Consider the following 115,020-nt stretch of genomic DNA (forward strand, 5'->3'; position numbering starts at 1 on the left):
ACGGTGGGGCGATCGCGCTGGGGCACCCGCTGGGTGGCTCGGGTGCACGGATCATGACGACGCTGGTGCACCACATGCGGGACAACGGCATCCGTTACGGCCTGCAGACCATGTGCGAGGGTGGCGGGCAGGCGAACGCCACCATCCTCGAACTCCTCTGACACACCTCTGATCCCGGTGCGCCGCCGCCGCACGCGTGCCGGCGGCGCACCGACCCCACAGCTCCCCGGAAGGACTGGATTCATGGACATCACCGGCTCCGTCGCCGTCGTCACCGGCGGCGCCTCCGGCCTCGGCCTGGCCACCACCGAGAAGCTCCTCGAGCAGGGCGCGAAGGTAGTGATCATCGACCTGCCGTCGTCGCAGGGTGCGGCCGTCGCCGACAAGCTGGGCGAGAACGTGCGCTTCGCCCCCACCGACGTCACCGACGAGGCGCAGGTGCGGGCCGCCCTGGACCTGGCCGAGGAGCTCGGCACCGTCCGGGTCGCGGTCAACTGCGCGGGCATCGGCAACGCGGAGAAGACCTTCGGCGGGAAGGGGCCCTTCCCGCTGGACGGGTTCACGAAGGTGATCAACGTGAACCTGATCGGCACGTTCAACGTGATCCGGCTGGCGGCCGAGCGGATCGCGAAGGCCGAGCCGGCCGACGGCGACCGCGGCGTGGTGATCAACACGGCGTCGGTGGCGGCGTTCGAGGGGCAGATCGGGCAGGCGGCGTACTCGGCGTCGAAGGGCGGCATCGTCGGGATGACGCTGCCGATCGCGCGTGACCTGGCGGACCTGGGGATCCGGGTGTGCACGATCGCGCCGGGGCTGTTCGAGACCCCGCTGCTCGGAAGCCTGCCCGAGGACGTGAAGGCGTCGCTGGGCAAGCAGGTGCCGCACCCGTCGCGGCTGGGGCAGCCCGCGGAGTACGCGACGCTGGTCGCGCACATCGTCGAGACCCCGATGCTCAACGGCGAGACGATCCGCCTCGACGGCGCGATCCGGATGCAGCCGCGGTAGCGAGCCCGGCGCAAGGACGAGGCGTCCGATGCGGCGCACACCGCACGAGTCCGACCACGAGGAACTCCGGACGTGTATGCGGGTGGCTGCAGCACGTTGCACGCTGCGTGATTCGGGCAGTAGTGGTCTTGCTCGTCACGCACCTCCGAACACGGCAAGATCGATCGGGTGCTCCAGGCACCGGCGGAGCTGCTCTGCTGGCTCAGTAGGCGCCCGCGGGGCCGCACCGACGTCATCGCCGCCTTGCTGCGTAGCCAGCGGCGCCTCTGGTCCTCGCTGCTGGCGAAGCCGGACCATCCCCGCTCGTGGAGGCCGATCCGCCCGCAGGCCAAGATGATGTTGCCGGTGTTCGGTCGGGGTGGTGTCGTGCACGGTCGGCGAAGGGCAGGGAGCTTGTCGAGAGAAGGGGGATCGTCGGTCGCGGCGGCTGGCTGGGCGCATATCGATCACGATGTCTCCTGACGCCTGGTTCGTGACCGAACGGTGCAATGCAGGTGAACAATGCGGCCGGTCAGCGACGGCGCCGCCCGCGCTGCGCCGCGACCACGCTGCCTCGGCAACCGTGAGTGCGGGCATCAGCTGAGCGTCGTTGGCCATCGTCAAGTGCTGCTAGTGAGCCAGAGCTGGGCGGTAGCCCCGGCGGCGGAGAGCTGGCGCAGTCACCGCGAGCGGCTGCCTTCGCCGGCGGAGGCGCAGCACCGCTGCCGCAGTGCTGATCGGCGGTGGCAGTCACTCTGGCATTGTCGACGACCGGGTCTGCAGCATGTAGGCGCCATCTCTCGTCCCCACTCGCGCAGGGCGGTCTCGGGTGGGCTTTACGGGACCGCGCGATGGTGAAGTGTCAATGTACGTGTGACGTGCGGTGGCATCGCCGAGGCCAATGCTGAGGGCTCACCAGCCTGGCGTCACCGGGGTCACGGGAAACAATGAATCGGGGTGCCCGATCGACCGCCATCAGGTGAAGATCATTTACTGATCGACTGAAGCAATCGTGGAGCAGCGATCGTGAACGGGGCTGAAGTTGGTGGCATCGAACGGTGCTGTACTGCGCCACGTGACCTGGGAGAACGTGTGTATTGGCTGGTCAGGGTTGTCGTCGAACGACCCTGGCAGTCAAGGGGTCAGGGGTTCGAATCCCCTCAGCTCCACCCTTGAGCAGGCGGTACCACTTCTTGGTGGTGCCGCCTGTTTCGCGTTCGGCCTGCGGCACCTGCCAAGGTTCTCGATCATGTCATGATCGTCTTGCCTGATCGTGGCTGTGTCCACTGTGGAGCACGCTGCTTCACGGTGCGCAATGGGGTCCGGGTGGTGAGCCCGCGCCTCGACGAGGCTGCCATCACCGCGGGTGACCTATCGCGATCCCGAGGTGGCGTCGGTCCGGCTGACCGAGGGGCAGGCCCGGCAGCGGCACGGCGAGATCGAGACCGGCACCTACGACCTGGGGGGCAACGGCCGGTCCCAGATCCTGCGGACCCGCGGAGCGATCGAGCTCGTCAAGGCGGGTGCGAAGGGCACGCCCGGCCCGGTCGTCGGCGTCCACACGGTGGGTTCGCGCAGCGGTGAGCTCGTCGGTGAGGCGCAACTGATCGTCGGCTGGGAGGCACAGGCCGGGGACGTGGCGCCGCTGGTCCACGCCCATCCCACCCAGAACGAAGCGCTCGGCGAAGCCGTCCTGGCCCCGTCCCGCGCACCTCGGCACGCCCACGGCTGACGGATGTCTTGTCTCGTACTGCTTGGACAATTATTGTTGCCACAGAGACACTGCTCGGGCGTCGGTGGCGACCCTCTCGTCGCCCCGGTCACCTCGTCGTGAAGGGCGTGGTTCCACATGAACGAAGGACCGGATGCCGGTTCCCGCGATGCTGATCGAGTGACGGGGAGCCGGCAGGTGGACGACGAGGTCGCGGCGGCCTACGAGCGCTGGTCCGAAGCGATCGGTGATCGCGGCCGGGAACGGCTGGAGTTCATCCACGGAGACGACTTCGTCTACGTCGGCGCGGACGGCTACACCATGGACCGGTCGCAGCACATCGCCATGGAGCTGGTCGCGGACCTGGAGCACGTGGTCGCCGTCGACGTCGTCGCCGTGGACCTGGGGCGCGTGGTGGTGGCGTCGGGTCGGCACAACATCAAGGGGCACATCCCGCTGGAACATTCCGGCGAGTACAGCCGGCATTTCCTGTCCACGAACCTGGACGCCGTGTTCACGACCGTCTGGCGTCGGGAGAGGGATGGACTCCGGGCGTGGTGCATGCACGTCGACCTGGGCGATGACCTGGGCCCGGCCGTCGTCCTCGCACCGGAGGACGTCCGGCCTGCCCGGGTCGAGGACGCGGCGGCGCAGGCGGCCCTGCCGCGCCTGCGTGCCACGCCGCTCCCGCCCGCCGCGATCGTCACCTCGGCGGACGGGCGGCGCGAGTTCGACGTCCCTCCGCCGTCCAGCCCGCAGATCACCGACCTCCGCTTCTCCTCTGACGGCCCGTATCACCTGGTGTGGGGACAACGCGTCCGGGAATCGGGGCGCCTCGTCGCCTTCAGTCAGCTGTGGCACGGCCCATCCGAGGAGTGGTCACTCGTCTACGACCACGAGAGTGGTGTCGAGTTCGTCCCGGAAGGGGGCGGGCGACGAGCCGCCGGCCGATGACCCGGACCGCGCTCCTCGGCGTATCGGAGCATTCGGAGGCGGCCTGCCCGCACCGGCGTCGGCACCGGTGCCGTAGGTGAGGGGCAGTGGGCAGTGGGACAGCGAGTGGAACTCGGACGGGTTCAGGACGGCGGTGTCGACGTCCGGGACGTCGTGCTCCTCGGTGGCGGGGACGGCGATCGTCGTGATGCCTCTGGTGGTGTCACCGAGGATCTCGACCGAGCGGTCGGCGTCGACGTCGACTCGCGCCTCGTCGGTGACCGGATCCGCCACCGCGTCCTGTACCGGAGGACCGTCGATCGTCACCGTCCCGCGCCGGGTGAGTTCGAGCCGAGCTCCCGGAACACCGTCGTCGCGCACGGACCACGTCGGGCAGCCGGGCTTCTCCGACGACCCTGCACTGGGTCAGGGAGATCATGAGTCGAGAGCCCGAGGACAAGGTGATGACCTTCCTCCGTCGCTTCTCGAACGGCGAGTGGGCGGAGGCGGTGGCGATGCGCTCCGACGACACGGCCGTCTGGCACAACGACGGTCAGGGTGACACGTCGATCCACGACAACGTCACGGCCCGAGCGGCGAAGATCGATGCCGTCACGTCGATGGAGTACGACATCGTCCGGTAGTTCTCCGAACGCGACGAGGGTCTCCCAGCAGGTGGTCGCGCCCCTCGCCGACGGATCGCACTTCCGGCTCGGGGTCGCGGTGTACTCCCGATTCGAGAGCGGGCGCATCACCCGTATCGAGGAGAACTCCGGCGAGCCGATCATCACCGTCGTCTGAGCCGCGCCGGGTCACGCACGTCGACGGTTCGCACCGGGAGCAGCGGTCGAGCGGCCCGGGATCGGGTGGTGCACGGTCGTGGTGGGGGCCGTCGAGGCGATCAGGACGACCGCCGGGCCCGCGCTGGAGAGCCGGTGCGGTCGTGCCGAATCGAAGTGCACCGAGTCCCCGGTGTCGAGGGTCATCGTCTGGTTGTCGACGGTGAACTCGACGCTGCCCGACTCGATGTGCAGCCACTCCTCGCCGGTGTGCCGGACGGGCGTGGTGGCCCGGCCCGGTACCAACGCCAGCCGGACCACCGAGATCGCGGCGCGCAGACCGCTCAGCACCGTGTAGTCGCCGTCCTGGCCCTCGTGGCTGACGGCGTCCGCGGCGCGGACGACGTGATGCTCGGCCTCGTCGAACTCCTCGACGAGGTGGCTGACGGTGACGCCGTACACCCGGGCGATCTGCAGCAGGGTGCCGATCGAGGGCTGGCGCTCGCCCTTCTCCAGTCGCGACAGGTGCGGCGCGGAGATCCCCACCTGCTCCGCGAGTGCGCTGAGCGTCATCCCGCGCTCGGCGCGAAGCTCGCGCAGCCGCCGTGCCACCCACTCGTCGATCCCCGCACCGCCCACCGCGCCGACGCTAGTGCCTTCGGGCGTCCACCGGCGCCGGGGTACCGGCGAGCTCCACCAGCAGGGCCACGACCCGCTCCGGGTGCGTCACCTGCACGAGATGTCCGGTGTCGGGCCAGCTCACCATGCGGAAGCCACGCTCGGCCGCGTTCGCCGCGGTCTCGTCGAAGAAGTCCTGTCCCGAGCAGTGCACATAGGTGACGGGCACCCGTGCGAGTACCTCCTCGCTGCCGGCGGGCAGCGTCTCCGCGTGGGTGTTCCACGGCAGCGCGGTGCCCTTGGCTGCGAGCCACCGCAGATCCTCGGCGTCACTGATCCCGAACAACGTCGCGAAGTCGGCGGGCTCGATCGCGCCGTCGGGGCGGCGCAGACCGCCCATCAGCTGCCGCACGAACGGCAGCAGTTCGAAGGCCGACTGGCCCGTGCGCGGCGCGAACGCGTCGAGGTAGACCACCCCACCGACCCGGTCGGGCACGGTAGCGCAGACCCCGCTGATCACCATGCCGCCGTAGCTGTGACCGACCAGGATCGCGTCGTCGACGTCCTCCCACTCCAGCAGGTTCGCGATGTCGGTGATGTGGGTGTGCAGGCCGACGTCGGGCCCCCGCAGGTGGCTGCGGTCGCCGAGGCCGGTGAGGCTCGGGGCGAGTACCCGATGCCCCTGCGCCTCCAGGGCGGGGCGGACCTTGGCCCAGATCCACCCGCCGCCCCATGATCCGTGTACCAGCACGAACGTTGCCATCACAGCACCTCTCGACTCGGTGGACCGGTCGGTGGAGCATCGCGTAGACCAACCTAGTTGGCAAGCATTCGTGCCATAGAGGCGAACTGGACGCATCCTGGTCCGACCACCGACGTAGGGAGAGCAGATGAGCACGGCGACGCTCGACATCCCCGAGCTGCCCGAGAGCGCAGGCTCGGTCGAGGCCGAGAGGCTCCACCGCAAGCAGCAGCTGGCCGCTGCGTTCCGCATCTTCGCCAGGTACGGGTTCGACGAGGGCATCGCGGGTCACATCACCGCGCGCGATCCCGAGTTCCCGCACCGGTTCTGGGTGAACCCCTACGCGGTGCACTTCTCCCGCATCAAGGTCAGCGACCTGCTCCTGATCGACGAGAAGGGCTCCGTCGTCGAGGGCGACCGGCGCACCAACAAGGCCGCGTTCTGGATCCACTCCTCGGTCCACGAGGCGCGCCCCGACACCGTCGCCGCCGCGCACGCGCACACGATCCACGGCCGTGCCTTCTCCGCGCTGGGCGCCCCGCTGCTGCCGATCGTGCAGGAGTCCTGCGCGTTCCACGGCGACCACGTCGTGTTCGACGAGTACAAGGGCCTCGTCCTGGAGAAGGCCGAGGGCGAGCGCATCGCCGCACGGCTCGGCCCGCGCCGCGCCGCGATCCTCCGCCACCACGGCCTGCTCACCGTCGGCGCGTCGGTGGAGGAGGCCGCGTGGTGGTTCATCGCGATGGAGCGCGCCTGCCGGATGCAGCTGCTCGCCCAGGCCGCGGGCACGCCGCGGGTGATGGCGGAGGAGGAGGCAGTGCTGGCGCACCGCGAGTTCGGCAACGCGAACATGGCGCGGCACAGCTTCCGGCTGCTCGCCGACCTGGTGTTCGAGCAGGAACCCGACGTCCTGGATTGAGAGCTGATCCCGTGGCAACAGCTGTGCTCAACGGACGTCTCTACACCGTCGCCGGAGACGAGATCTGGGCCGAGGCGGCCCTGATCGAGAACGGAGTCTTCACCGTCGTCGGCACGACCGCCGAGGTGCGAGACGCGGCACCTGCGGATACCGAGTGCATCGACCTACAGGGCCGGATGGCGATGCCGGGCTTGCATGATGCCCATGTTCACCTGCTCGTCAGCGGCCTGAAATTCCAGCACGAGTGCCGCATCACTCCCGGGGTCGCGGCCGAGCAGATGGTCGAGGAGCTGGCCGGCTGCGGCTGTACCGGTCCGGCCGTCGACGGCGAGCGCGAGTGGCTGATCGGCGGGGAGATCTTCCCGCATGCCTTCGGCGAGGGCGAACTCGATCGGCAGGTGCTCGACGAGGCGTTCCCCGACCGGCCGGTGTTCCTCTACGACCACACGGCCCACAACGGGATGGCCAACAGCCGGGCACTGGAGCTGGCTGGTCTCGATGACGACGTCGAGGACCCACCCGGAGGGCGCTTCATCCGACGTCCCGGTTCGCGTGAACTGACGGGAGAGCTGATCGAGCAGGCCCGGTGGCCGGTCATGCGTGCGATCCCGGACTACCCGCGTGAGGTCTACCTCGAGGCGATGCGGTGGGCGGTCGCGACGTGCCACGAGTTCGGTATCACCTCGGTGCAGGAGGCCGGAGCCTCGGCACAGGCCCTCCGGGCCCTTCGCGAGCTCGAGGACGCCGGTGAGCTCCACCTGCACGTCGCGGCCCACCTCCCCTGGCGCGAGGAGGGCTTCGGTATGGCGAGCACCGCTGACCTCGACCGATCCATCGCCCACCGCGCGGAGCTGGCCAGCGCCCACGTCGACACCCGGTTCATCAAGATCTGGCTCGACGGCGCACCGCTACCGCCACACATGACTCACGCCGACCTGTTGGCCGACGGGTCGGTCGACCAGACCAACATCCTCGTCCCGCCCGACCAGCTGCTCGAGAAGCTCCGTGGATTCGACGCGGAGGGCCTGTCCGTCAAGATCCATTGCACGGGACGAGGTTCGGTGCGCGCCGCACTCGACGCCATCGAGGGCGCGCGGCGCGACAACGGGCCCGACGGACCGATCCACGAGATCGCGCACTGCACCTTCATCCATGACGACGACTACCAGCGCTTGGGCCACCTCAACGTCGTCGCCGAGATGTCGCCGGCACTGTGGCACACCGAGGCGTTCAATCTCCCGGGTAGCTACAAGTTCGGCACCGTTCTGCGCTCCGGCGCGACCATGACGGTCGGTTCGGACTGGATCAACACGCCTAACCCCAACCTCTTTCCCGCGTTGCAGGGCATGCTGCAGTGGGGCGAGAACTCCGTGGAGCTCCCGACCGCCATCGAGTTGATGACAAGCGGCGGGGCACGGGTCGTCGGACGATCAGACCGGCGCGGCAGCGTCGAGGTCGGAAAATCGGCCGACCTCATCGTGCTCGACCGCAACATCCTCGAGGTACCCACGGACGAGGTCGGCGGTACCCAGGTGCTCCGAACCCTCGTCGAGGGTCGCACCGTGTTCGAGCGGGAGCCCGACCTGCTGCGGTGATCGGGAAGGCTGAGCGGGTCGTACCGGAGGGCGATCCGGTAGCTGCCGAGGTCGGCGGGGTCCCCGCAGAGCGAGTACTGGCGGGTCAGCCAGTTCGGCAGGCTCAGATCGATGTGCGCGCCCGGTTCCCACGCGGCCAGCGGGCCGGCCGGGCCGCGCAGCACGAGCGACACGGTGCCCCCGGCGACCGGTTCCAGCGGTCGAGAACGGTGGTCCGGAACGTGGAATCACCTCAGTACAGTCGCCGGTAGCCGCTCTCGAGCTGCTCGGTCATTTCCGCGGAGTCGAGTTCGAGTCGGGCACCGAGGCCGCGGTGAACTCCGCATCGTCGGCCGGGGTGGCCGAGAGACGTTCGACGAGATGGGCGTCCCTGGCGTGACCGGCTGCGATCCACTCGCGAGCCAGCTCGGCCGGTGCCTTCTGCATGGTGTTCTCCGTCTGCTGGGACGGTCGCGGTGATCAGCCGAGGACGACCAGCGGCCCGCCCGCCGTGACGATCACGCGCGCACAGTTGCCCGGCATGGAGGTCATGGGGACGTCGGTCACGGTGGTGATGCGCACCCGCCCGGGGTCCGCGCCGGCCCGGATCGCCAGGACTCGCCCTGCCCCAGGGTCTGCTCGATCGGGCCGGCGCACCGGATTCGACCTCACCGCTGCACGACAGGTCCTACCGGGTCGCCGCCGGTGCTCACGGGATCGTCGACCGCCGGCATCTCTCGGCGTCGGGTCGCCGTCGTTGCAGCACTAGGGAAATTCTCGGGTGCCGTCGCCGACCATCAGATCCGTTCGGCCTGTCCAACCGAGAGGGACGACGCGTGAACACCAACCCTGTCCTCGTCATGCCCGGAACGGTGCCCGCGCCGCGCGGCGGGATCCTGCACGATCTGCACGCCCGGCACGACGGCGTACGCAAGGTACTCGCCCGGATCGACGACGCCGCCCGCGGCCTGGACCTCCCCGCGGTGTCGCCACGGCTCGTCGAGGGCGGCGAGGTGGCTCCCGGGCGGGGCCCCGACCTGCAGTACGTGGAGATCTTCGCGGTCAGCATCGCCACCCACCGCGCGCTGGTCGGGACGGGCGTCGAGCCGGCGGGCCTCGTCGGCCAGAGCGTGGGGGAGCTGTGGGCGCTCGCCGCGGCCGGGTACATCTCGGTCGAGGACACGGTCCGGCTCGCGGTGGCCCGGTCCCGCACCCTCACCCGGCAGGACTGGCAGGGCACGATGATCGCCGTCGGGGTGGACGGCCGCCGGGCCGAGCACCTCGCCGGCCTCTTCGGACACCCCGATCTGGTGCTGGCCTGTGAGAACGCGCCGCACCAGAGTGTGCTGAGCGGCCCGACCGCGCTCACCGCCGACATCGAACGGGTGGCCGCGGCGGCGGGCTGGCCCACGAACCGGCTCGACGTGCCCCACCCCACGCACTCGCCCGCACTGGCCCGGTCGGCCAGGAAGCTCCGCGCCGGTGCGCCCCGTGTGCCCTACGGCGGTGGCCGGGTGCGGGTGTGCTCGCCGTGGCTGGGCCGTGACGTCGCCGACGACGACCCCGTGGAGCTCATGGCCGGTGCCCTCACCGCCCGCGTGCGCATCCTGGACACGATCCGCGAGCTGCACGCCTCCGGCGCGGAGGTGTTCGTCGAGTGCGGCGAACGTGCGGTCGTCGCGAAGATGATCCAGGCGAGCGTTCCGGGCGTGCGGTGCACCGTGCCGTTGGCCGAGGGCGACGCCCCCGCCGCTCCGGCCGGGCCCACGACCGGTACCCCGTCACGGAACGGCGCGCACCCGGGGGCCCCGGTCGTCGTGCGCCCCGAGCCGACCGTCGCCGTACCCACCCCCGCGACGGACCCGCCGGCCGCGGTCCGGCCACCGTCGCCGGCCGCGGTGGCCACACCGGCGGCGCGCCCCGAGCCGGTCGAACCCGCCCCGGCCCCGTCCGCCCAGGCTCCCTCCGCCCCGGCCCTCTCCGGCGGAGCCCCCTCCGCCGGGACCCGCGACTACGACGCCGTCCTGGCGCAGTTGCGTGACCTCTACGGGGGCTACCTCGGCTACCCGCCGGACCTCCTCGGTGAGGACGACAGCCTGGAGGCCGACCTCGGCGTCGAGTCCCTCAAGCAGGTCGCACTGCTGGGTCAGGTCGCGGACCTGTTCAACCTGCCCGACCTGCGCTCGAACGCCTCGTTGCTGGGCTTCGGCTCACTGCGGCGCATCGCGGACGCCGTCGTGGCCGGCGGAGCGGTCGGCGAGGCTGCGTGAACGGGAACGAGGGCTCCCCGGACGACCTGACGGGGCGGATCGCGCTGGTCACCGGCGCGGCACGCAGTCTGGGTGCCGACATCGTGCGGAGCCTGGCCCGGCGGGGCGCGCACGTGATCGTCAACTACTTCCACTCGGTCGAGGCGGCCCGGGAGCTGGAGGCGGAGCTGCGTGCCGCAGGCCGCTCCTGCGAGTTCATCCGCGCCTCGGTGGCCAAGACCGCCGAGGTGGACCGGATGTTCGACCTCGTCCGGGAGCGGCACGGTGGCCTCGACATCCTGGTGAACAACGCCGCGGCCGGCGCCTTCCTCCCGCTGCTCGACGTCGACGACGTCTACTGGGAACGGGCCTGGCGCACCAACGTGATGGGGCCCTACCACTGCGCGCGGCGGGCGGCCGAGCTGATGGACGGCCGTCCGGGCGCGGCGGTGCTGTGCCTGTCCGCCGTGGGGTCCCACCTGCCGGTGCCCGGCTACGGGCCCGGGGGCGTGACGAAGGCGGCCGCCGAGTCGCTGGTCCGCTACCTGGCGCTGGAGCTGGCCCCGCGGGGGATCCGGGTGAACACGGTCCTGCTGGGCTCGGTGGCGAGCGACATCGTGAGATCACTCGCCGACCCGGACACGATCGGTGACCGCGCCGACGACGAGCGGCTGCTCCGGCGCACGATCTCGACGCCGGACGCGGCCGACCTGATCTGCCACTTCCTGCACCCGCACGCCGGGTTCGTCACCGGGCAGACCCTTATCGCCGACGGCGGCATCGGCCTCACCGGGATGCAGACGCTCCCGCTGCACAGCAACCTCGCCGCGCACGCCGCTCCCGTCCGCGGGACGGCGTCGCCCGCACCCGCCGGACCGCCGAGCGGGGACCCCGAGCCGGCGGGGACCGTGACCGGGGCCCCCTCCGAGGAGCCCCGCACCGACACCGTCGCTGCCGACGACGACGACGACGACGACGCCGTCGCCGTCGTCGGGATCGGGGTGGCGCTGCCCGGCGCGAACGACCGGCGCGAGCTGTGGGACCGGCTGCGCGAGGCCACGCTGCAGGCGAGCGAACCGACCGGCTTCGCGCTCGAGCACTTCCACGCCTCCGACCCCACGGTGCCCGGCCGCTTCCACGCCCGCCGGGCCGGCTACCTCACCGGCTTCGTCCCGGATCCGCGCTCGCTCAGCGAGCCACACGGACTGCGCGACCACCCCGGGGTGGCACCGACCGCGCGCTGGTTGCGGCACTGCGCCGTCCAGGCACTCGACGGTGTGCGCCGCGGAGCGGGTGACCGGTGGCTCGCCGTCACCACGGGAGCGCACGACCACATCGGGCTCGGCGACCGGGCCCCGGTGCTGGGGGCGCAGTACGCGAGCATGCTCCGCGGGGCCACGGCAGCCGACCCGGACGGTGACTGGCTCGGTGAGATGGCCGAGCACGCGGTGCTCGCCCACTACTCCGGCAGCGGTGCCGACCCGCTCATGCACCAGCCCGCGTCCGTCTCACGGGTGGCACTCGGCGGGCTCGTGCCCGACGACGCCCGCCACCTCACGCTCGACGCCGCCTGCGCCAGCGGCCTCTACGTGCTCGACGCCGCCGTGAAGGCACTGCGGGAGGGCTCCTGCGACGTGGCGCTCGCCGGCGGCACCTCGGTGGCCGAGCCGACCCTGCTGACCCTGTTCTGCAAGGCCCAGGGCATCACCCCCAGCGGCCGGGTGCGCCCGTTCGACCGGGACGCGGACGGGACGCTGCTCGCCGAGGGCGCGGTGGCGCTCGTGCTGAAGACCCACGCGAGGGCCGTCGCGGACGGCGACGAGATCCTGGGGCTCGTGCTCGGCACCGGCCTGGCCGCCGACGGCCGGGGCAAGGGCATCCACGCCCCGGCCGAACGCGGTCAGGAACTGGCGATCTCCCGCGCCTGGTCCGACGCCGGTGTCGGAGCCGACGACCTCGACTGGGTCGTGGCCCACGGCACCGGCACACCGACCGGTGACGAGGTCGAGGTCCGAGCCCTGCTGGCGCGGCTCGGGCAGGGCCGGCGCAGCTGCCTGCTCACCTCCAACAAGCAGGTCTTCGGCCACACCGGTGTGCTCGCGGGGCTCGTCTCGGTGGCGCACGCGCTCACCGCGATCGAGCACGGGGCGATCCCGGCCCAGACGGACCGGATCGCCCCGCACGCGCTGCTGGACGGGGAGGAACGGCTCGGGGTGCCCGTCACCGAGGTCGACTGGCGGCCCTCGGACCGGCCACGTGTCGTCGGCGTCTCGTCGTTCGGGCTCGGTGGCGCCGACGCGCACGCCGTGCTGGCCGACCGCGTCCCGACCCGGCGGCCCGCCAGGGCGATCCCGGAGGACCTCGTCGTCGTCGGCTGGAACACACACCTGCCCGGCTCCGACCGCGACGCGACCGCTGCCTGGCTGGCGGGTACCGGGCCCGGTCCCTCGGCCGGGTTCGGCGACCCGTACCCCGTCCCGTCGCCGCGCGAGGTGCGGATCCCGCCGCGCACCACCGCGCACATGGACCCGAGCCACCTGATGATGCTGCAGGCGGTGGACCCGCTGCTGGCGCAGCTGGGCGACGCGGCCGCGGACTTGCGTCCCGACACCGCGCTGCTGATCGGGTCGGCGCTGCCCAGCAGGCACGCCACCCGGATGGCCGTGCGGGTGCACGCCGCCGAGTGCGCCGACGCGCTCGGGCTGCTGCCCGATCCCGGGATGGTCGCGACGCTGCGTGATCGGCTCGCCGCCGTCGTCGACGCGTCCGCTCCCGACATCAGCGAGGACGACTTCACCGGTGCCGTCTCCTGCATCGCGGCCGGCCGGGTGACCAACTACGACGACCTGCAGGGATTCGGCGTCGCCGTCTACGACCACCGGGACTCCGGCACCGCCGCACTCGACCTCGCGATGCGTCAGCTCCGCCACGGGGCCTGCGCGCTGGCGCTGGTGGGGGCCGTGAGTGTGGCACCGGTCCGGGGCTGGGACGGACATCTCGGTCCGCTCGTACCGGACGGGGCGACGATCGCGGAGGGCGCCGCCGTCGTGGCACTGGCCCGGCGCTCGACCGCCGAGCACCACGGTCTGCCGATCCTGGGAACGGTCGCGACGGCCGGTCCGGGGGCGACGCCGCCCGCGCCCCCGGCGCCGGATCGCACCTACCTCGCCGTCGACGCGCTGTTCGCGCTGCTGCACGGCGTCGTCACCGGCCGCGGGACGGTCGTCGGCGCGAGCGACCCGGCCACGCCGGGCCTGCGCTTCACCGGCGTACGGCCCCCCGACGCGCCGGATCCCGACATCGGTACCCGGGGCACGGTGGACCTCGTCGACATGGCCGTCCCGACCGGGGCGACCCCGCCGCACCCGGTCCCGCCGGGCACCGTCGTCGTCACCGACTGCGCGGACGTCGTGGCCGCGCTGGAGGGCTGCGTCGACGTCGCGGTGTGGACGACCGACGCCGTCGCCGCGGAGGACGCGGCCGGCGCGCTCGCGGAGCTCCCGTTCGTCCCGGCCCACGTGCGGGTACTGACGCGGTTCACCGACCGCGGTGACGCCCCCGCCGCCGTCCTGCGCGCCGAGACGCTGCAGGACCTGCTCCTGACCACGACCCAGGCCCTGCTCCCGGCCCTGCGCAACGGCGGAACCATCGGCGCCGCGCTGCTCGACGCCCTGCCCGGCGACCGTCCGCACCCGCTCGCCGGTCTGTTCACCGGGTTCGTCCGCTCGGTCCGCGCCGAGATCACCCAGTGCGGGGGAGCCGCGCTGCTCACCGCGACGCCCGATGCGCCGACCGCGCTGCACCAGCTGGCCCGCGCGAGCGGCGACGCCGGTCCGCTGCACACGGTCGCGGCCCGCGGGGACGGGAGCTGGGCCCGGATGGACGTCTGCCCGGACGACGTGCCCGCCGGCCCGGGCGGGACCCCGCCGGCCCCGGGCTCGGTCGTCGTCGCGTTCGGCGGCGCACGCGGGATCACGCCGGAGCTGCTGCACGCGCTCGCCGTCCGCGTCGAGCGGCCGCACGTCTACCTGATCGGCCGCACCCCGGTCCCGGACGGCCCGCCCCCCGAGCCGGTACCCCAGGCGGAGTTCATCGCCGAGCAGCGACGCCTGCATCCCGAGCTGAGCCTGCGCGAGCTCAAGGCGCGCTACGACCGTCTCGACGCCGCCCGGGAGGTACGGGCGACACTGCGGCGGCTCGCCGAGGTCTGCGGTCCCGACCGCGTGCACCACCGCGTCTGCGACGTGCTCGACGGCGAGGCCACCACCGCCGTCCTCGACGAGATCCACGACCGGCACGGCCGCGTCGACCTCGTGGTGAACGCCGTGCTCGACCTGCGTCCCCGCGCGCTGCACGCCAAGGCGCTCGCCGACTTCCGGGCCGTGCGGGCCACGAAGGCAACCGGCTACCGCAACCTGAAGCACGCCCTCGCCGGACGACCACCGACGATCCTCGCCACCTTCAGCACCCTCGCCACGGTCGCGCCTGCGCCCGGCGACGTCGACTACTGCGCGGTGAACTCCTACCTCGAGTACGCCACGGCCGCCGCCGACCGGGACCTGCCCACCGGGCACCGGGAGATCGCGATCCTCTGGAGCGGCTGGAAGGACGTCGGCGTGGCCAGCAGCGTCGCCATGGAGGAGACGCTGCGGCGCAACAACATGGACGCCTACATCACGCCGGCCCAGGGGTGCGCGCAGTTCCTCTCGTCGCTGGCCCACCCGCCGGCGAACGGGCTGACGTTCTTCCTGCGCGGGCCGGAACGGGCCATGCTCGCCCGCCGGGGCATCGGACCGGATGCCCCGCCGATGCCGCCCCCCGACGTCCCGGACCCCGCCGTACCGGGTCCGGAACCGGCCTCGCCGCTCCTCGACGGCATCACGATGGAGGGCCGGTCCTGGGTGGTCGCGACGAAGACGTGGGACCCCCGCACGCTCGACGAGCGGGACGGGCGGTGGATGCGCCACCACCGGGTCAACGGCGCCGTCGTGCTCCCCGGCACGTTCGCGCTCGAGGCCGCCGCGGCCGCCGCGACCCGGCTGCGGCCGGACCTGGTCGTCACCGGTTTCCGTGACCTCGCCTGCCACGCCTCGGTGACGGTGCGGCCCGACGGTCCTCCCCGCACCGTCACGGTCTCCGCGCGGGTGACCACCGAGGATCCCGCCGGGGCCCGGGTGTCGGTCCGGGTCACGACGAACCGGGTCAGCGCGACCGGGAAGGTGCTCCGGTTCGGCGACCTCTGCTACGAGGCGGACGTCCTGCTCGCCCCGGTCCGCCCCCACCTCGGCCCGGCGCCGGACCTGCGGGCGCACACCCCCGTCCCGGGGTTCCGGATGCCGATCTACGACGGACATCCCGTACTGGCGCTGAGCGGGCCGTTCGCCGGGACCTCGGCCCACGCCCACGGACCGGACGGGACGAGTGCACTGTTCTCGTTCGACCACACGGGGTTCTCGGCCGAGCTCGGCGGGGCGACGGTGCCCTCGATCCTGATCGACGCGCTCGCCCACCTGCTGCTCGTGCCGCGGGACGGGGCCGAGGGCGGACCACCGGTGCCGGGCCCCCTCGCCGGTATCGCCGAGGTCGATCTGGGGTGTGCCGGCAACGACTGCGACCTCGCCGCTCGCCACCCGGTCGTCCGGCTCGGCCACGACACCGCGTCCGGAGTGCTCACCGCGGCCGCCGACGGCCGGGTGCTGGTCCGGGTCCGCGGCGTCACCGCCTTCTCGAGCGGCGAACCGGGGCGCCTGGTCCGTCCGGGCGCCGACGACCACCGGCCCGTCCCCGCCTGAGGAGGCACTCGTGCTCTGGTCCGACGTGAACATCGCGGGCAGCGGGTCGTGGATCCCGCCCATCCGGCCGCGGGCAGGTGCCCGGCCGGACACCCCCTCGGCGGCCGACGCCAACGGGTTCGGCTCCGCCGCCGTGGCCGCGGGCGACACGGCCGTCGGGATGGCGGCACGCGCGGCGCTGAAGGCGCTGCGGCACGCCGGTGCCGTCGGCTCCGACCTGAGCCTGCTCGTGCACGCGAGCTTCCAGGACGTCGACCACTACACCCCCTCGCCCTACCTGCTGCGCGCCCTGGGCACCACGGTGGCGACGGGGATGGAGATCGGCGCCGCGAGTGACGGCGGTGCGGCCGCGCTGGTCACGGCGGCCGAGCACCTCACCGCACGTCCGGACGCACGGGCGGCGATGGTCACCGCGGGGTCCCGCTTCCCCGCCGAGCGCTGGGACTTCGTCCACGAGATCGGGTACCTCGCCGGTGACGCGGGCGGGGCCGCGGTGCTCACCCGCGCGCCGGGCCGGGCCCGGCTGGTGGCGACCGCACACGCCGCGCTGCCCCGTCTGGAGGAGATGAGCAGGGCCGCGGCCGGCGTCGCGGGCGGGGCGACGGGCCGGCGCATGGCGGTCGAGCAGACGGGGCTCGCCCCGCACGTCACCTCCCTGCGGGAGGCCACGCGCTCCTGCGTCGAGCAGGTGCTGGAGGAGGCCGGTCTCGGACCGGCGGACGTCGCGCACACCGCCGTCGTCGCGATCGGGTCGGCGGTGCTCGACGTCCTGCTGTCGGGGCCACCGTTGCACGCCCGTGCGGCCGATACGAGCTGGACGTTCGGACGCCACGTCGCCCATGCCGGACCGTGCGACCTGCTGCTGGCCGTCGACCGGCTGCTCCGCGGCGGGACGGCCGTGCCCGGCGACCGCGTGCTCGTGGTGAGCTTCGGGCTCGGGTTCCGCTGGACCGCCGCGGTCCTGGAGATCACCGCGCCCGTCCCCGGACGGACCGCGGCATGACCGCCCCGATCCCCGAGTTCCCCCTGCCGCGTGCGGCCGGCTGCCCGTTCGACCCGCCGCCGGAGCTGCTCGGACTGCACGCGCGCGGGCCGGTCGGCCGGGTCCGCATCTGGGACGGCAGCACGCCGTGGTTCGTCACCGGACACGCGCTGCAGCGCGAGCTGCTCAGCGACCCGCGGGTCAGCGCCGACCCCACCAACGACGGCTATCCGCACGTCACGGCCGGGATCAAGGCACGCCACGCCGACGCGCGCTCCTTCATCACCATGGACGACCCGGAGCACCGGCGGCTGCGCCGGATGCTGACCAGCCCGTTCGCCGTACGGCGGGTCGAGGCCCTCCGGCCCACGATCCGGCGGATCGTCGACGAGCGGATCGACGCGATCCTCGACGGACCGCGTCCCGTCGACCTCGTCACGGCCTTCGCACTGCCCGTGCCGACGATGGTGATCTGCGAGTTGCTCGGGGTGCCCTACGCCGTCCACGAGTTCTTCCAGCGGTCGAGCCACGTGCTCATCCACCGGTACTCGACGGTGGAGCAGGTGCTCGCGGCGCAGCGCGGGCTGGTCGGGTACCTGGAGGACCTGATCGCGCGGCGGCTCACCGACCCGGCCGAGGACATCCTGTCGCGGATGGCCTCCCGGCACGTCGCCACCGGGGAGCTGACCTCGTCCGAGCTGGCGTCGATGCTCCTGCTGATCCTCGTCGCCGGTCACGAGACCACGGCCAACATGATCGCGCTGGGCACGCTCGCGCTGCTCGGCCACCCCGAGCAGCTCGCGGCGTTGCGCAGCACCGAGGACCCGGCGCTGGTGGTGGGCGCGACCGAGGAGCTCCTGCGGTACCTGCCCATCGTGCACTCCGCGCGGCGCCGGGTGGCGCTGGCCGATATCGAGCTCCCCGACGGGACCACGGTCCGCGCCGGCGACGGCATCGTGCTGCCCAACGACGTCGGCAACCGCGACCCCGAGGCCTTCCCCGACGCCGAGCGGCTCGACATCCGCCGCGACGCCCGGCACCCCGTCGCGTTCGGCTTCGGCCCGCACCAGTGCCTCGGTCAGCCGCTCGTGCGGGTCGAGCTGCAGGTCGTCTACGGCACGCTCTACCGCCGCATCCCCACCCTGCGCCTCGCCGTCGAGCCGTCCGAGGTGCGGTTCAAGCACGACGGCCTGATCTACGGCGTCCACGACCTGCCCGTCACGTGGTGACCGGACCCTCCGAGACAACGAGGTGACCATGCCCCGCCCCCCGTCGATCCCGCTCGCACCCGGCGCGCTGCCGGTGCTGGGCCACGCGGTGCCGCTGCTGCGGGACGCGCTCGCGTTCACCTCGTCGCTGCCCGCGCTCGGGCCGCTGGCGCGGATCCGGCTGGGCCCCTTCTCGGTCGTGATGGCCTGCGACCCGGACGTGACCCGCCAGGTCCTGCTCGACGACCGCACCTACGACAAGGAGGGCCCGGTGATCGAGCGGATCCGCGAGGTCGCCGGCAACGGCCTGTCGACCTGCCCGCACAGCAGCCACCGCCGGCAGCGGCGGTTGTGCCAGCCCTCGTTCCAGGGCGACCGGTTCCCCGGCTACGCCGAGGTGTTCGCCGCGACGGCCGAGGCGAGCAGCAGCGCGTGGCACACCGGGCAGCACCTCGACGTCACCCGCGAGATGATGACGCTCACCGCCCGCGCGACCATGGAGACGATCTTCAGCGGTGAGCTGCCCGCGGATGTGGTCGACCGGAGCATCGACGACACGACGACGCTCGTGCGGGGTGTGTTCCGGCGGATGCTCACGCCGCCGCTGCTGAGCCGGCTGCCCATCCCGTTCAACCGCCGGTTCGACGAGGCCCGCGGGCGGCTCCTCGACGTCGTCGCGACGATCGTCGCGAACCGCCGCGCCGACCCCACCGATCACGGCGACCTCATGTCCTCGCTGCTGGGGGCGGTGGACGACGGCGCGACCCTCACCGATGCCGAGCTGGCCGACCAGGTGCTCACGTTCTTCATCGGCGGCACCGAGACCGCCGCGAACACGCTCGCGTGGGCGCTGCAGCTGCTGGCCACCCACCCCGACGTGCAGGAGCAGGTCACGGCGGAGGCGCGGGCAGCGGACGGAGTCCGGCCGCCGCCGCTCGACGGTGTCACCGGCCGGGTCCTCACCGAGACCCTGCGGCTGTTCCCGCCCGCGTGGCTGTTCACCCGCACCCCGACCGCGGACACCGAGCTGGGCGGGGTCGAGCTGCCCCGCGGGACCGTGGTGGCCGTCAGCCCGTACCTGATCCAGCACCGCGGCGACCTCTACCGCGATCCCGATCGGTTCGATCCCGGCCGGTGGGTCGGCCGGGCTCCCGACCGCAGTGCCTACCTCCCCTTCGGCGCCGGCGCCCGCAAGTGCATCGGCGACCGCTTCGCACTGACCGAGATGGTCACCGCGCTGCACGCGGTCCTCCGGCGGTGGCGCGTCGAGCCGCTCTCACCGGAGCCGTTCCGGCCCGCGGTGGAGGCCACCATCACCGCACGCGGCCTGACCCTGCGGGTCGTGGCACGGGACGCCGCACCGGCGGTCGGCGAGCCCTCGGCAGGGGCCGGGTGCCCGGCATGACGGCGGGCTACGGAGCGGGTCACCTCGACCACGACGAGCCGCTGGAGCTGCGCAGACTCCGGGCCCACGAGGAGTTCGCCGACGCAGGTTCCCGACGGGCCCTCGACGGACTGGACCCGGTGCCCGGCTGGCGGTGCCTGGAGCTCGGCGGGGGGACCGGGTCGGTGGGGCGCTGGCTGGCCCGGCGCTGTGCGCCGGGCGAGGTGGTGGTCACCGATCTCGACACCACCCTGCTCCCGACCGACGTCGCGAACCTGACGCCGTTGCGGCACGACGTCCTGCACGACGACTTCCCGGCCGCCTCGTTCGACCTCGTGCACGCCCGCGCCCTGCTGGAGCACCTGCCCGACCGGGCCGCCGCGCTGGCCAGGATGGTGGGGTGGACCGCGCCGGGCGGGTGGGTCTGCGTCGACGCCACGCTCCGCATCACCCCGCCCGGCGGCAGCCGCACCGCCTTCCACCGCTGCCTGGAGGGGCTCTCCCGGCTCGCGTCCGGCCGGATGGGCGCCGACATCGGGTGGGCCACCGGCCTGCCGCTGATGCTCGCCGAAGCCGGGCTGGTGGAGGTCGGCGTGCTCTGCACCCCCGGCGTCGTGGGGTCGACCGGCAACGCCACCAGCCTCGTCCGTGTCTCGCTGGCGCAGTTCGGCCCGCTGCTGCGCGAGCACGATCTCGTCTCCGACGACGACATCTCCGACTGCCTCGCCCTGCTCGACGACCCCGGGCATGCCGACCTGCCGTTCCTGCTGATCTCCGCCTGGGGCCGGCGGCCCCGCCCGTGAGCACCCCCACCACCACGGAGGACCTGCGATGTCCGGTCTCACCCGCTACGTCCACGACGACTCCGGTCCCGCCCGCGCCGATGCGCTGACCGCGACCGCGCTGCCCTATCCCGACGGCTGGTTCTGCCTCGCCTTCTCCGACGAGCTCCCGCCCGGTGGCGTCCTCACCCGCACGCTGATGGGGGAGGAGGTGGTGCTCTACCGCACCCGCGGGGGAGTGCTGCGGGCCGTGCGGCCCTACTGCCCGCACCTGGGAGCACATCTGGGGGCGGGCGGCGCGGTCGAGGGCGAGAACATCGTCTGTCCGTTCCACCGGTTCGCCTTCGACCCGAGCGGGACCTGCGTGGCGACCGGGTACGGGCTGCAGCCGCCGAAGGCCGCGCTGACCCGGTACGACGTGTGCGAGGTGAACAGCTGCGTCTACGTGTGGCGGCATGCGCTGGGGGAGCCGCCGACCTGGGAGGTGCCCGCCCTGCACGGCCCGCGGCCCAGCGTCTTCCGGCACACCACGGTCGACCTCGCGGGCCATCCGCAGATGATCGTCGAGAACGCGTTCGACTTCGGGCACCTCACCCAGCTGCACGGCCTGAGTGGCCTCACCATCGACGCCGATCCGGTGATCGGGGAGCCCACCTGCACGATCCCGGTGACCGCGGGCGGGCGGGCGTTGGTCCCCAGCGCCTCCTACGAGCTGACCGTCATCGGCCTCTCGACGTTGGCGGCCGTGGCGCGGCTCGGCCCGCTCGGTGACATGTACGTCCTGCTGCACGCGACCCCCACGGCGCCGGGCAGGCTCCACCTGCGCCTGGGCGCCACCGTGGCGCTGGAGAAGGTCCCGTTCGTGCCCGACGTCCTGGGCCGGCTGATCACCGACCCGCTCTCGCAGCTGTTCAGCCGCCTGGCGCACCACATCACCCTGCGGGACGCCGCTCCGGACTTCCCGGTGTGGAACCACCAGATCTACGTCGAGCACCCGAAGCTCGCCCCCGGTGACGGGCCCGTCGGCCGCTACCGGCGGTGGGCCCGGCAGTTCTACTCCGCTCCGGCCGGCGGGGACGTCGCGGCGGCCCCGCCCCGGACCTGACTCGGCCGACCGGCCCGGCGCCCGCCCGCGGTCGGGGCGGCTCGGCCTCGACGGGCCGGTCGGTGTCCCCTCCTGCGACGGGCGGGGTCGGCCGTCACGGGCGGAACAGCGGGTCCGCCGGGGCCGGGGGACGACGTCGGGCGGGGAGCCGCCTCAGCCCCGTGCCCGGTCCGTGGCGGCCAGCGAGCCGAGCAGCCGCAGGGCGTCGCCGGAGGGGCCCGGCTCACCGTGGTAGACGACGAGCTGCTGGCCGGGGGCCGAGCGGACGTCGAAGGTCTGCACGGTCAGGGTCAGCGGCCCCACCCGGGGATGCCGGAGGCGCTTGCGCTCCAGCGACTTGCCCCGCGCGTCGTGCGCCGCCCACAGCGTCGCGAACTCCGGGCCGCTCGAGAGCAGCCGGTGCAGGACCGCCCTGATCCGCGGGTCCTCCGGGTTGCGGCCGTGGTGGAGCCGGAACCCCGCGACGGTGTTCGCCGCGACGGAGTCCCGGTCGACGTAGAAGCTGCGGGCGGCCGGATCGCAGAACACGATCTCCATGAGGTTCCGCGAGAACGACCAGCCCCCGAACAGGGCATCGGCGATCTCGTTGCTCGCCAGGACGTCGAAGGCCCGGTTGTGGACCAGCGCCGGGTTGTCCGGCCACGCGTCCATCAGCTGCGCCAGTGCCGGGTCCACCCGGTCCGTCGCGACGGCCGTCGCCGTCCTGGGTGTGGCCCCCGCCAGGGTGAACAGGTGCGAGCGCTCGTCGGCGTCGAGCTGCAGGACCGCCGAGAGCGACTCGAGGACCTCCGCCGACGGGCGTCGCTCGCGCCCCTGTTCCAGCCGGACGTAGTAGTCCACGCTCATCCCGGCGAGCATCGCGACCTCCTCCCGGCGCAGCCCGGGGACCCGGCGCAGCCCCGCCGAGGGCAGACCTACCGCGTCCGGGGTGATGCGGGCGCGCCGGGTGGCGAGGTACGCGCCGAGCTCCGAGGCCATGCCGTACACGGTAGGAGGTCCGGACCGCCGGTGGGTGGGTGTGGCACACCCCGGGAGGACCGGGGCCTGCCGGTGCCGGCGCGCACCGGCGACGGTGGGTCCATGACCACACAGAAGATCATCTTGGTGACGGGGGCCAGCAGCGGGATCGGGGAGGCGGTGGTGCGCCGGCTCGCGGGCGAGGGGCACGTCGTGGTGGCCGGGGCGCGCCGCACCGACCGGCTCGCGGCGCTGGCCGACAGCACGGAGGGCGCGGAGGGCACGGTGGAGGCCGTGCGCGTCGACGTGACCGACCGCGACGACGTCCGGGCGTTCGTCGACTCCGCCCGGCAACGGCACGGCCGGGTGGACGTCCTGGTCAACAACGCGGGCGTCATGCCGCTGTCCCGGCTCGACGCCCTGCTCGTCGACGAGTGGGACCGGATGATCGAGGTCAACCTGCGGGGTCTGCTGCACGGCATCGCCGCGGCTCTGCCGGTGTTCACCGAGCAGGGTGGCGGGCACTTCGTCACCACCGCGAGCGTCGGCGCGCACCAGGTCGTCCCGACGGCGGCGGTGTACTCGGGCACGAAGTACGCGGCCTGGGCGATCACCGAGGGCCTCCGCCTGGAGAGCGACCCCTCGATCCGCGTGACCACCCTGACGCCCGGCGTGGTGACCTCCGAGCTGGCGGACTCGATCTCCGATCCGGGCGCCGCGGGCGCGATGCGTGCCTACCGCGCCCACGCGATCGACCCCGATGCCGTCGCCCGCGCGGTGTCCTTCGCCCTCGCCCAGCCCGAGGACGTCGACGTCAACGAGATCGTGGTGCGGCCCGCCCGCCAGCGCTGACAGTCCCGCCCCGGCTCGGGCACGCCCCGTCCCCGCACATCGGACGGGGCGGCGACCCTCCGTCCGCCGCTACGCTCCCGCGCACGTCAGCCGTACCCCACGGGGGTGCCGGGCCCGGCCTGTGACGTAGTCGTGACTGCACGCGCCCGGTTCCGGCATTACCTTCCGAAAGACCCACGACCGGTGCGGGCGACGAGGCACGCGCGAGATCGAGGAGAGTGCATGAGCGAGAGTCCTGAGCCGTCGGGACCGGCGATGCGGATCGGCGTGGGCGCCGAGGCCGCCCCGGAGACCCGTGTGGCGATGAGCCCGGAGACGGTCGGGAAGGTCGTGGGCCTCGGCTACGCGGTTACCGTCGAGTCCGGCGCCGGTGCCCGTGCCGGGTTCACCGACGGGGCCTACGCCGAGGCGGGCGCCGACGTCGTCGACGGTCCCGTCTGGGACACCGACGTCGTGGTGCGCATCAACGCCCCGCGGTCCGAGGAGATCGGCAAGCTGCGCGAGGGCTCCGTGCTGATCGCGATGCTGGCGCCGCGCTTCGAGCCGGAGCGGACCGAGGCGCTCGCCGCCCAGGGGGTCACCGCCCTGTCGATGGACGCCGTGCCACGCATCTCGCGGGCACAGTCGATGGACGTGCTGTCCTCGATGGCGAACATCGCGGGCTACCGCGCGGTGATCGAGGCCGCGCACGCGTTCGGCCGCTTCTTCACCGGTCAGGTGACCGCCGCGGGCAAGGTCCCGCCCGCGAAGGTGCTCGTCGCCGGGGCCGGGGTCGCCGGGCTCGCCGCGATCGCCGCCGCCAACAGCCTGGGCGCCGTCGTGCGGGCCACCGACCCGCGTGCCGAGGTCGCCGACCAGGTGCGCTCGCTCGGTGGGGAGTACCTGGCCGTCGAGGTCGAGCAGGAGGCCTCCACCGACGGCTACGCCAAGGCGACCTCCGCCGACTACGACCGCCGTGCCGCGGAGATCTACTCCGAGCAGGCCGCGGACTGCGACATCATCATCACCACCGCGCTGATCCCGGGGCGCCCGGCGCCGAAGCTGATCACCGCCGCGGACGTGGCGTCGATGCGCCCTGGCAGCGTGGTCGTCGACATGGCGGCCTCGCAGGGCGGCAACGTCGAGGGCTCCGTCGCCGGGGAGTCGGTCGTCACCGACCACGGCGTGACGGTCGTCGGCTACACCGACCTGGCCGCCCGGCTGCCCGCCCAGGCCTCGCAGCTCTACGGCACGAACGTGCTCAACCTGCTCAAGCTCATGACCCCGGAGAAGGACGGGCGCCTGGCGCTCGACCTGGACGACACCGTGGTCCGCGGCATCACGACCGCGCATGCGGGGGAGACGATCTGGCCGCCGCCCGAGGTGAAGGTGAGTGCGGCGCCCGCGGCGCAGCCGGCCGAGAAGGAGACCGCCGAGGCCGAGCCCGCGAAGGAGCGCTCGCCCTACGCGGGGCTCGCGGCCGGCGTCCTCGGGGCGGTCGCCCTGTTCCTGGTCACCGCGTTCGCCCCGGCCGAGCTCGCCGGGCACCTCACGGTGTTCGTGCTGGCGATCGTCATCGGCTTCTACGTCATCGGCAACGTGCACCACGCGCTGCACACGCCGCTGATGTCGGTCACCAACGCGATCTCCGGGATCATCGTCGTCGGCGCCATCCTGCAGGTCGGCACCGGCGGCGAGCCGCTGATCATCGGGCTCGCCGCGGTCGCGGTGCTGCTCGCCGCCATCAACATCGTCGGTGGCTTCGCGGTGACCCGCCGCATGCTGCAGATGTTCACGAGGAGCTGAGCCGTGCAGACGTGGACCACTGCGGCCTACCTGATCGCCGCGATCCTGTTCGTCATCAGCCTCGCCGGGCTGTCGAAGCACGAGACCGCCAGGTCCGGGGTGCTGTTCGGCATCGCCGGCATGACGATCGCGCTGGTGGCCACCGCGGTCGTCGCGCTCGGCCAGGCGTCCGGGCTGGGCGTCGCGCTCCTGCTGGTCGCCGTCGTCGTCGGTGCGGCGATCGGGCTCTGGCGGGCCCGCGTCGTCGAGATGACGGGCATGCCCGAGCTCATCGCCCTCATGCACAGCTTCGTCGGGCTGGCCGCGGTGCTGGTCGGCTGGAACGGGTTCCTGGAGGTCGAGTCCGGCCACCTGCAGCTCGACGGCTCGCTGCTGGGCATCCACCACGCCGAGGTCGCGGTCGGCGTCTTCATCGGCGCGGTGACCTTCACCGGCTCGGTGATCGCCTACCTGAAGCTCTCGGCGAAGATCAAGTCAGCGCCGCTGATGCTGCCCGGCAAGAACGCGCTCAACCTCGGCGCGCTGGTGGCGTTCGCGGTGCTGACGGTGTTCTTCGTCCTCTCGCCGCAGGTGTGGATCCTGGCCGTGCTCACGGTGCTGGCCCTGCTGCTCGGCCTGCACCTGGTCGCCTCGATCGGCGGCGGTGACATGCCGGTCGTGGTGTCCATGCTGAACTCCTACTCCGGCTGGGCCGCCGCGGCCGCGGGCTTCCTGCTCGGGAACGACCTGCTCATCATCACCGGCGCGCTCGTCGGGTCCTCCGGTGCCTACCTGTCCTACATCATGTGCAAGGCGATGAACCGCTCGTTCATCTCGGTCATCGCGGGCGGGTTCGGCGCGACGTCGTCGGCGGCCGCGGCGGTCGAGGGCGAGCACCGCGAGGTCGACGCCGACGGCGTCGCCGAGCTGCTGGCGAACGCCGACAGCGTCGTGATCACCCCCGGCTACGGCATGGCGGTCGCCCAGGCCCAGTACCCGGTGGCGGAGCTGACCCGGTCGCTGCGCGACGCCGGTGTGAACGTGCGGTTCGGCGTGCACCCGGTCGCGGGGCGGCTGCCCGGGCACATGAACGTGCTGCTGGCCGAGGTGCAGGTGCCCTACGACATCGTCCTGGAGATGGACGAGATCAACGACGACCTCGCCGAGACCGACGTCGTGCTCGTCATCGGGGCCAACGACACGGTCAACCCGGCCGCGTCGGAGGATCCCGGGTCACCGATCGCCGGCATGCCGGTGCTGCGGGTGTGGGACGCCAAGGACGTGATCGTGTTCAAGCGGTCCATGGCGACCGGCTACGCGGGCGTGCAGAACCCGCTGTTCTTCCGGGACAACACGCAGATGCTCTTCGGCGACGCCAAGGAGCGCGTGCAGGACATCCTCTCCTCCCTCACGAGCCTCACCAGGACGGGCTGACCGGCGGACGACTTCACCCGGGCGGGGCGCAGGTGTTACCGAGCCGACTCCTGCGCTCCGCTTGCCCGGAACGTGCGGTGGGCACCCTGTGACCATGAGTGAGAGCAGCACGCAGCACGCGAACACGACCTGGCCGCACCCCGAGAGCGAGCAGGCCCGCCACGACGGCCGCTACACCCCGGTCGCCCGCGCCGGGCACCGCGGACACCGGTCCGACGACCCGTCGGCCTCGATGCGGGACTGACCTCCGCACCACCACGCCCGGTCCGCCACCGGATCGGGCCCGATGAGAACCGGTCGCCGTCACCCGCCCTCGGGCGTGGGGTGCGGCGACCCTGTCGTTCCGGACCGTCCCGTGCCTCAGGAGGCGGGGACGCAGAGACCCGGACAGCGGCCGATCCGGCCCTCGAACGAGACCCGGGTGCCGTCCGGGCCCGGCTCGACCCGTACGTCCTCGGCGACGGCCTCGATCATCCCGATACCCCGTCCGCGGTGACCCGGATCGGCGGGCGGGTCGCGCCACAGCCCCCGGTCGCTGACCTCCATCCGCACCCGGTGCCCCTCGGCCTCACCCCGCAGCACGACCGTCGGTGCGTCGTCGGAGGTCGTGGCCCCGTAGGCGTGCTCGATGCTGTTGGACACGGCCTCGTTCACCGCGAGCACGAGATCCTGCACGGTCGGGCACTGCTGGTCGGTCCCGCACAGCGACGCCAGCCATCTCCCGGTCTCCCGGCGGGAGCGACCTGCCGACCCGGGTTCGACGGGTAGCTCGACACGCAGAGGCGGGGGCATGCCGAAGCAGTACCCACCCTGCCGCCGTGCAACTCATCGGAGTGACCGTCGATCGACAGTCGACCAGGTCACGTGTCGTTCGACATGCGGTTCGGTCGTGTGCGGCCTACCGTCGACCGGTGATGGTAGTCGATCATCGTCGGCCGTGGAGACGGCATGACTGAGCGCAGCACGCACGCCGGGGCAGCCGAGGCGTCGCGCGCCGACGACGCGACGGCGGACCCGGTGGACGGCACGACCGGGCACGCTCTCGACGCCCCGACCGGCCCGGACGTGCCCGTCCCGGACGAGGTGGTCGGCCGCTCCGACGAGTACGCCCACCTCGTCGGGCCCCTGCACGCGTTCGCGGCCGCCGACGCCTCCGACCCCGAGCGGGAGCGGCTGCGCTCGGAGCTGGCGCGGGGCTTCCATCCGGTCGTGCGGCACATCGCCGGGCGCTACCGCCACCGTGGCGAACCGGTGGAGGACCTGGAGCAGGTCGGCGCGATCGGTCTGCTCAACGCGCTGGACCGGTTCGACCCGACCCAGGGCACGCCGTTCCTCGCCTACGCCGTCCCCACGATCACCGGGGAGATCCGCCGGTACTTCCGCGACCGCACCTGGTCGATGCGCGTCCCGCGGCGGCTCAAGGACATCCAGAGCCGGATGACCCGGGCCCAGGAGGAGCTGGCCTCGCGCCACGGGCGGGCCCCGAAGGTCTCCGAGCTGGCCGAGCACCTCGGTATCGGCCGCGAGGAGGTCATCGAAGGGCTGCAGGCCCAGGACTCCTACCGCTCGGACTCGCTCGACCAGCTCGTCGGCGACACCGACAACCCGCTGGGTGAGATCGTCGGGGGCATCGACGCCGGGATGGACGCGGTCGAGGCCCGCGAGTCGCTGCGGCCCGCGCTGCGCAAGCTCCCCGAGCGGGAGCGGACCATCCTGATGCTGCGGTTCTTCGGCAACCAGACCCAGACCCAGATCGCCGCCCAGGTCGGGCTCTCGCAGATGCACGTGTCCCGGCTGCTCGCCCGGACCCTGGTGACCCTGCGCGGCCACCTCGCGGACGACCAGGCCCACCGCGACGGGGTCCCCGAAGCGGGCTGACGGCGCGGCACTGCGACGACCGGGTGTCCGCGGTGATCCGATCGGGGCAACCGGGCCGGTCATGGCCACCCGGTGGTCACCCGGGCGTTTCCGTGACGACCCTCGTGGGCACCCTGTCGTGTTCCGCGCACGCCGTCGCCCGCCCGTCGGGCCGCGGTGTCGCGCATCCGCAGACATCAGCGAGACCGTCGTCCCGCGACCCGTCCCCGCGCGGCCGGCCGGTGGCCCACCGGCCGGCTCGGCGGTGTGCCGTCGGTCGGGACGACAGGGGAGGACCCGGGTATGGCAGTGCAGGAGAAGGCGTCCGCCGTCGTCACCGAGCGTGCGGAGCAGGCGGCCGCCAGGGCGGAGAGGGCCGCGGCGGCGGCGCAGCAGGCCGCGGAGATCGCGACCGGTGCCGCAGGCCCGGCCCGGGAGGCCGGGGCGGCGGGCAAGGCCGGGAAGAAGGCAGGGAAGGCGGGCAAGGCCGGGGAGAAGGCCGGCTCCGCCCAGGGGAAGAAGGCCGGGAAGCGGGCCGCCCAGGCGGCGAAGGCCGACACGAAGAAGGCCCGTCGCCGGGAGGAGAAGGAGGCCGAGAAGGCCGTCCGCGCCGCCGAGAAGGCCGAGAAGAAGGCCCGCAAGCAGGCGAAGGCGGAGCGGGCCGAGCAGGAGAAGGCCGCGGCCGCGGAGAAGAAGGCCGCGAAGAAGGCGAAGGCCGCCCGCCTGGAGAAGGTCGCCCGGCGCGACGCCGCCGCGAAGGCGGCGAAGAAGGCCCGGAAGCTGGCGAAGGAGCAGGTCGTCGCCGAGCAGCCCGGCAGTGGCGTCGGGACTCCCGAGACCACGCCCGCCGAGCGGGAGAACCGTCGTCGGGAGGCCGAGCGGGAGGCCGCCCGGCTCGCCGCCGCGGCCGAGCACAAGGCCACCGCCGAGCGGCCCACCGAGGTGCACCACACCAACGGCCTGCGCGTCTGACCACCGGACCCCGCACGACCGGCGACGCCCGGACCCGATCGGGTCCGGGCGTCGCGGTGTGTCAGACACTGCACACCTGACCGGATGTTCAGGCTTGCACGATCGAACGACGTGGTCGTAGCGTTCGCCCGTGCACATCGCCGAGGGTTATCTCCCGCCACTGCACGCGGCGGCCTGGACCGTCGTCGCGGCGCCGTTCGTCGTGCACGGCGCCCGCGCCGTGGTGCGCCGCGTCCGGGAGGACCCGGACACCAAGCTGCTGCTCGCCGCGGCCGGCGCGTTCACGTTCGTCCTCTCGGCGCTGAAGATCCCCTCGGTGACCGGGTCGTCGTCGCACCCGACCGGAACCGGGCTGGGCGCCGTGCTGTTCCGACCACCGGTGATGGCCCTGCTCGGGACGGTGGTGCTGTTCTTCCAGGCCGTCCTGCTCGCCCACGGCGGCCTCACCACGCTCGGTGCCAACGCGTTCTCGATGGCGATCGCCGGGCCGTGGATCGCCTACGGCGCCTACGTCGTGGTCCGCAGACTCGGCGGCTCTCTCGGGCCCGCGGTGTTCGCCGCGGCCTTCCTCGGCGACCTCGCCACCTACACGATCACCAGTGCGCAGCTCGCACTCGCCTTCCCCGACCCCACCTCCGGCTTCGGCGGGGCCTTCGTCACCTTCGCCTCGATCTTCTCGATCACCCAGATCCCGCTGGCGGTCGCCGAGGGGCTGCTGACGGTGCTCGTCGTGCGGCTGCTCGTGCGCATCACCCCGGACGAGCTGCGCCGCCTCGGCGTGCTCCGCCCGGCGACCACCGGGACGACCGGGACCACCGCCACCACCGAGAAGGAGGCGTCGGCGTGAGCCGCTCGACCGTCGTCAACATCCTGCTGGTCGTCGCCGTCGTCGCGCTGTTCGCGGTGCCCGTGCTGTTCGTCCCCGGTGAGTACGCCGGGTCCGACGGACAGGCGGGCGAGGCCATCGAGGCCACCGGCTACCAGCCGTGGTTCAGCCCGGTGTGGGAGCCGCCGTCGGGCGAGATCGAGTCCGGCATCTTCGCGATGCAGGCCGCGGCCGGCGCGGGCGTGCTCGGCTACTGCATCGGCGTCGCCCGTACCCGGAGCCGGGAGAAGGCCGCCCGGCAGACCTGATGCTGCTGATCGACGAGACCGCGCACGCCAACCGCTGGCGGTCCCGGCACCCGGGGGAGAAGGCGTTCCTCGCACTGGGCCTGCTGCTGCTCGCGGTCGTCCTCCCGCCGTGGCCGGGGGCCGTCCTGACCGGCACCGCGGCACTGGCACTGCTGCTGGGCGGGGCCAGGGTGCCGTGGCGGACGGCGCTGCGGCTGCTCGCGCTGCCGCTCGGGTTCGTGCTGGTGGGAGCGCTGCCGCTGCTGGTGACCGTGGGCGGGGACCCGTGGCTCGCGCTCGCCCCGGGCGGACCGGCCCGCGCCGCCGCGCTCGTCGGACGCTCGCTGGCCGCGGTGTCCTGCCTGGTCCTCTTCGCCGCGACGACGCCGCTCGCCGACACCCTGCCCCGGCTGCGGTGGGTACCGCCGGCCGTCCTGGAGATCACCCTGCTCGTCTACCGGATGCTGTTCCTGCTGCTGGACTCGCTGACCGCGGTCCGGGAGGCCCAGTCGCTGCGGATGGGGTTCCGGACGCGGCGCACCACCTTCCGGTCCCTGGCCGCCCAGGGCGGGGCGGTGTTCGTCCGCGCCTTCGACCGCGCCGGCCTCGCCTCCCGCGGCTACGACGGCTCGCTGCGCGTCCGGGTCCCCGCCCGCACGGTCTCGCCCGGCTTCGTCGCGGCCAGCGCGGTCCTGCTGGTCGCCGTCCCGGTGCTCGCCCTGGGCACGGCCCCGTGACCCCGGTCCTGCAGGCCCGCGGCCTGGTCTTCGCCTACCCGGACGGGCCGACGGTGCTGGACGGGGCCGACCTCGTCGTCGACCCGGGGCGCAGGCTCGCCGTGCTCGGCCCCAACGGCGGCGGCAAGACCACCCTGTTCCGGCTGCTGCTCGGCCTCCTCGCCCCGTCCGCCGGGGAGGTCCTGCTCGACGGCGAGCCGGTCCGCCGGACCCGCCGCGGCCTCGCCCGACTGCGCGGGTCGGCCCAGCTCGTCCTGCAGGACCCCGACGACCAGCTGTTCTCCGCCGACGTCGCACAGGACGTGTCGTTCGGCCCGCTCAACCTCGGTCTCGACGAGGCCGAGGTGGACGCCCGGGTGCACGACGCGCTGTCCGCCGTCGGCGTCGCCGACCTCGCCGACCGGCCGACGCACCGGCTGTCGTTCGGGCAGCGCAAACGGGTCGCGATCGCCGGGGCACTCGCCGTCCGGCCCCGGGTGCTGGTGCTCGACGAGCCGACCGCGGGCCTGGACCCGGCCGGGGTGGAGGAGCTCGTCGTGGTGCTGGAGCGGCTGCAACGGGCCGGGACCGCGGTCGTGCTCTCCACCCACGACGTCGACCTCGCCCACCGCTGGGCCGACGACGTCGCCGTCGTCGCGCAGGGACGGGTCCGGCGCGGTGCGGCGGCGGAGGTCCTCGGCGACGCCGCACTGCTCGCGGGCGCCCGGCTCGGCCCGGCCTGGGCGCCGGCCGTCGCGCGGCTGCTCGCGCTGGCGGGCCACTCCGGCGCGGCGCCCGGCACGGCGGCGGAGCTGCACGACCTGGTCGCGCGACTTGCGAGCCGTGAGACACCGGCGGGAGGGTGATGCCATGACCGTCCCGGAGCCCGCACCCGACCCGGGGGACGAGATCGACCTGACCCTCCCCAACCCGGCCCGCGTCTACGACTTCATGCTCGGCGGCGCGCACAACTTCGCCACCGACCGCGAGTTCGCCGAGAAGCTGCTGGCCGTGCTGCCCGACACCCGCGAGGTCGCGCTCGCCAACCGAGCCTTCCTCGGCCGGGCGGTACGGGCCTGCCTCGACCGCGGGGTGCGTCAGTTCCTCGACCTCGGCTCGGGCATCCCCACCGCCGCGCCGGTGCACGAGATCGCCCACCGCGCGGACCCGGCCGCACGCGTCGCCTACGTCGACGTCGAGGCGGTGTCGGTCGCGATGAGCCGCCGGATCCTGGCCGGCGTGGACGGCACCTCGATCACCGCGGCCGACCTCACCGACGTCGACGCGGTGCTCACCGCGCCGGGGGTGGCGGACCTGCTCGACCCGGCCGAGCCGGTCGCCGTGCTCGCGGTGTCGGTGCTGCACTTCGTCCGCGACGACGAGCTGCTCGGCACCCTGTTCGACCGCTACGCGACGGCCTTCGGGCCCGGCAGCATGCTCGTCGTGTCGCACGGCAGCACCGACGTCGACGACCCGGCCGCCGCCGAGCGGATGCGCACCATCGAGCGCTTTACCCAGGACAGCGCACAGCCGGCCCGGGCCCGGGACCGTGCCCAGCTCCGCCACCTGCTCGTCGACCGGACCGGCCACCGGCTGGAGCTGCTGGAGCCGGGCCTGGTCGACGTGAGCGCATGGCGGCCCGAGGACGGGCGGCCGCCCGTCGGGCCCGCCGGGATGTACGCGGTCGTCGGGGAGGTCGTCCCGCGCCGCGGGGACGGTCAGTCCCGGTAGACGCCCTGGCGCTTCTCCAGGAACGCATGCACGGCCTCGGTCAGGTCGTCCGAGACCAGCTGACCGCCGTTCCAGGTGGCGATCTGGTCCAGTGAGTCGGCGACGGTGTGGTCGCGGGCGTAGGTGATCGCGTGCTTGGTGCCGCGCATCGCGAGCGGCGACTTCGCGGCCAGCGAGGCGGCCAGCTCCGCGACACCGGCCTCGAGCGCGTCGGCATCGGCGTACACGCCGTTGACCAGGCGCAGCTCCTTCGCCTCGGCGCCCGACACCGGTCGGCAGGTGTAGGCCATCTCGCGGGCGACGCCCTCGCCGACGATCCGGGGCAGCCGCTGCAGGACGCCGACGTCGGCGGCCAGGCCCATGTCGACCTCCTTGAGCACGAACGACGCGTCCGCCGTGGCGTAGCGCAGGTCGCAGGCGACGGCCAGGTCCAGGCCGGCGCCGAGACAGACACCCTGGACGGCGGCGATCACCGGCGTGCGGCAGCGCTCGATCGCGGTCAGGCAGTCCTGCAGGTCGAGGATGGTGCGCCGCAGCGCGTCGGCACCGTGGCCGGTCGAGTCGTCCGACGCGGTCTCGCGCAGCCCGCCCAGCATCGCCACGTCGATGCCCGAGCAGAAGTGCCGTCCGTTGCCGCTGATCACCACGACCCGCACCGCCGGGTCGGCGTCCAGCTCCCGGGCGGCGTCGCGCAGCCCGAACCACATCGGCTCGTGCAGCGCGTTCGCCGCCTGCGGGCGGTCCAGGCGCAGCCGCGCGACCCCGTCCGCCACCTCGACCGCGATCCCCGTCGGCTCGCCCATCCGTCCCGCCCTCCACGTGTCCTGCCCGGTCACCGGGAGGTTACCCCGGAGTAGGGCGGCGGTGTCCTAGGCTCGTCCGGTGCCCGACCTGACCAGCACCGCCAACCCGCGTGTCAAGAACCTGGTCCGGCTGCGCACCCGCCGCCACCGCGACGCCGCGGGCGTGACCGTGATCGAGGGGCACGACGAGCTGGCGCTGGCGCTCGACGCCGGTGTCGAGCCGTCCGAGGTGTACTGGGCGCCGGAGGTGGTGCGGTCCGACGCGCTGCTGGCGCGGATGCCGTCGGCGCGGGTGTTCTCGGTGAGCCGCGAGGTGTTCGCGCGGATCGCCTACCGGGAGTCCCCGGACGGCTGGCTCGCGGTCGCCCCCGCCCCCGGCCGCCCGCTCGACGAGCTGGACCTCGGCCCGGACCCGCTCGTGCTGGTCGCCGAGGGTGTCGAGAAGCCCGGCAACGTCGGGGCGATGCTGCGCACCGCCGAGGCGTGCGGGGTGGACGCGGTCGTCATCGCGACCCCGGAGCGGGGCGGCACCGACTTCGCCAACCCCAACGTGGTGCGGGCGTCGAAGGGGACGGTGTTCGCGGTCCCGGTCGCCTCGGCGTCCACCCCCGAGGTGCTCGACTGGCTCGCCCGGCGGGGCATCGCCACCCTCGTGACCACCCCGGCCGGCACGACCGGGCTCGCCGGCACCGACCTGACCGGACCGAGTGCGCTGGTCATCGGGACCGAGGCCACCGGGGTGACCGAGGCATGGCTCGACCGTGCCGACGCGACCGTGGTCATCCCGATGCGGGGGCGGGTCAACTCGCTCAACGCCTCCATCGCCGCGGCCGTGGTGCTCTACGAGGCGGTCCGTCAGCGCGGGTGACCGGCGAGCTCGGCGCGCAGCCGCTTCTTGTCGGTCTTGCCGATCCCGGTCAGCGGGATCCGTTCGACGAACTCCACGGTGGCCGGCACGTACATCGCCCCGGCGCGGTCGGCGACCAGTCCGGTCAGCTCGTCCACGGCGGGCCCGGACCCGTCGGTGACGACGGCGGCGTGCACGGTCTCGGTGCCGTCCTCGTCGGGCACGCCGAAGACCGCGGCCTGGCGGACGGCCGGGTGCTCCATGAGCAGGTCCTCCAGCTCGGAGGTGTACACGTGCCCGCCCACGACGACGATCATGTCCTTGACCCGGTCGAGCAGGTGCAGGTAGCCCCCGGCGTCCTGGCGGGCGACGTCGCCGGTCCGGACCCAGCCGTCGACGACGGTCGCCGCCGACAGCTCCGGCTGCTTCCAGTAGCCGTCCATCTCCATGCCGGTGCGCACCCACAGCTCGCCGCGGGTACCGGGGGCGACGTCGTGGCCCTCGGGGTCGCGGATCGCGATCGTGGTGGTGGGGATGGGCCGGCCGACGGGGCCGAGCAGGGCGGGGTCGCGGTGCTCCTCGGGGGTGAGCACGCTGATCCCGCCTGCCTCGGTCTGGCCGTAGAACTGGGTGAACACCGGGCCGATCCGGCGCAGCGCCTCGGCGATGCGACGCGGGTTGGCCGGTGCGCCGCCGTAGACGAGCGACCGCAGCGACGACAGGTCGGTCCGGTCCAGGTCGGGGTGGTCGAGCAGCCGGTAGATCAGCGGCGGCAGCAGGAAGGTGTGGGTGATCCGCTCCCGCTCGATCGCGGCGAGGAACGCGCCCGGCTCGAAGACGTCCTGCAGCACGACGGTCCCACCGTCGGCCAGCGCGCGGTCGGCCATCGCGCCGCCGACGTGCGCGACCGGGGTGGCGACGAGCAGCCGCCCGCCGGTGCCGCCCGCGCCGAACCCGCCGGCCCGGCGGCGCATCTCGGCGCCGCGCCGGTGGTGGTCGAAGGTGTAGGTGATGCCCTTCGGGTGGCCGGTGGTGCCGCCGGTGTGGCGGATCTGCTCGACGTCGTGCGGGCGGGCCCGGCCCCGGACCGGTGCGGCCGACGCGGTCGCGGCGGCCTCCAGCAGGTCGGTGCCGCCGTCGTGGGCGCCCAGCCAGAGGACCGGCACACCGTCGACGAGCGCCAGGACCGGTTCCGCGGTCGGGGCGGCGTCGGCGTCGGCCAGCACGAGCGGGGCCTCGACGTCGGCGACGATCCGGGCCGTCGCGGCGGCGGACAGACCCTCGTGCGGCTGGGTGATGCCGGCCCCCAGGAGCGTCACCGCGAGCCGCGCGACGACCGCCTCGGGGGTGTTGCCGGCCAGCAGCGCCACGACCCGGCCCGGCTCGACCCGGTCGTCGAGGACGTGGGCGAGCCGGTGCACGGCGTCGACGAGCTCCCCCGCGGTGATCCGGCGGTCGCGGTGCACCAGCGCCTCGCGCCCGCGGTCGGCGTCGAGCGCGTCCAGCAGCTCCTCGACGTCGCTGTGCAGCACGGCCCCACCGTCGTGTCCTGCGGTGCGGTCGCGCGGAGCGGTGTCGTCGCGCAGAGCGGCCTCGTCGTGCCGTGCGGTGTCGTCGGCCAGGTCGGCGGGCATGTCCGGCTCCTCTCGTCGAGATCGTTGTCTAACGCAACGATCAACTCGAGGACAGGCTTCCCGAAGGTGATCTGATCGACACCTCTCGTTTACATGCCCGGCCGGGCGACCGTCAGGCCGCCAGCGCCAGCTCCTGACGCTGCTCCGCGCGTTCCACCCGGACCGCCACCCCGAGGGCGACCAGGCCCAGGATCGGCAGGACGGTCGCGACCGCGGCGGGCGCGGTCCAGCCCCATCCGGCGGCCAGCACGAGCCCGCCCAGTGCGGCCCCGAGGGCGTTGGACACGTTGAACGCGGCGTGGTGCAGTGCGGCCCCGAGGGTCGGGCCCTCGCGGCCGGCGTCCATCAGGCGGGTCGCCAGCGCGGGCGTGGTCGCGGTGGTGGTGAACGCCAGTGCGAACAGTCCGAGCAGGGCGAACACCGGCGAGGACGCGGTCACCGCGAACAGCGCCATCGACACCGCCGCCGCGCCGAGCCCGCCGGCGATGGTGCGCACCGGTGCGGCCTCGGCGAGCCGGCCGCCGACCTGGTTGCCCAGTGTCATGCCGATGCCGAACACGGCCAGCGCGATCGGCACCGCGGAGGTGGCGAGCCCGGACACCTCGGTGAGCACCGGGGTGACGTAGCTGTACACGGCGAAGGAGCCGCCGAACCCGGTCGCGATGACCGCCATCGTGATCCAGACCTGGCCGCGGCGCAGTGCCGACAGCTCGGCCAGGACCGAGCCGCGACGCTCGTCGCGGACGTCGGGGACCAGCCGCCACACGGCCAGCATCGTGGCCACCGCGACGACACCGACGGTCAGGTAGGCCGCGGGCCACCCCGCCGTCTGTCCGAGCCACGTCGCGCCCGGCACCCCGACGATGTTGGCGATCATCAGACCGCTCATCACGGTCGCGATCGCCCGCGGCCGCCGCTCCCGGGGGACCAGGGAGGCGGCGAGCACCGACGCGGTGCCGAAGTAGGCGCCGTGCGGCAGCCCGGCCAGGAACCGGGTGGCGACGAACGCGCCGAAGGTCGGGGCGAACGCCGAGGCCACGTTGGTCACCGCCAGGGCACCCGCCAGGGCCAGGACGAGGTGCTTGCGGGGCCACCTGGCCCCGAGCACGGCGAGCACCGGCGCGCCGACGACGACGCCGAGTGCGTAGGCGCTGATGGCCGTGCCGGCCTGGGGCACGGTGGCGCCGAGGTCGGCGGCGAAGGCCGGCAGCAGGCCCATCGAGGCGAACTCGGTGGTGCCGATGGCCAGGCCGCCGAGGGCCATCGCGGCGAGCGCGGGCCCGGTGGTGGGAGACTGGGACGAGGTGAGAGCCTTTTTCATCGCGACACGAGGATAAATCCTGGCAGGCCGGAGGTGTCAATCCCGATGACGTCGATGTCGGCCGGTTCACGTTCCGCCACGGATGCGCCGGGGCGCGCGGAGACCGACCGCTGGCGCGCCACCGCCGAGGTGCTGGACGAGGTCCGCCGCGAACCCGGCCTGACCCGCGTCGAGCTGGCGCGCCGGCTGCGCCTGGCCAGCGGCTCGGCCACCGAGATCACCGCCCGGCTGCGCGAGCTCGGCTGGGTCACCGAGGAGCGCGCCCCCTGCGCCGGGCGCGGGCGGCCGACCACCACCCTGACCCCCAACCCGGAGGGACCGGGCGTCGTCGCGGTCGACGTGCGGTTCGAGGGCTGGCGCGCCGGCGTCGCCGGGCTCGACGGGACCCCGGTCGCGGTCCGCTCCGGCCGGCACCGCCGCCGTGACCCGGACGCCGTCGCCGCGGAGCTGGACGGCGTGGTGGCCGAGCTGGTGGACGCCGCACCCGGACCGGTGGCGGCGGTCGGCATCGGGATCGCCGCCACCGTCGTCGACGAACACTTCGCCGAGACCGGCGGTGGGCAGGGCTGGAGCCCGCTGGACGTGCGCCGGATCGGTGCCGGGCTCGGCCTGCCGGTACTGGTCGGCAACGACGCCAACCTCGCTGGCGTCGCCGAGGTCCGCGACGGCGCCGCCGCCGGTGCGCGCACCGCGCTGTTCGTGACCGTCGAGGTCGGCATCGGCGGCGCCCTGCTGCTCGACGGGCGCGCCCAGACCGGCGCCCGGGGCGCCGCGGGGGAGCTGGGGCACCTGCCGTTCGGCGACCCCGGCGCGGACTGCGTCTGCGGCGCCCGCGGCTGCTGGACGACCGGCGTCGACGGCCGCGCGCTCGCCGTGATGCTGGGCGAGCCGCAGCCGGACGCGCCCTACACCTACACCCGCGCGGTCCTCGACCGCGCCGCCGCCGGGGAGCCCGGCCCGTCGGCGGCGGTGACCTCGGCGTCGGCGTCGCTGGCCCGCGGGATCGCCGGGCTGGTCAACGCGCACGACCCGGAGGTCGTGGTGCTGGCCGGGCTCGGGCCCGCGCTGCGGGCCGCGGCGCCGGAGGCGTTCGCCGTCGCCTACGACGCCGGGCTGATGGCCTTCCGCCGCGCCGTCGCACCGCCGGTGCACGACGACGCGCACGGCGAGGACGGGGTGCTCCGGGGCGCCGCCGCGATCGCGCTGGACCATGCGGTCTCGGCCCCCGGGCTCGCCGCCCGGGCCGGCTGACCGGCCCCGCTCAGGGCCGGGGGATCGACCGCAGGTTGCTGCGCGCGAGCTCGACCATCCTCCCGACGCCGCCGTCGAGCACCGTGCGGGTCGCGGCGAGGGCGAACCCGCGGACCTGCGCGGCGGTGATGTGCGGCGGGATGGACAGCGCGTTCGGGTCGGTACGCACGTCGACCAGGGCCGGGCCGCGGTGGTCCAGCGCCCGGCGCAGCGCCGCCCGCACGTCGGACGGGTCGTCGACGGCCTCGGCGTACAGCCCGGCGGCGCGGGCGATCCCGGCCAGGTCGGCCGGGCCGTGGTCGGTCTGGAACGACGGGTAGCCCGCCACCATCATCTCCAGCCGGATCATGCCCAGCGACCCGTTGTTGAACGCCACGACGGTCAGCGGCAGGTCGTGCTCGGCCGCGGTCAGCAGCTCGCCGAGCAGCATGGTCAGCCCGCCGTCGCCGGACAGTGACACCACCTGCCGGTCCGGGTGGGCGAGCTGGGCGCCGATCGCGTGCGGCAGGGCGCCCGCCATCGTCCCGTGCCGGTAGGAGCCGATGATCCGGCGCCGGCCGTTGGGGGACAGGTAGCGGGCCGCCCACACGTTGCACATGCCGGTGTCGACGGTGGCGATCGCGTCGTCGGCCATCTCCTCGTCGAGGACCGCCGCGACGTGCTCGGGGTGGATCGGGCGCAGGTCGGAGACCTTGCGGGTGTAGGCGCCGACGACCTTCTCCAGCGCCTCCGCGTGCTTGCGCAGCATCCGGTCGAGGAAGGAGCGGTCGGTCTTCTCCGCGATCCGCGGCAGCAGCGCGTCCAGGGTGGACGCGGCGTCGCCGTGCACGCCCAGCTCCAGCAGGGTGCGACGCCCGAGGCGCGCGGGGTCGACGTCGATCTGCACGGTGCCGCGCTGGGGCAGGAAGGAGTCGTAGGGGAAGTCGGTGCCGATCAGGATCAGCAGGTCGGCCTCGTGCGTCGCCTCGTAGCAGGCGCCGTAGCCGAGCAGTCCGGACATGCCCACGTCGTAGGGGTTGTCGTACTGGATCCACTCCTTGCCGCGCAGCGAGTGGCCGATCGGCGCCTTCACCCGGTCGGCGAGGGCGAGCACCTGCTCGCGGGCGCGCTCGATGCCGGCCCCGACGAACAGCGTCACGGTGCCCGCGGCGTCGACGAGCCGGGCCAGCTCGGCCACCTGTTCCTCGGACGGCCGCACGACACCGGTGGGCGGGGCCAGGTGCGAGGTGCCGGTGTCGTTCGGGGCGCCGAGCGCGGAGACGTCACCGGGCAGGACCAGCACCGACACGTCGGACTCGGCGAGCGCGGTCTGCATCGCGATCCGCTGCATCCGGGGCATCTGCTCGGGCCGCGAGATCAGCTCGCAGTACGCCGAGCACTCGGTGAACAGCCGCTCCGGGTGGGTCTCCTGGAAGTAGCCGGTGCCGATCTGGGTCGACGGGATGTGCGAGGCGATGGCCAACACCGGCGCACCGGTGCGGTGGGCGTCCATCAGTCCCTGGATCAGGTGGGTGTTGCCCGGTCCGCAGCTGCCGGCGCAGACCGCGAGCCGCCCGGTGAGCTGGGCCTCCGCCGCGGCCGCGAGCGCGGCGGCCTCCTCGTTGTGGACGTGCACCCACCGGATGCGGCCGTCGCGGCGGATCGCGTCCGCGATCGGGTTCAGACTGTCCCCCACCAGCCCGTAGATGCGTTCGACGCCGGCCTGGTGCAGCAGCTCGATCATCTGGTCGGCCACGGTGCGGCTCATGTCGTTCCTCCTCGCGCTGGGGTGCGAGGGCCGTGTTCCCGGTCCGGCACCGGGCCGAACCGTTCCGTCGTGTGACGGCGCCCGCGCGCCGTCCGGCGCACCGCAGGTCACGACACGCGCATCGGAATCGATTCCTGCACTGCGGAACCCCCCGGACGTGAGTACTTTCCCCTCACATTCCTGGGAGGGGACACGAAATGATCATTCTTGGTCTGATCCTGTTGCTGGTGGGGTATTTCTTCAGCATCTCCATTCTCTACTACCTCGGTGGTCTGCTGGTCGTCGTCGGTGTGGTCCTGTTGATCCTGGGAGCGATCGGACGGCCGGTGGGCGGGCGGAAGGCCTGGTTCTGGCCGGGCCGGCCGGAACCGGCCGCGGGAATCCGCGGACCGGATGACGGCCGGCGTCGCCGAATTCTCCGCGGGGGTGTGTGTCCGGGTCGACCGGAAACGCACCCCCGCGGTGTGTCGCGGCGAAAGGATCATCCGTGCGGACGGATCCCGAGAATGTCGCGGGCGGCCGCGGGAGAGGCCGGCGTCGCGCCCACCCGGTCCAGCACGCGCAGTGCGCCCGCCAGCAGCTCCCGGTTCGACGGCGCCGTGCCGCGGCCGTCGTCGAAGTCCTCCAGGCCGACCCGTAGGTGGCCGCCGCGGCGCACCGCCAGCTCGGCCAGGCCGGAGGCGACCACGTCGCCGCCGAGCACCGCGACCGACCACGGCAGTCCCGAGGGGCTCCAGCAGCTCCAGGTAGGCCTCCAGTGCCGCACGGGTGGGCGGCAGCCCGAACTGCAGCCGGTCGGCGAAGTACAGCTTCACGATCGCGCCCGGCGGGACCCGGCCGTGCCGGTGCAGGGTCAGGGCGGTCCGCAGGAACCCCGGCTCGAAAACCGAGATGCTCGGGGCGGCGCCCAGCTCGGCGGTGCGGGCGAACATGTACTCGGTGTCGGCGAAGGAGTTCTGGTACGGCTCCGGCGCCGCGGCCGCCGGGCAGGTGCCGTCGTCGAGCAGGCCGACGTTCACCGAGCCCGGGTCGACCAACGTCATGTGCCCGCGCCGCCCCAGCTCCGCCACGTGTGCCCAGCGCCGCTCCACCGGGATGTCCCGGGCGCCGGCGGCCATCGTCGGATACAGCAGTGCGTCCGGGTGCACGGCCAGGACCGGGTCCCAGGCCGCCAGGTAGGGCTCGACCGCGTGCACCCCGTCGACGGTGAACATCGGCTCGTCGTTGTGGTGGTGCACGATCGCCGCGCCCGCGTCCAGCACGTCGACGGCCTGCTCGGCCACCTCCGCCGGGGTGCGGGGCACGTGCGGGTTGCGCTCGCGCGTCGTCGTGCCGTTCAGCGCCACTTCCAGGATGACCGCGGTGTCCACGCCGGTCAGCATCGCCGCAGGCGGCGGCGGGGCGCGACCGCTGCGGTCGTAGGCTCGCCGCTGTGATCGGCACACGCGGGACCGCACTGGCCGGGTCCGTCCTGGTCCTGGGACTGCTGGCCGGGTGCTCCGACCAGCCCCTCCCGCTGACCGAGGGGCCGCCCGGTGCGTCCCCGGCCGACGGGCTCGTCCGGGTCGTGCAGCTGTCCGCGCAGCGCGCCCAGGTCTCCGACCAGGTCGCGGCCGCCAAGTTCGGCACCGGGACGGCCGTCACCGACCCGGCGCGGGAGGCGGCCGTCGTCGCCGGGGCGCGGGCGGACGCGACGCGCGCGGGCGTCGACCCGGACTGGACGGCCCGGATCGTCGCCGACCAGATCGCGGCGAGCACCCAGGTGCAGAACGACCTGATCCGGCAGTGGACCGACCGGCCCGACACGCGTCCGGCGCAGCGGCCCGAGCTGAACCGGGTGCGCCCGGAGCTCGACCGGATCGGCGACGAGCTGGTGGCCGCGCTGAAGCTCGCCGCACCGGCCCGGGCGAACGAGGAGTGCCCGTCGACCCTGGCCCAGGCCGCGGTCGGGCAGGCGCAGGGGCTCGACGAGGTCCACCGCAACGCCCTCGGGCGGTCGCTCACGTCCGTCTGCGACGGTGCGCCCGGCTGATCCGCCCCGTGTGACGGTGCTGTTTCCGCCCGTCGGAAGGTCTTGCGTATCCGGATAGTACGTGCTCGGATTAATGGGACGAGACACGGAGGTGCGCGATGGACCAGAACCTGTTCAACGACATCTGCCTGCAGCAGCTGACGCTGTCGGGCGTGCACGAGGGGGAGACGGTCGTCGTGCTCACCCGGGGTGCGGAACGGACCGAGTACGCCGACGCGTTCCTCTGGGCGATCCAGAAGCTCGGCGCGACCGGGTACCACATGCGGCTGCCCTCGCCGGCGAGCGCGGGGGGCGCCTGGGCGGTCGGCGACTCGGGCCTGGGGAACATCCCGCTGGCGGTGGACGCGCTCAAGGCCGTGGACATGGTGGTGGACTGCACGTTCCTGCTGTTCAGCAAGGAACAGTTCGCCATCCAGGACGCGGGCACCCGCATCCTCACCGCCGTCGAGCCGCCCGAGCTGCTGGCCCGGCTGATGCCCACCACCGAGCTGCGCGAGCGCGTCGAGACCGGCGCCGAGCTGCTGGCCAAGGCCTCGACCATGCGGATCACCAGTCCGCACGGCACCGACGTGACCTACCAGCTCGGCATGTACCCGACGATGAGCGAGTACGGCTACACCGACACCCCCGGTCGCTGGGACCACTGGCCCGCGGCGTTCGTGTTCACCGGCGGCTCCGACGACGGCGTCGACGGGAAGATCGTCCTCGCCCCCGGGGACGTGCTGCTGCCGTTCAACACCTACGTGCAGACCCCGGTCGAGATCACCGTCGAGCAGGGCTTCATCCGCGACATCCGCGGTGGTGCGGGCTCCTCCGGTCTCGACGCGGACCTGCTGCGCTCCTACATCGAGTCCTTCGACGACCCGCGCGGCTACGGCATGAGCCACGTCGGCTGGGGCCTCGACGAGCGCGCGCACTGGCACGGCCTGACCCAGTTCGGCGGCGGCATGGGCATGGAGCTGCGCAGCTTCTACGGCAACGTCATGTTCTCGATCGGCCCGAACAACGAGCTGGGCGGCCCGAACGACACCGCCTGCCACTTCGACATCCCGATGCGTGGCAACTCCCTGTTCCTCGACGACGAGCTGATCGTCGACGCCGGCGAGCTGACCGTTCCGGAGATGAAGCCGGTGGCGCGCCGATGACGCGCGACCACCACATCGGCATGATCGTCCCGTCGTCGAACCTGACGATGGAGACCGAGCTCCCGCGGATGCTGCGCGCCCGCGAGGACCTGCTGCCCGAGGACCGCTTCGTGTTCCACGCGGCGCGGGCCCGGATGCAGCACGTCACGCCCGAGCAGCTGCGCGCGATGAACGCGCAGGCCCAGCGGGCCGCCGCGGAGCTGGCCGACGCCCGCCCAGACGTCGTCGCCACCGCCTGCCTGGTCGCGATCATGGCGCAGGGCCCCGGCTACCACTGCACCGCCGAGGACGACATCACCGCCGCGCTGCGGGCCGAGGGCTCCGACGCCCCCGTCGTCTCCAGTGCCGGGGCGCTGCTGTCGGGGATCGCCGCGCTCGGCGCGACGCGGGTCGCGATCGTCACCCCGTACATGGAGCCGCTGACGAAGGCGGTCGTGGACTACCTGACCGACGCGGGGGTCGAGGTCGTCGACTCGCTGTCGCTGCAGGTTCCCGACAACCTCGCCGTCGCCCGGCTCGACCCGGCCGACCTGCGCGAGCACTGGCGCAAGCTCGACCTCACCGGCGCCGAGGCCCTGGTGCTCAGTGCCTGCGTGCAGATGCCGTCGCTGCCCGCGATCGAGGCCGTCCAGGACGAGGCCGGCATCCCGGTCCTGTCCGCGGCGACCGCGACCACCCACCGCATCCTCACCGAGCTCGGGCTGGAGCCACGGGTGCCGGGGGCGGGGGCACTGCTCGCCGGCTGAGGCCGTACGACCGGGACCCCGCGTGCCGCGCCGGCACGCGGGGTCCCGTCGTGTCCGCGGTCCGGTGCCACATGATCCTTCGTCGAGTGCGGGCGCCCTCGGAGGGCGCTCCCGGCTCCACGGGAAGGATCACGGGTGCCGGGCGTCCGGTGACGGGGTGGACGCGGCCGACCCCATGCTGTACATGTTTGTACATGTCTGAACAGGGTGGGCGCTCCAAGAGGGCGCGCCTCGTCGAGGACCTCGCCGGGCGGATCCGCTCCGGCAGGTTGCCGCACGGTGAGCAGCTCCCGGGGGAGAACCAGCTCGCCCGCACCTACGCCGTGTCCCGCGGCACCGTCCGCAGCGCGCTGGCCGAGCTGGCCCGTCGCGACCTGATCACCACCGAGACCGGCGTCGGGTCGTTCGTGACCTTCGACGGGTCCCCGCTGGACCAGCGGCTCGGCTGGGCGCAGGCACTCGCCGCGTCCGGTGCGGCCGTGCGCACCGAGCTGCTGGGCATCTCCCACGGCGGCGACCCCGGCCCCACCGCCCACGACGGCCCGCTGGTCACCGTGCGCCGGCTGCGCCGCGCCGGCGCCGTGCCGGTGTCGCTGGAGACGGCGTCGCTGCCGGCCACCGGCGCGCTGGCGCAGCTGCCCACGACCGGGCTCGTCGACGGCTCGATCACCGCCACCCTCGCCGCCGCCGGGCTGACCGGCGTCGCGGGGGAGCAGTGGATCTCCGTCACCCCGCTCGACGCCGCCGACGCCGTCACCCTCGAGCGCGCCCCCGGCGAGCCGTTCCTGCAGGCCGTGCGGGTCACCCGGGACGCGACCGGCGGGCTCGTCGAGCACGTGGTCAGCCTGCTGGACCCCCAGCGCTTCCGGTTCCACCTCGAGTTCGGCGGTGGCCGGTGACCCCGCCCCGGGACCGCGCGCTCGGCGCGCTGCTCGGCCTGGCCGTCGGTGACGCGCTCGGCATGCCCACCCAGTCGCTGTCCCGGGCCGCGATCGCCGAGCGCTACGGCGTCGTCGACCGGCTCCTCGACGGCGCCGACGACCAGCCGATCGCCCCGAAGCTGCCGGCCGGAACCGTCACCGACGACACCGAGCAGGCGCTGCTGCTGGCCCGGATCCTGCTCGACCACGACGGCCACGTCCCGCCCCGGGTGTTCGCCTCCGCCCTGGAGGACTGGGAGCAGGACATGATCCGGCGCGGCTCGCGGGACCTGCTCGGGCCCTCGACCCGGCGGGCGCTGACCCGCCTCGCCGAGGGGGAGGCCCCCGAGGTCGCCGGGCGCGACGGCGTCACCAACGGTGCCGCGATGCGGGTCGCCCCGGTCGGCATCGCCGTCGCCGGGCCCCGGTTGCTCGACGCCGTCCTGGAGTCCGCGGTCGTCACCCACCACACCGCTCCCGGGATCGCCGCGGCCGCCGCCGTCGCCGCGGCGGTGTCGGCCGGGGTGTCCGGCGCGGGGCTCCCTGCCGCGCTGGACGCCGCGCTCGCCGCCGCCCGGGCCGGTGCCCGACGCGGCGGATGGGCGGCCGGCGCCGACGTCGCCGCCCGCCTGGACGTCGCGCTGCGGGTGCTGCCGGGGCTCGACCGGGCCGCGCTCGCCGACACCGTCGCCGACGTCGTGGGTACCTCGGTCACCGCGACCGAGTCCGTCGTCGCGGCCCTCGGGCTCGCCGCCGCCCTCGGCGACGACCCCCGGGCCGCGCTGGTCACCGCCGCATCGCTGGGCGGCGACACCGACACCGTCGCCGCGATCTGCGGGGCGGTGCTCGGAGCGGTGCACGGTGCCGCCGCACTGCCCACCGACCTCGTCGGCACCGTCCGCCGGGTCAACGCCGGGCTGCTCGACCCCCTCGACGACGTGGTCGAGGGTCTGCTCCACCTCCGGTCCACCTCCTGAACGGAGGCCGCCATGGCCACCAGCACCACCGACACCGGCACCGCCGCCGAGGGCGGCGCCCTCGAGACCCGGGGCATCGAACCGGTCCCCGTCGCGGAGCGGCACGGCCGCCCCGGCCAGCTGTTCTGGGTCTGGTTCGCCGCGAACATCTCCATCCTCGGTCTCCCACTGGGTGCGACCCTGGTCGCGTCCGGGCTCAACATCACCCAGGCCGTGCTCGCCGCGGTGCTCGGCAGCGTCGGGTCGTTCGCGATCGTCGGTGCCGTCTCGATCGCCGGGCGGCGCGGCGGGGCACCCGGTCTGACGCTGTCGCGGGCGGTGTTCGGTGCCCGCGGCAACATCGGCCCGACCCTGGTCTCGCTGCTGTCGCGGCTCGGCTGGGAGACCGTCAACACCACGACGGCGGCGTTCGCGCTGCTGTCGCTGGTCACGATCGTCGCGGGCACCAGCCTGTCGGCGAAGGACCACCCGGTGATCACCATCGTCTGCATCGCGGTGTTCGTGCTGTGCACGGTGCTCGTCGCCGGGCTCGGACACGCGGTGCTGGTCGCGGTGCAGCGCTGGGCGACCTGGGTGTTCGGCGCGCTGAACACCGTCGTCGGCGGGTTCCTCGTCGCCACCGTCGACTGGGCCGCGGTCGCCGCGGCCGCTCCGGCGCCCTCGGGTGCGGTCGTCGCGGCGGTCGGTGTGATCGCCGCCGGCACCGGCATCGGCTGGGCCAACGCCTCGGCCGACATGTCCCGTTACCAGTCGCCGTCGGTACGGGCCGGGTCACTGGTCGCCTCGGCCGCGGCCGGCGCGGGCATCCCGCTGGTGCTGCTGATCTCGCTGGGCAGCCTGCTCGCCGCCGGGGACCCGACCCTGGCCACCGCCGACGACCCGGTCGCCGCGATCCGCGACCTGCTCCCGGCTTGGATGGCGATCCCGTACCTGGTCGCCGCGTTCGGCGGTCTGCTGCTGTCCAACCACCTGTCGGTCTACTCGGCCGGGCTGACGACGCTGACCCTGGGCGTGCGGCTGCCGCGGGTGTACGCCGTGGTCGTCGACGTGCTCGTGACCTTCGTCGGCGCGATCTACTTCATGCTGATCGCCGACGGCTTCTACCCGCCGTTCATCGCCTTCATCAGTGCCCTCGCGGTCCCGATCACCGCGTGGGTCGGGGTGTTCGCCGTCGACATGCTGCGTCGTCGTCACTACGACCCGGTGGCCCTGATGGACACCTCGCGGACCAGCGGCTACTGGTACCGCGGCGGGATCGAGCCCCGGGCGACCACGGCCTGGGCGCTGGCGATCGTCGTCGGGTACCTGTTCGCCACGGTCGGCCCGTCGGCGCAGCCGTGGTTCACCGGGCCGCTCGCCGGCACCTGGTTCGGCGAGAACGGGCTGGCCTGGGTGATCACCTTCGTCGTCGCCGCCGGGGTCTACGCCGCGCTGGGCGGGGCCCGGGAGCAGCGGTGACCGGCCGGCTCGTCCACTCCGGACAGGTCCTGGTCGACCTGGTCATGCGGGTGCCGTCGCTGCCCCCGCCCGGCGGGGACGTGCTGGCCACCGGGACCGCCGTGCTGCCCGGTGGCGGGTTCAACGTCGTCGCCGCGGCCGCCCGGGCGGGGGCCGAGGTGCTCTACGCCGGCGGCCACGGCACCGGCCCGCACGGCGACCTCGTCCGGGCCGCCCTGAGCGCGGAGGGCGTCACGGTGACCGCACCGCCCGACCCCGGCGGCGACACCGGGATCTGCGTGACCCTGGTCGACCCCTCCGGGGAGCGGACCTTCGTGACCGGCAGCGGCGTGGAGACCGCGCCGGCCGCCGGCCTGCCGGCGACCACCGCCGACGACGTGCTCTACGTGTCCGGCTACAGCCTGCTCGTCCCGGACAAGGCCACGTCGCTGGTCGCCGCGGCCGAGGAGTCCTCGGCGACGGTCCTGCTCGATCCGGGGCCCCTGGTCGCGGACGTGCCGGGCGGGCTGTGGGAACGGATGCTCGTCGCCACCGGGGTACTGAGCGCCAACGCGCGGGAGGCCCGGCTGCTGACCGGTGAGCCGACCGCGGCGGGCGCCGCACGGGTGCTCGCCCGGCGGCTGCCCGGCGACGCGGCCGTGGTCGTCCGGGACGGCGCCGCGGGCTGCGTGGTCGTCCGCGACGGGGCGGTGGAGGCCGTCCCGGCGCCGGTGGTCGACGCCGTCGACACCAACGGGGCCGGGGACGCCCACTGCGGGGTCCTGGCCGCGGAGCTGCTGCGCGGCACGGCATGGTCCGAGACGGTCGCGCGGGCCGGCGCGGCCGCGGCGCTCGCGGTCACCCGGTACGGGCCGGCCACCGCGCCGACCCGGGCGGAGCTCGACGCGTTCCTCGCCGGGGCCGCCGCGGGATGACGGTGCGCTCCGACGGGCGAGCTGCGCTCCGACGGGCCGGCTGCGCTCCGTCGGGCAGGGCGCGCTCCGTCGGCGGCGAGCTCCGTGGCAGGGAGCTCCGTCGACAGGGAGCTCCGTCGGCAGGGCGCGCCCGTCGGCGCGGTGCGGGCCGACGGTCGGCGCGGCGTCGTCGCTCCATGATCGGCAGAAGTGAAGGTGTGGAGGCCGGTGGACTGCGCTCCGGACTCCACACTCGGCGATCATGGTCTGATGCTTCCCGGGCGGGTGGGGTGCCGGCGTGGACCCGTCGGGCCGGGCGGGTGTGGGGTCGTCGCTCGATGATCGCCGTGTGTGGAGTGCGCAGGGCTGCGGACTGCGCTCCGGACTCCACTCCTGGCGATCATGGACGGGGCAGCCGGTCGAGGTACCGGGTCGACGAGGTACCGGGTCGACGAGGTACCGGGTCGACGAGGTACCGGGTCGACGAGGTACCGGGTCGACGAGGTGTCGGGCCGATGGGGTGCTGGGCCGATGGGGCGCCGAGCCCGTGGCGTGCGGCGGCCCACTCGCCGTCGACTGCCGGCGCGGCTCCACCCGGTTCATGATCACCGGTTGTGGAGCGCGGAGGTCGTTGAGCGCACTCCTGGCTCCACAACCGGTGATCATGGACAGGGGCAGGGCCCTCAGGTCCCGGCGCCGGCGGCCGTCGCCATGCCCTGGACGGTCTCCTGGACCGCGCGGAAGGCCGGGCCGCAGACGCTCGCGTCGCCCTCGGCGAGGGTGCCCGGGTCGGCCTGGCAGCCCTGCGCGGCGAAGTCGTCGAGCGCCTTCCCGACGAGGTCGGCCTGCGCGGCCGCGGCGGGTGCGTCCTGGCGGACCTGGGGCAGCGCGTTGCGGATCTCGGTGGTGAACCGGCCGCAGCGCGGGAAGACCGCCGCCGGGTCGGCCGACCAGCAGGGGTCCTGGGCGTAGAAGCGGAACTTGGTGCGCAGCGCCTCCAGCCCGGGCGCGCCGACGCGGTCCGAGGCGGTCTGCCCCGGCCAGGGCTCGGTGTCGGCCGCCGAGGAGGCGGCGGGACGGTCGGCGGAGCAGCCGGTGAGGAGCAGGGTGGTCGCCAGCAGGGCGGTCGCCAGCAGGCCGGCTGCCCGTAGCAGGGGCGCGGTCGGGCGGGGACGCGGTTGCACACCGAGACGGTAGGCCCGTCCTGCCGCCCCGGCCCGACGACCCCGGTGGTCGACCGGATCCGGCCGGCGGCGGCGCGGCCCGGTGATGGCGCGACCCGGTGATGGCACGGCCCGGGCGCTGTCCGGTCCGGGCCGCGGTTCGGCCGGGGAACGGTCCGTCCCCGACCGCGCCGGCGCCGTGGACGGTCCGAGGGCGGCCGGCCCCGGATCAGTCCCGGAGCAGGCCGGTCAGTGCCTCGCGCAGCAGGCGCAGCGCCTCGGCCGGGTTGTCCCAGAACACCATGTGCCCGGCGTCCGGGACGGGGAGCAGCCGGGCGTCCGGCCGGGCGGCAGCGATCTCGGCGACCCCGGACGCGGGCACGACGGGGGAGTCCGCGCCGTGCAGCAGGGTCACCGGCGCCGGGACGTGCGGCCAGGCGTCGAAGAAGTCCTCGGACTCGAAGCCGGCGTGCGTCGCGGCGATCGCGGCCCCGTCGCAGGAGGAGAGCCAGCGTGCCCGCAGCTCCTGCTCGCGGCGCGGCCAGCGGGGCCAGGACCGGGCGACCTCGTCGGCGTCGGTACCGCGCTGCGCCTCGTGCAGCTGGTTCAGGAACGCCTCCAGGGTGGTCGGGTAGGGCGCCCGGCCCGGGCCCGACAGCGGCGGGTCGACGAGCAGCGCGCCACGCACCGGCCGCCGGGTCGCGGCGACGGCGACGATCCGGGCGCCCATGGAGTGCCCGAACAGCACCGTGCCGGGGCCGAGGTCCAGCGCGTCGAGCACCGCCGAGACGTCGCCCGCGTAGTCGTCGAGGGACCACGCACCGCCGGAGTCGGACAGCCCGCGGCCCCGGACGTCGAGCACCACCGGCCGGCACAGGTCCACGAGCTCGCGGGCGACGAAGTCCATCGTCACCGCGGGGCTGGTGATGCCGGGCAGGACCAGCACGGGGACGCCGTCCCCGCCGTAGTCCAGGGCGTGCAGCCGCAGGTCGCCGTGGCGCACCCAGCGGGACACGGCGGGGACGTCGGCGAGGTCGGCCAGGGCGTCCTGGCGGACCTGCCGGGCCGGGGTGGACGTGACGGTCACAGGAGTCCCTTCAGGTAGGCGAGCGCGTCGTCGAGGCCGATCACGTCGCCGTACTTGGCGTGGATGTCGAACAGGTTCGCCTCGTGCGGCCCGGCCGCGCGGTCGCCGACGCACTCGCGCGGCACCAGTACGCCGAACCCGGACTGCACGGCGTCCACGGCGGTCGCGCGGACACAGCCCGAGGTGGTGGCCCCGCACACCAGCACGGTGTCCACACCGGAGGACTGCAGCAGGGTCGCGAGGCCGGTGTCGAAGAACGCCGACGCACCCTTCTTGGTGAGGGTGTGGTCGGCGCCGCGCACGTCCAGCCGGGGGTCGAAGCCGACGGCGGCCGAGCCCTCCACCAGTGTGCGCATGCCGGGTGCCTTCACCAGCCAGGGCAGGGTGTCGACCTCGGCGGCGGTGTAGGCGATCGTCGTCCACACCACCGGGGCGCCCGTCGGGCGGGCCGTCTCGACCAGCGCCGACGTCGCCGCGACGACCGCGGACAGGTCGCTGCCGGTGGGCCGCCCGGGGTCGGTGAACCCGACCGTCAGGTCCACGACGACGACCGCGGGCCGCGTCCCGCGCCGGGCCGCGGCACCGAACCCGGCCGTGGCGTAGGTCGCGTCGGTACCGGCCCCGTGCAGGCCGGTGGGGTGCGCGCTCATGCGGATGCTCCGTCCAGTGCGGACTGCGGTGCGGACTGCGCGGACTGCGCGGACTGCGGTGCGGACTGCGGTGCGGAGTCGAGAGCGGACTGGAGCGCGGCACGGCGGCGGCCCGCGCAGTCCTCCACGGCGTCGACGATCGTCTGGTAGCCGGTGCACCGGCACAGGTTCGACGCCACCACCTCGCGGATCTCCTCCCGGCTCGCGTCCGGGGCCTCGGCGAGGTAGCCCTCGGCCAGCATGAGGAACCCGGGGGTGCAGAAGCCGCACTGCAGTCCGTGGTGCTCGCCGAAGCACTGCTGCAGGTCCGACAGCCCGCCGTCGGGCCCGGACAGCGACTCGACCGTGCGGATGGTGGCGTTCTCCACCTGGACGGCGAACAGCAGGCAGGCCCGGGCGGGCGCGTCGTCGACGAGCACGGTGCACGCCCCGCAGATCCCGTGCTCGCAGCCGACGTGGGTGCCGGTCAGCCCCAGGTCGTGGCGGAGCACGTCGGCCAGCGTGCGTCGCGGCGGGATCGCCAGCTCGTGGCGCTCGCCGTTGACGGTCAGTTCGACGAGCTGGACGTCGGTCACGGTGCCTCCTGGTTCAGGGCCGCGAAGAGGGCGGCGCGGGGGACGGGGGTGGAGTCCAGCTCGACACCGGTCGTGCGCAATGCGTCGTTGACGGCGTTGAGCACGGCCGCGGGGGCACCGATGGTGCCGCCCTCGCCCGCCCCCTTGGCCCCGTCCGCGGTGAACGCGCACGGTGTCTCGAGGTGCTCGATGCGCACGTCGGGGATCTCGGCGGCGGTCGGGACCTTGTACTCCATGAAGCTCGGCGCGAGCGGCTGGCCGAGCTCGTCGTAGACGACCTGTTCGAACAGCGCGCCGGCGATGCCCTGCGCGATCCCCCCGCGGGCCTGCCCCTCGACGACCCGCGGGTGGATGGCGACGCCGCAGTCCTCGACGCAGACGTAGCGCAGGATCTCCACGCCGCCGGTGCCCGGGTCGAGCGCGACGACGCAGCCGTGGGTGGCGTTGGAGAAGGTGCCGTCCCCGCCGACGTCGAAGCTGGCCGTCGCGGTCATGCCCGGCCCGACCTCCTTCGGCAGGAGGTGCGCGCGCAGGTAGGCGACGTCGGCCAGCTCGGCGTAGGGGTACGTGCGGCCGCCGGCGCGGACGCCGCCGCGGCCGTCGAGCTCGGCGGAGTCGACGTCGCTCCCGGCGAGGTGCGCGGCCAGCGCGCGTAGCTGGTCGCCCAGCTTCACCGCCGCGGCGGCCGCCGCGGACCCGCCGATCGTCACCGAGCGGGACGCGAACGAGCCCCACCCGTAGGTGATCCGGTCGGTGTCGCCCTGGACGATCTTGACCTTGTCGTAGGGAATGCCGAGCCGGTCGGCGACGATCTGGGCGAAGGTCGTCTCGTGGCTCTGGCCGTGGGACAGCGTGCCGGTGGTGACGGTGACCGTGCCGTCCAGGTCCATCGTGATCTGGGACAGGTCGAACCCGGGGACGACCTGCATCTTCCGTGCCGCGAACGCGCCGGAGCCGTAGCCGGTCCGCTCGGAGAAGCAGGAGTAGCCGATGCCGAGGACACGACCGTCGGGCAGGGTGCGGCCCGGCCAGCCCTCGTCGCGCAGCACCTGCTCGCAGAGGTCCAGCGACTCCCGGTACGAGCCCGGGTCGTAGGTGATGGCGTTGACCCCGCGGTAGGGGAAATCGGTGATCAGGTTGCGCCGGCGGACGTCCAGCGCGTCGAGCCCGAGCTCGCGGGCGGCGCGCTCCATCAGCCGTTCCATCACCATCACGTACTGCGGCCGGGACACCCCGCGGTACGGCGCGGTCGGCGCCTTGTTCGTGGTCACCGCCCGCCCGCGCACGCGGTAGGCGGGGACCCGGTACACCCCGGGCATCTCCGCCGAGGCCATCAGCGGCTCGATGCCCGCGGTGAACGGGTAGCAGGAGTAGGCGCCCATGTCGCACACGACGTCGGACTTCAGGGCGAGGATCTGTCCGTCGGCGGTGAACGCGGCACGGGCGGTGTAGTGCTGCTCGCGGGCCAGGAAGCTCGCGGTCAACGCCTCGCGCCGGTCCTCGATCCACTTGACCGGACGCCGGAGCCGCCGTGCGACGGCCGCGGCCGCGATCTCCTCGCGGCCCACGACGCACTTCTGGCCGAACCCGCCGCCCATGTCCGGCACGACGACCCGCACCTGCTTCTCGTCGAGCCCGGCACAGCGGGCCAGCACCGTGCGCACCTGGTGCGGGACCTGGGTGCAGGTACGCACGACCAGCTGCTCGTCGCGGTCGTCCCAGTCGGCGACGACGCCGCGGGTCTCCAGCGGCAGCGCGTTCTGCCGCCCGGTGCGGGCCTCGACGGACACGACCGTGTGGGCGTCGGCGAACACGTCGTCGATGCCCTCGGTGGCGAACAGTGCGACGTCGACCAGCACGTTGCCGGGGGCCTCGTCGTGCACCGGGGGACCGGCCGCGGCCAGCGCGGCGGCCTCGGTCACCACCGGGTCGAGCGGCTCGAGCTCGACGACGGCGGCCTCCACGCCGTCCTCGGCGGCGTAGGGGTCGGTCGCGACCACGACCGCGAGGGGCTCGCCGACGTAGCGGACCTTGGCACCGGCCAGCACCGGCATCGAGGTGGGGACGAACTCCTCGACCGGCCGGTCGAGGAGCGCGGTGATGTCGCCGAGGGCCAGGTCGGCGGCGTCGAACGCGGCGACGACGCCGGGGACCGTGCGGACCTCGGACAGGTCGACATCGACCACCCGGGCGTGCGCCTCGGTGCTGCGCACGAACGCGGCGTGCAGCATCCGGGGCAGGGTGATGTCGTCGACGAACCGGCCGCGGCCGGTCAGCAGCCGCGGGTCCTCCCGCCGCGGGACCGACGCGCCGACCCAGGTGCCGTCGCGGCGCAGTCCGGGCTCAGCCACGGCCTGCCTCCTCCCGTGCCCGGGCGACGAGGGTGCGGACCAGGCCGCGCCGGTACTCCGCGGGGATCCCGGCCTCGTCGCGCAGCTCCAGACCGTCGGCGACCTCGGCCGGGGTGCCGGCGTCGGGTACCAGCACCGGGACGGCGCCGACCCCGCCGAGCACGACCTCCCCGGTGTCCAGGTCCACCCCCGCCGCGACGACGGCGAAGTCGCCACGGCGGTCGGCGTACTCGGTGAGCGCCGCGCGCGGCGCGGGACAGGGGAAGACGATCTCCACGATCACCTCGTCGGGGTCCAGGGCGGTGGTGAACGGGCCGAGGAAGAACTCCCGCGCCCGGACCTCGCGCCGCCCGCCGGGTCCCTCGGCGACGACGACGGCGTCGAGCAGCACGGCCAGCAGGCACCACTCGGCGGTGGCGTCGCCGTGCGCGATCGAGCCGCCGACGGTGCCCCGGGTGCGGATGGGCAGGTGCCCGACCCAGCGCATCGCGGCCGACAGCACCGCGAAGTCCGGCCCCAGGTCGGCCCGTTCGACGGCCCGGTGCGTGGTCAGCGCGCCGATCCGCAGCGCCCCGTCGGTGCGGTGGATGCCGGCCAGGCCCGGCACGTGCGTGAGGTCGATCAGGTGCCCGGGGCGGGCCATCCGGTAGTTCATCATCGCGACCAGGCTCTGGCCGCCGGCGAGGAGCTTGGGCTCGTCGTCGGCCAGCTCGGTCAGCAGGTCGACCGCCCCGCGCACCGACGACGCCCGGTGGTAGGTGAACGCGGCGGGCTTCACGCCTTCTCCACCCGCTCCACGGCCGGGGTGTCGAGGGTCTGCTCGTCGCCGGTGATGCGGTCCAGCTCGCGACCCCGGGTCTCGGGGGCGCCGAGCGCCATGAACGTGACGGCGGCGAAGACCAGCAGCGCCATCAGGGTGAAGGTCAGCGGCAGGCCGAGGACCGGCCAGAGCAGGCTGCCGAAGATCAGCGGGACGAACCCGGTGACGGCCCGGCTCGACGACGACGCCCAGCCGAAGCCCGAGGCCCGCAGCTCGGTGGGGTAGAGCTCGGAGACGTAGGCGTACATGACCGGGATGACGACCAGGGCGAAGAACCCGAACACCGCGATCATCGCGACCGCTGCCGTCGGCGAACCCATGACCAGGGAGAACACAACCAGCGACAGTGCGGCGCACGGACCGGCGACGCCGATGACCCACTTGCGGCCGACGACCTCGACCAGCAGCACCGAGGTGATGACGCCGAGGATGCCGACCGCGTTCATGACGGTGGTGGAGGCGAACGCGGCGACCTCGCCCATGCCCTGGGCGCGCAGGATCGACGGCATCCAGGACAGCGCGGCGTAGTAGACGACCATGACGGTGATGAACAGCGACCAGGCGACGCCGGTGATGCGCGGGTTGAACGCCCACACCATCTTCAGCTGTTCGCCCAGCGCGCCGAGACCGCGGCGGCGCGAGGTGGTCGGCTCCGGTGCGGCGGCGGTGATCGCGTACTGCTCCACCGGGGCGCCGGTGCGCCGGACCATGTCGTCGATGACGGTGCGGGCCTCGGCCTCGCGGCCGGTGCGCGCCAGGTAGATCGGGGACTCCGGGACTCCGCGGCGGATCCAGAACAGCAGCAGCGCGGGCAGCACCATCAGTGCGAGCATCCAGCGCCAGTTGCCCTCGACCGGCACGAGCAGCGTCGCCGAGAGCCCGGCGAGGGTGGTGCCGATCGGCCACCAGCCGTCCATCGCGGCGAGCACCTTGCCCCGGTAGCGCCGGGGTGAGAACTCGCTGACGATCGCGTAGTCGACCGGGATGCAGCCGCCGAGCCCGATGCCGGCCAGGAAGCGCAGCGCCAGGAAGACCTCCCAGCTCGGGGAGAAGGCGCCCAGTACCGAGAACAGGGCGAAGATCAGCAGCGTGATGCTGAAGACCCGTTTGCGGCCCATCCGGTCGGCGATCGTGCCGAACGCGACGGCGCCGACGGCCATGCCGATGAGGTTGGCCGTGGCGACGAGGCCGCGCTGGCCGGTCGAGAGGTCGAACTCGACGCCGAGCAGCGGGGTGAGGAAGCCGTTGAGGGCGACGTCCCAGGCGTCGAACATGTAGCCGAGGCCGCCGATGAGGAAGATCTTCCCCTGGACGCCCCAGCGCCAGGGCAGGTCCTGGACGACCTGGTCTCCGGTACGCATGTCGGTGCTCCTCTATCGGGAGAAGGGGTAGGTGACGGACTCGTCGTCCGGATCGTTCAACGGGGAACCCCGCCACAGCCAGTCGTAGGACACGTCGGACTCGCCCTGGAAGCGGCGCAGCTTCTCGTCGCGTTCGCGCTGCTCGGGGCCGTCGGGCAGGTGGTAGAAGTCCATGTTCTGCAGCGAGGCGTCCTGCACGACGCCCGCGTGCTTGGCGCGGCGCTGCACGTAGCGGGCGAGCGCGGTGTCGATCCCGCCGCGGCCGGCCGCGCCGAGCTCCTCGGCCAGCACGGCGGCGTCCTCCATCGCCTGGGAGGCGCCCTGGGCCTGGTAGGGGAGCATCGCGTGGCAGGCGTCGCCGAGCAGGGCGACCCGCCCGTCGAGCCAGACGGGGTCGCGGCGGCGCCGGTACAGCGCCCATACCGAGACGTCGTCCTTGGCCTTGGAGAGCATCGCCGGGACGCGGTCGTCCCAGTCGGCGAAGTCGGCGACGAGGTCCTCGGCGGTCGCCGGGGCGCTCCAGTCGCGCTCGACCTGCTCGGTGCAGGGCACGATCGCGACGACGTTGAGGTACTCGCCGCGCCGGATCATGTAGTGCACCAGGTGCTTGCCGGGGCCGTACCAGATCGTGGAGTGGTAGCGGTCGAGCAGGAACCGGGTCGCCGGGTCCGCGGCGATGAGCTCGCCGGGGATCAGGGCGCGGTAGGCCATCTCCCCGGAGAAGACCAGCGTGTCGTCGAAGCCGGCGAGGTCGCGGACACCGGACCGGATGCCGTCGGCGCCGACGAGCACGTCGCCTGCGACGCGCAGCCCGCGCGCGGTGACGGCGACCGGGCGGTCCGGGTCGGTGCGGTCGAGCTCGACGACCTTCGCGTCGGTGTGCACGGTGACCGCGGGGCCGGGGCCGTCCGGGTCGAGGCAGGCCTCGAGCAGGATCCGGTGCAGGTCGGCGCGGTGGTAGTGCCAGTACGGGGCGCCGTAGGCGTCGACGACGTGCTGGCCGAGCGGGAGCTGGGCGATGATCGAGCCGTCGGCCCACCGGCGCCGCACCTGGTCCTGCGGGGCGGTGTGGATCCGCTCCAGCGACCGGCGCAGGCCCAGGCCGAACAGGATGCGGCTGGCGTTCGGGGCGGTCTGGATGCCGGCGCCGACCTCGCCGAGCTGCGGCGCCGCCTCCAGCACGGTGGCCCGGAAGCCCTGACGGCGCAGGGCCAGCGCGGCGGTGAGCCCGCCGAGACCGCCTCCCGTGACCGTGATCTCCAGGGACTGGCTGGGTGCCACGACAACCTCCTCGCGTCCGCCGGGCCTGTGACGTGGCCCGCACGAGAAGTAATCCGAGCACGTACTATCCGGATACGCAAGGATTTCGCGGGAACGACCCGGAAGGGAAACCGGGGTGTAACGCCGCAGACCGGACCTCAGTCGTCGTCGGGCAGCGGGCTCCGCTCGGCGACCGCCTCCCAGTGGGCGCCCAGCGTGTTGAGCAGGCCCGCGATCTCCGGGCGCCGGTCCTCGGGCACCGCGGCCAGCAGCTCCGCGTCCAGGCGACGGGTCCGGCGGGTGACCTCGGCCAGGGCGGCCGCGCCGGCGTCGGTCAGGGCCAGCAGCTTGCGCCGGGCGTCGCGGGGGGACTCGGTGCGCTCGATCAGCCCGCGGCGCTCCATCCGGCGGCAGACGTCGGCCATCGTGGAGGTGTCCAGGGCGACGGCGCCGGCCAGCGAGCTCTGGTCGGACCCGGGGTAGGCACGGATCGCCGAGAGGACCGCGAACTGCGGGCCGGTCAGCACCGGGTCGACGTGGCGGCTCCAGGCCGCGAGGTAGGCCTGGTACATCCGACGGGCGCCGTAGCCCGGGGCGGCGACCAGGTCGGCCGGTGGGGCGGCCGCGACGGCCGGCCCGTGTCCCTCGCCGCGGCGCAGCGGCTCGCCCATCATGCCTCCGTGCTCGTCCGGGCCCGGGGCCCTCGTCCGGGGAGATCTTACGTGTCCGGACGATCACCGGGGCCGGCCGGTGCGGGGCTCAGCGCGGACGCAGCCCGTCGACGAGCAGGTCCAGCAGGCGTCCGGCCTGCTCGCGGCCCTGCGGGTCGGCGACGGCCATGCAGATCCCGCTGGTGCCGACGAGCACGTCCGCGGCGTCGACGTCGTCGCGCAGGGTGCCGTCGGCGATGCCCGCCTTCTGCAGCAGGCGGACCGCCTCGACCATCCGCTCGCGGCTCTGTGCGAACGGGTTGTGACCGCACGCGACGAGTGCGTGCAGCGAGTCCGCGAGGTGCTTCTTCGTGATCACGTAGTCGACGAAGCGGTCCATCCACGCCCGCAGGGCCCGGTCCGCGGGCAGCTCGCCGCGCAGCTCCTCCGCCGCGGCGCAGAGCCGGTCGAGCTCGTTGCGGTACACCGCCTCGACCAGGGAGTCCCGGTTCGGGAAGTGCCGGTAGAGCGTGCCGATGCCGACTCCGGCGTCCTTCGCGATGCCGTCGAGTGTCGTGGCGGGCCCGCCGCGGCTCTCCGCGGTGAACGCGCGCACGGCCGCGGCCAGCAGCAGCTCGCGGTTGCGCGCGGCGTCCGCACGCAGGCCCGGACGCGTGCTGGTGCCCATGACGGTGCCTCCCTCGGGTGGACTGACGATCCCACGATACGTCTTGCGATCCGGAGGATGCTCCGGATAGAGTTCCGGATCATACGGAGGATCCGCCGTTTCATTGCCCCCGGGGACACGGCGACGCAACGACGACGTCACCGACCGCGTACCCGGTGCTCAGAAGGGATCACGCCATGCTGTTCCGCTCCACGACCGACCGATCCCGTCCCGTGTCCACCACCGGCACCTCGCGTGCCGTCCTGCCGGCCGCACCGGCCGGATCGACCGCCGCCGACGTGCTCGCCGGCGTCGACCTCACCGGCCGGCGCGCCGTCGTCACCGGCGCCACCACCGGGGTCGGTCTCGCCGCCGCCCGGGCGCTGGCCGCCGCCGGCGCCGAGGTCACCCTCGCCGTGCGCGACGTCGAGGCCGGTGCCGCCGCGCGCGACGGCATCGTCGCCGACACCGGCAACGAGCGCGTCGCCGTCGGCGAGCTCGACCTGGCCGACCAGCGCTCCGTCGCCCGCTTCGTGCGGCTGTGGGACGGCCCGCTGCACATGCTCGTGCACGCCGCCGCCGTCACGGGCGCCCCGCTGACCCGGACCGTGGACGACTGGGAGCTGCACCTGGCCGTCAACCACCTCGGGCCGGCGTCGCTCACCTCCGGGCTGCACTGGGCGCTCACCGCCGTCGACGGCGCACGGGTGGTCACCGTGACCTCCGCCGCGCACCGTGACGCCGCGTTCGACCCGGAGGACCCGCACTTCTCCGACGAGCGCTACGACGCCCACCTCGCCCACGCCCGGTCCCGCAGCGTGGCGCTGCTGCACACGGTGGAGGCCGCCCGCCGCTGGTCGGGCGACGGCATCGCGGTCAACGCGGCCGACCCCGGCCCGCTGGGGACCGACCCGGAGCAGGGGGCGGCGACGGTCGTGCTGGCCGCGGCGTCGCCGCTGGTCGGGGGGATCAGCGGTCGGTACTTCGCCGGGCTCGCCGAGGCCGGGACCGCCGGGCCGGACGTGGCGGGCGGGGTCGCCACGCACGCGCTCGACCCGGTCGCCGCGCGGCGGGTCTGGCGCTGGACCGAGCGCACGCTGCGCGAGGTCTGGTTCGCGGGGCTGCCGATCGTCGCGTGAGCCCCGGGGCCGGTCCCGGGGGAGCCCTCGTGGCGCCACGAGCCACGAGGGCCTCCCGGGTGGCGCACCGGTCGGTGGCGCCGGTCGGTGGCGCCGGTCAGTGGCTCCGTCAGTGGCGCAGCCACACCGCCGTGTCGGCGGGGACCTCGTCGCGGGTGGTGAGTGGGCCGCTGGCCAGCATCACCTCGGCGTCCTCGGGCAGCGACACCGGCGCCGAGGAGATGTTCACCAGACAGGTGAACCCACCCTCGTCGTCGTCGGAGGTCCGGGACAGGGCCAGGGTGCCCTCCGGGGACTCCTGCCAGGCCAGCGTCCCGCCACCGAGCGCGGGGTGCGCACGGCGCAGCGCCAGGGCGTCGCGGTAGAGGTGCAGCACCGAGGTCGGGTCGGCCTCCTGCGCGTCCGCGGCGTGCCGGGCGAAGACCGCGGGCTGCGGCAGCCACGGCTCGCCGGACGGGCCGAAGCCGAAGCCCGGCGCGTCCGCGACCCACGGCAGCGGGACGCGGCAGCCGTCGCGGCCGCGCAGGGTGTGCCCGGACAGCTCCCAGGTCGGGTCGTCGAGCCGGTCGGTCGGGATGTCCTCGACCTCGGGCAGACCGAACTCCTCGCCCTGGTAGAGGTACGCGGTGCCGGGCAGGGCCAGCATCAGCAGCGTCGCCGCGCGGGCCCGGCGCAGCCCGAGCTCGGGGTCGGCGGGCAGGTCGATGACGTCGTCGAGGTTCCAGCCGCGCCCGGCCTCGGGCTTGCGGGCCAGCCGACTCGGGTGCCGGCACACGTCGTGGTTGGACAGCACCCAGGTCGCGGGCGCGCCGACCCGGGTGTTCTCGGCGATCGCGTCGTCGATGTTGGCGCGCAGGTCCTCGGCCAGCCAGGCGGCGGTGAGGAAGTTGAAGCTGAACGCGGTCTGCAGCTCGTCGGGGCGCAGGTAGCGGGCCAGCCGCTGCGGGTCCGGCACCCAGGCCTCGGCGACGAACACCCGCGGCGGGTCGTAGGTGTCGCCGATCCGGCGCCAGGACCGGAAGACCTCGTGCACCCCGTCGCGGTCGAGGTAGGGGTGGCTGCCGTCCTGGGCGTCGTTGACGCCCGGCACCAGGTCCGGCAGGCCGGGCTCCTTGACCATCGAGTTCGCGACGTCGATCCGGAACCCGTCGACGCCGCGGTCGAACCAGAAGCGCAGGGTCTCCTCGAAGTCGGCACGGACCTCGGGGTGCTCCCAGTTCACGTCGGGCTGACGGATGTCGAACAGGTGCAGGTACCACTGCTCCGGCGTGCCGTCGGGGGCGACGACCCGCTCCCAGGCCGACCCGCCGAACATCGACTCCCAGTTGTTGGGCGGCAGCTCACCGGACGTGCCGCGGCCGTCGCGGAACAGGTAGCGCTCGCGCTCGGGGGAGCCGGGGCCCGCGGCGAGCGCGGCCCGGAACCAGGCGTGCTCGTCGGAGTGGTGGTTGGGGACGATGTCGAGCAGCACCCTGATGTCCCGCTCGTGCGCCTCGGCGATCAGGGCCTCGGCCTGCGCGGTGTCGCCGAACATCGGGTTGATCGCGCGGTAGTCGGCCACGTCGTAGCCGCCGTCGGCCAGCGGCGACGGGTACCAGGGGTTGACCCAGATCGCGTCGACGCCCAGGCGGGCGAGGTGGTCGAGCTTGCTGCGCAGGCCGGCGAGGTCACCGGTGCCGTCGCCGTTCCCGTCGGCGAAGCTGCGGATGTAGACCTGGTAGACGACGGCGTTGCGCCACCAGTCCTGCTCGTGCACGGACATGATGCTCCCGGGTACGGATCGTGGGCGGGGCGGTGTTGCAGAGTGTTTCATCCGGTTGCAACGGCTGTCGAGACGCGGGCACGATGACCCCCGTGACGGACGAGCCGGTGCGCGAGGTCGTGCGCCGGGTGGGCGTCCGGCGGGTCGCCGAGCTCGCCGGGGTCTCCCCGGCGACCGTGTCCCGGGCGCTGCGCGAGGGCACCCCGGTCTCGCAGGGGACCCGCGAGCGCGTCCGCCGGGCCGCCGCCTCGCTCGGCTACACCGTGCCGGTCCGGCCCCTGACGGTCGCGGTGCTCGCCCGGTTCCCGACGCGCTGGTTCTTCGCCGAGGCGGTCGCCGGGGTGGAGGCCGTGCTGTCCGCGGCGGGGCACGTGACCCAGCTGCACAACCTCGGCGACACCACCGCCCGGAGACACTTCTTCGCGACGCTGCCGGTGCGCGGGCGCGCCGACGGGCTGATCGTGGTCGCCTCCGCCGTCGACGACGTCGAGCGGGCCGCGCTGGAGGCCCTCGGCATCCCGGTCGTCGTGGTCGGCGGGGACATGCCCGGCCGCCCCCGGATCGGCATCGACGACCGCGCAGGCGCCCGCGTCGCCGTCCGGCACCTGGTGGGGCTGGGACACCGCTCGGTCGCGCTGGCCTCCTTCGACCCGGACGAGGCCTGCGGTGCGGCCACCACCCGTGACCGCTCCGCGGGCTGGGCCGACGCGCACCTCGAGTCCGGACTGACCCGCGGGCCGGTGCTCACCGTCGGCGCCGCGATGACCGACGGCGACGCCGCGGCGGGCGAGCTGCTCAGCAGGCCCCGGCTGCCGACCGCGGTGTTCGCCATGTCCGACGAGGTGGCCGTCGGGATCCTGCGGACCCTGCGCCGGGCCGGGGTCGAGGTGCCCGGGCAGGTCTCGGTCGTCGGGTTCGACGACCACGAGATGGCCGCCGTCGCCGACCTGACCACGGTCGCGCAGCCGGTCCGCCGTCAGGGCGAGCTCGCCGCCCGCGCGCTGCTCGACGCGCTCGGCGGCGGCGCCCCGGCCGACACCGAGCTGGCGACCCGGCTCGTCGTGCGGGCGACGACCGCGCCGCCCCGGCTCAGCCGGCCACCCGGTCCGGACGCAGCTCCACCCGGCGCAGGAGCTGGGCGTTGAGCGCGACGACGACGGTCGACAGGCTCATCAGCAGCGCCCCGACCGCCGGCGGCTGCACGAACCCGACCGGGGCCAGCACCCCGGCCGCGAGCGGCACCGAGACCAGGTTGTAGCCGGCCGCCCACCACAGGTTCTGCACCATCCTGCGGTACCCGGCGCGGGACAGGGCGATCACCGACAGCACCCCGCGCGGGTCGGAGGAGGCCAGGACCACACCGGCGGAGGCGACCGCGACGTCGGTGCCGGCACCGATCGCGATCCCGACGTCGGCACGGGCCAGCGCCGGGGCGTCGTTCACGCCGTCGCCGACCATCGCGACGACGGCGCCGCGATCCCGGAGCCGGGCCACGACGTCGTCCTTGCCCTCGGGCAGCACCTCGGCGACCACCTCGTCCACACCCAGCTCGCGGGCGACGGCCTCGGCCACCGGCCGCGCGTCGCCGGTGATCATCACGACCCGCACGCCCCGGGCGTGCAGGGCCTCGACCGCGGCCCGGGACTCCGGGCGGACCGCGTCGGCCAGCGCGAGCGCCCCCACCACGGTGCCGGTCACCACGTACAGCACGGTGGCCCCGTCGGCGCTCCACCGGCGCACGTCGGCGGCGAGCTCCGCGGGCACGTCGAGGCCGCGTTCGCGCAGCAGCGCCGGGCCGCCCACCGCGACCGGCCGCCCGTCGACGGTCGCGGAGACACCGCGCCCGGTGTGCGAGCGGAACCCTGCCGCGACCGGGACCTCCCGGCCGACGGCCGCGGCGACGACCGCGCGGGCCAGCGGGTGCTCGCTGTCGGCCTCGACCGCGGCGGCCAGGGCCAGGGTGTCCGCGGCACCCGCGGTCCCGACGACCCGCGGGCTGCCGGTGGTCAGCGTCCCGGTCTTGTCGAACAGCACCGTGTCGACGGTGCGGGTGCGCTCCAGCGCGAGCCGGTCGGTCACCAGCACCCCGGACCGCGCCGCGCGTGCCGTCGAGATCGCGATGACCAGCGGGATCGCCAGCCCGAGCGCGTGCGGGCACGCGATCACGAGCACGGTGACGGTGCGGGTGACCGCCTGCCCGACGTCGCCGAGCAGCGTCCACGCCAGGAAGGTCAGCGCGCCGGCGCCGGCGGCGAACCAGAACAGCAGTGCCGCGGCGCGGTCGGCCAGCGCCTGCGCCCGGGACCGCGATCCCTGCGCGCTCTCGACGAGGCGGCGGATGCCCGAGAGCGCCGTGTCCTCCCCGACGGCGTCGACCCGGACCCGCAGCGCCGAGTCGGTGGCGACCGTGCCCGCGACCACACGGTCCCCGGTCGCGCGCGGGACCGGGCGGGACTCGCCGGTGATCATCGACTCGTCGACCTCGGCGGTGCCGTCGACGACCGTGCCGTCGGCGGGGACCCGGGCCCCGGACCGGACCAGGACCACGTCGCCGACGGCCAGGTCGGCCGGTGCGACCGTCGTCACGGTGCCGTCGGCGCCGATCCGGTCGGCGGTGTCGGGCAGCAGCGCGGCGAGTGCGTCGAGGGCCCCGGAGGCCTGGCCGAGCGCCCGCATCTCCAGCCAGTGCCCGAGCAGCATGATCACGACCAGCAGCGCCAGCTCCCACCAGAAGTCCAGCCCGCCGACGCCGAGCGAGCTCAGCAGGCTCGCCACCCACGCGACGCCCACCGCCGTGCCGATGAGCAGCATCATCCCCGGGCGGCGCGCCCGGATCTCGGCGACCGCGCCGGTCAGGAACGGCCGGCCGGGCCCGAGGAGGATGACGGTGCCGAGCACCGGGGGGATCCACGCCGACCACGCGGGTGGCGAGTACCCCAGCAGCATCCCGGTCATCGCGCTGAACCCGACGACGGGGACGGCGAGTACCAGGGCGACGACGAACCGGTCGCGGAACATCGCCGCGTGGTCCCCGTGGTCCCCGTGGTCCCCCGAGTCGTGGCCGCGGTGGTCGCCGGGGCCGCTGCCGCCCGGGTGCGCCGGGTGCTCCGGCGGGGTGGGGTCCGCCCGTGATGCGTCGTGCATGGGGTCGCCTCCCGAGGTCGTGGACGCCTGCCGCAGCGCACATACCCCCCCAGGGTATTCCCCGCGCCCCTGTCGCCGTCGTCCCCGGCGTGGTTGTCTGGCGGGACGGCGGGGGAGGTGGTCGGCGTGGTCCGGGTCGAGGGGCACTGGCGCAACCGCAGCTGGGTGCGCACGCACTACCGGCACCCGCTGCGGCCCGGTGCCGACCAGACGGTGCTCGTCCTGCCGCCCGGATGGGCGGTGTGCATCGACCTGTCCGCACACGGCGGGCCGTTCCCCGCGGAGCCGGTGGACGGGCGCCCCGCCCCGGCGCTGCCCGCACCCCGGCCGCCCACCGAGCGCTGAGGCGGCAGGATGGTGCGGTGCCGAAGCTGATCGAGAACGCCAGCCGGGTCACCGCCGCCGGGACCCCGCCCAAGACCATCGACGAGTACGTGGGCCGGGTGAACTCCGGTGACGGTGCCGTGTCGGTCGCCCACATGCGCAGCCCGTCCGGCTGGGCGGAGCCGGGCCAGACCCCGGAGTTCGACGAGTACACCCTGGTCCTGCGCGGCGCGCTGCGCGTCGAGTTCGAGGGTGGTGAGCTGACCGTCGCCGCCGGTCAGGCCGTGCACACCGCGCCGGGGGAGTGGGTGCGCTACAGCTCGCCCGGCCCCGACGGCGCCGAGTACGTGGCCGTCTGCCTGCCGGCCTTCGAGATCGGCGCGGCGCACCGCGACGACGAGGCCGGGAGCTGACCGTCCCCGGGCAGCACCGCCGATCCGGTACACCTGGGGTGTGACGAACCGGACGACGGCCGCCCTGACCGCCCTCGCCGCCGCCCTCGTGCTGTCCGGCTGCGGTGCGGCCGGCGGCGGGGCCGGTGCCGCGGGCTCCGGCGGCCCGCACACCGCCACCGCCGCCGACCTCACCGGGGCCCGCTGGCTGCCCGCCGACGGCGCCGCGCAGGGCCGGGCGTTCGCCGAGTTCGCCGCGGACGGTGCCTGGACCGGTTCGGACGGCTGCAACGGCCAGGGCGGCGAGTGGACCCTCGGCGACGACGGTGTCCTGCGGGCGACGGCGAACCCGAGCACCCTGATCGCCTGCGAGAACGTGCCGGTCGCGCGCTGGGTCTCCGATGCCGTCCACGTCGAGACCGAGGGCGACGCCCTGCTCCTGCACCCCGCGACGGGCGACCCCGTCCGCCTGGTGCGCGCACCCCGCTGACACCGGGACGCACGTCTCCGCCCCACGGAGGGCACGGACGTGCTCCTCGACGCGGGTGCCGGTCGTCGAGCGTCGCGCAACCGTGCCGCCGACCACCGGAGCGCAGCGCCCGGTCCGGGAGACGGGTCAGCGGGGCAGCGGCAGCCAGTCCAGGACGTCGCGGATCCGGGCGTCCCAGTAGCCCCACTCGTGTTCGCCGGGGCCGAACGCGGTGCTCACGGACACCCCGGCGGCCCGGGCCAGCTCGGCGAAGCGCACCGACTGCGGGTGCAGCGGGTCCTCGGTGCCGGCGCACACGTACAGCGCGGGCGCCGCCGCCGGGTCGAGCCGGGTGGACAGGTCCGCGTCGGTGCCGGCCACCGGGGCGCCGTCGAGGATCCGTTCCCAGATCCGGGGGTCCTCCTCGCGCGGCGGGCCCGCGGCCAGTGCGGCGAGGTCCAGGGCCCCGGACAACGAGGCCGCGGCCGCGAACCGGTCCGGCTCGGACAGCGCCCAGGACAGCGCGCCGTAGCCGCCCATCGAGAGCCCCGCCACGAACGTCTCCGCCGGATCGGCCGACACCCGGAAGAACCGGGCCACCAGCGCGGGCAGCTCCTCGGTCACCCAGGTCCGGTAGCGGCCGCCGTAGGCCTGGTCGGTGTAGAAGCTGCGGTGCACCTGCGGCATCACCACGGCCAGGCCCCGCTCGTCGGCGTGGCGCTCGAGGGCGGTGTACCGGGTCCAGGCGGTGTCGTCGTCGGACAGGCCGTGCAGCAGGTAGAGCACCGGCGGCGGGGCGTCGAGGTCGCGCACCCCGGCCCCGATCCTGGTCCGCGAGGGCTGCGGCAGCAGCACCGTCAGCGAGGTGGCCAATCCGAGGGAGTCGGCGACGACGTCGCAGCGCAGCCGGGCCATCCGGCGATACTCGTGGGCGCGTGCCGGGCCGGTCAAGGCAGACTCGCGGGTGTGCACGTCCTCATGTCGACCACCGCCGCGCACGGCCACGTCCACCCGAACCTGCCGGTGATGGCCGAGCTCGTCGCCCGCGGCCACCGCGTCACCTACCCGGTCCCGGAGCGCTTCGCCGAGGCCGTCGGCGCGACCGGTGCCACCCCGCTGCGCATCCGCACCGACCTGCCCGACCCGGCGAAGGGCGAGCAGTGGCCCGACGGCGGGGTCGAGGCGATGCGGCTGTTCTCCGCGGAGGCCCGCTCGGCCTACGACCAGATCGCCGACGCGCTGCAGTACGAGCATCCCGACGTCGTCTGCTACGACGGCTCCGGCTGGGCCGGACACGCCCTCTCGCGGGTCCGCGGCATCCCGCGGGTCGAGCTGGCCCCGCACATGGTGGCCTGGGACGGCTTCGAGACCGACATGGCCGAGGCGTTCGCCTTCCTGGAGACCCCCGACGGCCTCGCCTGGCGTGCCGAGCTCGACGGCTGGCTGGACGAGATCGGTGCCGGCGTCGGGAACCGGGAGTTCCTCGGCCGGCCGGACCGCTCGGTCGCGCTCATCCCGGAGGCGATGCAGCCGCACCTCGACCGCGTCGACCGCGACCGGTACACCTTCGTCGGACCGGTCATCGGCGACCGCTCCCACCAGGGTCTCTGGCCCAAGCCGACGGCTCCGCTGCTGCTGGTGTCGCTCGGCTCGGCCTACACCGACCGGCCGGCGTTCTGGCGGGACTGCATCGAGGCCATGACCGGCACCGGGTGGCGGACGGTGCTCGCCACCGGCCCGCACGTCCGTGCCGACGACCTGGGGGAGGTGCCGGCCGACGTCACCGTCCGGGAGTGGGTGCCGCAGCTCGCGGTGCTGGCGCACGCGTCGGCGTTCGTCACCCACGCCGGGATGGGCGGCTGCACCGAGGGGCTCTGGCACGGGGTGCCGATGGTCGCGGTGCCGCAGGCCGTCGACCAGTTCGGCAACGCCGACCGGATCGCCGAGCTCGGGGTGGGCGAGCACCTGCCCGCCGCGGACCTCACACCCGAGTCCCTGCGTGCGGCGGTGCTGCGGGTGTCCTCCTCGGAGGCCGTCGCGCGTCGCTGCGCCGAGGAGAAGGCGACCGCCCGGGCCGCGGGCGGGGCCCCGGCCGCCGCGGACGTGATCGAGGGCCTCGTCCCGTCCGCACGCTGCGCGACCTGCGCGCTCGTCGGGGGGTGCGGCGGTCGCGGGTGAGACGTCCGTTTCGCATTGATCCGTTCGGGCTACCGTCGGGCGCGGCGATTGTGGACGCAGCGTCGCCGGTGGCACGGTCGGCCTCTCGGTCGGGGGGCGGGCGCGTGCGCCCGGAGAGGTGGAGCCGGTGCGCAGGACGATCATCACGCTGCTCGTCGCCGTGGGGGTGGCGCTCGGCACCGCCGGACCCGCCGTCGCGGCACCGGCGGCACCGGCGCCGCCCGCACCCCCGCCGGGGGCGGGCATCGTCTGGGGTGCGTGCACCAGCCCGGCGCTGCAGCAGGCCACGGCCGAGTGCGGCTTCCTGACGGTCCCGCTCGACCACGCGCAGCCCGCCGGGAAGAAGATCGAGATCGCGGTCTCGCGGGTCCGGCACACCGTCCCGCAGGCGCAGTACCAGGGCGTCGTGCTGGTGAACCCGGGTGGGCCGGGCGGCCCCGGGCTGGGCCTGTCCCGGCTCGGCTCCGCCGTCCCGAAGAACGCCGGTGCCGCCTACGACTGGATCGGCTTCGACCCGCGCGGGGTCGGCACCAGCCGTCCCGCGCTCAGCTGCGACCCCGACTACGGCGGCTACGCACGCCCCGACTACCGCCCGGAGAACGGCGCCAAGGCCGCCTGGCTGCCGAGGGCGAAGGCCTACGCCCAGGCGTGCGGCACGGCCGGCGGTGACCTGCTCGCCCACCTGCGCACCGAGGACACGGTCCGTGACATGGACCTGATCCGTCGCGCGCTCGGCGCCGAGCAGATCAACTACTACGGCTTCTCCTACGGCACGCTGCTCGGCCAGGTCTACGCCACGATGTTCCCGGACAAGGTCCGCCGGATGGTCCTCGACGGTGTCGTCGACCCCCGCGACTGGTGGTACCGGGCGAACCTCAACCAGGACGTCGCGTTCCAGCGCAACATCGAGACCTTCTTCGACTGGGTCGCCAAGAACGACGCCACCTACCACCTCGGCAACACCGGCGACGCGGTCGAACAGCGTTACTCCGCGCTCGCCGAGGAATTCCGGAAGGCACCGCTCGGCGGGAGGATCGGCTCCTCGGAGTGGACCGACATCTTCCTGCGCGCGGGCTACAACGTGGGGGAGTACCCGACCGTGGCCCAGGCCTTCGTCGCCGGGTCGGCGAAGGACGCGGCCGCGGTGAAGACCGCCTACGACCAGACAGGCTCGCCCACCGACGACAACAACTACGCGGTCTACCTCGCCACCCAGTGCACCGACGCCCCGTTCCCCCGGGACTGGGCCACCTGGAAGCGCGACAACACCGCCACCGACCTGGTGGCGCCGTTCGAGACCTGGGGCAACGCCTGGTACAACGCGCCGTGCCGGGACTGGCCGGTGCCGCCCGGGCCCGCCCCGACGGTCGAGGGAAAGCTCCGGAACGGGCCCCTGCTGATCTCCGAGACCTACGACGGCGCGACCCCGTACGAGGGTGCGCTGCAGGCCCGCCGGACCTTCCCCGGCTCGTCGCTGGTCGAGGGCGTCGGCGGGCACACGCACTCGTCGTCGCTGTCCGGGATCGCCTGCACCGACGACACCGTCGCCGACTACCTGCTCACCGGGGCGCTGCCGCAGCGCACCGGCGGCGACCGCTCGGACCGGCAGTGCCCGCCGCTCCCGCCGCCCTCCCCGTCGGCGACGGGCGGCTGAGCCGGACTCAGCCGGCGACGAGCAGGAGCACCAGCGGCACCGGGAGGGCGACCAGCGCCAGCAGGACCGCGTTCGCCGTCCGGTACTCGCGCAGCACCGCGACGAACTCGCGCAGCACCGCACTGGGCCAGTAGTAGCCGGCGGTCGGCGCCCCCACGGCCTGGGCGTCGAGACCCAGCCGCCGGGCGAGCAGCGCGGCCCGGAACGCGTGGTAGTTGCTGGTCACGATGACGCCGGGGCCGTCGCCGACCAGCGACGAGCTGAACCGCAGGTTCTCCTCGGTGGTGCGGGAGGCGGTCTCCGCGGTCAACACCGCGGGGTCGGCGCCGTGCGCGGCGGCCCAGCGGGCCATCGCCTCACCCTCGGCGAGCCGCTCGTCGTCGCCCTTGCCACCGGACAGCACCAGCCGTCCGGCGCCGCGCCGGGCGAACTCGTCCATCCCGGTCGCGATCCGCGAGGCCAGCAGCGGCGGTACCTCGCTGCCGTGCAGCCCGGACCCGAGCACGACCACCCACTCCGCAGGCCGGTCGCGCACCAGCCACCGGTACAGCCGGGCGTAGCCCAGGAACGCCGCGAACTGGAACGCCAGGAACGCCGCCGCGGCCAGGCAGGCCAGCCACAGTGCGCGCAGCACCAGCGAGTCCAGCGCCAGCACCGGCCAGACCGCGACGATCAGGCCGATGATCGCCAGACCGGTGAGCAGCGACAGCGAGTTGCCGAGCGAGAGGCGCTCCCGGCGCAGCATCGCCGCCCCGTTGAGGATGCAGAACACGGCGAACAGGACGGTGATCAGCGGTGACAGCACCACGACCAGCGCGATCGCGCCGAAGACCGGGTTCCCGCCCGACCCGGCGAGGCTCAGCACCCAGCCGAGCAGCAGCGCGGTGGCCAGCAACCAGTAGGCGTTGCCCAGCCGCCGCGGGTCGGCGCGGATCCGCCGCACGGTGAACACCGTGACGACGAGGGCCAGCACGACGGGCAGCACCACCGCGACGACGACCACGACCAGGGTGAGCGAGGAGTCCGACATCGCCGGTGATCCTCGTCCGCGCCCCGTGGACCGGTCCCCGACGGGCGGGGTGGCCACCCGGTCGTGGCGGTCGGCGGTCGCCCCGGTGCGCCGGGCCGGGTCCGGCGACGGCGGCGCCCCTCGGTCGGGGAGGATGGACCCACTGTGTCGTCCCTCTTCACCCCCACCGTCCGGGTGCCCGGTGGCCGCTTCCGGCCGGACCCACCGGTTCCCGCGCGCGACGTCGCCCGGGCCGACCGCCGGGTCCGCCGTGCGGCGGGGGTCCTGGCATCCCTGGCGGTGCTGCTCGTCCTGGCCTGGTGGGCCGACGGTGGCGGCCCCGCGGGCCTGCTGGAGGGCGGCACCCGCGCGGTCGCCGAGACCGGACGGCTGTGCGGGCTGCTGGCGTCGCTGCTGCTGCTCGGGCAGGTGCTGCTCGCCGCCCGCGTCCCGCTGCTCGAACACGCCTTCGGTCAGCGGCACCTCATCGCGCTGCACCGCGGCACCGGGGTCGCCTCGTTCGCCGGGATGCTCGTCCACGTCGGGTGCGCGAGCTGGGCGCACGGTCCCGCCGGGGCGGACCGCGTCCCCGCCGGGCTGTGGCAGCTGACCCTGACCTGGCCCGGGATGGCAGCCGCCTCGCTCGGCACCGTCCTGGTGGTGCTGGTCGTGGTGACCAGCGCCCGGTGGGTCCGCACCCGGCTGCGCTACGAGTGGTGGCACCTGCTGCACCTGTGGGGCTACGCCGGGGTGTTCCTCGCGCTCCCGCACCAGCTGTGGGCGGGGCGCGAGTTCGTCACCTCGCCGACGCGGACGGTCTTCTGGTGGGGACTGTGGCTCGCCGCGGTCCTCGCCGTCGCCGTCTGGCGGGTGGCGGTACCGGTGCTGCGGTCGCGCCGGCACCGCATCAGGGTCGCCGCGGTGCTGCCCGAGGGTGACGGCAGCGTGTCGGTGCACATGACCGGCGAGCGGCTGCGCGAACTCGGCGCCTCGGCCGGGCAGTTCTTCGTGTGGCGGTTCCGGTCCGGGCGCGGCTGGCCCGCGGGGAACCCGTACTCGCTGTCGGCGCCGCCGACCGCCCGGTCGCTGCGGATCACGGTCAAGCAGCTGGGCGACGGCAGTGCGGCGGTCCCGAACCTGCGGCAGGGGACCCGGGTCTACATCGAGGGCCCCTACGGCAGGCTGACCCCACGGACCCGGACCAGCCCGCGGGTCGCGCTGATCGGGGCGGGGGTGGGGATGACCCCGCTGCGGGCGCTGGCCGAGAAGTTCCTCAACGAGTCCGCCGACGTCGTGGTGGTGCACCGCTTCACCCGGGAGCCGCTGTTCGCCCGGGAGTTCACCCGTCTCGCCCGGGAACGGAACCTGCACGTCGTGGCCTCGCCCGGGCGTCGCCGGGGGCCGGGGTCGTGGTTCGGCGCCGACGCGGGCCGGGCCGACGACCTCGCCGCGCTCCGCGCCCGGGTCCCGGACATCGCGGTGCGCGAGGTGTACGTCTGCGGGCCCGGCCGGTGGACCGCGATGGTCCGGCGCACCGTGCTCGCGGCCGGGGTGCCGGAGCGGCGCGTGCACGTGGAGAACTTCGGCTGACCCGGCGACGGCGCCCGCGCCGGGACGGCGACGCCGCCCTGCGCCGGGACGGCGACGCCGCGGATCAGCGGGCCAGGCGCTGGAGCAGCACCATGACCTCGCCCAGCGTCGTCTCGACCACCCGGAGCCGCTGCCCCTCCTCGGTCCCGGGCGGGACGGGTGCGCCCGCGGCACCGGGACGGCGACGGGGCAGCGGTGCCGGGGTGTCCCCGGTCGCGGTGGCGGGGCCGGGCCCGTCCGCCGATGCCGGCCGGTCCGCCACGGTGGCGGGGGACGACCCACGGTCCGGCGGCTGCGTCGCGTCCGCGCCGGTCACGGCCGCCGGTGCCACGGTGGCCGACGGTGCGCCCGCCCCCCGTTCGAGCTCGTCGAGGCGTCGCAGGGTGGCGTGCAGCGTCGCCTCCGCACTGTCGGCGCGGACGGTCTCCCGGCGGCCCTGCTCCACGAGCCGCGCGACCCAGCTCGCCCAGGCGTCGACCTCGGCCCGCCGGTAGCCCCACGGGGCGGTGCCGAAGACCGGCGGCGACGCGTCGTCGCCCGACCGGCCCAGCCGGTCGGCGACACCGGCGCCGCCGGCCGGACCGTCGGTCCGGACGGCGGTGTCACCGGCGTCGTCGTCGCGTTGCGTGCCGGTCGCACCCCGTCCTGTCACCACCGGGCCAGTCAACGGGCCCGATCCGGTGTCACGCGAGCGCGACGGGCGGCGAACGGTCACCCGGTCGGTGAACGGTGACCACTCTCGGTGAACGGTCCGGTGTGGACGATCAGGCGAGGTGGACGTACTCGTACTCGAAGGGCTTGCCGTTGATCCCGTTCGACGGCGGCGCGATCCAGCCGGCGATCTTCCCCGGCTCGTAGACCGGGCGCATCAGGTTCTGCACGAACGTCCGGTCCGCCTCCGACGGCAGCCAGTCGTCCTGGCGGGCCTGCCACACGTCGGACGAGATCAGGTCGCCCTTCGGGGTCAGCTCGTGCCCGGAGAACAGCCCGACCTGCCGGTTGAACCCGACGTGCGGGAGGTAGACGCGGTCGTCGAAGCCGTTCTTCTCCAGGATGCGGTTCCACCGCTTCAGCCCGGACCCGCAGTCCTTCACGTACTCGTTGCGCAGGTCCAGGTTGAGTGCCAGCAGCGCAGGCACCTCGTCGGTGACGACACCGCCGTCGCGGACCTGCTCCATGCCGTAGCCGTCGTCGGTCAGCACGTGGTCGTCGCGGCGGCGCTCCTCCTGCCAGCGGCCCTTGAGCCCGGCGGTGAAGTAGTTCGCGGCGTTGGTCGACTGCTCGGAGCCGAAGAGGTCGAGGCTGACCGAGTAGTGGAAGTTGATGTACTTCTGGATCACGTTGAGCGGAACGCCGCCGTGCGGGGCGATGTCGGCGGTGTCGTGCTCGCGCATCAGCTCGCAGGTCCGCTGGATCACCCGGTCGATGCCGGTGGTGCCCACGAACATGTGGTGGGCCTCCTCCTTCAGCATGAACTCGCAGGTGCGCGAGAGCGGGTCGAAGGCGGACTCCTTCAGCGTCCCGAGCTGGTACTTGCCGTCCCGGTCGGTGAAGTAGGTGAACATGAAGAACGACAGCCAGTCCGGGGTCTCCTCGTTGAACGCGCCGAGGATGCGGGGGCTGTCCAGGTCACCGGAGTTGCGCTGCAGCAGCGCCTCGGCCTCCTCGCGGCCGTTGCGGCCGAAGAAGGCGTGCAGCAGGTACACCATCGCCCAGAGGTGGCGTCCCTCCTCGACGTTGACCTGGAACAGGTTGCGCAGGTCGTAGAGGCTCGGTGCGGTCTCCCCGAGGCGGCGCTGCTGCTCGACCGATGCGGGCTCGGTGTCACCCTGGATGACGATCAGACGCTGCAGGTCGGCGCGGTACTCGCCGGGCACCTGCTGCCAGACCGGCTCGCCCCGGTTCTCGCCGAAGGCGATGCGCCGGTCGTCGCTGCGCTCGGCCAGGAACACGCCCCAGCGGTACTCCTCCATCGCGACGTGGCCGAACTGCGCCCAGCCCTCCTTGCCGACGTCGACGGCGGTGCGCAGGTAGACGTCCTGGGTCGGCACCGCCGGGCCCATCGTCTTCCACCAGGTGAGGAAGTTGGGCTGCCACGACTCGAGCGCACGCTGCAGCTTGCGGTCCCCGGCGAGGTCGACGTTGTTCGGGATCTTCTCGGAGTAGTCGATGCTCATCTCTCACACCCGCTTGCGGTCGAAGTCGGCCCTGCGGCCCGTCCCGTACTTGCGCAGCGCGCCCTCCGGTCCGGAGGCGTTGGGGCGCACGAAGATCCAGTTCTGCCAGGCGGTGAGCCGTCCGAAGATGCGGCTCTCCATCGTCTCCGGCCCGACGAACCGGTGGTTGGCCTCCATCCCGGTCAGCGCGTCCGGTGACAGCGAGGCCCGCTCCTCGAGCATGATCCGGACCTCGTCGTCCCAGTCGATGTCGTCCGGGGCGTCGGTGACCAGGCCCAGCTCCAGGGCCTCCCGGGCCTCGATCCGTCGCCCGGTCTCCTGGCGGAGCTTGGCGACGTGGTCGTCGTCGCCGTAGAAGCGCGACGCCAGCCGGGTGAGCCCGTTCGGCATCGGGAAGGCTCCGAAGTTGCTCGACGAGAGCATGATCTGGGCCTCGTCGCCCTGCTCGTCGCCCTCGACGGTGCCGTCGAGCATGTACTGGCGGTCGCACGCGAGTGCCAGCTCCAGCAGCGCCCCGGCGAAGCAGGACCCCGGCTCGATCAGCGCGATCAGGCTGCGGCTGGTCACGTCCAGGCGCTTGAGCGTGCGCTTGAAGTAGTGCCGGATCTCGTTGACCAGCCAGTCGTCGCCCGAGTGCTGCTCGATGACGCGCTCGAAGGCCAGCGCGTCCTCGACGTCGCCACGGGTGCGGACCACCCAGGTGCCCAGATCCGGCTCGTTGCTGCGCAGCCGCAGGACCAGGTCGTCGAGCTGGCGGGTCATCGCCAGTGGCCAGAACTGTGCGCCGAGTGCGTGGACGCGCTCGATGCTCTCCGGGACGCCACCCTCCGGGCCGTCGATCGTGATCTCGATCACGCCGCGGTCGCGGTCGAACGCCGCGCGCACGTGCGGGTAGGTGATGCCGTCGGCGGTCTCGGTGCGCTCCAGCGGGGGCAGCTCGATGCCGTCGCCCGCGGGCAGCCGGGTCGACGCCGTCGCGGCCTCGACGGCCCGCTCGGTCACGCCGGAGTCCCAGCGGCGCTTGGGGATGACCTCGTCGACGAGCTTCCACTCGACGGCCTGCCTGCCCCCGAAGCCCTCGGACTTCGTCGCGAACACGTCGGCGCGGTCCTTGCGGACGCGGCGCTTGTCGGTGACGCGGGTGAGGCCCCCGGTACCGGGCAGCACACCCAGCAGCGGCACCTCGGGCAGTGCGACGGTGGAGGAGTTGTCGTCGATCAGCAGGATCCGCTCGCAGGCCAGCGCCATCTCGTAGCCGCCGCCGGCGGCCGTGCCGTTGACGGCGGCGATCCAGGTCTGACCGGAGTGCGCGGTCGCGTCCTCGATGCCGTTGCGGGTCTCGTTGGTGAACTTGCAGAAGTTCACCTTCCACGGGTGCGAGGACCCGGCGAGCATCCGGATGTTCGCGCCCGCGCAGAAGTTGCGGTCCTTGGCGCTGGTCAGCACGACCGCTCTCACCTGCGGATGGGTGAACCGCAGCCGCTGGGTGATGTCGTGGAGCTCGATGTCGACGCCGAGGTCGTAGGAGTTCATCTTGAGCTCGTAGCCGGGGACGAGGCCGCCCGCCTCGTCGACGTCGAGCTTCACCCAGGCGACCGAGGGCTGCGCCGGGTCGATCTCGAGCTGCCAGTGCCGGTAGCCCGACGGGTCGCGGTCGAAGTCCACCCGCGGGGTGTCGGCGCCGTCCGGGTCGACCGACGGGTCTGCATCGCTCATGGACTCCGCTCCCTCTCGCGTCGCTGCGGTCCCCAAAGACTACAACCAGATGTCGTGACGACGGAAGAGTGTGGAGTGTTGCCGTGTGGTCCGCGGACGGATCAGCCCTGGTTCGGCACCAGCGCGGCGGGGACCTGCTTGCGCAGCTCGCCGACGTCGTTGGGGACGAAGCCGCGGGCGACGAGCCAGGCGGTCACGGGCTCGGGGTCGGGGTGGCCGGCGGGCACGACGTTGTAGAGGTAGTGCAGCCGCCGCCGGCCCGCCTCGGCCTCCAGGTGGTCCAGCACGAAGGAGCCGGCTCCGGTGTGCCGGGCCGCGGGGGTGACCAGGACCAGGATCTCGGCGTCACCCCAGGTGCCGTCGAGCCTGCCGTAGGCCACGGTCGTGCCGTCGGCGTCCTCGACCCGCCACCACTCGTCGCCGAGCGGGTCGCCGTCGCCGGGCCTGCCGAGACCGAACAGCGCGGGGTCGAGACCGTCGAGCACCCGGGCCTTCCGGTCGTCCCAGGTCGCAGGGGTCTCCGGGATCCAGTCCCACGTGTCCACACCGGCCTCCTCGCCGTCGTCGTGTCCGGTGAGTGAACCCCGGCGGGGCGGCCGGGGCGAGCGGACGTCCCACTTCGAGACACCGCCGACGGTGCTCAGACCACCGTCTCCGGGTCGCCGGGGTGCCCGGTCGTCCCGGGCAGCGAGGCGGCGTGCGCGCGCAGCCGGAAGCGCTGGATCTTCCCGGTGGGGGTCTTGGGCAGCTCGTCGACGGTGACCACGGCGCGCGGTCGCTTGAACGAGGCCAGCCCCTGACGACAGAACGCGACGAGCTCGGTCTCCGACGGCGCGGCCGCCGGGTCGCGGGGCACGACGAACGCGACCGGCTTGTCCAGCCCGTCGGCGTCGGGGACGCCGACGACGACGGCCTCCGCGAGCCCCGGGTGCTCCAGCAGACGGGTCTCGACCTCGCCGGGGGAGACCCAGATCCCCCCGACCTTGAGGACGTCGTCGGCGCGGCCCAGGCAGGTCCAGGATCCGTCCTCGCCGCGGACGTACTGGTCGCCGGTGCGCATCCAGCGGCCCTGGAACACCGCGCGGTTGACCTCGGTGCGGCACCAGTAGCCGGTGCACACCGAGTCCCCCGCGACATAGAGCATGCCCTGCTCACCCGCGCCGTCGATGACGCTGCCGTCCGGGCGTCGCAGCTCCACCTCGTAGCCGGGGACCGGGAACCCGGAGCTGCCCGGTACGACCTCGCCCGGCCGGTTGGAGATGAAGATGTGCAGCGCCTCGGTGGAGCCGATGCCGTCGAGGACCTCGAAGCCGTAGCGGTCGAGCACGCCGTGGAACATCCGCGCGGGCAGCGCCTCACCGGCCGAGGCCCCCCGGCGCACGGTCGCGAACCGTTCCCGTGGCAGGTCGGCGGCGATCATCGGGCCCCAGAAGCTGGGGACGGCGAAGAACAGCGTCGCGCCGTGCTGCTCGGCGAGCCGGGAGTAGTGCTCGGGGTTCGGCCGTGACGGTTCGAGGACCGTGCAGGCGCCGACCGAGAGCGGGAAGAACATCGAGTTGCCGATGCCGTAGGCGAAGAACAGCTTCGCGACCGACAGGCAGACGTCGTTGCGGCGGATGCCGAGGACCTGGCGACCGTAGGTGTCGGCGACGAACCGGATGTCGTCGTGACGGTGCATGGCACCCTTGGGCTTGCCGGTGGTGCCCGAGGTGTAGAGCCAGAGCGCCTGCGACTCCGCCCAGGTCGGGTGCGGCTCGGTCAGTGGGTCGGCGCCGTCGAGCAGCGCGTCCCAGGTCAGCGAGGTCACCCCGGCGGCGAGCAGCGGGTCGGGTCCGGTGAGGACGACGCGCTCCAGGTCGGGTGCCCCCGCGACGGCGTCGGCCAGGTGTGCGGCGAACGCCTCGCCGCCGACCACGGTGGTCGCCCGCGAGTCCCGGACGAGCACGCCCAGCTCGCGGCCGGTCAGCATCGTCGAGCAGGGCACGGCGACCGCACCCGTCCACAGGGTCGCGAGGATCGCGGTGAACAGCTCGACGTCGTCCGGCATCACCAGCAGCACCCGCTGCTCGGGCCGTACCCCGGCCCGGCGCAGGGCCCCGGCGACGAGCCGGACCCGGTCGGTCAGCGCGGCGTAGGTGAGCGAGCCGCCGGGGAAGCGGACGGCGGTGCGCCCGCCGTCGCCGGCCTCGACCCGGGCCACGGTGAGGTGCGCGGCGGCGTTGAACACCTCCGGCGACACGCGCGGGACGGCCGGGGTGGCGGGGGTGGGATCGACGTTGTCGACGCTGACGACATCGGCCATGGTGGGTGGCTCCTGTGCCGGTTTCGGGAGCTGTGATGCTACACACATCTGACGGCGCGTCAACGGTCTGTAGATCGACGGCGGCCCCGTGCGGGGGCGCCGGCCCCGGCTCCTAGGCTCACCCCCGTGGGGACCCTCGTCAGCTTCCATGCCCATCCCGACGACGAGTCGATCGGCACCGCGGGCACGCTCGCCAAGGCCGCCGCGCTCGGCCACCGCGTCGTCCTCGTCTTCGCGACCCGCGGTGAGCTGGGGGAGCCGGTGCCCGGTGTCCTGGCCGAGGGGGAGCAGCTGCCGGTCCGTCGCTCCGCGGAGTGCCACGAGTCGGCCCGTGTGCTGGGGGTCTCCCGTGTGGAGTTCCTCGGCTACGTCGACTCCGGGATGATGGGCGAGCCCTCCAACGACGCCCCCTACTGCTTCTGGCGGGCCCCGGTGGAGCACGCCGCCAAGCGGCTGGCGCTGATCCTCGAGGAGGAGGAGGCCGACGTCCTCACCACCTACGACGACAACGGCGGCTACGGCCACCCCGACCACATCCAGGTGCACCGGGTCGGCGGCCGCGCCGGCGAGCTGGCCGGGGTGCCGGTCGTCGCGCAGAACACCACCAACCGGGACTGGCTGCTGCGCGGGATGAAGGGGCTGCGTGCCGACGGCGGCGCCGACTTCTCCCTCGACATCCCCGACGACCCGTCGTTCGGCAAGCCCGAGTCGGAGATCACCCACCGGGTCGAGGCCGTCGAGTACGCCGGGCCCAAGCGGGCCTCGATGCGCGCACACGCCAGCCAGATGGGGCCCGACCACTTCATGCTGACGATGCCGGACCCGGTGTTCGCGATGGGGCTGGGCACCGAGTTCTACATCGTCGACTCCCCGCCCAACCCGGCGACCGCGCCGGAGATCTGGACCGAGGTCTTCGAGCCGCTCAGGTAGCTCCTGCGCGCCGGTCCCACGCCCGCATCAGCGCGGCGTGGGCCGGGCGTTCCACCAGCCGAGTCAGCGCCCAGCCCAGTGCGACCGCCGTCGCCAGCATCGCCGCGGACTGCAGCATCGGCCCGACGCCGAGGTCCTGCAGCCGCCGCATCAGCACGTAGCCGACGGTCTGGTGGGCCAGGTAGACGCCGTAGGAGATGCCGGCGAGCCGGCGCACCGCCGTCGCCAGCGGGGCCGGCATGCGCGAGCCGGGCCGGGGCAGCCGGGCCACGACGGCGACCAGCGCGATCCCGGCGCAGACCAGCGCGGCGGCGATCACGTCCAGGTGGTCGAGGTCCACCCGCACGACGTTGTCGGGTCCCGGTGCCAGACCGTGCACGAACTGGGCGAGGCCGCACACCGCCAGCAGGGCGAGCGCGTGCGGGGTGCGCATCCGCCGCGTCGACCAGAGCCACACCGCGATCCCGGCCACGAACAGGTGCAGCCGGTGGAACCCCAGCCCGTCGACGACCGTCCGGTACCAGAACGGCGGGTCGGCGACCTCGCCCGGCCGGGCGCGCAGCGGCCACAGCAGCAGCGGGACCAGCACCATGGTCCACAGCAGTATCCGCAGCCGCGGCCCGTACCCCCAGCGCGTCACGCTGAGCACCGCGGCGGCGGTGAACGCCATCAGCTGCAGCGGCAGCGTCCAGAACGCGGGGTCGAGCCACGGGTAGCGCTCGGTGTCCCAGTTGCCCAGCATCAGCCAGTTGGCGACCATCTCCCGCGCGGGCGGGGACGCCCAGTCGGCCGGGGAGACGAACCGCAGCGCCACCCAGGCCAGTGGCACCGCGACCAGGAACGCCGGCAGCAGCCGCGCGACCCGGCCCCACCAGTACCGGCCGGGGGAGTGGCGGCCGAGCGTCGCGCAGGCGAAGTAGGCCGAGACGACCAGGAGCAGGCTCGCCCCGACCTGGTGGTCGAAGGAGAACCGGCGCGGGGCCAGCTCCGGGTGGAGCACCGGGCCGAGGTGGGTGGCGTGGTAGACCACGACGAGCAGCACGAAGGTGCTGCGCAGCACGTCCCAGCCCGGCTCCCGGCGTCGGGTCCCCGGCGGGGGTGTCGGAACCACCACGTGCCCACCGTCGCACACCGGTGCCGGCCTCCCGATCCGGGTGCAGGGCGACCTGGGTGCGCGGTCGGGGGGTGTCGGTTCTACTCTTCGTAGAGCACAATCGGCGCGCGCCGTGCGACGGTCCGGGACCCACCGAGTGGATCTCCCGGCCCGGACGGGCGCCGCTCGCCGGTCGGGAAGTACAGTCCTCCCGTCCGCGAGGACGTGCTCAGGTCAGGCAAGTGCATGGAGGCCCAGGTGACAGCCGTCGAGCCCAAGCCGATCTCGACGCGCCCCTATCCGGCGCGGCGTGAAGGCAAGGGATCCACGTTCCTCAGGATGCTGAGGACGACGGACCCGAAGGACATTTCGATCCTCTACCTGGTCACGTCGTTCGGCTTCTTCGCCGTCGGCGGCGTGATGGCGCTGCTGATCCGCGCCGAGCTCGCGCGGCCGGAGCTGCAGTTCCTGTCGACCGAGCAGTACAACCAGCTCTTCACGATGCACGGCACGATCATGCTGCTGCTGTTCGCGACGCCGATCGTCTTCGGCTTCGCGAACTACATCGTCCCGCTGCAGATCGGGGCGCCCGACGTGGCGTTCCCGCGGCTGAACTCGTTCTCCTACTGGCTGTTCCTGTTCGGCGGCCTGATCGTCCTCTCGGGCTTCCTGACCCCCGGTGGTGCCGCCGACTTCGGCTGGTTCGCCTACACCCCGCTGTCGGACGCCGTGCGTTCGCCGGGGCCGGGCGGTGACCTCTGGATCATGGGGCTGGTCGTCTCCGGCCTGGGCACGATCCTGGGTGGCGTCAACTTCGTGACGACCATCGTCTGCATGCGCGCGCCCGGCATGACGATGTTCCGGATGCCGATCTTCACCTGGAACATCTTCATCACCGCGCTGCTGATCCTGATCGCGTTCCCGATCCTGACCGCCGCGCTGCTCGCGCTGGCCGCGGACCGCCACCTCGGCGCCCAGATCTTCAACCCCGCCAACGGCGGTGTGGTGCTCTGGCAGCACCTGTTCTGGTTCTTCGGCCACCCCGAGGTCTACATCGTGGCGCTGCCGTTCTTCGGCATCGTGTCCGAGATCTTCCCGGTGTTCGCCCGCAAGCCGATCTTCGGTTACAAGGGCCTGGTCTTCGCGACCATCGCCATCGCGGCGCTGTCGGTCGCGGTGTGGGCGCACCACATGTACGCCACCGGCGCGATCATGCTCTCGTTCTTCGCCTTCACCACGTTCCTCATCGCGATCCCGACGGGCGTCAAGTTCGTCAACTGGATCGGCACCCTGTGGAAGGGCAAGATCACCTACGAGACGCCGATGCTGTTCTCGGTCGGCTTCCTGGTCACGTTCCTCTTCGGCGGCCTGACCGGCATCCTGCTCGCGATGCCGCCGGTGGACTTCCACGTGTCGGACACCTACTTCGTCGTCGCGCACTTCCACTACGTGCTCTACGGCACGATCGTGTTCGCGACCTTCGGCGGGATCTACTTCTGGTTCCCGAAGATGACCGGCCGCTTCCTCGACGAGAAGCTCGGCAAGATCCACTTCTGGCTGACCTTCCTCGGGTTCCACCTGACCTTCCTGGTGCAGCACTGGCTGGGCAACGAGGGCTACCCGCGTCGCTACGCGGACTACCTGCCCTCCGACGGCTTCACCACGCTGAACACGATCTCCTCGATCGGCGCGTTCATCCTGGGCGCCTCGACGCTGCCGTTCTTCTACAACGTGTTCAAGAGCTACCGGTTCGGCCGGGTGTGCACCGTCGACGACCCGTGGGGCTTCGGCAACTCGCTGGAGTGGGCCACCTCGTCCCCGCCGCCGCGGCACAACTTCACCGAGCTGCCCCGGATCCGCTCCGAGCGTCCGGCGTTCGACCTGCACTACCCGCACCTGGTCGAGAAGGCGCGCGCCGAGGCGCACGTCGGCAACCGGGCGCACCCGACCGAGGTCCTCGCGCAGCAGGTCGGCAAGGAGTCCATGCCGGACGACGACCCCAAGTCGAACTGAGGTGTCGGCGGCTCACCCCGTCCTTCCCGGTCCGGCCCGGCCCACCGTGCTCGTCACGGTGACCGGGCCGGACCGGCCCGGTGTCAGCTCCGTGCTGTTCACCGCGCTCACCACGGCCGGCGTCGAGCTGCTGGACCTGGAACAGGTCGTGGTGAACGGCCGGCTCACCCTCGGCGCGCTCGTCGTGCCGGAGGGGGACCCGGAGGACCTGCAGGACACGGTCGGAGCGGCGATGGACTCCATCGCCATGACCGTGCACATCGAGATCCAGCGCGACGGCCGGCACGCCGCCCGGACCCCGTCGACGCACGTCGTCACGGTGCTGGGCCGGCCGATCACGGCCCGCGCCTTCGGCGCGATCGCCGCGGAGCTCGCCGCGGTCGGCGCCAACATCGACTCCATCCGCCGGGTCGCCGACTACCCGGTGACCGGGCTGGAACTGCACGTCTCCCCGGTGCCCGAGGGCGACGCCGACGCCTACCCGCCCGGCACGCTGCGCAAGCGGCTGGTCCGGGTGGCCCGCCAGGCGGGCGTCGACGTGGCCGTGGCCCGGGCCGGGCTGGCCCGGCGCAGCAGGCGGCTCATCGTGTTCGACGTCGACTCCACCCTGATCCAGGGCGAGGTCATCGAGATGCTCGCCGCCCGGGCCGGGGCCACCGTCGAGGCCGAGGTCCGGCGGGTCACCGAGGAGGCCATGGCGGGCCGGCTCGACTTCACCGAGTCCCTCACCCGCCGCGTCGCGGCCCTGGAGGGGCTGCCCGCCTCGGTCGTCGACGAGGTGGCCGCCGAGATCGAGCTGACCCCCGGTGCCCGCACCACGATCCGCACGCTGCGCCGCCTCGGCTACCGCTGCGGTGTCGTCTCCGGCGGGTTCACCCAGGTCATCGCCGGGCTCGCGCGCGAGCTCAAGCTCGACTTCGTCGCCGCGAACGAGCTGGAGATCTCCGACGGGAGACTCACCGGCCGGGTCGTGGGCGAGGTCGTCGACCGGGCCGGGAAGGCCGTCGCGCTGCGCCGCTTCGCCCGGTCCCACGACATCCCGCTCGACCAGACCGTCGCGGTCGGCGACGGGGCGAACGACATCGACATGCTCTCCACGGCCGGGCTCGGCGTGGCGTTCAACGCCAAGCAGGCGCTGCGCGAGATCGCCGACACCTCGGTCTCGGTGCCCTACCTCGACGTCGTGCTGTTCGTCCTGGGGATCACCCGCAGCGAGGTCGAGGCCGCCGACGCCGCCGAGGGCGTGCTGCGCCGGGTCCCGCTGGCATGACGGCCGAGCCGGGCGCGGCCGGTGGGACCGCGCCGGTCCTGGAGCTGCTGGCCCGCCGGTACGGAGCCGGCGCGCGGGGCCGGGACATCGGGCCCGAGGCCGACGGCGTCGTCCGGGCGATGCCGGTGGTGCTGCGCATCGAGCGCGACCCGCTGCCGCAGCGCACCGCACTGCTGGAGGCCGCCGCGACGGCCGCGGTCGCGGTCTGCACCGACCCGCGGGCCCAGCCCGGCGGGGAGTGGTCCGACGCCGTCGCCCCCTGGGTGGACGGGCGCATCCGGAAGATCGCCCGGCGGGCGCGCGGTGCGCACTGGCGTGCGGTCGGGGAGCTCCCCGGGGTGACCGTCCGGGTCGGTGACGCGCAGGCCCGTGCCCTGCTGCCCGGTCCGGTCGACGAGGCCCCCAAGGTGGTGTCGCGGCTGCAGATCGGCGGCACGGAGCTGCCCGCCGACGAGCCGGGGCCGCCCGATCCGGACGCGCCGCTCGTCCTGCTGTCCCCGCGGGTGGAGATGACGGTCGGCAAGGCCGCCGCCCAGGTCGGGCACGCCACGATGCTGCTCGCCGCACTCGCCGGGTGGCCGGTCGGGGCGGCTCCGGTGTGCGCGGTGCGGACCGCGGACCGGGCGACCTGGGACCGGCTGTGCCCGGCCGCCGACGACGGCACCGACGGGGTGGTCGGGGTGCGCGACGCGGGCTTCACCGAGGTCGACCCGGGCACGATGACCTGCCTGGCGCTGGCCAGGGCCGCGTTTGCCCGCACCGGGCAACGGTGATCCCCCCGGTGTGACCACACACCCCTCCGCCGGCTCCCGCGACTGGGGCGGCCGGCTGCCCCGCAACGAGACCCTCGACCTCGACGAGGAGCAGCGCGCCGCCGTCGACCGGATCCGCTCGGGTTCGGTCCGCTGGGCCGAGAGGAGTCCGGGTTCGCCGCCACCGACGACGCGGGTGGCCTGATCGGCCCGTTCAACGCCTTCGCGCTGCGGCCCCGCCCGGGCGCGGCGTTCAACCGGTGGGTCGGCACGGACCAGCAGGAGTCGTCGCTCCCGGCGGCGGTGCGGGAGGTCGTCATCCTCACCGTCGGCGCGGCCTGGGGCGCCGCCTACGAGCTCTACGCGCACACCGCCGTCGCCCGCTCGGTCGGGCTGGGCGAGGACGCGGTGCGGGCCCTGCGCGACGGCACGGCGGCCCGGGTGCTCACCGGCGACGAGCTCGTCGTGCACCGGTTCGTCGACGAGCTGGTCCGGACCCACCGGGTCACCGACGACACCTATGCCGCGGCCGAGGCCGCCCTCGGCCGCGACGGGGTGCTGGACACCGTGCACCTGACGGGGATGTACCTGTCGGTGTCGGCGCTGCTCAACGCCTTCGAGATCCCGGCGCCGGACGGTCCCTGATCAGACCGTCGCGGTGAGCGAGACCTCGACGTTGCCGCGGGTCGCCTTGGAGTAGGGGCACACCTGGTGGGCGGCCTCGACGAGCTCGTCCGCGGCCGCCTGCTCCAGTCCCGGCAGGTGGGCGGTGATGTCGGCCGCCACGTGGAAGCTCACGTCGTCGGGGGCCAGCTGGATCGTCGCGGTGACCTGGGCGTCGTCCGGGACCGCGGTCCCCGACGAGCGGGCCGCCAGGCGCAGCGCGCCGTGGAAGCAGGCCGCGTAGGCGGCGGCGAACAGCTGCTCGGGGTTGGTGGCGCCCCCGGGACCGCCCAGCTCCGGGGGCATCCTCAGGTCCTGGTCGATGAACCCGTCGTCGCTGCGGACGTGGCCGTCGCGGCCTCCGCCGGTCGAGGTGGCCTCGGTCGTGTAGTTCGCCATGGGTGCTCCTCCGAACTCGATGGGTTGTGCACAACCTGCCGCGGGTAGCGTCGTCGGCGACGGGAGCCGGTCAGGAGGACTCGCGCAGCCGGCGCAGCGCGCCGTGCACCTTCTCCCGGTCGGTGGTCTCCCAGAACGGGGGCAGGCTCGCCCGCAGGAAGCCGCCGTAGCGGGCGGTGGAGATCCGCGGGTCCAGGATCGCGACGACGCCGCGGTCGTCGGTGGCGCGCAGCAGCCGCCCGGCGCCCTGGGCGAGCAGCAGCGCCGCGTGCGTCGCCGCCACCGAGAGGAACCCGTTGCCGCCGCGGGCGTCGGTGGCCTTCTGCCGGGCGGCGACCAGCGGGTCGTCGGGACGGGGGAACGGGATCCGGTCGATGATCACGCAGGACAGTGACGGGCCGGGCACGTCCACGCCCTGCCACAGCGACAGGGTGCCGAACAGCGAGGTCTCCGGGTCCTCGGCGAACCGTTTGACCAGCAGCATCGTCGAGTCGTCGCCCTGGCAGAGCAGCGGGGTGTCCAGCTTCCCGCGCAGCGCCTCGGTCGCCTGCTTGGCGGCACGGGTGGAGGAGAACAGGCCCAGTGTGCGCCCACCCGCGGCCCGGACCAGGCCCTCGATCTCCTCCAGGGTCTCCGGCGCGAGGCCGTCGCGGCCCGGGTTGGGCAGCCGGCGCGCCAGGTAGAGGATCCCGGACTTGGCGTGGGCGAAGGGGGACCCGACGTCGAGGCCCTGCCAGCGCGGCGCCTCCGGGTCCTGGACCGGGCCGTGCCCCTCGTCGACGCTCGACGGCGGCGTGGACCCGGCCTCCCGGGGCTGCGACGCGGGCAGGCCCCACTGCCGGGCCAGCGCGTCGAACGACCCGCCCAGGGCCAGCGTCGCCGAGGTCAGCACGGTGGTGCGGGTGTTGAACAGCCGCTCGCGCAGCAGCCCGCCGACCGACAGCGGCGCGACCCGCAGAACCTTGTGGCGGGATCCGTCGGGCCCCTGCTCACCCAGCCAGACGACGTCGCGACGCTTGGCCGCGTCGGTCTCCTTGAACGTCTCCAGCAGCCGCGCCGCGGTGTCGACGACCTCGTCGAGCACGGCCTGGGCGAGCTTGCGGGCCGCGGCGCCCTCGGGGTCGGCGTCGTCGCTGCGCTTGTTCGCGCCCATCGCCTGCCGGCAGCCCGCGCCCGCGGACAGGATCGCGTTCAGCGCGCCCGCGGCGGCGGTGCCCAGCGACTCCCAGCGCCCCGGAGCCATGTCCTCCAGCACCGCGGCGAGACCCTCACCGGCCTCCGCGAGCCGGTCCGCGGTGTCCTGGTCGACGAGCTTGCCGCAGCGCCGGGCCGCGGTCGCGACGGTGCCCGCGGTCAGCTCGGCGGTGGCCGCGCCGGTGACCCGGTCCACGAGCTCGTGCGCCTCGTCGACGATCACGACGTCGTGCTCGGGCAGCACCTGCGCCTCGCCCATCGCGTCGATCGCGAGCAGGGCGTGGTTGGTGACCACGATGTCGGCCCGCCCCGCCTCGGCCTTCGCCTTCTCGGCGAAGCAGTCCTCACCGACCGGGCACCGGCTCGCGCCGAGGCACTCCCGCGCCGTCACCGACACCTGCCGCCACGCGGAGTCCGGGACGCCGGGGACCAGCTCGTCGCGGTCCCCCGTCTCGGTGTCCGACGACCACTCGTGCAGCCGCTTCACCTGCCGCCCGAGCGCCGAGACGGCGAACGCGTCGAACAGTTGCTCGTCGCCCGGATCGTCGTCCATGTCGCCGTGGAGCTTGTTCATGCACAGGTAGTTCCGCCGGCCCTTGAGGATGGCGAAGGTAGGCTCGCGGCCCAGCACCTTCTTCAGGCTCGTCGCGACGCGCGGCAGGTCCCGGTCCACGAGCTGGCGCTGGAGCGCGATGGTCGCGGTCGAGACGACGACCGTGGTGTCGCGGGCGATCGCGTGCCGGATCGCGGGCACCAGGTAGGCCAGCGACTTCCCGGTGCCGGTACCCGCCTGCACGGCCAGGTGCTCCCCGGACGACAGCGAGCGGCGCACCGCGTCGGCCATCCGGTCCTGGCCGTCACGGCGTGACCCGCCGACCGAGGTGACGGCCACCTCGAGCAGCTCGTGCACACCGGGCAGGTCCTGGGTCCGCACGGGGGCCGTCGAGGGGGGAGGCACGTCCGGCAGGTTACCGAGCACCTCCGACAGGTCCGGCCGTGACCGTGCCGTCCGGCACCCCGGACCGCACACCCGGCGTACCCGAGCAGCCCACCGCGTATGATATCGGACGGCCGGTTGCCGGTGAGCGGCGACACAGCGTCACGATGGGGGGGTGTCTCTATGGGTTCGTCAAGCGGCGGCGAGTTCTGGATCGGGGTTGTTGACCGTGGGCGGGTTGTAGGGGCGGCGGTCGCGGAGCATGGCGTAGATGACGTCGGTGCGGCGTCGGGCGAGGCAGATCAGGGCGGCGTTGTGTCGTTTGCCGGCGGCTCGTTTGCGGTCGTAGTAGGCGCGGCTGGCGGGGTCGGCCAGGGCGGCGAATGCGGACAGGAACAGCGCGGATTTCAGGGCGTGGTTGCCGCGCTGGGATCGGGTTTCGCCTTTGATCGAGGTGCCGGAGCGGCGGGTGACTGGGGCGAGGCCGGCGTAAGCGGCGAGGTGCCCGGCGGTGGGGAACCCGGAGCCGTCGCCGACGATGGTGAGGATCTTGATGGCGGTCCTGACCCCGAGTCCGGGCATCGAGGTCAGGACCGGTCCAAGAGGGTGGGCCTCCAGGCGGGCTTCGAGCTCGTCGGCGAGCTGGTCGCGTTCGGTGTGGACCTGGCGCAGCTGCCCGGCGACGCCGGTGATGACACGGGCGAACGCGGCCGTGCCGGGAACGGTCAGGCTCTGGGCGTCGAGCGAGGTCAGGATCTGGGCGGGAAGGGTGCGGGCCAGTCGAGGCGACCGGGCCCGCATCGTCTCGGCGATCCCGTCAGCGCCGAGCTCTCGCAGGGCTTGCGGGGTGGGCGCGGCCGCGAGCAGGTCGAGCACGCCACCGCGGTCCAGGCGTGGCCCGAGCAGGCGTTCCAGGGCGGGATGAACATGCAGCAGGGCGTCGCGCAGCCGGTTCGTCAGCCGGGTGCTCTGCCCAGCCAGGTCATCGTCGTAACCGGCGAGCACAGTGAGTTCGGCGAGGGTCTCGTCGTCGGTGCCGACCCGGCGCAGGGTGTGCGGCATCGTCCGGGCGGCCTCGGCGATCACGTGGGCGTCGCGGGCGTCGGTCTTGGCCTGCCCGGGATGCAGGTCGGCGATGCGGCGCATCGCCAGCCCGGGCAGGTAGGCCACCGTGATCCCCAGATCACGAGCGACGGCGATGGCCAGCGCTCCGATCGAGGCGGGCTGGTCGATGACCATCAGCACCGCGCCGTGCTCGGCCAGCCCGGACAGCACGGTGCGCAGCGCCGATTCGTCGTTGGGCAGGGCCTTGTCGTGCACCCGCTTCCCGTTGGTGTCGACCGCGCAGGCGTGGTGTTCGGACTTGCCCACGTCCAGGCCGCAGAACACCGCGAACCCGGTCGGGTGCTGGTCAGGATCGGGCAACCGCCGCTCCCTTCTCGTCGCGGCAGGCCGACCACGAGCACCCGCGCCGGCAGCCACGTTACGAGCAGACCACACGGGTCAGGTCTCTATCAGCGGTCGTTGGCGCCCTCCGGCCACGGCGACAACACCCCCCCCAGATCATCGGGCGACAGGGGCAGTCAGTCATACCGCGGCCGGCGGCCTGCAAGCCCTCAGCGGGCTTGATCAAGAAGGTAACGGGTGACAGCAACCATCACCACGCCGACCGTGCCGGAACCGGGACAGTTCCCGGTGCTGATCGAGCACGAGGCCCGCTACGCCGACCTCGACCCGAGCCGCCGGATCGGCCGCGACGCCCTGGTGCGCTGGTTCGAGGACGCCCGCGTCGCCGTCGAGCGGGACACCTTCGGCGCCGACCTCGTCGCCCGCCTGCAGTCCCGGGTGCGGCTGCTGCTCGCCGCCATCCGGGTCGACGTGCTGGCCCCGCTGCGGGTCGCCGGCTCCTACCGGATCGGCGTCGGCGTCAGCCACGTCGGCACCACCTCGTTCTCCTACCGGTACGCGGTCTTCGCCGGCGACGAGTGCGTCGCCACCGGCGAGTCGACCTCGGTGCACACCGACGGCGCCGCCCCGGCCCCGCTGACCGACGAGGTCCGCGGCGCGCTGACGATCCTGCGCATCGACGCCCCCGCCCCGGTCCGCCCCGAGCGCGGCGACGGCCGTGCCGTCCGCGAGAACTACCCGTTCCGCTGGGACGTCCGCACCCGCTTCACCGACCTGGACACCAACCGCCACGTGAACAACGTCGCGCTGGCCGCCTGGTACCTCGACGGGCTCGCCGAGCTGCACTCCGACGTGCTGGGCTACCCGGAGGGCGGACCGCTCGACGGGCTGTCCCCCTCGTCGCTGTCGGTGCAGTACCTGTCCGAGGTGCACTACCCGGGCATCTACCAGATGCGGGTCGCGGTCACCGAGATCGGTGAGGACACCGTCCGCTACGTCTGCGGCCTGTTCCACGACCGCGAGCTCATCGGTCTCGCCGAGGCCGAGGGCTTCCACCACGCCCCGGGCCAGGACGGTGACCCGGTCGAGCTGGCCGAGAAGCTCGCCCCGTTCCGCTTCCGGGGCTGACCCGCCGGGGGTCGTGGCCCCGTCACGACCCCCGCCCCTCCCCGCGGGCGGCGGTGGTCAGAGGACCGCGCGGACGGCGGCCTCGAAGCCCAGGACGTGCTCGCGGCTGACGGCCTTGGCGCGGTCGGCGTCGCCGTCGGCGATCGCCTCCAGCAGGGTGCCGTGCTCGTGCACGTGGTGGCCGACCTCGTCCATGCGGTCCAGGAACAGGCAGTGGATCCGCGTGGCCAGGTGGTGGTAGCGGGTGAGCGTGTCCTCCAGGTACGGGTTCCCGGCGGCCCGGTACACCGACCGGTGCACCGTCACGTCCCACCGCATGAGCTCGGTCCGGCCCATCCGCGGGGCCTCGAGCGCGGCGACCCGCGCGGCGAGCTCGCGCAGCTCGTCGCGCCGCCACCGCGGGGCGACGACGGCGGCCCGCCGCGCGGCGGTCGGCTCCAGCACGGTCCGGACCTCACCGACGTCGCGCAGGTCGGAGATGTCGACCGCGGTCGCGAACGTCCCCCGCCGCGGGTAGGACACGACGAGCCGCTCGGCCTCCAGCCGCTTGAGCGCCTCGCGCACCGGGGTACGGCCCAGGCCGAGCCGGGCCGACAGCGACTCGTCGTCGATCGGGGCCAGCGGCGGGATCTCCAGCACGATCAGCTGGTCCCGGATGGCCACGTAGGCCCGGTCGGCCAGCGACCGTGGGCTGTCGAAGTCCACGAACACGTCCTCGGTGGTCGTCATGCCGGTCGTGCCCCGCGCAGCGGCGGCCCGGTCCGTCCGGGCACGGCTCAGCACTCGACGATGTTCAGCGCGAGACCACCGCGGGAGGTCTCCTTGTACTCGTCCTTCATGTCCGCGCCCGTCTCCCGCATCGTCGTGATGGCCTTGTCCAGCGAGACGTGGTGCGTCCCGTCGCCGTGCGCCGACATCCGCGCCGCGGTGATGGCCTTGATCGAGGCGACCGCGTTGCGCTCGATGCAGGGGATCTGCACGAGCCCGCCGATCGGGTCGCAGGTCAGCCCGAGATTGTGCTCGATCCCGATCTCGGCGGCGTTCTCGACCTGCTCCGGGGTGGCGCCCATGATCTCCGCGAGCCCGGCGGCCGCCATCGCGCAGGCCGACCCGACCTCGCCCTGGCAGCCGACCTCGGCGCCGGAGATCGAGGCGTTCTCCTTGAACAGCAGGCCGACCGCGCCCGCGGTGAGCAGGAACCGGACCACCGAGTCCTCGTCGAAGCCGGGCAGGAAGCGCTCGGCGTAGTGCAGCACGGCCGGGACGATCCCGGCGGCGCCGTTGGTGGGGGCGGTGACGACCCGTCCGCCGGCGGCGTTCTCCTCGTTCACGGCCAGCGCGTAGAGGGTCACCCACTCCATCGCGTGCAGCGCGTCGGGCTCCCCGGTCGCGGACTCCAGCCGCTCGCGCAGCGCCTTCGCGCGCCGGCGCACCTCCAGCCCGCCGGGCAGGACGCCACCGGTGCGGGTGCCCCGCTCGACGCACTCCCGCATCACCGACCAGAGGTGCAGCAGCTCGCCGCGCACCACGTCCTCGGTGCGCCGGGACAGCTCGTTGGCCAGCATGACGTCGGAGATCGACAGGTCGTGGGCGCGGGTGAGAGCGAGCAGCTCGTCGCCGGTGGTGAAGGGGTACGCGACCGGGATGGCGTCCTCGACGAGGACCGGGCGGCCCGCCTCGTCGGAGTCGAGCACGAAGCCGCCGCCCACCGAGTAGTACTCGCGCTCGTCCAGGACGCCGCCGTCGGCGTCGAAGGCCTGCAGCAGCATGCCGTTAGAGTGGAAGTCGAGCCGGCGGTCGCGGTGCAGGACCACGTCGTCGTCGACGGCGAAGGCGATCTCGTGGGTCCCGCCGAGGCGGATCCGGCCCTCGGTGCGCACCCCCTCGACCATCGGGTCGGCCCCGACCGGGTCGACGAGGTGCGGCTCGTGCCCGGCGAGCCCGAGCAGGACGGCCTTCACGCTGCCGTGGCCGTGCCCGGTCGCCCTGAGGGAGCCGAACAGCTCGACCCGCACCGATGCGGTGCGCGGCAGCTCGTCCGAGGCGGCGAGCCGCGCGACGAACCGGGCCGCGGCCCGCATCGGGCCCACGGTGTGCGAGCTCGAGGGTCCGATCCCGACCGTGAACAGGTCGAACACGGAGATGCTCACGGTCGCTCCGATCCACGCCGGTCCCGGGTCATACCGGCGATGTTAGACTGATATATCAATCACGCCAAGAGGGGTTCCCGGCGAGGCCCGCGGCGGGTCAGTGTGTGGTCGTAAGGCTGCTCGAGCGGCACGCCCTCGGCCGACACCGGCGGCGGCAGGTCCGCACTGGAGGCCAGCGGCGCCGCCCCGGCCAGCGGGCGCCCCGCGGTCTCGGGCAGGAACGCCACGCCGGCCACGCCGACCAGGCCCGCGGCGACGAGGACGTACCCCGGCCAGTCGAGGTTGCCGGTGGCGGTCACGGCGGTCTCGATCAGGGTCGGTGCGGTGCCCGCGAACAGCGACACCGACAGGTTGAACACCACGCCCAGGCCGCCGTAGCGGACCATGGTGGGGAACTGTGCGGGCAGTGTCGACGGGAGCACCGCGGCGAACCCGACCAGCACCGTGCCCATCAGCAGCAGCCCGACGAGCTGGCCGGTCGTGCCGTCGCGCATCAGCCGGACCGCGGGCAGTCCGACGGCCACCAGGGCCAGGCTCGTGACCATCAGGACCGGCCTGCGGCCGACCCGGTCGCTGAGCCTGCCGATCGCGGTGATCACGCACAGCATCGCCAGCATGACCGCGACGAGCATGGCGCCGGTGGCGGCCCCGGAGGCCCCCGGCGCGCCGTGCCGGGGCAGGGTCCCGGTCAGGTAGGTGGGCATGTAGTTGGTCAGCACGTAGTTGGTGACGTTCCAGGCGACCACCAGCGCCGCGGTCACCAGCGCCGGTGCCCGGTAGCGACGGACCAGGATCTGCATCGCCCGCTTGTAGGGCATCGTCGCGAGCGCGGGGGAGCGCTCCATCAGCTGCCGGAACGCCGGGGTGTCCTCCAGGCGCATCCGCAGGTAGATGCCGGCGATGCCGAGGGGGAGGGCGAGCAGGAACGGGATCCGCCAGCCCCAGGTGAGCAGGTCCTGCTCGGGCAGCACCGCGACGAGCACACCGCAGACGCCGGCGCCGAGGGTGTAGCCGGTGATCGTGCCGAACTCCAGCCAGCTGCCGAAGAACCCACGACGGCGGTCGGGCGCGTACTCCGCGACCAGGGTCAGCGCGCCGGTGTACTCCCCGCCCGCCGAGAAGCCCTGCAGCATCCGGATGAGCAGCACCAGCAGCGGCGCGGCGATCCCCGCCGTCTCGTAGGAGGGCACGAAGCCCAGCGCGAGCGTCGCGACGGTCATCAGCAGGACGGTGAACGCGAGCACCCGGGTGCGGCCGATCCGGTCGCCTAGCGGGCCGAACACGAACCCGCCGAGCGGCCGAACGACGAACGCGGCGGCGAACGTCGCCAGCGTCAGTAGCAGCGACCACTCGCCGGCCTCGGGGAAGAGGACCCGGTTCAGCACCACCGCGGAGAGGAAGGAGAAGAGGCCGAAGTCGTACCACTCGGCGACGTTGCCCACCGAGGCCGCCGCCGCCGCCCGCCGGACCGTGCGCTCCTCCTCGACCGCGGCCGGCCCGCGGCGCCGGGGTCCGCGCGGTCCGTCGGACATGGGTCCTCCTCGCTTCGACGTGCCGACGGTGGCGTCGCGGTCCGGCCACACCACCATTCTCCGGGGCGTGGTGTCACGTGTCCACGAGTGATATATCTTTCGTCGACGTGCGGCTCGAACTGTGCCGTCGGCGGCCCGGGGGGGGTGTCTCTATGGGTTCGTCAAGCGGCGGCGAGTTCTGGATCGGGGTTGTTGACCGTGGGCGGGTTGTAGGGGCGGCGGTCGCGGAGCATGGCGTAGATGACGTCGGTGCGGCGTCGGGCGAGGCAGATCAGGGCGGCGTTGTGTCGTTTGCCGGCGGCTCGTTTGCGGTCGTAGTAGGCGCGGCTGGCGGGGTCGGCCAGGGCGGCGAATGCGGACAGGAACAGCGCGGATTTCAGGGCGTGGTTGCCGCGCTGGGATCGGGTTTCGCCTTTGATCGAGGTGCCGGAGCGGCGGGTGACTGGGGCGAGGCCGGCGTAAGCGGCGAGGTGCCCGGCGGTGGGGAACCCGGAGCCGTCGCCGACGATGGTGAGGATCTTGATGGCGGTCCTGACCCCGAGTCCGGGCATCGAGGTCAGGACCGGTCCAAGAGGGTGGGCCTCCAGGCGGGCTTCGAGCTCGTCGGCGAGCTGGTCGCGTTCGGTGTGGACCTGGCGCAGCTGCCCGGCGACGCCGGTGATGACACGGGCGAACGCGGCCGTGCCGGGAACGGTCAGGCTCTGGGCGTCGAGCGAGGTCAGGATCTGGGCGGGAAGGGTGCGGGCCAGTCGAGGCGACCGGGCCCGCATCGTCTCGGCGATCCCGTCAGCGCCGAGCTCTCGCAGGGCTTGCGGGGTGGGCGCGGCCGCGAGCAGGTCGAGCACGCCACCGCGGTCCAGGCGTGGCCCGAGCAGGCGTTCCAGGGCGGGATGAACATGCAGCAGGGCGTCGCGCAGCCGGTTCGTCAGCCGGGTGCTCTGCCCAGCCAGGTCATCGTCGTAACCGGCGAGCACAGTGAGTTCGGCGAGGGTCTCGTCGTCGGTGCCGACCCGGCGCAGGGTGTGCGGCATCGTCCGGGCGGCCTCGGCGATCACGTGGGCGTCGCGGGCGTCGGTCTTGGCCTGCCCGGGATGCAGGTCGGCGATGCGGCGCATCGCCAGCCCGGGCAGGTAGGCCACCGTGATCCCCAGATCACGAGCGACGGCGATGGCCAGCGCTCCGATCGAGGCGGGCTGGTCGATGACCATCAGCACCGCGCCGTGCTCGGCCAGCCCGGACAGCACGGTGCGCAGCGCCGATTCGTCGTTGGGCAGGGCCTTGTCGTGCACCCGCTTCCCGTTGGTGTCGACCGCGCAGGCGTGGTGTTCGGACTTGCCCACGTCCAGGCCGCAGAACACCGCGAACCCGGTCGGGTGCTGGTCAGGATCGGGCAACCGCCGCTCCCTTCTCGTCGCGGCAGGCCGACCACGAGCACCCGCGCCGGCAGCCACGTTGCGAGCAGACCACACGGGTCAGGTCTCTATCAGCGGTCGTTGGCGCCCTCCGGCCACGGCGACAACACCCCCCAGATCATCGGGCGACAGGGGCAGTCAGTCATACCGCGGCCGGCGGCCTGCAAGCCCTCAGCGGGCTTGATCAAGAAGGTAACGGGGGGGGTCGTCCGGTCACAGGGGACAGGCACTCACATTTCCACGTCGTCACACCGTCGGACCCTCCGTGTTCCCCGCGAAATCGCTCGTTGACGGCTGCGACCTGCGGCCTCACCATACGGTTGCGCATGGCATGGCGAGTTTCGCGATAGGCAACAGTGGAGGAACCATGATCTTCGTGGGCGAGCTGTCCGACATCCCCGTCGGGGAGTCCGTTCGTGTCCGGGGGACGGTGGCCATCGCCGTCTTCAACGTCGACGGCGACCTGTACGCCATCGACGACACCTGCACCCACCAGGACGCCTCGCTGTCCGACGGATGGCTCGAGGACTGTGCGGTGGAGTGCCCGCTGCACGCGGCCTGCTTCGACCTGCGGACCGGGATGCCGAGCGGACCGCCCGCGAAGACCCCCGTCCGCACCCATCAGGTGGTGATCGCCGACGGCGTGGTCCACGTCGTCGAGTCGGTCCCCGCCCCCGGTGCCGCGACCGGCGCCCGCCGGGGCGTACAGGCCGGCACCTGATGCGCGACGTCACGGTCGTCGGCGCCTCGCTCGCCGGCCTCGCCACGGCGCGTGCCCTGCGCGCCCAGGGCTTCACCGGGACGATCACGGTCGTCGGCGACGAGGAGCACGCCCCCTACGACCGCCCTCCGCTGTCCAAGGAGTTCCTCGCCGGGAGCTCCGACGAGGACGCCATCGCCCTGACCGAGGACGACGACGCCGCGCTCGACGTCGAGTGGCGCCTCGGTCGCACCGCACTCGCCCTCGACGGCCCGACCCGGGCCGTGACCCTCGACGACGGCTCGATCCTCCCGGCCGACGCCGTCGTCCTCGCGACGGGCGCCCGCGCCCGGAACCTGCCGGGCGAGCTGCCCGGCGGGGTGCACACCCTGCGCACCCTCGACGACGCCCGGGCCCTGCGCGCGGACCTCGTCCCGGGCCGGCGGCTGGTGGTGGTCGGCGCCGGGTTCGTCGGGGCCGAGGTCGCCTCGACCGCGCACGGCTTCGGTCTGGACGTCACGATCGTCGAGGCCGCCCCGGTGCCGCTGCAGCGGGCCCTCGGGCCCGAGATGGGCACCGCCTGCGGTCACCTGCACGCCGCCGCCGGGGTGCCGCTGCACCTCGGGACGGGAGTGGCCCGGCTCGTCGGCTCGCCCCGGATCACCGGGGTCGAGCTCACCGACGGCCGCGAGCTGTCCGCCGACGTCGTCGTGGTCGGGATCGGCGCGATCCCGAACGTCGAGTGGCTGGAGGGCTCCGGCCTCGACCTCGACGACGGCGTCGTCACCGACGCCGCGGGCCGCACCAACCTGCCCGGGGTCGTGGCGGTCGGGGACTGTGCCAGCACCCATCGCGACTACACCGGCTCCCGGCTGCGCCTGGAGCACTGGACCAACGCGCTGCAGCAGCCGGCCGCCGCGGCCGCGGCGCTGCTCGGGACCGAGCACTCGCTGCCGGCCCACCACGCGGTGCCCTACTTCTGGTCCGACCAGTACGGCCACAGCATCCAGTTCGCGGGACACCGGGCCGCGGACGGCTCGGTCCGCATCGACGACGGCGTCCCCGGGCCGGCGACGGGTTCCTCGCCGTGTTCCTCGACGCCGCGGGGGAGGCCGTCGGCGTGCTCGGCGTCGACCGTCCCCGGCCCTTCGGGCGGATGCGCCGGGAGCTGGCGAAACGTCTCCACTGACCCGATACGTCACCTGCGGCGCAGGTCCGCGTGAGGACCTGCGCCGCAGGCGTGTCCGGGGGCGGTCGCACGGACCGTGACCAGCTTCTTGACCTGCCGGAAGCGCCGTGCGACGCTGTTTGCAGACAGGTGATATATCAGTCTCCTGAGGATGATATCTGGAGGTGCCCATGACGACGTCCACCGTGGATCGGGGTCCGTCGAACGGTGCGACGAGGGTCCTCGACGGGACGCTGCGCGACGTGGACCCGGAGGTGCACGCGGCCGTCGCCGCCGAGCTGGGCCGCCAGCGCGGCACCCTGGAGATGATCGCCAGCGAGAACGTCGCCCCGCTGGCCGTCCTGCAGGCGCAGGGCTCGGTGCTCACCAACAAGTACGCCGAGGGCTACCCCGGCCGCCGCTACTACGGCGGCTGCGAGCACGTCGACGTCGTCGAGCAGCTCGCCATCGACCGGGTGAAGGCGCTGTTCGGCGCCGACCACGCCAACGTCCAGCCGCACTCCGGCGCCCAGGCCAACGCCGCCGCCATGGCCGCGCTGCTCGACCCGGGCGACACCATCCTGGGCCTCGACCTGGCCCACGGCGGGCATCTCACCCACGGCATGCGGCTCAACTTCTCCGGCCGGCTCTACGACGTCGCCGCCTACCACGTCCGCGCCGAGGACCACCGCGTCGACATGGCCGAGGTGGAGCGCCTGGCCCACGAGCGCCGCCCGAAGCTGATCATCGCCGGGTGGTCGGCCTACCCGCGGCAGCTCGACTTCGCCGCGTTCCGGCGGATCGCCGACGCGGTCGGTGCCCGCCTGATGGTCGACATGGCGCACTTCGCCGGCCTCGTCGCGGCCGGGCTGCACCCGTCGCCGGTGCCCCACGCCGACATCGTCACCAGCACCACGCACAAGACCCTCGGCGGCCCGCGCGGCGGCATCATCCTGGCCCGGGCCGAGCTCGCGAAGAAGCTCGACTCGCAGGTCTTCCCCGGTCAGCAGGGCGGCCCGCTGGAGCACGTGATCGCGGCCAAGGCCGTCGCGTTCAAGCTCGCCGCCGAGCCCGCGTTCGCCGAGCGCCAGCAGCGCACCCTGGAAGGTGCCCGGATCGTCGCCGAGCGGCTGGTGGCCGAGCCCGGTATCGGCGTGGTCTCCGGCGGCACCGACGTCCACCTGGTCCTGGTCGACCTGCGCGACTCCGAGCTCGACGGCAGGCAGGCCGAGGACCGGCTGCACCGGGTCGGCATCACCGTCAACCGCAACGCCGTCCCGTTCGACCCGCGCCCGCCGATGGTGAGTTCCGGGGTCCGGATCGGCACCCCCGCACTGGCCGCCCGCGGCTTCGGCGCCGAGGACTTCACCGAGGCCGCCGACGTCATCGCCCGCGCCCTGCGCCCCGCCGCGGGCGACGCCGAGCTCGACGAGCCGGCCACCCGCGTCACCGCCCTCGCCGACCGCCACCCCCTCTACCCGGAGCTGACGGCATGAGCACCGAGCACACCGGCACCGGGAACGCGCCCCCCGGGGCCCACCTGCCCGAGCACCCCGACGCCCTGTGGCGCAACCCCGAGCCGAAGCGCTCCTACGACGTGGTCATCGTCGGCGGCGGCGGGCACGGCCTGGCCACCGCCCACTACCTGGTCAAGAACCACGGCATCACTAACGTCGCGGTGCTGGAGAAGGGGTGGCTGGCCGGCGGCAACATGGCCCGCAACACCACTCTCATCCGCTCGAACTACCTCCTGGACGAGTCGGCCTTCGTCTACGAGCACGCCCTGAAGCTGTGGGAGGGGCTGGAGGAGGACCTCGGCTACCCGATCCTGTTCTCCCAGCGCGGCGTGCTGAACCTCGCCCACACCGAGCAGGACGTGCGCGACTCGGTCCGCCGGGTCGAGGCGAACAAGCTCAACGGGATCGACGCCGAGTACCTCGGCCCCGACGACGTCGCGAAGATCTGCCCGATCGTCAACGTCTCGCACGACATCCGCTACCCGGTGCTCGGCGCGACCTACCAGCCCCGGGCCGGCATCGCCAAGCACGACTGCGTGGCCTGGGGCTTCGCCCGCCGCGCCGACTCCGCCGGGGTGGATCTCATCCAGGACTGCGAGGTGCTGGACTTCGTCACCGAGGGCTCCGTCGAGGACGGCACGGCCCGGGTCACCGGGATCCGGACCAGCCGGGGCGACATCGCCTGCGGGCAGGTCGCGCTCTGCGCGGCCGGGCACACCTCGACCCTGCTCGACCGGCTCGGCGTCGCCACCCCGCTGCAGTCGCACCCGCTGCAGGCGCTGGTGTCCGAGCTGCTGGAGCCGGTGCACCCGACGATCGTCATGTCGAACGCGGTGCACGTCTACGTCTCCCAGGCGCACAAGGGTGAGCTCGTGATGGGCGCCGGCGTCGACTCCTACAACGGCTACGGCCAGCGCGGCGCCTTCCACGTCATCGAGCGGCAGATGGCCGCCGCGGTCGAGCTGTTCCCGGTGTTCGCCCGGGCGCACCTGCTGCGCAGCTGGGCGGGCATCGTCGACGTCACCCCGGACGCGTCGCCGATCGTGGGCCGCACCCCGTACGCGAACGTGCTGGTCAACTCCGGTTGGGGGACCGGCGGGTTCAAGGTGACCCCCGGGCTGGGCTGGTGCCTGGCCCACACCATCGCCACCGGCGAGCTGCACCCGCACATCGCCCCGTTCTCCCTCGACCGGTTCGTCACCGGCGCGCTCGTCGACGAGCACGGCGCCGCCGGCGTCGCCCACTGACCTCAGGAGCCACCACCGTGCAACTCATCGACTGCCCCTGGTGCGGCCCCCGCGAGGAGGTCGAGTTCCACTACGGCGGACAGGCCCATGTCGCGTACCCGGCCGCACCGGCCGAGCTCGACGACGAGAAGTGGGCGCACTACGTGTTCTTCCGGGACAACCCGAAAGGGCCGTTCGCGGAGCGCTGGAGCCACTCCGCGGGCTGCCGCCGCTGGTTCCACGCCGTCCGCGACACCCACACCTACCGGTTCCTCGCCGTCCACCCGATGGGCGCGGCCCGGCCGCAGGTCCCGGGGGCCCGGGCATGAGCCGCGTCGAGGGGTACGGGCGCATCGACCGGACCCGCACCCTGACCTTCGTCTTCGACGGTGAGCACTACTCCGGGCACCCGGGCGACACGCTGGCCTCGGCGCTGCTCGCGCACGGGGTGACCGTGCTGGGCGGCTCGGTCAAGCTCGGCCGCCCGCGCGGCATCGGCGGGGCCTGGACCGAGGACCCGGTCGGCCTCGTGCAGATCGAGGAGCCCTTCCCCGAGCCGATGCTGCAGGCCGCCACCGTCGAGCTGTACGACGGCCTGGTCGCCCGCGGCCTGAACGGGCAGGGCCGGCTGGCGACCGTGCCCGACACCGCGCGGTACGACCGCCGCCACGCCCACTGCGACACCGTGGTGATCGGCGCCGGCCCGGCCGGGCTGCTCGCCGCGCGCACCGCGGCCCGCCGCGGCGACCGCGTGGTGCTCGTCGACGACCGTCCGGAGGCCGGCGGCTCCCTGGTCCCGGCCGACCGGATCGACGGCCGCGCCGCGCACCGCTGGGTCGCCGACGTGGTCGCCGAGCTGGCCGCGAACCCCGAGGTCCTGCACCTGCAGCGCACCACGGCCTTCGGCCACTACGACGACGGCTTCGTCCTCGCCCTGGAGCGGCGCACCGACCACCTCGGCGCCGCCGCGCCGCAGCACCGGTCCCGCCGGCGGGTGCACCGCATCCGCGCCGGGAGGGTCGTCGTCGCGGCGGGCGCGATCGAGCGCCCCGTCGTGTTCGCCGACAACGACCGGCCGGGTGTCATGCTCGCCTCCGCGGCGCGCGAGTACCTGCACCGCTACGGCGTGCTCGCCGGCCGCGAGGTCGTCGTGTTCACCACCGACGACGCCGCCTACCTCGCCGCCGCCGACCTGGCCGGTGCCGGGGCACGCGTCACCCTCGTCGACGCCCGCGCCGAGCTGCCCGCCGAGCGCGCGCGGGAGTGCGCCGAGGCCGGGGTGACCCTGCGCGCCGGGGCCACCGTCGTCGGCTCCGACGGCGACGACGCGGGCCGGGTGTCCGCCGCGCACCTCGCGACCGGCGACGGCACCGAGGTGCTGGCGTGCGACCTGCTGCTGGTCTCCGGCGGCTGGACGCCGACCGCCCACCTGTTCAGCCACGTCCGCGGACAGCTCGTCTTCGACGCCGGCCTGGGCGCGTTCCGGCCCGGTGCCGCGGTCGCGGGCACCGAGGTGATCGGCGCCGCCAACGGCACCCTCGACCTGGCCGGCTGCCTGGTCGACGGCGCGGGCGGCGACGCCCCGGGCTCGGCACCCGAGCCGGCGCGCACCCCCGGTCTGGTGCTGTGGCGCACCGCGGGCGACTCCACCCGCCAGTTCGTCGACATCGCGCGCGACGCGACGGTGGCTGACATCGAGCGGGCCGTCGGCGCCGGGCTGCGCTCGGTGGAGCACGTGAAGCGCTACACCACCATCGGCACCGCCCACGACCAGGGCAAGACCTCCGGCACCCTCGCCTCCGGGATCACCGCGGAGCTGCTGGGCCGCCCGGCGGGCGACCTCGGGACCACCACGTTCCGCCCGCCCTACACCCCGGTGTCGTTCGCCGCGCTCGCCGGCCGCGAGCGCGGGCAGCTGTTCGACCCGGTCCGCACCACCGCGGTGCACCCGTGGCACGTCGCCCACGGCGCGGTGTTCGAGGACGTCGGCCAGTGGAAGCGGCCGCGCCACTACCCGCGGGCCGGGGAGGACAGGGACGCCGCGGTGCTGCGCGAGTGCGCCGCGGCCCGCCGCGACGTCGCGATCATGGACGGCTCCACCCTGGGCAAGATCGACGTCCAGGGGCCGGACGCGGGGGCGTTCCTCGACCTCGTCTACACGAACCTGATGAGCAGCCTGAAGGTCGGCCGCGTCCGCTACGGCGTGATGTGCGGCAACGACGGCATGGTCGTCGACGACGGCACCGTGCTGCGCATCGCCGAGGACCGGTTCCTGCTCACCACGACCACCGGCGGTGCCGCGCCGGTACTGGACCACCTGGAGGACTGGCGCCAGACCGAGGTGCCGCACCTGGCCGTCAACCTGACCTCGGTCACCGAGCACTGGGCGGTGTTCCCGGTCGTCGGGCCCCGCTCGCGCGACGTGGTCGCCGCGGTCTTCCCCGGCGTCGACGCCTCCGCCGCGGCGTTCGAGTTCATGAGCTGGCGCGACACCGAGCTCGGCGGGGTGCCGGTCCGGCTGGCCCGGATCTCCTTCTCCGGCGAGCTGGCCTTCGAGGTCCACGTCGACGCCCGGTACGGCCTGGCCGTCTGGGAGCGGCTGGTCGCGGCCGGCGGGCCGTACGGGATCACCCCCTACGGCACCGAGACGATGCACGTCCTGCGCGCCGAGAAGGGCTACCCGATCATCGGGCAGGACACCGACGGCACCGTCTCCCCGCACGACCTGGGGATGAGCTGGGCGGTGTCGAAGAAGAAGGTCGACTTCGTCGGCAAGCGCTCCTTCGCCCGCCCGCTGAACTCCGACCCGCTGCGCAAGCACCTGGTCGGGCTGCTGCCGACCGACCGCAGCACCCGGCTGCCGGAGGGCGCGCAGATCGTCGAGTTCTCGCCCGACGGCACCCTGCCCCCGCCGCCGGTCCCGATGCTCGGCCACGTCACCTCCAGCTACCTGTCCGCGGAGCTGGCGCGGCCCTTCGCCCTGGCCCTGCTCCGGGGCGGCCGCGACCGCATCGGTGACGTCGTGCACGTCCCGCACCAGGGGGCACTGGTGCCGGTCGAGGTCACCGGACCCGTCCTCGTCGACCCGGAAGGAGCCCGCCGTGACGGCTGAGCTCGCCACCACGCACCCGCTCGACGCCTACGCCACGGCACTGACCGGGCTCGCCCGGGACACCGACGGCGGCCTCTCGGTCGAGGTCCTGCCGACCGCGCAGTCGGTGACCCTGCGGCTCGACCCGGCGGGCCCGGCCCGTGCCGGTGTCGACGCCGCGCTCGGCACCGCGCTGCCGACAGGTGCGAACACCTGGGGCGCCGCGGGTGACGGCGAGGTCGTCTGGCTCGGCCCCGACGAGTGGCTGGTCACCAGCCGCTCCGCGAACGCCGCGGTCTCCGAGGCGGCGCTGCGCGCGCTCGTCGCCGGGGAGGCGGGCGGCGCCGCCGTCGACACCTCCGCCCAGCGGGTCGTGCTGCGGATCGGCGGGCGCCTGACCCGCGAGCTGCTGTCCTTCGGCTGCTCGCTGGACCTGCACCCGCGCTCGTTCCCAGCCGGACGCAGCGCCCAGACGCTGCTCGGCGGGGCCGGGGTGATCCTCCTGGCCCGTGACGCCGACGCCGACGCCGACGGGGGAGCGGTCCTCGACGTGCACGTCCGCAGCTCGTTCGCCGGCCACCTCGCCGACTGGCTGCTCGACGCGGCCCAGGAGTTCCGCGACGACCCCGCCGCCGCACCGGCCCTCGCCGGCTGACCGCCCGACGATCACCGAGAAGGAGACCACCATGACCCCCCGTGTCGTCATCATCGGAGCCGGGATCGTCGGGGCGAACCTGGCCGACGAGCTCACCACCCGCGGCTGGACCGACGTCACCGTCCTGGACCAGGGGCCGCTGCCGCTGACCGGCGGTTCCACCTCGCACGCCCCCGGCCTGGTCTTCCAGACCACCGGCTCGAGGACCATGACCGCGTTCGCCACCTACACCGTCGAGAAGCTCCGGACCCTCGACGTCGACGGGCGGGGCTGCTTCGACCAGGTCGGCGGCCTGGAGGTCGCGACCACCCCGGAGCGGCTCGCCGACCTGCACCGCAAGCAGGGCTGGGCCGTCTCGCGCGGGGTGCCGGCCTCGGTCGTCGACGCCGCCGAGTGCGCCCGTCTGCACCCGCTGCTCGACGCCGACCGGGTCCTCGGCGGCCTGCACACCCCGACCGACGGCCTGGCCGGGGCCGCCCGTGCGGTCGTCGCGCTGGCCCGACGCGCCGGGTCCCGCGGCGCGGTCTTCCGCGGCTCGGTGCGCGTCACCGGCATCGCACGGTCCGGCGGCCGGGTCACCGGCGTCGAGACCGCCGACGGCGAGACCGTCCCCGCCGACATCGTGGTGTCCTGCGCCGGGTTCTGGGGTCGTGAGCTGGGCGCGCTCGTCGGCATGCGGGTGCCGCTGCTGCCGCTGGCCCACCAGTACGCCCGCACCACCCCGGTCGAGCAGCTCGTCGGGCGCGCCGGCGCCGATGCGCGCCCCGCCGGGGCCCGGCACGGTGACCTCGTCGAGGCGTGGATGCCGATCCTGCGCCACCAGGACGCCGACCTCTACTACCGGCAGCACCACGACCGCATCGGCATCGGCTCCTACGCCCACCGCCCGATGCCGGTGTCGATCTCCGAGCTGCCCGGGGTCGGCGACGACGAGGTCGGCGAGCGCACCCAGCCCTCGATGCTGCCCTTCACCTCCGAGGACTTCGCACCGCAGTGGGAGCAGAGCCGGCAGCTGCTGCCCGGCCTGCAGCGCTCGACGATCGAGCACGGCTTCAACGGGGTCTTCTCCTTCACCCCCGACGGCGGCCCGCTGATCGGCGAGTCCGCCGACGTCGCCGGCTTCTGGATCGCCGAGGCCGTGTGGGTCACCCACTCCTCGGGCGTCGCCCGCTCGGTCGCGCAGCTGCTCGTCGAGGGCCGCAGCGAGCTGGACCTGCACGGCTGCGACGTGCACCGCTTCGACGACGTCGAGACCACCGACGCCTACGTCGACGAGACCTCCCAGCAGAACTTCGTGGAGATCTACGACGTGCTGCACCCGCTGCAGCCCAAGCTGTCCCCCCGGAACCTGCGGACCAGCCCGTTCGTCGACCGCCAGCGCGAGCTCGGGGCGTTCTTCCTGGAGTCGCACGCCTGGGAGCGCCCGCACTGGTACGAGGCCAACGCCGCGCTGGTGGAGGACCTGCCCCCGCAGTGGCGCGACCCGTCCCGCGACGCCTGGTCGGCGATGTTCCACTCGCCGGTCGTCGCGGTCGAGGCGTGGCGGACCCGCACCGCGGTCGCGATGTACGACATGACCCCGCTGACGCGCCTGGAGGTGTCCGGGCCGGGGGCGTGCGCGTTCCTGGACGGCCTGACCACCAGCACGATGGACAAGTCCGTCGGTGCCGTCACCTACACCCTGATGCTCGACGAGGCAGGTGGTGTCCGCAGCGACCTCACCGTCGCCCGGCTGGGCGAGCAGCGGTTCCAGGTCGGCGCGAACTCCCACCTCGACCTCGACCACCTGCGCCGTGCGCTGCCCGACGACCACTCGGTGGTCCTGCGCGACGTCACCGGCGGCACCTGCTGCATCGGCGTCTGGGGCCCGCTGGCCCGCGAGCTGGTCCAGCCGCTGTCGCGCGACGACTTCTCCCACCAGGGACTGAAGTACTTCCGGGCGATGTCCACGCACATCGCGGGGATCCCGGTGACCGCGATGCGGCTGTCCTACGTGGGCGAGCTCGGCTGGGAGATCTACACCGGCGCCGAGTACGGCCGGAAGCTGTGGGACGTGCTGTACGAGGCCGGCCGCCCGCTCGGCGTCGTCGCGGCCGGGCGCGCGGCGTTCAACAGCCTGCGACTGGAGAAGGGCTACCGCTCCTGGGGCGCGGACATGTCCACCGAGCACAACCCCTACGAGGCAGGCCTGGGCTTCGCCGTCCGCCCGCACACCACGGGCGACTTCGTCGGCCGCGCGGCCGTCGAGAAGATCGACCCGGACGCCGTCACCCGCAGGCTGACCTGCCTCACGGTCGACGACCGCCGCAGCGTGGTCCTCGGTCAGGAGGCCGTGCTCGTCGACGGCGAGCCCGCCGGTCACGTCACCTCCGCCGCGTACGGTCATACCCTGGGCACCCCGGTCGCCTACGCCTGGCTGCCCGCCGGGCTGCCGGTCGGGGCGACGGTCGAGATCCAGTACTTCGACCGCCGCATCCGCGCCTCGGTCGCGGCCGAGCCACTGTTCGACCCGGACATGAGCCGCATCCGGCGCTGACCCGGCCGGGCGGGGCGACGCGACCCGCCGCCCCACGCCGGACCTGGCGCCCGACGACGCACCGTCGCCCCCGCCGCACGGAAGGACCCGCATGCGTTCCGACACCCTCGACCGGTTCCTCTGGGACCTGGCCGCACGCGTCCCCGCCCCGGGCGGGGGTGCGACGGCAGGCCTGCACCTCGCCCAGGCCGCCGCCCTGCTGGGCATGGTCGCCCGCTACACCGACGGCGAGCGCCACGCCGAGCACGCCGACACCGTGCTCGACATCCGCAACCGGGCCGACGCGCTGCGCATCACCGGGCTCGGCCTCGCCGAGGACGACGCCCGGGCGTTCGGCGCGGTCGGTGCGGCCTACGCGCTGCCCCGCGACACCGACGAGGAGAAGCGCGCCCGCGCGGCCGCGATCGCCGACGCGCTGGTCGAGGCGGGACGGGTCCCGGCGCAGGTCGTCCGGGCCGCGGAGCAGGTGGTCCACCTCGCCGAACGGCTGCGGCCGATCGGCAACCCGAACGTGATCAGCGACGTGGGCGCCGCCGCCGACGCGGCACGGGCCGCGGCGAGCACCGCCCGGCTCAACGTCGAGATCAACCTGGCGGGCCTCACCGACCCCGCGGCGCGCAGCGAGCTGTCCGCGGCGCTGGTCGGCGTCGACGACCTGCTGCGCCGGGCCGACACGGTGACCGACGACGTACGGGAGCAGATCCGCCGATGACCGGGACCCCCGCCGGGAACACCCCCGGGAACACTCCGGAGAACACCACCGCCCATCCCGGACACCGCGTGCTCGACGGCACCGCTCGCGCCCGTGACCTGCGTGCCGGGGTGCAGGCCGAGGCCGCCGCGCTGACCCTGCTCGGCGTGCCGCCGACCCTCGCCGTCGTCGTCGCGACCGACGACGAGGGCGCCGGCTGGTACGTCCGCTCGGTGTCCGGCGCCGCCCGCCGCCTCGGCGTCGCGTGCGAGGTCGTCGACCTCGGCGCGTCCGCGGCGCCGGAGCTCATCGAGGCCACCCTGGCCCGCCTGAGCAGCGACGACAGGGTGCACGGCATCCTCCTGCAGACCCCGCTGCCCGACGGCGCGCGGGTCGAGCAGCTGGCCGCGTCGATCGTCCCGGAGAAGGACGTCGACGGCGCCAACCCGCTGTCCGCGGGCCGGCTCGCGGCCGGGCTGCCCGCCTACCCGCCTGCCACCGCGGCCGCGGTGCTGGACCTGCTCGACCACCACGGCGTCGAGCCGGCCGGGCGCACCGCGGTCGTCGTCGGACGCTCGCCCGCCGTGGGGAGGCCGACCGCGCAGCTGCTGCTGCAGCGCGACGCGACGGTGCAGATCTGCCACCGCCACACCAAGGACCTCGCCGCGCACACCCGCACCGCGGACATCCTCGTCGTCGCGGTCGGGCGGGCCGGGCTCATCCGGGCCGAGCACGTGGCCGACGGTGCGGTCGTCGTCGACGTCGGGACGAACACCGCGTCCGACGGCAGCCTGGTCGGCGACGTCGACGCCGCCGACGTCGCCCGCAGGCCCGGCGCGCTCACGCCGGTGCCCGGTGGTGTCGGCCCGGTGACCACGGCCCTGCTGCTGACCCACACCGTCCGCTCGGCCCGGGCGCAGGTCTGAGCCCGGGCCGGGGGCCTCAGACGACCTCGCGCACGGCCTTCTCGAACCCGATGACGTGCGCGCGGGCCCGGTCGGCCGCCTCGTCGGCCTGCTGGGCGGCGATGGCCCGCAGCAGGCCCGAGTGCTCCCCGACGTGCCGGTCGAAGTACGTCATCCGGTCCAGGAACAGGCAGAAGATGCGGGTCGCCAGGTTGTCGTAGCGGATCAGGGTGTCCTCGAGGTGCGGGTTGGCCGCCGCGGCGTAGATCGTCCGGTGCACGTGCAGGTCCCAGCGCATCAGCGTGTCGCGGTCCAGCGTGCGCACGTCGATCCGGTCGATGGTGTCCGCCAGCTCGGCGAGGTCGGCCCGGGTGGCGGGGCCGGTGTACTCGGCGGCGCGGCGGGCGGCGAGCGGCTCCAGCTGCACCCGGATCTCGGAGATGTAGGCCAGGTCGGTGATGTCGACGCCGGTCGCGAACGTCCCGCGCCGCGGGTAGGAGACGACCAACCGGTCGATCTCCAGGCGCTTGAGGGCCTCCCGGACCGGGGTGCGACCGACCTCGAGCGACGTGGCGAGGGCGACGTCGTCGATCGCGGTCATCGGGGGGATGTCCAGCATGATCAGCCGGTCCCGGATCACCGTGTACGCCTTGTCGGCGAGCGAGGTGTACTCCGGCTCGGCGTCGTCGGGTAGTGCGGTCACGCCCGCATGCTAGCCCGACACGAGTGCGTAACAGTCCCCGGACGTCCCCACACCTCTTGACTATGACTGATATATCAATGCACCATCGAGCGGGTCGCGGTCGTCACGGTCCGCGTCGGAGCCGAGGAGAGGCCGCCGTGTCCCGTTCCTTCATCCTGACCCTGAGCTGCCCGAACCGCACCGGCATCGTGCGCGCGGTCAGTGCGTTCCTGTTCGAGCACGGCTGCGACATCGGCGAGTACCAGCAGTTCGACGACCCGGTCCGCGGCCGCCTCCACCTGCGCACCCGGGCCGACGCGGAGCACGAGGTGGACCTCGACATGATCCGCCGCGACTTCGAGGCGGTCGCGGCCGAGTTCGGCATGACCGCCACCGTCCACGACGGCGCCCCCGCCCGGATCCTGGTCATGGTCTCCAGGCTGGGGCACTGCCTCAACGACCTGATCTACCGGTGGCGGGCCGGCAGTCTGGGCGCCGACATCGTCGCGGTCGTGTCCAACCACGAGGACCTGCGGCCGATGGCCGAGGCGGCCGGGCTGCCGTTCGTGCACGTGCCGGTGAGCGCGGAGACCAAGCCCGAGGCGGAGGCGCGGCTGCTGTCGCTGGTCGAGCAGTTCGACGCCGAGCTCGTCGTGCTGGCCCGCTACATGCAGGTGCTCTCCGACGAGACCTGCAAGGCGCTGGAGGGCCGGGCGATCAACATCCACCACTCGTTCCTGCCCGGCTTCAAGGGCGCCCGCCCCTACCACCAGGCCTACGAACGCGGCGTGAAGCAGGTCGGCGCCACCGCCCACTACGTCACCCCGGACCTGGACGAGGGCCCGATCATCGAGCAGGAGGTGATCCGGATCGACCACTCCCACGATCCGACGGCGCTGCAGATGGTCGGCCGCGACGCCGAGGCGCTGGCCCTGTCCCGTGCGGTGCGCTGGCACTGCGAGCGCCGGGTGCTGCTGACCGGCGGCAGCACGGTCGTCTTCCGGTAGCGCCGCTCCCGCGAGCCCACGGCCCCGTCCCCGCGCCGCGGGGACGGGGCCGTTCCGCGCTGTGTCCGCCGCCGCCCGACCCGCCGCCGCCCGACCCGCCGCCGCCCGACCCGTCCCCGCCCGACCGCCGCCGCCCGGCCCGGCGACTCCTCGCGTCCCGCGGCACCCGATGCGTGGGGTGCCACGCCTCGTGACGGGGTGCCACGGCGGCCGTGCGCTCCTGCCGGTGGCCGGTGGCCGGTGGCCGGTGGTGGGAAGGGGAGGTGCGCACGGACGCCCCGCGCCGGCGGGGCCGGGCGGGGCGTCCGTGACGGTGCGGAGCGGCGGGCTCAGCCCACGCGCTCGCGCACCCAGTCGTGGAACTCGCCGATGTGGTGCTCGCTGGGCACGAGCACGCCGCCCTTGTCGTAGGCGCGCGAGTCCATCGCGAGCTGGCAGCGCTCGCAGGCGTCGAAGTCCTGCAGGTTGACCCGGTGGAACAGCTCGACCGAGCGGTCGATGTCGGCCCCGGAGTCGACGACCTCGGGCAGGTAGAGCCAGTCGCACACCACCACGGTGTGCTCGGGCGTCAGTGGGAACATGCGGTGGAACACCACGTGGTCGGGGACCAGGTTGATGAACACCGACGGTCGCACGGTGATGGCGTAGTAGCGGCGGTCCTGCTCCTGTGCGACGCCCGGGAGGCGGGCGAGCCCCGCCGAGCCGTCGACGGTGAAGCCCTCGATCTCCTCGCCGAACTCGGCGCCGTGCCCGACGAAGTACTGGGCGGCGAGGCCGTCGGCGAACTCCGGCAGTACCTCGGTGAGCTCGGGATGGATCGTCGCGCAGTGGTAGCACTCCATGAAGTTCTCGACGATCTGCTTCCAGTTCGCCCGGACGTCGTAGGAGATGCGCCGGCCGAGCTTCAGGTTCCCGACGTCGTAGCCGACGATCGCGTCCGGCGAGCCGAGCCGGGTGCTGACGTCACCGATCACCGTGTCCTCGAACGACGGCGGGACCTCGGCCAGGCACAGCCAGACGTAGCCCAGCCACTCGCGCACGTGCACGGTGTGCAGGCCGTACCCGGCCTTGTCGACGTCGGGCATCGAGCTCAGGTTCGGTGCCGCGACGAGCGTGCCGTCCAGACCGTAGGTCCAGGCGTGGTACGGACACTGGAAGGAGCGCCTGACCTCGCCCTTCTCCTCCGTGCACAGCCGCGCGCCGCGGTGCCGGCAGACGTTGAGGTAGGCCCGCACGGAGTGGTCCCTGGCCCGGGTGACGATGACGCTCTCCCGGCCGATCCGGACGGTCTCGAACGCGCCGGGCCGGTCGAGGTCGGCGGCGAGCACGGCGCAGAACCACGTCGTGTGGAAGATGGCGTCCTGCTCGGCCCGGAAGACGGCCGGGTCGGTGTAGTAGTGGCCGGCGAGGGTCTCTCGCAGGCTGTCCGGGAGGCTCTGCGCCCCGGTGGCGGGGGTGGACAACTCGCCGGTCGTCATGGCGGTGCTCCTCGAGGGCGACGGTCGTGCGGGGTGGCGTGCGGGTCCGGGTGGCCGCGGCGACGGGGCGCGCCCGCGCGGGCCGGGCCCGGAGTCGGTGCGGCGGCGTCGCTCGTGGGGCCGGTCGTCATCACTGCGGGACCGCGGACCCGCGCGACGGCCGGACGCCGGAGGAGGCCGGTGTGCGGTCACGGCGGACGGCATGGCGGCACAGCGGATCACCTCCTGCGATGGGGTTCCGACGCGAGGACGACGACGGCGGCGGTCGGAGCCGCGGACACACCCGGGAAATACCGGAAACTGTTGCGTAACAAGCAACTGGTCGCTCCATACGCACCACGATGGGAGCGCGTCGCCCGGGGTGGTGTCAAGGGGCTGCAACGGTGGTGTTCCGGCAGGCCGGGGCGCGGTCGGGCGGAGGCGGGTCGCGGTGTCGGCGCTGCGGGGGGCACGAGGCGGCTCCGGGGGCTCGGGCTCCGGTCGATCGGCGACGCTGTGACCGCCGCTCCGGCGACACCATATCGTGCACAGATATATTAATCGAGTATCTAGTGGGCCCGCGATCCCGCGCCGGGCCCACGTCCCTCCCCTCGGGAACCGGTCGTCCGCGGGGCGACGCGGCGGCCGGCCGAGGGCCCCGGGGTCAGCCGGTGCGGACCTGCACCCCGGCGTCGGCGAGCTCGGCCAGTGCCCGCTCGGTCGTCGCCGGCGCCACCCCGGCGCAGTGCGCCAGCAGCACCGTGGTCGCCAGCCCGAGCCGGGCGGCGTCCAGCGCGGTCGCCCGTACGCAGTGGTCGGTCGCGAGGCCGACGACGTCGACCTCGCCCACCCCGCGCGCGTCGAGCCAGTCGGCGAGCCGGGTCCCCGACTCGTGGTCGCTCGCACCCTCGAAGCCCGAGTACGCGCTCGTGTAGGCGCCCTTGTCGAAGACGCACTCGATCGGCGCCACGTCCAGCGCCGGGTGGAACGACGCACCCGGCGTCCCGGCGCGGCAGTGCGGCGGCCACGAGTCCACGAAGTCCGGGGTGTCGGAGAAGTTCGGACCCGGGTCGACGTGCACGTCGCGCGTCGCGACGACGTGGTCGTAGACCGCACCGTCACGGCCACCGGTGGCGAGCGGCCCGATCCCCGCCGCGACGGCGGCGCCGCCCGCGACCGCGAGCGCGCCGCCCTCGCAGAAGTCGTTCTGGACGTCGACGACGATCAGCGCGCGTGCCATGGCTCAGCTCCCGGTGAGGAAGGTGGTCGGGATCGCGGGCTCGCCGCGGGACAGCTTCAGTCCCTCCCACGGTACGGCGACCAGTGCCGTCCGCAGCCGTTCCCGCGCGGCCCCCAGCCCGGTGACGGCGTCGTCGGCGACGACCTCGCCGTCGCGCACCAGCGGTACCGGCAGCGCCCGGTCGTGCGGCCCGAGGACCGGGTCCGTGCCGTAGGGGTACACGACCTCCTCGACCGCGGTGCCGGTCGGCTTGAACCGGCGCAGCGCCGCCTTGCGCCCGCCGCGGGACTCCTTCGCGCTGGAGCGCTTCGACACCGGTCGCCCGTCGACCTCGACGAGCTTGTAGACCATCCCGGCCGTCGGCGAGCCCGATCCGGTGACCACCGAGGTCCCCACGCCGTAGGAGTCGACCGGTTCGGCGCGCAGCGAGGCGATCGCGTACTCGTCCAGGTCGCCGGACAGCACGATCCGGGTCCCGGTGGCGCCGAGCGCGTCGAGCTGCTCGCGGGCCTGGCGGGCCAGCTCGCCGAGGTCCCCGGAGCCGATGCGGACCGCGCCCAGCCCGGGCCCGGCCGCCGCGACGGCGTGCTCGATACCGCGGCGGATGTCGTAGGTGTCGACGAGCAGCGTCGTACCGGTGCCGAGCGCGGCGACCTGGCTGGCGAAGGCGGCCGGCTCGTCGTCGTGCAGCAGGACCCAGGCGTGCGCGGCGGTGCCCGCGGTCGGGATGCCGTGCCGGGCGCCCGCGGCGAGGTTCGACGTCGTCGCGAAGCCCGCCAGGTACGCGGCCCTGGCCGCGGCCACCGCGGCCTCCTCGTGGGTGCGCCGCGAGCCCATCTCGATCAGCGGCCTGCCCGCCGCCGCGGTCACCATGCGCGCCGCCGCCGAGGCGATCGCGCTGTCGTGGTTGTAGATCGACAGGGCGACGGTCTCCAGGATCACCGCGTCGGCGAAGGTGCCGGTCACGGTGAGGACGGGGGAGCCGGGGAAGTACAGCTCACCCTCGGGGTAGCCGTCGACGTCGCCGGAGAAGCGGTAGCCGCGCAGGCGCTCCAGGGTCGCCGGGTCGAGGACCGGGGCGAGGAACCCGAGGTCGGCGTCGGAGAAGCGGAAGCGCGCCAGCGCCTCCAGCAGCCGCCCCGTCCCGGCCACGACGCCGTAGCGGCGCCCGTCCGGGAGGCGGCGGGCGAACAGCTCGAACACGCAGTGCCGTTCCGCGGTGCCGTCGGCGAGGGCCGCCGCCACCATGGTCAGCTCGTAGCGGTCGGTCAGCAGGGCCGTGCCGGTCATGGCGGGGAGCCTACGGGCAGCCGCGGTGCCGGGGTCGGCGCCGCCGCCGTCGGTGTCCCCGGCCGGTGCCCTCCGGTGCCGCCGTCGCCGCTCCCCGCCACCGGTGCGGTCGGGCGCGGCGCCCCGCCTGTGCCACCATGGGGCGCATGTCCGCGCCGTCCCCAGCGCCGTCCCCAGCGCCCACCGAGCAGGTCACACCCGACCTGGACGAGTCGGCAGGCCCCGACACGCCGTGGCAGGCCATCGTCTGGAACGACCCGGTCAACCTCATGTCGTACGTGACCTACGTGCTGCAGAAGGTGTTCCACTACCCCGAGGCGAAGGCCACCGCGCTGATGCTCGACGTGCACCACAAGGGACGCGCCGCGGTGTCGGCGGGGGACAAGGACACCGTGGAGGGCCACGTCGCCCAGCTCCACGCGGCCGGCCTGTGGGCCACCATGCAGCGGGCCTGAGCGTGAACGGCTGGAAGCGCAGCGGCCGGGGCGACCGCGTCCGCTACACGTCCGGGTTCTCCGGCGAGGAGGCCGTCGTCCTGCGGGGTCTGTTCACCGAGATCCGCCAGATGCTCGCCGGGCGCGCGGAGCTGGCGCCCACCGACGA

Annotated in this window: 101 protein-coding genes and 3 pseudogenes (2 of these 104 cut by a window edge); 63 read left to right on the forward strand and 41 right to left on the reverse strand. The window is 73.9% G+C overall.

Annotation, left to right across the window (positions count from 1 at the left end; all coding sequences use genetic code 11):
- The 6 genes and pseudogenes from KPF47_RS15910 to KPF47_RS38790 form a co-directional block, all read left to right on the forward strand.
- Positions 1-161: pseudogene (locus KPF47_RS15910) on the forward strand (acetyl-CoA C-acyltransferase); it begins 988 nt to the left of the window's first position.
- Between the two features lie 82 nt (positions 162-243).
- Positions 244-1,005 (forward strand): 3-hydroxyacyl-CoA dehydrogenase, encoded by a 762-nt coding sequence (locus tag KPF47_RS15915; RefSeq protein WP_224389550.1) that lies wholly within the window; start codon positions 244-246, stop codon positions 1,003-1,005.
- Positions 1,006-2,344: 1,339 nt separating this feature from the next.
- Positions 2,345-2,716 (forward strand): annotated as a pseudogene (locus tag KPF47_RS15920) (dihydrolipoyl dehydrogenase); the annotation flags it as partial.
- A gap of 177 nt (positions 2,717-2,893) precedes the next feature.
- On the forward strand, positions 2,894-3,649 hold the full coding sequence (locus KPF47_RS15925; protein WP_224389551.1) for a nuclear transport factor 2 family protein: 756 nt from the start codon (positions 2,894-2,896) through the stop codon (positions 3,647-3,649).
- Positions 3,650-4,092: 443 nt separating this feature from the next.
- Complete coding sequence (locus tag KPF47_RS15930) at positions 4,093-4,272, forward strand: hypothetical protein (RefSeq protein WP_224389552.1); 180 nt, start codon at positions 4,093-4,095, stop codon at positions 4,270-4,272.
- A gap of 31 nt (positions 4,273-4,303) precedes the next feature.
- Positions 4,304-4,429: a hypothetical protein gene (locus KPF47_RS38790; protein ID WP_255659658.1), complete on the forward strand. Its 126-nt coding sequence runs from the start codon at positions 4,304-4,306 to the stop codon at positions 4,427-4,429.
- An 11-nt stretch (positions 4,430-4,440) separates the two neighbouring features.
- Here the strand turns inward: KPF47_RS38790 and KPF47_RS15935 are convergent, their stop codons facing one another.
- Both KPF47_RS15935 and KPF47_RS15940 read right to left on the reverse strand, forming a co-directional pair.
- The gene (locus KPF47_RS15935) at positions 4,441-5,046 is read right to left on the reverse strand and encodes a helix-turn-helix domain-containing protein (RefSeq protein WP_224389553.1); all 606 of its coding nucleotides are present in this window, start codon (positions 5,044-5,046) and stop codon (positions 4,441-4,443) included.
- Positions 5,047-5,056: 10 nt separating this feature from the next.
- Complete coding sequence (locus KPF47_RS15940; RefSeq protein WP_224389554.1) at positions 5,057-5,788, reverse strand: alpha/beta fold hydrolase; 732 nt, start codon at positions 5,786-5,788, stop codon at positions 5,057-5,059.
- 127 nt (positions 5,789-5,915) lie between these two features.
- On the opposite strand from KPF47_RS15940, the gene KPF47_RS15945 reads away from it, so the two are divergent.
- Entirely contained in the window at positions 5,916-6,686 is a 771-nt protein-coding gene (locus tag KPF47_RS15945) for a class II aldolase/adducin family protein (protein WP_224389555.1), read from the forward strand.
- An 11-nt stretch (positions 6,687-6,697) separates the two neighbouring features.
- Entirely contained in the window at positions 6,698-8,281 is a 1,584-nt protein-coding gene (locus KPF47_RS15950) for an amidohydrolase (RefSeq protein ID WP_224389556.1), read from the forward strand.
- A gap of 270 nt (positions 8,282-8,551) precedes the next feature.
- Here KPF47_RS15950 and KPF47_RS15960 read toward each other — a convergent pair whose 3' ends face one another.
- Positions 8,552-8,707 (reverse strand): hypothetical protein, encoded by a 156-nt coding sequence (locus KPF47_RS15960; RefSeq protein WP_224389557.1) that lies wholly within the window; start codon positions 8,705-8,707, stop codon positions 8,552-8,554.
- A gap of 389 nt (positions 8,708-9,096) precedes the next feature.
- On the opposite strand from KPF47_RS15960, the gene KPF47_RS39710 reads away from it, so the two are divergent.
- Genes KPF47_RS39710 through KPF47_RS16005 form a run of 7 tightly spaced genes read left to right on the forward strand, consistent with a single transcriptional unit; the run spans position 9,097 to position 21,762 of the window.
- Positions 9,097-10,530 (forward strand): acyltransferase domain-containing protein, encoded by a 1,434-nt coding sequence (locus tag KPF47_RS39710; protein WP_308015406.1) that lies wholly within the window; start codon positions 9,097-9,099, stop codon positions 10,528-10,530.
- Complete coding sequence (locus KPF47_RS15980) at positions 10,527-16,301, forward strand: SDR family oxidoreductase (protein WP_224389559.1); 5,775 nt, start codon at positions 10,527-10,529, stop codon at positions 16,299-16,301. Before KPF47_RS39710 ends, KPF47_RS15980 begins: the two co-directional genes overlap by 4 nt.
- A gap of 10 nt (positions 16,302-16,311) precedes the next feature.
- Positions 16,312-17,304, forward strand: coding sequence for a 3-oxoacyl-[acyl-carrier-protein] synthase III C-terminal domain-containing protein (locus tag KPF47_RS40145; RefSeq protein WP_224389560.1), 993 nt, complete (start codon positions 16,312-16,314; stop codon positions 17,302-17,304).
- Positions 17,301-18,512 (forward strand): cytochrome P450, encoded by a 1,212-nt coding sequence (locus tag KPF47_RS15990; protein WP_224389561.1) that lies wholly within the window; start codon positions 17,301-17,303, stop codon positions 18,510-18,512. Before KPF47_RS40145 ends, KPF47_RS15990 begins: the two co-directional genes overlap by 4 nt.
- A gap of 28 nt (positions 18,513-18,540) precedes the next feature.
- On the forward strand, positions 18,541-19,896 hold the full coding sequence (locus tag KPF47_RS15995) for a cytochrome P450 (protein ID WP_224389562.1): 1,356 nt from the start codon (positions 18,541-18,543) through the stop codon (positions 19,894-19,896).
- Complete coding sequence (locus tag KPF47_RS16000) at positions 19,893-20,678, forward strand: class I SAM-dependent methyltransferase (RefSeq protein ID WP_224389563.1); 786 nt, start codon at positions 19,893-19,895, stop codon at positions 20,676-20,678. The genes KPF47_RS15995 and KPF47_RS16000 overlap by 4 nt, the downstream gene beginning before the upstream one ends.
- A gap of 28 nt (positions 20,679-20,706) precedes the next feature.
- On the forward strand, positions 20,707-21,762 hold the full coding sequence (locus KPF47_RS16005; RefSeq protein WP_224389564.1) for an aromatic ring-hydroxylating dioxygenase subunit alpha: 1,056 nt from the start codon (positions 20,707-20,709) through the stop codon (positions 21,760-21,762).
- A gap of 153 nt (positions 21,763-21,915) precedes the next feature.
- Here KPF47_RS16005 and KPF47_RS16010 read toward each other — a convergent pair whose 3' ends face one another.
- On the reverse strand, positions 21,916-22,740 hold the full coding sequence (locus KPF47_RS16010) for a helix-turn-helix domain-containing protein (RefSeq protein WP_224389565.1): 825 nt from the start codon (positions 22,738-22,740) through the stop codon (positions 21,916-21,918).
- Positions 22,741-22,842: 102 nt separating this feature from the next.
- Here KPF47_RS16010 and KPF47_RS16015 point away from each other — a divergent pair, with 102 nt between their 5' ends.
- The 4 genes from KPF47_RS16015 to KPF47_RS16030 all read left to right on the forward strand — a co-directional run bounded on the left by KPF47_RS16015 (position 22,843) and on the right by KPF47_RS16030 (position 27,013).
- Positions 22,843-23,571, forward strand: a complete 729-nt coding sequence (locus tag KPF47_RS16015; protein WP_224389566.1) for an SDR family oxidoreductase — start codon at positions 22,843-22,845, stop codon at positions 23,569-23,571.
- A gap of 255 nt (positions 23,572-23,826) precedes the next feature.
- Positions 23,827-25,356, forward strand: coding sequence for a Re/Si-specific NAD(P)(+) transhydrogenase subunit alpha (locus KPF47_RS16020; protein ID WP_224389935.1), 1,530 nt, complete (start codon positions 23,827-23,829; stop codon positions 25,354-25,356).
- 3 nt (positions 25,357-25,359) lie between these two features.
- Positions 25,360-26,769, forward strand: a complete 1,410-nt coding sequence (gene pntB, locus KPF47_RS16025) for a Re/Si-specific NAD(P)(+) transhydrogenase subunit beta (RefSeq protein WP_224389567.1) — start codon at positions 25,360-25,362, stop codon at positions 26,767-26,769.
- A gap of 94 nt (positions 26,770-26,863) precedes the next feature.
- Positions 26,864-27,013 (forward strand): hypothetical protein, encoded by a 150-nt coding sequence (locus tag KPF47_RS16030; protein ID WP_161151901.1) that lies wholly within the window; start codon positions 26,864-26,866, stop codon positions 27,011-27,013.
- A gap of 116 nt (positions 27,014-27,129) precedes the next feature.
- Here KPF47_RS16030 and KPF47_RS16035 read toward each other — a convergent pair whose 3' ends face one another.
- Positions 27,130-27,561, reverse strand: coding sequence for an ATP-binding protein (locus KPF47_RS16035; RefSeq protein ID WP_224389568.1), 432 nt, complete (start codon positions 27,559-27,561; stop codon positions 27,130-27,132).
- A gap of 156 nt (positions 27,562-27,717) precedes the next feature.
- On the opposite strand from KPF47_RS16035, the gene KPF47_RS16040 reads away from it, so the two are divergent.
- From KPF47_RS16040 to KPF47_RS16070, 7 genes are all read left to right on the forward strand, one after another.
- Entirely contained in the window at positions 27,718-28,647 is a 930-nt protein-coding gene (locus KPF47_RS16040; RefSeq protein ID WP_224389569.1) for an RNA polymerase sigma factor SigF, read from the forward strand.
- Positions 28,648-28,929: 282 nt separating this feature from the next.
- Positions 28,930-29,598: a hypothetical protein gene (locus KPF47_RS16045; protein ID WP_224389570.1), complete on the forward strand. Its 669-nt coding sequence runs from the start codon at positions 28,930-28,932 to the stop codon at positions 29,596-29,598.
- A 130-nt stretch (positions 29,599-29,728) separates the two neighbouring features.
- A complete protein-coding gene (locus KPF47_RS16050) occupies positions 29,729-30,445 on the forward strand; it encodes an energy-coupling factor ABC transporter permease (protein ID WP_224389571.1) in 717 nt (238 codons plus the stop codon).
- Positions 30,442-30,732 carry an energy-coupling factor ABC transporter substrate-binding protein gene (locus KPF47_RS16055; protein ID WP_020626268.1) on the forward strand — a complete coding sequence of 97 codons (291 nt, stop codon included), beginning with the start codon at positions 30,442-30,444 and terminating at the stop codon, positions 30,730-30,732. Before KPF47_RS16050 ends, KPF47_RS16055 begins: the two co-directional genes overlap by 4 nt.
- A complete protein-coding gene (cbiQ, locus tag KPF47_RS16060; RefSeq protein ID WP_224389572.1) occupies positions 30,732-31,448 on the forward strand; it encodes a cobalt ECF transporter T component CbiQ in 717 nt (238 codons plus the stop codon). Before KPF47_RS16055 ends, cbiQ begins: the two co-directional genes overlap by 1 nt.
- Positions 31,445-32,293 (forward strand): energy-coupling factor ABC transporter ATP-binding protein, encoded by an 849-nt coding sequence (locus KPF47_RS16065; RefSeq protein WP_224389573.1) that lies wholly within the window; start codon positions 31,445-31,447, stop codon positions 32,291-32,293. The genes cbiQ and KPF47_RS16065 overlap by 4 nt, the downstream gene beginning before the upstream one ends.
- Positions 32,294-32,297: 4 nt before the next feature.
- The gene (locus KPF47_RS16070; RefSeq protein ID WP_224389574.1) at positions 32,298-33,158 is read left to right on the forward strand and encodes an SAM-dependent methyltransferase; all 861 of its coding nucleotides are present in this window, start codon (positions 32,298-32,300) and stop codon (positions 33,156-33,158) included.
- Here the strand turns inward: KPF47_RS16070 and KPF47_RS16075 are convergent.
- A complete protein-coding gene (locus KPF47_RS16075) occupies positions 33,146-33,961 on the reverse strand; it encodes a crotonase/enoyl-CoA hydratase family protein (protein ID WP_224389575.1) in 816 nt (271 codons plus the stop codon). The genes KPF47_RS16070 and KPF47_RS16075 overlap by 13 nt on opposite strands.
- Before the next feature lie 79 nt (positions 33,962-34,040).
- Between KPF47_RS16075 and KPF47_RS16080 the strand changes: the two genes are divergently transcribed.
- Entirely contained in the window at positions 34,041-34,829 is a 789-nt protein-coding gene (locus KPF47_RS16080; protein WP_224389576.1) for an RNA methyltransferase, read from the forward strand.
- Here KPF47_RS16080 and KPF47_RS16085 read toward each other — a convergent pair.
- Entirely contained in the window at positions 34,817-36,442 is a 1,626-nt protein-coding gene (locus KPF47_RS16085; protein WP_224389577.1) for an AMP-binding protein, read from the reverse strand. The genes KPF47_RS16080 and KPF47_RS16085 overlap by 13 nt on opposite strands.
- Positions 36,443-36,554: 112 nt before the next feature.
- Positions 36,555-37,763: an MFS transporter gene (locus KPF47_RS16090; protein ID WP_224389578.1), complete on the reverse strand. Its 1,209-nt coding sequence runs from the start codon at positions 37,761-37,763 to the stop codon at positions 36,555-36,557.
- A 45-nt stretch (positions 37,764-37,808) separates the two neighbouring features.
- Here KPF47_RS16090 and KPF47_RS16095 point away from each other — a divergent pair, with 45 nt between their 5' ends.
- A complete protein-coding gene (locus tag KPF47_RS16095) occupies positions 37,809-39,014 on the forward strand; it encodes an ROK family transcriptional regulator (protein WP_224389579.1) in 1,206 nt (401 codons plus the stop codon).
- Between the two features lie 10 nt (positions 39,015-39,024).
- Here the strand turns inward: KPF47_RS16095 and KPF47_RS16100 are convergent, their stop codons facing one another.
- Entirely contained in the window at positions 39,025-40,761 is a 1,737-nt protein-coding gene (locus tag KPF47_RS16100; protein WP_224389580.1) for a pyruvate dehydrogenase, read from the reverse strand.
- A gap of 481 nt (positions 40,762-41,242) precedes the next feature.
- Positions 41,243-42,143: pseudogene (locus tag KPF47_RS16105) on the reverse strand (3-keto-5-aminohexanoate cleavage protein).
- A gap of 50 nt (positions 42,144-42,193) precedes the next feature.
- On the opposite strand from KPF47_RS16105, the gene aroQ reads away from it, so the two are divergent.
- The 7 genes from aroQ (at position 42,194) to KPF47_RS16140 (ending at position 48,953) form a co-directional block, all read left to right on the forward strand.
- Complete coding sequence (gene aroQ / locus KPF47_RS16110) at positions 42,194-42,793, forward strand: gamma subclass chorismate mutase AroQ (RefSeq protein WP_224389581.1); 600 nt, start codon at positions 42,194-42,196, stop codon at positions 42,791-42,793.
- Between the two features lie 98 nt (positions 42,794-42,891).
- Positions 42,892-43,938 carry a leucyl aminopeptidase gene (locus tag KPF47_RS16115; RefSeq protein ID WP_224389582.1) on the forward strand — a complete coding sequence of 349 codons (1,047 nt, stop codon included), beginning with the start codon at positions 42,892-42,894 and terminating at the stop codon, positions 43,936-43,938.
- Entirely contained in the window at positions 43,935-44,684 is a 750-nt protein-coding gene (locus tag KPF47_RS16120) for an aspartate/glutamate racemase family protein (protein WP_224389583.1), read from the forward strand. Before KPF47_RS16115 ends, KPF47_RS16120 begins: the two co-directional genes overlap by 4 nt.
- A 194-nt stretch (positions 44,685-44,878) precedes the next feature.
- Positions 44,879-45,583 (forward strand): GntR family transcriptional regulator, encoded by a 705-nt coding sequence (locus KPF47_RS16125; RefSeq protein ID WP_224389584.1) that lies wholly within the window; start codon positions 44,879-44,881, stop codon positions 45,581-45,583.
- Complete coding sequence (locus tag KPF47_RS16130; RefSeq protein WP_224389585.1) at positions 45,580-46,581, forward strand: ADP-ribosylglycohydrolase family protein; 1,002 nt, start codon at positions 45,580-45,582, stop codon at positions 46,579-46,581. Before KPF47_RS16125 ends, KPF47_RS16130 begins: the two co-directional genes overlap by 4 nt.
- A 12-nt stretch (positions 46,582-46,593) precedes the next feature.
- Positions 46,594-48,039: a cytosine permease gene (locus tag KPF47_RS16135; RefSeq protein ID WP_224389586.1), complete on the forward strand. Its 1,446-nt coding sequence runs from the start codon at positions 46,594-46,596 to the stop codon at positions 48,037-48,039.
- Positions 48,036-48,953 carry a PfkB family carbohydrate kinase gene (locus KPF47_RS16140; RefSeq protein ID WP_224389587.1) on the forward strand — a complete coding sequence of 306 codons (918 nt, stop codon included), beginning with the start codon at positions 48,036-48,038 and terminating at the stop codon, positions 48,951-48,953. The genes KPF47_RS16135 and KPF47_RS16140 overlap by 4 nt, the downstream gene beginning before the upstream one ends.
- A gap of 662 nt (positions 48,954-49,615) precedes the next feature.
- Here the strand turns inward: KPF47_RS16140 and KPF47_RS16145 are convergent.
- The 10 genes from KPF47_RS16145 to KPF47_RS16190 form a co-directional block, all read right to left on the reverse strand.
- Entirely contained in the window at positions 49,616-50,116 is a 501-nt protein-coding gene (locus KPF47_RS16145; protein WP_224389588.1) for a hypothetical protein, read from the reverse strand.
- A 208-nt stretch (positions 50,117-50,324) separates the two neighbouring features.
- Positions 50,325-51,182 (reverse strand): alpha/beta fold hydrolase, encoded by an 858-nt coding sequence (locus KPF47_RS16150; protein ID WP_224389589.1) that lies wholly within the window; start codon positions 51,180-51,182, stop codon positions 50,325-50,327.
- Positions 51,179-51,832 (reverse strand): isochorismatase family protein, encoded by a 654-nt coding sequence (locus KPF47_RS16155; protein ID WP_224389590.1) that lies wholly within the window; start codon positions 51,830-51,832, stop codon positions 51,179-51,181. The genes KPF47_RS16150 and KPF47_RS16155 overlap by 4 nt, the downstream gene beginning before the upstream one ends.
- Positions 51,829-52,407 carry a (2Fe-2S)-binding protein gene (locus KPF47_RS16160; protein ID WP_224389591.1) on the reverse strand — a complete coding sequence of 193 codons (579 nt, stop codon included), beginning with the start codon at positions 52,405-52,407 and terminating at the stop codon, positions 51,829-51,831. The genes KPF47_RS16155 and KPF47_RS16160 overlap by 4 nt, the downstream gene beginning before the upstream one ends.
- Positions 52,404-54,758, reverse strand: coding sequence for a xanthine dehydrogenase family protein molybdopterin-binding subunit (locus tag KPF47_RS16165; RefSeq protein ID WP_224389592.1), 2,355 nt, complete (start codon positions 54,756-54,758; stop codon positions 52,404-52,406). The genes KPF47_RS16160 and KPF47_RS16165 overlap by 4 nt, the downstream gene beginning before the upstream one ends.
- Positions 54,751-55,536, reverse strand: coding sequence for a xanthine dehydrogenase family protein subunit M (locus KPF47_RS16170; protein ID WP_224389593.1), 786 nt, complete (start codon positions 55,534-55,536; stop codon positions 54,751-54,753). The genes KPF47_RS16165 and KPF47_RS16170 overlap by 8 nt, the downstream gene beginning before the upstream one ends.
- On the reverse strand, positions 55,533-56,939 hold the full coding sequence (locus tag KPF47_RS16175; protein WP_224389594.1) for an MFS transporter: 1,407 nt from the start codon (positions 56,937-56,939) through the stop codon (positions 55,533-55,535). The genes KPF47_RS16170 and KPF47_RS16175 overlap by 4 nt, the downstream gene beginning before the upstream one ends.
- A 12-nt stretch (positions 56,940-56,951) precedes the next feature.
- Positions 56,952-58,220 carry an FAD-dependent monooxygenase gene (locus KPF47_RS16180; RefSeq protein ID WP_224389595.1) on the reverse strand — a complete coding sequence of 423 codons (1,269 nt, stop codon included), beginning with the start codon at positions 58,218-58,220 and terminating at the stop codon, positions 56,952-56,954.
- A gap of 137 nt (positions 58,221-58,357) precedes the next feature.
- On the reverse strand, positions 58,358-58,870 hold the full coding sequence (locus KPF47_RS16185; RefSeq protein ID WP_224389596.1) for a MarR family winged helix-turn-helix transcriptional regulator: 513 nt from the start codon (positions 58,868-58,870) through the stop codon (positions 58,358-58,360).
- 88 nt (positions 58,871-58,958) lie between these two features.
- Positions 58,959-59,537 (reverse strand): TetR/AcrR family transcriptional regulator, encoded by a 579-nt coding sequence (locus tag KPF47_RS16190; protein WP_224389597.1) that lies wholly within the window; start codon positions 59,535-59,537, stop codon positions 58,959-58,961.
- A 176-nt stretch (positions 59,538-59,713) separates the two neighbouring features.
- Here KPF47_RS16190 and KPF47_RS16195 point away from each other — a divergent pair, with 176 nt between their 5' ends.
- Positions 59,714-60,655: an SDR family NAD(P)-dependent oxidoreductase gene (locus KPF47_RS16195; protein ID WP_224389598.1), complete on the forward strand. Its 942-nt coding sequence runs from the start codon at positions 59,714-59,716 to the stop codon at positions 60,653-60,655.
- Between the two features lie 109 nt (positions 60,656-60,764).
- Here KPF47_RS16195 and KPF47_RS16200 read toward each other — a convergent pair whose 3' ends face one another.
- Entirely contained in the window at positions 60,765-62,417 is a 1,653-nt protein-coding gene (locus KPF47_RS16200; RefSeq protein ID WP_224389599.1) for a glycoside hydrolase family 13 protein, read from the reverse strand.
- A 92-nt stretch (positions 62,418-62,509) separates the two neighbouring features.
- Here KPF47_RS16200 and KPF47_RS16205 point away from each other — a divergent pair, with 92 nt between their 5' ends.
- The gene (locus KPF47_RS16205; protein WP_224389600.1) at positions 62,510-63,562 is read left to right on the forward strand and encodes a LacI family DNA-binding transcriptional regulator; all 1,053 of its coding nucleotides are present in this window, start codon (positions 62,510-62,512) and stop codon (positions 63,560-63,562) included.
- Here the strand turns inward: KPF47_RS16205 and KPF47_RS16210 are convergent.
- On the reverse strand, positions 63,507-65,561 hold the full coding sequence (locus tag KPF47_RS16210) for a copper-translocating P-type ATPase (RefSeq protein ID WP_255659668.1): 2,055 nt from the start codon (positions 65,559-65,561) through the stop codon (positions 63,507-63,509). The two genes, KPF47_RS16205 and KPF47_RS16210, sit on opposite strands and share 56 nt — an antisense overlap.
- A 126-nt stretch (positions 65,562-65,687) precedes the next feature.
- Here KPF47_RS16210 and KPF47_RS16215 point away from each other — a divergent pair, with 126 nt between their 5' ends.
- The 3 genes from KPF47_RS16215 to KPF47_RS16225 are packed head-to-tail and all read left to right on the forward strand — an operon-like array spanning position 65,688 to position 66,767.
- Complete coding sequence (locus tag KPF47_RS16215; protein ID WP_224389601.1) at positions 65,688-65,906, forward strand: hypothetical protein; 219 nt, start codon at positions 65,688-65,690, stop codon at positions 65,904-65,906.
- A gap of 17 nt (positions 65,907-65,923) precedes the next feature.
- Positions 65,924-66,298: a cupin domain-containing protein gene (locus KPF47_RS16220; RefSeq protein WP_224389602.1), complete on the forward strand. Its 375-nt coding sequence runs from the start codon at positions 65,924-65,926 to the stop codon at positions 66,296-66,298.
- A gap of 40 nt (positions 66,299-66,338) precedes the next feature.
- Positions 66,339-66,767, forward strand: a complete 429-nt coding sequence (locus KPF47_RS16225) for an META domain-containing protein (protein WP_224389603.1) — start codon at positions 66,339-66,341, stop codon at positions 66,765-66,767.
- 126 nt (positions 66,768-66,893) lie between these two features.
- On the opposite strand, the gene KPF47_RS16230 is transcribed toward KPF47_RS16225, so the two are convergent.
- Positions 66,894-67,697: an alpha/beta hydrolase family protein gene (locus tag KPF47_RS16230; RefSeq protein ID WP_224389604.1), complete on the reverse strand. Its 804-nt coding sequence runs from the start codon at positions 67,695-67,697 to the stop codon at positions 66,894-66,896.
- Between the two features lie 27 nt (positions 67,698-67,724).
- On the opposite strand from KPF47_RS16230, the gene KPF47_RS16235 reads away from it, so the two are divergent.
- Together KPF47_RS16235 and KPF47_RS16240 are read left to right on the forward strand one after the other, a co-directional pair.
- On the forward strand, positions 67,725-68,924 hold the full coding sequence (locus KPF47_RS16235; RefSeq protein ID WP_224389605.1) for a macrolide family glycosyltransferase: 1,200 nt from the start codon (positions 67,725-67,727) through the stop codon (positions 68,922-68,924).
- Between the two features lie 127 nt (positions 68,925-69,051).
- Positions 69,052-70,578, forward strand: coding sequence for an alpha/beta hydrolase (locus KPF47_RS16240; RefSeq protein ID WP_224389606.1), 1,527 nt, complete (start codon positions 69,052-69,054; stop codon positions 70,576-70,578).
- Positions 70,579-70,585: 7 nt separating this feature from the next.
- Here KPF47_RS16240 and KPF47_RS16245 read toward each other — a convergent pair whose 3' ends face one another.
- Complete coding sequence (locus tag KPF47_RS16245; RefSeq protein WP_224389607.1) at positions 70,586-71,608, reverse strand: YdcF family protein; 1,023 nt, start codon at positions 71,606-71,608, stop codon at positions 70,586-70,588.
- A gap of 144 nt (positions 71,609-71,752) precedes the next feature.
- On the opposite strand from KPF47_RS16245, the gene KPF47_RS16250 reads away from it, so the two are divergent.
- Positions 71,753-73,177, forward strand: a complete 1,425-nt coding sequence (locus KPF47_RS16250; RefSeq protein ID WP_224389608.1) for a ferric reductase-like transmembrane domain-containing protein — start codon at positions 71,753-71,755, stop codon at positions 73,175-73,177.
- Between the two features lie 64 nt (positions 73,178-73,241).
- Here the strand turns inward: KPF47_RS16250 and KPF47_RS16255 are convergent, their stop codons facing one another.
- From KPF47_RS16255 to KPF47_RS16275, 5 genes are all read right to left on the reverse strand, one after another.
- A complete protein-coding gene (locus tag KPF47_RS16255) occupies positions 73,242-73,832 on the reverse strand; it encodes a hypothetical protein (protein ID WP_224389609.1) in 591 nt (196 codons plus the stop codon).
- Between the two features lie 109 nt (positions 73,833-73,941).
- A complete protein-coding gene (boxB, locus tag KPF47_RS16260; RefSeq protein ID WP_224389610.1) occupies positions 73,942-75,354 on the reverse strand; it encodes a benzoyl-CoA 2,3-epoxidase subunit BoxB in 1,413 nt (470 codons plus the stop codon).
- Between the two features lie 3 nt (positions 75,355-75,357).
- On the reverse strand, positions 75,358-77,070 hold the full coding sequence (gene boxC / locus KPF47_RS16265; protein WP_224389611.1) for a 2,3-epoxybenzoyl-CoA dihydrolase: 1,713 nt from the start codon (positions 77,068-77,070) through the stop codon (positions 75,358-75,360).
- 101 nt (positions 77,071-77,171) lie between these two features.
- Entirely contained in the window at positions 77,172-77,615 is a 444-nt protein-coding gene (locus KPF47_RS16270) for a GNAT family N-acetyltransferase (protein WP_224389612.1), read from the reverse strand.
- A gap of 95 nt (positions 77,616-77,710) precedes the next feature.
- Positions 77,711-79,372 carry a benzoate-CoA ligase family protein gene (locus tag KPF47_RS16275; protein WP_224389613.1) on the reverse strand — a complete coding sequence of 554 codons (1,662 nt, stop codon included), beginning with the start codon at positions 79,370-79,372 and terminating at the stop codon, positions 77,711-77,713.
- A 126-nt stretch (positions 79,373-79,498) separates the two neighbouring features.
- On the opposite strand from KPF47_RS16275, the gene KPF47_RS16280 reads away from it, so the two are divergent.
- The gene (locus tag KPF47_RS16280; protein ID WP_224389614.1) at positions 79,499-80,302 is read left to right on the forward strand and encodes a PIG-L family deacetylase; all 804 of its coding nucleotides are present in this window, start codon (positions 79,499-79,501) and stop codon (positions 80,300-80,302) included.
- On the opposite strand, the gene KPF47_RS16285 is transcribed toward KPF47_RS16280, so the two are convergent.
- Complete coding sequence (locus KPF47_RS16285) at positions 80,295-81,416, reverse strand: acyltransferase (RefSeq protein WP_224389615.1); 1,122 nt, start codon at positions 81,414-81,416, stop codon at positions 80,295-80,297. The two genes, KPF47_RS16280 and KPF47_RS16285, sit on opposite strands and share 8 nt — an antisense overlap.
- Positions 81,417-81,653: 237 nt before the next feature.
- Between KPF47_RS16285 and ctaD the strand changes: the two genes are divergently transcribed.
- From ctaD to KPF47_RS16310, 5 genes are read left to right on the forward strand one after another with little or no spacing between them, the layout of a single operon-like run.
- Entirely contained in the window at positions 81,654-83,408 is a 1,755-nt protein-coding gene (ctaD, locus tag KPF47_RS16290; RefSeq protein ID WP_224389616.1) for a cytochrome c oxidase subunit I, read from the forward strand.
- Between the two features lie 58 nt (positions 83,409-83,466).
- Positions 83,467-84,678, forward strand: a complete 1,212-nt coding sequence (serB, locus tag KPF47_RS16295; protein WP_374108852.1) for a phosphoserine phosphatase SerB — start codon at positions 83,467-83,469, stop codon at positions 84,676-84,678.
- Positions 84,675-85,451: a peptidyl-tRNA hydrolase gene (locus KPF47_RS16300; RefSeq protein ID WP_224389617.1), complete on the forward strand. Its 777-nt coding sequence runs from the start codon at positions 84,675-84,677 to the stop codon at positions 85,449-85,451. Before serB ends, KPF47_RS16300 begins: the two co-directional genes overlap by 4 nt.
- A gap of 10 nt (positions 85,452-85,461) precedes the next feature.
- Positions 85,462-85,635 carry a hypothetical protein gene (locus KPF47_RS16305; RefSeq protein WP_224389618.1) on the forward strand — a complete coding sequence of 58 codons (174 nt, stop codon included), beginning with the start codon at positions 85,462-85,464 and terminating at the stop codon, positions 85,633-85,635.
- A 23-nt stretch (positions 85,636-85,658) separates the two neighbouring features.
- On the forward strand, positions 85,659-86,075 hold the full coding sequence (locus KPF47_RS16310; RefSeq protein ID WP_224389938.1) for a carboxymuconolactone decarboxylase family protein: 417 nt from the start codon (positions 85,659-85,661) through the stop codon (positions 86,073-86,075).
- Here KPF47_RS16310 and KPF47_RS16315 read toward each other — a convergent pair whose 3' ends face one another.
- The 3 genes from KPF47_RS16315 to KPF47_RS16325 form a co-directional block, all read right to left on the reverse strand.
- Positions 86,076-86,492, reverse strand: a complete 417-nt coding sequence (locus KPF47_RS16315; RefSeq protein WP_224389619.1) for an organic hydroperoxide resistance protein — start codon at positions 86,490-86,492, stop codon at positions 86,076-86,078.
- Positions 86,493-86,562: 70 nt separating this feature from the next.
- Positions 86,563-88,620, reverse strand: a complete 2,058-nt coding sequence (locus tag KPF47_RS16320; protein ID WP_224389620.1) for an ATP-dependent DNA helicase — start codon at positions 88,618-88,620, stop codon at positions 86,563-86,565.
- Between the two features lie 195 nt (positions 88,621-88,815).
- The gene (locus tag KPF47_RS16325; RefSeq protein WP_224386690.1) at positions 88,816-90,048 is read right to left on the reverse strand and encodes an IS110 family transposase; all 1,233 of its coding nucleotides are present in this window, start codon (positions 90,046-90,048) and stop codon (positions 88,816-88,818) included.
- Positions 90,049-90,267: 219 nt separating this feature from the next.
- Between KPF47_RS16325 and KPF47_RS40150 the strand changes: the two genes are divergently transcribed.
- Complete coding sequence (locus KPF47_RS40150; protein WP_224389621.1) at positions 90,268-91,158, forward strand: thioesterase family protein; 891 nt, start codon at positions 90,268-90,270, stop codon at positions 91,156-91,158.
- Positions 91,159-91,215: 57 nt separating this feature from the next.
- Here KPF47_RS40150 and KPF47_RS16335 read toward each other — a convergent pair whose 3' ends face one another.
- From KPF47_RS16335 to KPF47_RS16350, 4 genes are all read right to left on the reverse strand, one after another.
- Positions 91,216-91,887, reverse strand: a complete 672-nt coding sequence (locus tag KPF47_RS16335) for a GntR family transcriptional regulator (protein ID WP_224389622.1) — start codon at positions 91,885-91,887, stop codon at positions 91,216-91,218.
- A 47-nt stretch (positions 91,888-91,934) separates the two neighbouring features.
- Positions 91,935-93,308, reverse strand: a complete 1,374-nt coding sequence (locus tag KPF47_RS16340; RefSeq protein ID WP_224389623.1) for an L-serine ammonia-lyase — start codon at positions 93,306-93,308, stop codon at positions 91,935-91,937.
- A 59-nt stretch (positions 93,309-93,367) separates the two neighbouring features.
- Entirely contained in the window at positions 93,368-94,840 is a 1,473-nt protein-coding gene (locus tag KPF47_RS16345; RefSeq protein WP_224389624.1) for an MFS transporter, read from the reverse strand.
- Positions 94,841-95,001: 161 nt separating this feature from the next.
- Complete coding sequence (locus KPF47_RS16350) at positions 95,002-96,234, reverse strand: IS110 family transposase (RefSeq protein WP_224386690.1); 1,233 nt, start codon at positions 96,232-96,234, stop codon at positions 95,002-95,004.
- Between the two features lie 385 nt (positions 96,235-96,619).
- Here KPF47_RS16350 and KPF47_RS16355 point away from each other — a divergent pair, with 385 nt between their 5' ends.
- From KPF47_RS16355 to KPF47_RS16400, 10 genes are all read left to right on the forward strand, one after another.
- A complete protein-coding gene (locus KPF47_RS16355; RefSeq protein ID WP_224389625.1) occupies positions 96,620-96,973 on the forward strand; it encodes a bifunctional 3-phenylpropionate/cinnamic acid dioxygenase ferredoxin subunit in 354 nt (117 codons plus the stop codon).
- Entirely contained in the window at positions 96,973-98,175 is a 1,203-nt protein-coding gene (locus KPF47_RS16360; protein ID WP_308015407.1) for an FAD-dependent oxidoreductase, read from the forward strand. Before KPF47_RS16355 ends, KPF47_RS16360 begins: the two co-directional genes overlap by 1 nt.
- A 136-nt stretch (positions 98,176-98,311) precedes the next feature.
- Positions 98,312-99,616: a serine hydroxymethyltransferase gene (glyA, locus tag KPF47_RS16365; RefSeq protein ID WP_224389626.1), complete on the forward strand. Its 1,305-nt coding sequence runs from the start codon at positions 98,312-98,314 to the stop codon at positions 99,614-99,616.
- The gene (locus tag KPF47_RS16370; RefSeq protein ID WP_224389627.1) at positions 99,613-100,884 is read left to right on the forward strand and encodes a sarcosine oxidase subunit beta family protein; all 1,272 of its coding nucleotides are present in this window, start codon (positions 99,613-99,615) and stop codon (positions 100,882-100,884) included. The genes glyA and KPF47_RS16370 overlap by 4 nt, the downstream gene beginning before the upstream one ends.
- Before the next feature lie 17 nt (positions 100,885-100,901).
- On the forward strand, positions 100,902-101,192 hold the full coding sequence (locus KPF47_RS16375) for a sarcosine oxidase subunit delta (protein ID WP_224389628.1): 291 nt from the start codon (positions 100,902-100,904) through the stop codon (positions 101,190-101,192).
- On the forward strand, positions 101,189-103,975 hold the full coding sequence (locus KPF47_RS16380; RefSeq protein WP_224389629.1) for a 2Fe-2S iron-sulfur cluster-binding protein: 2,787 nt from the start codon (positions 101,189-101,191) through the stop codon (positions 103,973-103,975). Before KPF47_RS16375 ends, KPF47_RS16380 begins: the two co-directional genes overlap by 4 nt.
- Positions 103,965-104,609, forward strand: a complete 645-nt coding sequence (locus KPF47_RS16385; RefSeq protein ID WP_224389630.1) for a sarcosine oxidase subunit gamma — start codon at positions 103,965-103,967, stop codon at positions 104,607-104,609. The genes KPF47_RS16380 and KPF47_RS16385 overlap by 11 nt, the downstream gene beginning before the upstream one ends.
- A 31-nt stretch (positions 104,610-104,640) precedes the next feature.
- The gene (locus tag KPF47_RS16390; protein WP_224389631.1) at positions 104,641-107,145 is read left to right on the forward strand and encodes an FAD-dependent oxidoreductase; all 2,505 of its coding nucleotides are present in this window, start codon (positions 104,641-104,643) and stop codon (positions 107,143-107,145) included.
- Positions 107,146-107,236: 91 nt separating this feature from the next.
- A complete protein-coding gene (locus tag KPF47_RS16395; RefSeq protein ID WP_224389632.1) occupies positions 107,237-107,857 on the forward strand; it encodes a cyclodeaminase/cyclohydrolase family protein in 621 nt (206 codons plus the stop codon).
- Positions 107,854-108,762, forward strand: a complete 909-nt coding sequence (locus KPF47_RS16400; protein ID WP_224389633.1) for a bifunctional 5,10-methylenetetrahydrofolate dehydrogenase/5,10-methenyltetrahydrofolate cyclohydrolase — start codon at positions 107,854-107,856, stop codon at positions 108,760-108,762. Before KPF47_RS16395 ends, KPF47_RS16400 begins: the two co-directional genes overlap by 4 nt.
- A 16-nt stretch (positions 108,763-108,778) precedes the next feature.
- Here the strand turns inward: KPF47_RS16400 and KPF47_RS16405 are convergent, their stop codons facing one another.
- Positions 108,779-109,444 (reverse strand): GntR family transcriptional regulator, encoded by a 666-nt coding sequence (locus tag KPF47_RS16405; RefSeq protein ID WP_224389634.1) that lies wholly within the window; start codon positions 109,442-109,444, stop codon positions 108,779-108,781.
- A 137-nt stretch (positions 109,445-109,581) separates the two neighbouring features.
- Here KPF47_RS16405 and purU point away from each other — a divergent pair, with 137 nt between their 5' ends.
- Positions 109,582-110,430: a formyltetrahydrofolate deformylase gene (purU, locus tag KPF47_RS16410; RefSeq protein WP_224389635.1), complete on the forward strand. Its 849-nt coding sequence runs from the start codon at positions 109,582-109,584 to the stop codon at positions 110,428-110,430.
- Between the two features lie 329 nt (positions 110,431-110,759).
- Here the strand turns inward: purU and KPF47_RS16415 are convergent, their stop codons facing one another.
- The 3 genes from KPF47_RS16415 to KPF47_RS16425 all read right to left on the reverse strand — a co-directional run bounded on the left by KPF47_RS16415 (position 110,760) and on the right by KPF47_RS16425 (position 114,417).
- A complete protein-coding gene (locus KPF47_RS16415; RefSeq protein ID WP_224389636.1) occupies positions 110,760-111,908 on the reverse strand; it encodes an aromatic ring-hydroxylating dioxygenase subunit alpha in 1,149 nt (382 codons plus the stop codon).
- Between the two features lie 643 nt (positions 111,909-112,551).
- On the reverse strand, positions 112,552-113,127 hold the full coding sequence (locus KPF47_RS16420; RefSeq protein WP_224389637.1) for an isochorismatase family protein: 576 nt from the start codon (positions 113,125-113,127) through the stop codon (positions 112,552-112,554).
- Between the two features lie 3 nt (positions 113,128-113,130).
- Positions 113,131-114,417: a nicotinate phosphoribosyltransferase gene (locus KPF47_RS16425; protein WP_224389638.1), complete on the reverse strand. Its 1,287-nt coding sequence runs from the start codon at positions 114,415-114,417 to the stop codon at positions 113,131-113,133.
- A gap of 146 nt (positions 114,418-114,563) precedes the next feature.
- Here KPF47_RS16425 and clpS point away from each other — a divergent pair, with 146 nt between their 5' ends.
- Together clpS and KPF47_RS16435 are read left to right on the forward strand one after the other, a co-directional pair.
- A complete protein-coding gene (gene clpS / locus KPF47_RS16430) occupies positions 114,564-114,872 on the forward strand; it encodes an ATP-dependent Clp protease adapter ClpS (protein WP_060710877.1) in 309 nt (102 codons plus the stop codon).
- A gap of 2 nt (positions 114,873-114,874) precedes the next feature.
- On the forward strand, positions 114,875-115,020 hold the beginning of the coding sequence (locus KPF47_RS16435; RefSeq protein WP_224389639.1) for a DUF2017 domain-containing protein. 406 nt of this gene lie beyond the right edge of the window; the window shows 146 of its 552 coding nt (coding positions 1-146); it begins with the start codon at positions 114,875-114,877; the stop codon falls past the right edge of the window.

Source organism: Pseudonocardia sp. ICBG1293 (assembly GCF_020131355.1).
In the GTDB taxonomy this organism is placed as follows: Bacteria; Actinomycetota; Actinomycetes; order Mycobacteriales; family Pseudonocardiaceae; genus Pseudonocardia.

What these genes read in the sequence shown, in the direction of transcription:
- KPF47_RS16400 (WP_224389633.1), top strand. Translation starts at nt 107,854, where the DNA reads ATGACCGGGACCCCCGCCGGGAACACCCCCGGGAACACTCCGGAGAAC.
- KPF47_RS16070 (WP_224389574.1), top strand. Translation starts at nt 32,298, where the DNA reads ATGACCGTCCCGGAGCCCGCACCCGACCCGGGGGACGAGATCGACCTG.
- KPF47_RS16005 (WP_224389564.1), top strand. Translation starts at nt 20,707, where the DNA reads ATGTCCGGTCTCACCCGCTACGTCCACGACGACTCCGGTCCCGCCCGC.
- KPF47_RS16245 (WP_224389607.1), bottom strand. Translation starts at nt 71,608, where the DNA reads ATGTCGGACTCCTCGCTCACCCTGGTCGTGGTCGTCGTCGCGGTGGTG.
- cbiQ (WP_224389572.1), top strand. Translation starts at nt 30,732, where the DNA reads ATGCTGCTGATCGACGAGACCGCGCACGCCAACCGCTGGCGGTCCCGG.
- KPF47_RS15930 (WP_224389552.1), top strand. Translation starts at nt 4,093, where the DNA reads ATGACCTTCCTCCGTCGCTTCTCGAACGGCGAGTGGGCGGAGGCGGTG.
- KPF47_RS16395 (WP_224389632.1), top strand. Translation starts at nt 107,237, where the DNA reads ATGCGTTCCGACACCCTCGACCGGTTCCTCTGGGACCTGGCCGCACGC.
- KPF47_RS16235 (WP_224389605.1), top strand. Translation starts at nt 67,725, where the DNA reads ATGTCGACCACCGCCGCGCACGGCCACGTCCACCCGAACCTGCCGGTG.
- KPF47_RS16300 (WP_224389617.1), top strand. Translation starts at nt 84,675, where the DNA reads ATGACGGCCGAGCCGGGCGCGGCCGGTGGGACCGCGCCGGTCCTGGAG.
- boxB (WP_224389610.1), bottom strand. Translation starts at nt 75,354, where the DNA reads ATGAGCATCGACTACTCCGAGAAGATCCCGAACAACGTCGACCTCGCC.
- clpS (WP_060710877.1), top strand. Translation starts at nt 114,564, where the DNA reads ATGTCCGCGCCGTCCCCAGCGCCGTCCCCAGCGCCCACCGAGCAGGTC.
- KPF47_RS16420 (WP_224389637.1), bottom strand. Translation starts at nt 113,127, where the DNA reads ATGGCACGCGCGCTGATCGTCGTCGACGTCCAGAACGACTTCTGCGAG.
- KPF47_RS16175 (WP_224389594.1), bottom strand. Translation starts at nt 56,939, where the DNA reads ATGCGTACCGGAGACCAGGTCGTCCAGGACCTGCCCTGGCGCTGGGGC.
- KPF47_RS16090 (WP_224389578.1), bottom strand. Translation starts at nt 37,763, where the DNA reads ATGAAAAAGGCTCTCACCTCGTCCCAGTCTCCCACCACCGGGCCCGCG.
- KPF47_RS16015 (WP_224389566.1), top strand. Translation starts at nt 22,843, where the DNA reads ATGACCACACAGAAGATCATCTTGGTGACGGGGGCCAGCAGCGGGATC.
- KPF47_RS16195 (WP_224389598.1), top strand. Translation starts at nt 59,714, where the DNA reads ATGCTGTTCCGCTCCACGACCGACCGATCCCGTCCCGTGTCCACCACC.
- KPF47_RS16115 (WP_224389582.1), top strand. Translation starts at nt 42,892, where the DNA reads ATGGACCAGAACCTGTTCAACGACATCTGCCTGCAGCAGCTGACGCTG.
- KPF47_RS16075 (WP_224389575.1), bottom strand. Translation starts at nt 33,961, where the DNA reads ATGGGCGAGCCGACGGGGATCGCGGTCGAGGTGGCGGACGGGGTCGCG.
- KPF47_RS16415 (WP_224389636.1), bottom strand. Translation starts at nt 111,908, where the DNA reads ATGACGACCGGCGAGTTGTCCACCCCCGCCACCGGGGCGCAGAGCCTC.
- KPF47_RS16120 (WP_224389583.1), top strand. Translation starts at nt 43,935, where the DNA reads ATGACGCGCGACCACCACATCGGCATGATCGTCCCGTCGTCGAACCTG.
- KPF47_RS16100 (WP_224389580.1), bottom strand. Translation starts at nt 40,761, where the DNA reads ATGAGCCGCACCGTGGCCGACCAGATGATCGAGCTGCTGCACCAGGCC.
- KPF47_RS15940 (WP_224389554.1), bottom strand. Translation starts at nt 5,788, where the DNA reads ATGGCAACGTTCGTGCTGGTACACGGATCATGGGGCGGCGGGTGGATC.
- boxC (WP_224389611.1), bottom strand. Translation starts at nt 77,070, where the DNA reads ATGAGCGATGCAGACCCGTCGGTCGACCCGGACGGCGCCGACACCCCG.
- KPF47_RS16345 (WP_224389624.1), bottom strand. Translation starts at nt 94,840, where the DNA reads ATGTCCGACGGACCGCGCGGACCCCGGCGCCGCGGGCCGGCCGCGGTC.
- KPF47_RS16010 (WP_224389565.1), bottom strand. Translation starts at nt 22,740, where the DNA reads ATGGCCTCGGAGCTCGGCGCGTACCTCGCCACCCGGCGCGCCCGCATC.
- KPF47_RS16190 (WP_224389597.1), bottom strand. Translation starts at nt 59,537, where the DNA reads ATGGGCACCAGCACGCGTCCGGGCCTGCGTGCGGACGCCGCGCGCAAC.
- KPF47_RS16095 (WP_224389579.1), top strand. Translation starts at nt 37,809, where the DNA reads ATGACGTCGATGTCGGCCGGTTCACGTTCCGCCACGGATGCGCCGGGG.
- KPF47_RS15995 (WP_224389562.1), top strand. Translation starts at nt 18,541, where the DNA reads ATGCCCCGCCCCCCGTCGATCCCGCTCGCACCCGGCGCGCTGCCGGTG.
- KPF47_RS16155 (WP_224389590.1), bottom strand. Translation starts at nt 51,832, where the DNA reads ATGAGCGCGCACCCCACCGGCCTGCACGGGGCCGGTACCGACGCGACC.
- KPF47_RS16020 (WP_224389935.1), top strand. Translation starts at nt 23,827, where the DNA reads ATGCGGATCGGCGTGGGCGCCGAGGCCGCCCCGGAGACCCGTGTGGCG.
- KPF47_RS16040 (WP_224389569.1), top strand. Translation starts at nt 27,718, where the DNA reads ATGACTGAGCGCAGCACGCACGCCGGGGCAGCCGAGGCGTCGCGCGCC.
- KPF47_RS16210 (WP_255659668.1), bottom strand. Translation starts at nt 65,561, where the DNA reads ATGCACGACGCATCACGGGCGGACCCCACCCCGCCGGAGCACCCGGCG.
- KPF47_RS16380 (WP_224389629.1), top strand. Translation starts at nt 101,189, where the DNA reads ATGAGCCGCGTCGAGGGGTACGGGCGCATCGACCGGACCCGCACCCTG.
- KPF47_RS15960 (WP_224389557.1), bottom strand. Translation starts at nt 8,707, where the DNA reads ATGCAGAAGGCACCGGCCGAGCTGGCTCGCGAGTGGATCGCAGCCGGT.
- KPF47_RS16425 (WP_224389638.1), bottom strand. Translation starts at nt 114,417, where the DNA reads ATGACCGGCACGGCCCTGCTGACCGACCGCTACGAGCTGACCATGGTG.
- KPF47_RS16030 (WP_161151901.1), top strand. Translation starts at nt 26,864, where the DNA reads ATGAGTGAGAGCAGCACGCAGCACGCGAACACGACCTGGCCGCACCCC.
- KPF47_RS16045 (WP_224389570.1), top strand. Translation starts at nt 28,930, where the DNA reads ATGGCAGTGCAGGAGAAGGCGTCCGCCGTCGTCACCGAGCGTGCGGAG.
- KPF47_RS16185 (WP_224389596.1), bottom strand. Translation starts at nt 58,870, where the DNA reads ATGGGCGAGCCGCTGCGCCGCGGCGAGGGACACGGGCCGGCCGTCGCG.
- KPF47_RS16125 (WP_224389584.1), top strand. Translation starts at nt 44,879, where the DNA reads ATGTCTGAACAGGGTGGGCGCTCCAAGAGGGCGCGCCTCGTCGAGGAC.
- glyA (WP_224389626.1), top strand. Translation starts at nt 98,312, where the DNA reads ATGACGACGTCCACCGTGGATCGGGGTCCGTCGAACGGTGCGACGAGG.
- KPF47_RS16000 (WP_224389563.1), top strand. Translation starts at nt 19,893, where the DNA reads ATGACGGCGGGCTACGGAGCGGGTCACCTCGACCACGACGAGCCGCTG.
- KPF47_RS16355 (WP_224389625.1), top strand. Translation starts at nt 96,620, where the DNA reads ATGATCTTCGTGGGCGAGCTGTCCGACATCCCCGTCGGGGAGTCCGTT.
- KPF47_RS16135 (WP_224389586.1), top strand. Translation starts at nt 46,594, where the DNA reads ATGGCCACCAGCACCACCGACACCGGCACCGCCGCCGAGGGCGGCGCC.
- KPF47_RS16360 (WP_308015407.1), top strand. Translation starts at nt 96,973, where the DNA reads ATGCGCGACGTCACGGTCGTCGGCGCCTCGCTCGCCGGCCTCGCCACG.
- KPF47_RS15915 (WP_224389550.1), top strand. Translation starts at nt 244, where the DNA reads ATGGACATCACCGGCTCCGTCGCCGTCGTCACCGGCGGCGCCTCCGGC.
- KPF47_RS16035 (WP_224389568.1), bottom strand. Translation starts at nt 27,561, where the DNA reads ATGCCCCCGCCTCTGCGTGTCGAGCTACCCGTCGAACCCGGGTCGGCA.
- KPF47_RS15945 (WP_224389555.1), top strand. Translation starts at nt 5,916, where the DNA reads ATGAGCACGGCGACGCTCGACATCCCCGAGCTGCCCGAGAGCGCAGGC.
- KPF47_RS16390 (WP_224389631.1), top strand. Translation starts at nt 104,641, where the DNA reads ATGACCCCCCGTGTCGTCATCATCGGAGCCGGGATCGTCGGGGCGAAC.
- KPF47_RS16275 (WP_224389613.1), bottom strand. Translation starts at nt 79,372, where the DNA reads ATGGCCGATGTCGTCAGCGTCGACAACGTCGATCCCACCCCCGCCACC.
- KPF47_RS16315 (WP_224389619.1), bottom strand. Translation starts at nt 86,492, where the DNA reads ATGGCGAACTACACGACCGAGGCCACCTCGACCGGCGGAGGCCGCGAC.
- KPF47_RS16370 (WP_224389627.1), top strand. Translation starts at nt 99,613, where the DNA reads ATGAGCACCGAGCACACCGGCACCGGGAACGCGCCCCCCGGGGCCCAC.
- KPF47_RS15990 (WP_224389561.1), top strand. Translation starts at nt 17,301, where the DNA reads ATGACCGCCCCGATCCCCGAGTTCCCCCTGCCGCGTGCGGCCGGCTGC.
- KPF47_RS16335 (WP_224389622.1), bottom strand. Translation starts at nt 91,887, where the DNA reads ATGACGACCACCGAGGACGTGTTCGTGGACTTCGACAGCCCACGGTCG.
- KPF47_RS16085 (WP_224389577.1), bottom strand. Translation starts at nt 36,442, where the DNA reads ATGCCCGCCGACCTGGCCGACGACACCGCACGGCACGACGAGGCCGCT.
- KPF47_RS16200 (WP_224389599.1), bottom strand. Translation starts at nt 62,417, where the DNA reads ATGTCCGTGCACGAGCAGGACTGGTGGCGCAACGCCGTCGTCTACCAG.